Source organism: Erythrobacter sp. KY5, assembly GCF_003264115.1.
Lineage (GTDB): Bacteria > Pseudomonadota > Alphaproteobacteria > Sphingomonadales > Sphingomonadaceae > Erythrobacter.
On record NZ_CP021912.1, the window covers coordinates 2063830 to 2177704 of the forward strand.

114 protein-coding genes and 1 tRNA gene (1 of these 115 cut by a window edge) are annotated in these 113875 nt (G+C 59.4%); 58 read left to right on the forward strand and 57 right to left on the reverse strand.

Annotation, left to right across the window (positions count from 1 at the left end):
• Nucleotides 1–121: 121 nt before the first annotated feature.
• The 4 genes from CD351_RS09745 to pth form a co-directional block, all read right to left on the reverse strand.
• Nucleotides 122–346 (reverse strand): PEP-CTERM sorting domain-containing protein, encoded by a 225-nt coding sequence (locus CD351_RS09745; RefSeq protein ID WP_111992470.1) that lies wholly within the window; start codon nt 344–346, stop codon nt 122–124.
• 136 nt (nt 347–482) lie between these two features.
• Nucleotides 483–1478 (reverse strand): SDR family oxidoreductase, encoded by a 996-nt coding sequence (locus CD351_RS09750; protein WP_111992471.1) that lies wholly within the window; start codon nt 1476–1478, stop codon nt 483–485.
• Nucleotides 1479–1539: 61 nt separating this feature from the next.
• Nucleotides 1540–2118 (reverse strand): hypothetical protein, encoded by a 579-nt coding sequence (locus CD351_RS09755; RefSeq protein ID WP_111992472.1) that lies wholly within the window; start codon nt 2116–2118, stop codon nt 1540–1542.
• Nucleotides 2119–2137: 19 nt separating this feature from the next.
• Complete coding sequence (gene pth, locus CD351_RS09760) at nt 2138–2707, reverse strand: aminoacyl-tRNA hydrolase (protein WP_111992473.1); 570 nt, start codon at nt 2705–2707, stop codon at nt 2138–2140.
• A 91-nt stretch (nt 2708–2798) separates the two neighbouring features.
• Here pth and CD351_RS09765 point away from each other — a divergent pair, with 91 nt between their 5' ends.
• The gene (locus CD351_RS09765; RefSeq protein ID WP_162627686.1) at nt 2799–3215 is read left to right on the forward strand and encodes a hypothetical protein; all 417 of its coding nucleotides are present in this window, start codon (nt 2799–2801) and stop codon (nt 3213–3215) included.
• Between the two features lie 83 nt (nt 3216–3298).
• On the opposite strand, the gene CD351_RS09770 is transcribed toward CD351_RS09765, so the two are convergent.
• The 11 genes from CD351_RS09770 to CD351_RS09820 form a co-directional block, all read right to left on the reverse strand.
• On the reverse strand, nt 3299–3985 hold the full coding sequence (locus CD351_RS09770; RefSeq protein ID WP_111992475.1) for a 50S ribosomal protein L25/general stress protein Ctc: 687 nt from the start codon (nt 3983–3985) through the stop codon (nt 3299–3301).
• Nucleotides 3986–4105: 120 nt separating this feature from the next.
• A complete protein-coding gene (locus CD351_RS09775; RefSeq protein ID WP_111992476.1) occupies nt 4106–4996 on the reverse strand; it encodes a TraB/GumN family protein in 891 nt (296 codons plus the stop codon).
• Nucleotides 4996–5925: a TraB/GumN family protein gene (locus tag CD351_RS09780; protein ID WP_111992477.1), complete on the reverse strand. Its 930-nt coding sequence runs from the start codon at nt 5923–5925 to the stop codon at nt 4996–4998. Before CD351_RS09780 ends, CD351_RS09775 begins: the two co-directional genes overlap by 1 nt.
• Nucleotides 5926–6045: 120 nt before the next feature.
• Entirely contained in the window at nt 6046–6699 is a 654-nt protein-coding gene (locus CD351_RS09785; RefSeq protein ID WP_111992478.1) for a hypothetical protein, read from the reverse strand.
• Between the two features lie 57 nt (nt 6700–6756).
• Nucleotides 6757–7380, reverse strand: coding sequence for a hypothetical protein (locus CD351_RS15720; protein WP_162627687.1), 624 nt, complete (start codon nt 7378–7380; stop codon nt 6757–6759).
• The gene (locus CD351_RS09795) at nt 7367–7561 is read right to left on the reverse strand and encodes a helix-turn-helix transcriptional regulator (protein ID WP_007164159.1); all 195 of its coding nucleotides are present in this window, start codon (nt 7559–7561) and stop codon (nt 7367–7369) included. The genes CD351_RS15720 and CD351_RS09795 overlap by 14 nt, the downstream gene beginning before the upstream one ends.
• Nucleotides 7558–8019, reverse strand: a complete 462-nt coding sequence (locus CD351_RS09800) for a hypothetical protein (RefSeq protein WP_111992479.1) — start codon at nt 8017–8019, stop codon at nt 7558–7560. Before CD351_RS09800 ends, CD351_RS09795 begins: the two co-directional genes overlap by 4 nt.
• Nucleotides 8019–8393, reverse strand: coding sequence for a hypothetical protein (locus tag CD351_RS09805; RefSeq protein WP_111992480.1), 375 nt, complete (start codon nt 8391–8393; stop codon nt 8019–8021). The genes CD351_RS09800 and CD351_RS09805 overlap by 1 nt, the downstream gene beginning before the upstream one ends.
• A complete protein-coding gene (locus tag CD351_RS09810) occupies nt 8393–8770 on the reverse strand; it encodes a hypothetical protein (protein WP_111992481.1) in 378 nt (125 codons plus the stop codon). The genes CD351_RS09805 and CD351_RS09810 overlap by 1 nt, the downstream gene beginning before the upstream one ends.
• A gap of 80 nt (nt 8771–8850) precedes the next feature.
• Nucleotides 8851–9255 carry a hypothetical protein gene (locus CD351_RS09815; protein WP_111992482.1) on the reverse strand — a complete coding sequence of 135 codons (405 nt, stop codon included), beginning with the start codon at nt 9253–9255 and terminating at the stop codon, nt 8851–8853.
• Nucleotides 9256–9356: 101 nt separating this feature from the next.
• Complete coding sequence (locus CD351_RS09820) at nt 9357–9719, reverse strand: UrcA family protein (RefSeq protein ID WP_111992483.1); 363 nt, start codon at nt 9717–9719, stop codon at nt 9357–9359.
• Nucleotides 9720–10026: 307 nt separating this feature from the next.
• Here CD351_RS09820 and CD351_RS09825 point away from each other — a divergent pair, with 307 nt between their 5' ends.
• The 3 genes from CD351_RS09825 (at nt 10027) to ppdK (ending at nt 15875) form a co-directional block, all read left to right on the forward strand.
• Nucleotides 10027–10896: a glycine--tRNA ligase subunit alpha gene (locus CD351_RS09825; protein WP_111993695.1), complete on the forward strand. Its 870-nt coding sequence runs from the start codon at nt 10027–10029 to the stop codon at nt 10894–10896.
• Nucleotides 10896–13100, forward strand: a complete 2205-nt coding sequence (glyS, locus tag CD351_RS09830) for a glycine--tRNA ligase subunit beta (protein ID WP_111992484.1) — start codon at nt 10896–10898, stop codon at nt 13098–13100. The genes CD351_RS09825 and glyS overlap by 1 nt, the downstream gene beginning before the upstream one ends.
• Before the next feature lie 108 nt (nt 13101–13208).
• Nucleotides 13209–15875, forward strand: a complete 2667-nt coding sequence (ppdK, locus tag CD351_RS09835; protein ID WP_111992485.1) for a pyruvate, phosphate dikinase — start codon at nt 13209–13211, stop codon at nt 15873–15875.
• Here the strand turns inward: ppdK and CD351_RS09840 are convergent.
• The gene (locus tag CD351_RS09840; protein WP_111992486.1) at nt 15872–16627 is read right to left on the reverse strand and encodes a methyltransferase; all 756 of its coding nucleotides are present in this window, start codon (nt 16625–16627) and stop codon (nt 15872–15874) included. The two genes, ppdK and CD351_RS09840, sit on opposite strands and share 4 nt — an antisense overlap.
• A gap of 56 nt (nt 16628–16683) precedes the next feature.
• Between CD351_RS09840 and CD351_RS09845 the strand changes: the two genes are divergently transcribed.
• From CD351_RS09845 to CD351_RS09865, 5 genes are all read left to right on the forward strand, one after another.
• Complete coding sequence (locus tag CD351_RS09845) at nt 16684–17451, forward strand: ComF family protein (RefSeq protein ID WP_111992487.1); 768 nt, start codon at nt 16684–16686, stop codon at nt 17449–17451.
• Between the two features lie 407 nt (nt 17452–17858).
• Nucleotides 17859–18257: a phosphoribosyl-AMP cyclohydrolase gene (hisI, locus tag CD351_RS09850; protein ID WP_369880232.1), complete on the forward strand. Its 399-nt coding sequence runs from the start codon at nt 17859–17861 to the stop codon at nt 18255–18257.
• 62 nt (nt 18258–18319) lie between these two features.
• A complete protein-coding gene (locus CD351_RS09855; protein ID WP_111992489.1) occupies nt 18320–18805 on the forward strand; it encodes a MerR family DNA-binding transcriptional regulator in 486 nt (161 codons plus the stop codon).
• A 54-nt stretch (nt 18806–18859) separates the two neighbouring features.
• On the forward strand, nt 18860–20665 hold the full coding sequence (locus CD351_RS09860; RefSeq protein ID WP_111992490.1) for an acyl-CoA dehydrogenase C-terminal domain-containing protein: 1806 nt from the start codon (nt 18860–18862) through the stop codon (nt 20663–20665).
• 379 nt (nt 20666–21044) lie between these two features.
• Nucleotides 21045–24044 (forward strand): VCBS repeat-containing protein, encoded by a 3000-nt coding sequence (locus CD351_RS09865; RefSeq protein ID WP_111992491.1) that lies wholly within the window; start codon nt 21045–21047, stop codon nt 24042–24044.
• A 30-nt stretch (nt 24045–24074) separates the two neighbouring features.
• Here the strand turns inward: CD351_RS09865 and cysK are convergent, their stop codons facing one another.
• The 4 genes from cysK to tyrS form a co-directional block, all read right to left on the reverse strand.
• Nucleotides 24075–24995 carry a cysteine synthase A gene (gene cysK, locus CD351_RS09870; RefSeq protein WP_111992492.1) on the reverse strand — a complete coding sequence of 307 codons (921 nt, stop codon included), beginning with the start codon at nt 24993–24995 and terminating at the stop codon, nt 24075–24077.
• A complete protein-coding gene (locus CD351_RS09875) occupies nt 24992–26356 on the reverse strand; it encodes an MFS transporter (protein WP_369880234.1) in 1365 nt (454 codons plus the stop codon). The genes cysK and CD351_RS09875 overlap by 4 nt, the downstream gene beginning before the upstream one ends.
• A 38-nt stretch (nt 26357–26394) precedes the next feature.
• Nucleotides 26395–26733: a PilZ domain-containing protein gene (locus CD351_RS09880; RefSeq protein WP_111992493.1), complete on the reverse strand. Its 339-nt coding sequence runs from the start codon at nt 26731–26733 to the stop codon at nt 26395–26397.
• A gap of 136 nt (nt 26734–26869) precedes the next feature.
• Nucleotides 26870–28096, reverse strand: a complete 1227-nt coding sequence (gene tyrS, locus CD351_RS09885; protein ID WP_111992494.1) for a tyrosine--tRNA ligase — start codon at nt 28094–28096, stop codon at nt 26870–26872.
• An 87-nt stretch (nt 28097–28183) separates the two neighbouring features.
• Here tyrS and CD351_RS09890 point away from each other — a divergent pair, with 87 nt between their 5' ends.
• A complete protein-coding gene (locus tag CD351_RS09890; RefSeq protein WP_111992495.1) occupies nt 28184–28702 on the forward strand; it encodes a hypothetical protein in 519 nt (172 codons plus the stop codon).
• Here CD351_RS09890 and CD351_RS09895 read toward each other — a convergent pair.
• Nucleotides 28699–29190 carry a TspO/MBR family protein gene (locus CD351_RS09895; protein WP_111992496.1) on the reverse strand — a complete coding sequence of 164 codons (492 nt, stop codon included), beginning with the start codon at nt 29188–29190 and terminating at the stop codon, nt 28699–28701. The genes CD351_RS09890 and CD351_RS09895 overlap by 4 nt on opposite strands.
• 96 nt (nt 29191–29286) lie before the next feature.
• Here CD351_RS09895 and CD351_RS09900 point away from each other — a divergent pair, with 96 nt between their 5' ends.
• Complete coding sequence (locus tag CD351_RS09900) at nt 29287–30513, forward strand: exo-beta-N-acetylmuramidase NamZ domain-containing protein (protein ID WP_111992497.1); 1227 nt, start codon at nt 29287–29289, stop codon at nt 30511–30513.
• Here the strand turns inward: CD351_RS09900 and CD351_RS09905 are convergent.
• Together CD351_RS09905 and CD351_RS09910 are read right to left on the reverse strand one after the other, a co-directional pair.
• Nucleotides 30507–30929 (reverse strand): hypothetical protein, encoded by a 423-nt coding sequence (locus CD351_RS09905; RefSeq protein WP_111992498.1) that lies wholly within the window; start codon nt 30927–30929, stop codon nt 30507–30509. The two genes, CD351_RS09900 and CD351_RS09905, sit on opposite strands and share 7 nt — an antisense overlap.
• Before the next feature lie 60 nt (nt 30930–30989).
• Nucleotides 30990–32174 (reverse strand): VWA domain-containing protein, encoded by a 1185-nt coding sequence (locus CD351_RS09910; protein WP_111992499.1) that lies wholly within the window; start codon nt 32172–32174, stop codon nt 30990–30992.
• Nucleotides 32175–32298: 124 nt separating this feature from the next.
• Here CD351_RS09910 and CD351_RS09915 point away from each other — a divergent pair, with 124 nt between their 5' ends.
• The gene (locus CD351_RS09915; RefSeq protein WP_111992500.1) at nt 32299–33699 is read left to right on the forward strand and encodes a methyl-accepting chemotaxis protein; all 1401 of its coding nucleotides are present in this window, start codon (nt 32299–32301) and stop codon (nt 33697–33699) included.
• A gap of 16 nt (nt 33700–33715) precedes the next feature.
• On the opposite strand, the gene CD351_RS09920 is transcribed toward CD351_RS09915, so the two are convergent.
• From CD351_RS09920 to CD351_RS09945, 6 genes are all read right to left on the reverse strand, one after another.
• Nucleotides 33716–34585 carry a MoxR family ATPase gene (locus CD351_RS09920; RefSeq protein WP_111993697.1) on the reverse strand — a complete coding sequence of 290 codons (870 nt, stop codon included), beginning with the start codon at nt 34583–34585 and terminating at the stop codon, nt 33716–33718.
• Nucleotides 34586–34703: 118 nt separating this feature from the next.
• A complete protein-coding gene (locus CD351_RS09925; protein WP_111992501.1) occupies nt 34704–35279 on the reverse strand; it encodes a hypothetical protein in 576 nt (191 codons plus the stop codon).
• The gene (locus CD351_RS09930) at nt 35276–35800 is read right to left on the reverse strand and encodes an RNA polymerase sigma factor (protein WP_111992502.1); all 525 of its coding nucleotides are present in this window, start codon (nt 35798–35800) and stop codon (nt 35276–35278) included. The genes CD351_RS09925 and CD351_RS09930 overlap by 4 nt, the downstream gene beginning before the upstream one ends.
• A 64-nt stretch (nt 35801–35864) precedes the next feature.
• Nucleotides 35865–36236 carry a hypothetical protein gene (locus CD351_RS09935; RefSeq protein WP_111992503.1) on the reverse strand — a complete coding sequence of 124 codons (372 nt, stop codon included), beginning with the start codon at nt 36234–36236 and terminating at the stop codon, nt 35865–35867.
• Nucleotides 36236–38224, reverse strand: a complete 1989-nt coding sequence (gene parE / locus CD351_RS09940) for a DNA topoisomerase IV subunit B (RefSeq protein WP_111992504.1) — start codon at nt 38222–38224, stop codon at nt 36236–36238. Before parE ends, CD351_RS09935 begins: the two co-directional genes overlap by 1 nt.
• Nucleotides 38225–38288: 64 nt before the next feature.
• On the reverse strand, nt 38289–39500 hold the full coding sequence (locus CD351_RS09945) for a penicillin-binding protein activator (RefSeq protein ID WP_111992505.1): 1212 nt from the start codon (nt 39498–39500) through the stop codon (nt 38289–38291).
• 41 nt (nt 39501–39541) lie between these two features.
• Between CD351_RS09945 and rsmI the strand changes: the two genes are divergently transcribed.
• Genes rsmI through gshB form a run of 3 tightly spaced genes read left to right on the forward strand, consistent with a single transcriptional unit; the run spans nt 39542 to nt 41737 of the window.
• Nucleotides 39542–40399 (forward strand): 16S rRNA (cytidine(1402)-2'-O)-methyltransferase, encoded by an 858-nt coding sequence (rsmI, locus tag CD351_RS09950; protein WP_111992506.1) that lies wholly within the window; start codon nt 39542–39544, stop codon nt 40397–40399.
• Nucleotides 40396–40752, forward strand: a complete 357-nt coding sequence (locus tag CD351_RS09955; protein WP_111992507.1) for a YraN family protein — start codon at nt 40396–40398, stop codon at nt 40750–40752. The genes rsmI and CD351_RS09955 overlap by 4 nt, the downstream gene beginning before the upstream one ends.
• 22 nt (nt 40753–40774) lie before the next feature.
• Complete coding sequence (gshB, locus tag CD351_RS09960) at nt 40775–41737, forward strand: glutathione synthase (protein ID WP_111992508.1); 963 nt, start codon at nt 40775–40777, stop codon at nt 41735–41737.
• Here gshB and CD351_RS09965 read toward each other — a convergent pair.
• Together CD351_RS09965 and hemW are read right to left on the reverse strand one after the other, a co-directional pair.
• Nucleotides 41734–42633, reverse strand: coding sequence for a tyrosine recombinase XerC (locus tag CD351_RS09965; RefSeq protein WP_111992509.1), 900 nt, complete (start codon nt 42631–42633; stop codon nt 41734–41736). The two genes, gshB and CD351_RS09965, sit on opposite strands and share 4 nt — an antisense overlap.
• Entirely contained in the window at nt 42630–43781 is a 1152-nt protein-coding gene (gene hemW / locus CD351_RS09970) for a radical SAM family heme chaperone HemW (protein ID WP_111992510.1), read from the reverse strand. Before hemW ends, CD351_RS09965 begins: the two co-directional genes overlap by 4 nt.
• Nucleotides 43782–43828: 47 nt before the next feature.
• On the opposite strand from hemW, the gene CD351_RS09975 reads away from it, so the two are divergent.
• Nucleotides 43829–44356, forward strand: coding sequence for a CAP domain-containing protein (locus CD351_RS09975; RefSeq protein ID WP_111992511.1), 528 nt, complete (start codon nt 43829–43831; stop codon nt 44354–44356).
• On the opposite strand, the gene rdgB is transcribed toward CD351_RS09975, so the two are convergent.
• Together rdgB and rph are read right to left on the reverse strand one after the other, a co-directional pair.
• Nucleotides 44353–45000 carry an RdgB/HAM1 family non-canonical purine NTP pyrophosphatase gene (rdgB, locus tag CD351_RS09980; RefSeq protein ID WP_111992512.1) on the reverse strand — a complete coding sequence of 216 codons (648 nt, stop codon included), beginning with the start codon at nt 44998–45000 and terminating at the stop codon, nt 44353–44355. The genes CD351_RS09975 and rdgB overlap by 4 nt on opposite strands.
• Entirely contained in the window at nt 44997–45710 is a 714-nt protein-coding gene (gene rph, locus CD351_RS09985; protein ID WP_111992513.1) for a ribonuclease PH, read from the reverse strand. The genes rdgB and rph overlap by 4 nt, the downstream gene beginning before the upstream one ends.
• A gap of 81 nt (nt 45711–45791) precedes the next feature.
• Between rph and hrcA the strand changes: the two genes are divergently transcribed.
• Together hrcA and grpE are read left to right on the forward strand one after the other, a co-directional pair.
• Nucleotides 45792–46832: a heat-inducible transcriptional repressor HrcA gene (gene hrcA / locus CD351_RS09990; protein WP_111992514.1), complete on the forward strand. Its 1041-nt coding sequence runs from the start codon at nt 45792–45794 to the stop codon at nt 46830–46832.
• An 18-nt stretch (nt 46833–46850) separates the two neighbouring features.
• Nucleotides 46851–47435 carry a nucleotide exchange factor GrpE gene (gene grpE / locus CD351_RS09995; protein WP_111992515.1) on the forward strand — a complete coding sequence of 195 codons (585 nt, stop codon included), beginning with the start codon at nt 46851–46853 and terminating at the stop codon, nt 47433–47435.
• 464 nt (nt 47436–47899) lie between these two features.
• On the opposite strand, the gene CD351_RS10005 is transcribed toward grpE, so the two are convergent.
• The gene (locus CD351_RS10005; protein WP_111992517.1) at nt 47900–48568 is read right to left on the reverse strand and encodes a crotonase/enoyl-CoA hydratase family protein; all 669 of its coding nucleotides are present in this window, start codon (nt 48566–48568) and stop codon (nt 47900–47902) included.
• 15 nt (nt 48569–48583) lie between these two features.
• Nucleotides 48584–49060 (reverse strand): peptidase S1, encoded by a 477-nt coding sequence (locus tag CD351_RS10010; protein WP_111992518.1) that lies wholly within the window; start codon nt 49058–49060, stop codon nt 48584–48586.
• Nucleotides 49061–49428: 368 nt separating this feature from the next.
• Between CD351_RS10010 and CD351_RS16110 the strand changes: the two genes are divergently transcribed.
• Nucleotides 49429–49536: a CxxxxCH/CxxCH domain-containing protein gene (locus CD351_RS16110; protein ID WP_111993698.1), complete on the forward strand. Its 108-nt coding sequence runs from the start codon at nt 49429–49431 to the stop codon at nt 49534–49536.
• Nucleotides 49537–49674: 138 nt separating this feature from the next.
• Here CD351_RS16110 and CD351_RS10020 read toward each other — a convergent pair whose 3' ends face one another.
• Nucleotides 49675–50181 (reverse strand): copper chaperone PCu(A)C, encoded by a 507-nt coding sequence (locus CD351_RS10020; RefSeq protein WP_234027098.1) that lies wholly within the window; start codon nt 50179–50181, stop codon nt 49675–49677.
• A 181-nt stretch (nt 50182–50362) separates the two neighbouring features.
• Here CD351_RS10020 and dnaK point away from each other — a divergent pair, with 181 nt between their 5' ends.
• The 3 genes from dnaK to CD351_RS10035 all read left to right on the forward strand — a co-directional run bounded on the left by dnaK (nt 50363) and on the right by CD351_RS10035 (nt 54511).
• Nucleotides 50363–52297 (forward strand): molecular chaperone DnaK, encoded by a 1935-nt coding sequence (gene dnaK, locus CD351_RS10025; RefSeq protein ID WP_111992519.1) that lies wholly within the window; start codon nt 50363–50365, stop codon nt 52295–52297.
• Between the two features lie 87 nt (nt 52298–52384).
• A complete protein-coding gene (dnaJ, locus tag CD351_RS10030) occupies nt 52385–53539 on the forward strand; it encodes a molecular chaperone DnaJ (protein WP_111992520.1) in 1155 nt (384 codons plus the stop codon).
• A 78-nt stretch (nt 53540–53617) separates the two neighbouring features.
• The gene (locus tag CD351_RS10035) at nt 53618–54511 is read left to right on the forward strand and encodes an MBL fold metallo-hydrolase (protein ID WP_111992521.1); all 894 of its coding nucleotides are present in this window, start codon (nt 53618–53620) and stop codon (nt 54509–54511) included.
• Between the two features lie 8 nt (nt 54512–54519).
• Here CD351_RS10035 and CD351_RS10040 read toward each other — a convergent pair whose 3' ends face one another.
• The gene (locus tag CD351_RS10040; RefSeq protein WP_111992522.1) at nt 54520–56850 is read right to left on the reverse strand and encodes a patatin-like protein; all 2331 of its coding nucleotides are present in this window, start codon (nt 56848–56850) and stop codon (nt 54520–54522) included.
• 72 nt (nt 56851–56922) lie between these two features.
• Here CD351_RS10040 and radA point away from each other — a divergent pair, with 72 nt between their 5' ends.
• The 9 genes from radA to CD351_RS10085 all read left to right on the forward strand — a co-directional run bounded on the left by radA (nt 56923) and on the right by CD351_RS10085 (nt 67287).
• On the forward strand, nt 56923–58290 hold the full coding sequence (gene radA / locus CD351_RS10045) for a DNA repair protein RadA (RefSeq protein WP_111992523.1): 1368 nt from the start codon (nt 56923–56925) through the stop codon (nt 58288–58290).
• A gap of 12 nt (nt 58291–58302) precedes the next feature.
• Entirely contained in the window at nt 58303–58839 is a 537-nt protein-coding gene (locus CD351_RS10050; RefSeq protein ID WP_111992524.1) for a CvpA family protein, read from the forward strand.
• The gene (locus CD351_RS10055) at nt 58839–59276 is read left to right on the forward strand and encodes an iron-sulfur cluster assembly scaffold protein (RefSeq protein ID WP_111992525.1); all 438 of its coding nucleotides are present in this window, start codon (nt 58839–58841) and stop codon (nt 59274–59276) included. Before CD351_RS10050 ends, CD351_RS10055 begins: the two co-directional genes overlap by 1 nt.
• A gap of 66 nt (nt 59277–59342) precedes the next feature.
• Nucleotides 59343–61022: an MFS transporter gene (locus CD351_RS10060; protein WP_111992526.1), complete on the forward strand. Its 1680-nt coding sequence runs from the start codon at nt 59343–59345 to the stop codon at nt 61020–61022.
• The gene (alr, locus tag CD351_RS10065; protein ID WP_111992527.1) at nt 61012–62079 is read left to right on the forward strand and encodes an alanine racemase; all 1068 of its coding nucleotides are present in this window, start codon (nt 61012–61014) and stop codon (nt 62077–62079) included. The genes CD351_RS10060 and alr overlap by 11 nt, the downstream gene beginning before the upstream one ends.
• A 103-nt stretch (nt 62080–62182) precedes the next feature.
• On the forward strand, nt 62183–62770 hold the full coding sequence (gene phaR / locus CD351_RS10070) for a polyhydroxyalkanoate synthesis repressor PhaR (RefSeq protein WP_111992528.1): 588 nt from the start codon (nt 62183–62185) through the stop codon (nt 62768–62770).
• Between the two features lie 64 nt (nt 62771–62834).
• Nucleotides 62835–64379: a proline--tRNA ligase gene (gene proS, locus CD351_RS10075; RefSeq protein WP_111992529.1), complete on the forward strand. Its 1545-nt coding sequence runs from the start codon at nt 62835–62837 to the stop codon at nt 64377–64379.
• A 36-nt stretch (nt 64380–64415) separates the two neighbouring features.
• Nucleotides 64416–66719, forward strand: coding sequence for a ribonuclease R family protein (locus CD351_RS10080; protein ID WP_111992530.1), 2304 nt, complete (start codon nt 64416–64418; stop codon nt 66717–66719).
• Nucleotides 66720–66774: 55 nt separating this feature from the next.
• Entirely contained in the window at nt 66775–67287 is a 513-nt protein-coding gene (locus CD351_RS10085; protein WP_255413055.1) for a peroxiredoxin-like family protein, read from the forward strand.
• A gap of 33 nt (nt 67288–67320) precedes the next feature.
• On the opposite strand, the gene CD351_RS10090 is transcribed toward CD351_RS10085, so the two are convergent.
• A complete protein-coding gene (locus tag CD351_RS10090; protein ID WP_111992532.1) occupies nt 67321–67773 on the reverse strand; it encodes a universal stress protein in 453 nt (150 codons plus the stop codon).
• Between the two features lie 176 nt (nt 67774–67949).
• Here CD351_RS10090 and CD351_RS10095 point away from each other — a divergent pair, with 176 nt between their 5' ends.
• From CD351_RS10095 to lpdA, 4 genes are all read left to right on the forward strand, one after another.
• A complete protein-coding gene (locus CD351_RS10095; protein WP_111992533.1) occupies nt 67950–69362 on the forward strand; it encodes a 2-oxo acid dehydrogenase subunit E2 in 1413 nt (470 codons plus the stop codon).
• The gene (locus CD351_RS10100; RefSeq protein ID WP_111992534.1) at nt 69359–69790 is read left to right on the forward strand and encodes a hypothetical protein; all 432 of its coding nucleotides are present in this window, start codon (nt 69359–69361) and stop codon (nt 69788–69790) included. The genes CD351_RS10095 and CD351_RS10100 overlap by 4 nt, the downstream gene beginning before the upstream one ends.
• 10 nt (nt 69791–69800) lie before the next feature.
• The gene (locus CD351_RS10105; protein WP_234027099.1) at nt 69801–70157 is read left to right on the forward strand and encodes an acyl-CoA thioesterase; all 357 of its coding nucleotides are present in this window, start codon (nt 69801–69803) and stop codon (nt 70155–70157) included.
• Between the two features lie 177 nt (nt 70158–70334).
• On the forward strand, nt 70335–71750 hold the full coding sequence (gene lpdA / locus CD351_RS10110; RefSeq protein ID WP_111992536.1) for a dihydrolipoyl dehydrogenase: 1416 nt from the start codon (nt 70335–70337) through the stop codon (nt 71748–71750).
• A gap of 24 nt (nt 71751–71774) precedes the next feature.
• Here lpdA and CD351_RS10115 read toward each other — a convergent pair.
• Nucleotides 71775–71864, reverse strand: a tRNA-Ser gene (locus CD351_RS10115).
• A gap of 70 nt (nt 71865–71934) precedes the next feature.
• Between CD351_RS10115 and CD351_RS10120 the strand changes: the two genes are divergently transcribed.
• The 10 genes from CD351_RS10120 (at nt 71935) to mazG (ending at nt 81706) form a co-directional block, all read left to right on the forward strand.
• Nucleotides 71935–72852 carry an aminotransferase class IV gene (locus CD351_RS10120; RefSeq protein WP_111992537.1) on the forward strand — a complete coding sequence of 306 codons (918 nt, stop codon included), beginning with the start codon at nt 71935–71937 and terminating at the stop codon, nt 72850–72852.
• The gene (locus tag CD351_RS10125) at nt 72849–73589 is read left to right on the forward strand and encodes an HAD family hydrolase (RefSeq protein WP_111992538.1); all 741 of its coding nucleotides are present in this window, start codon (nt 72849–72851) and stop codon (nt 73587–73589) included. The genes CD351_RS10120 and CD351_RS10125 overlap by 4 nt, the downstream gene beginning before the upstream one ends.
• A 56-nt stretch (nt 73590–73645) precedes the next feature.
• Nucleotides 73646–74698 carry a lytic transglycosylase domain-containing protein gene (locus CD351_RS10130; RefSeq protein WP_111992539.1) on the forward strand — a complete coding sequence of 351 codons (1053 nt, stop codon included), beginning with the start codon at nt 73646–73648 and terminating at the stop codon, nt 74696–74698.
• A 76-nt stretch (nt 74699–74774) separates the two neighbouring features.
• Nucleotides 74775–75929, forward strand: a complete 1155-nt coding sequence (locus CD351_RS10135) for a D-alanyl-D-alanine carboxypeptidase family protein (protein WP_111992540.1) — start codon at nt 74775–74777, stop codon at nt 75927–75929.
• Nucleotides 75926–76576: a dTMP kinase gene (gene tmk / locus CD351_RS10140; protein WP_111992541.1), complete on the forward strand. Its 651-nt coding sequence runs from the start codon at nt 75926–75928 to the stop codon at nt 76574–76576. The genes CD351_RS10135 and tmk overlap by 4 nt, the downstream gene beginning before the upstream one ends.
• Entirely contained in the window at nt 76573–77547 is a 975-nt protein-coding gene (locus CD351_RS10145; RefSeq protein ID WP_111992542.1) for a DNA polymerase III subunit delta', read from the forward strand. Before tmk ends, CD351_RS10145 begins: the two co-directional genes overlap by 4 nt.
• Nucleotides 77534–79111 (forward strand): methionine--tRNA ligase, encoded by a 1578-nt coding sequence (gene metG, locus CD351_RS10150; protein ID WP_111992543.1) that lies wholly within the window; start codon nt 77534–77536, stop codon nt 79109–79111. Before CD351_RS10145 ends, metG begins: the two co-directional genes overlap by 14 nt.
• A complete protein-coding gene (locus CD351_RS10155) occupies nt 79111–79887 on the forward strand; it encodes a TatD family hydrolase (RefSeq protein ID WP_111992544.1) in 777 nt (258 codons plus the stop codon). The genes metG and CD351_RS10155 overlap by 1 nt, the downstream gene beginning before the upstream one ends.
• Nucleotides 79888–79897: 10 nt before the next feature.
• Entirely contained in the window at nt 79898–80680 is a 783-nt protein-coding gene (locus tag CD351_RS10160; protein ID WP_111992545.1) for an MBL fold metallo-hydrolase, read from the forward strand.
• Between the two features lie 240 nt (nt 80681–80920).
• Entirely contained in the window at nt 80921–81706 is a 786-nt protein-coding gene (gene mazG, locus CD351_RS10170; RefSeq protein WP_111992547.1) for a nucleoside triphosphate pyrophosphohydrolase, read from the forward strand.
• Here mazG and hflX read toward each other — a convergent pair.
• From hflX to dusB, 7 genes are all read right to left on the reverse strand, one after another.
• Nucleotides 81701–82999 carry a GTPase HflX gene (gene hflX, locus CD351_RS10175; protein WP_111992548.1) on the reverse strand — a complete coding sequence of 433 codons (1299 nt, stop codon included), beginning with the start codon at nt 82997–82999 and terminating at the stop codon, nt 81701–81703. The genes mazG and hflX overlap by 6 nt on opposite strands.
• Before the next feature lie 17 nt (nt 83000–83016).
• The gene (gene hfq / locus CD351_RS10180; protein WP_111992549.1) at nt 83017–83595 is read right to left on the reverse strand and encodes an RNA chaperone Hfq; all 579 of its coding nucleotides are present in this window, start codon (nt 83593–83595) and stop codon (nt 83017–83019) included.
• 168 nt (nt 83596–83763) lie between these two features.
• Complete coding sequence (locus CD351_RS10185) at nt 83764–85152, reverse strand: sigma-54 dependent transcriptional regulator (RefSeq protein ID WP_111992550.1); 1389 nt, start codon at nt 85150–85152, stop codon at nt 83764–83766.
• Between the two features lie 58 nt (nt 85153–85210).
• A complete protein-coding gene (locus tag CD351_RS10190; RefSeq protein ID WP_174214316.1) occupies nt 85211–87460 on the reverse strand; it encodes an ATP-binding protein in 2250 nt (749 codons plus the stop codon).
• A 100-nt stretch (nt 87461–87560) separates the two neighbouring features.
• Complete coding sequence (locus tag CD351_RS10195; protein WP_111992552.1) at nt 87561–88982, reverse strand: sigma-54 dependent transcriptional regulator; 1422 nt, start codon at nt 88980–88982, stop codon at nt 87561–87563.
• A 21-nt stretch (nt 88983–89003) separates the two neighbouring features.
• Entirely contained in the window at nt 89004–90110 is a 1107-nt protein-coding gene (locus CD351_RS10200) for a nitrogen regulation protein NR(II) (protein ID WP_234027100.1), read from the reverse strand.
• 1 nt (nt 90111) lies between these two features.
• Complete coding sequence (gene dusB, locus CD351_RS10205; protein ID WP_111992553.1) at nt 90112–91134, reverse strand: tRNA dihydrouridine synthase DusB; 1023 nt, start codon at nt 91132–91134, stop codon at nt 90112–90114.
• An 85-nt stretch (nt 91135–91219) separates the two neighbouring features.
• Here dusB and CD351_RS10210 point away from each other — a divergent pair, with 85 nt between their 5' ends.
• From CD351_RS10210 to CD351_RS10220, 3 genes are read left to right on the forward strand one after another with little or no spacing between them, the layout of a single operon-like run.
• The gene (locus tag CD351_RS10210) at nt 91220–92383 is read left to right on the forward strand and encodes a bifunctional 2-C-methyl-D-erythritol 4-phosphate cytidylyltransferase/2-C-methyl-D-erythritol 2,4-cyclodiphosphate synthase (RefSeq protein ID WP_111992554.1); all 1164 of its coding nucleotides are present in this window, start codon (nt 91220–91222) and stop codon (nt 92381–92383) included.
• 23 nt (nt 92384–92406) lie between these two features.
• The gene (locus CD351_RS10215) at nt 92407–92958 is read left to right on the forward strand and encodes a hypothetical protein (protein WP_111992555.1); all 552 of its coding nucleotides are present in this window, start codon (nt 92407–92409) and stop codon (nt 92956–92958) included.
• A complete protein-coding gene (locus CD351_RS10220; RefSeq protein WP_111992556.1) occupies nt 92955–93467 on the forward strand; it encodes a CinA family protein in 513 nt (170 codons plus the stop codon). Before CD351_RS10215 ends, CD351_RS10220 begins: the two co-directional genes overlap by 4 nt.
• Here the strand turns inward: CD351_RS10220 and CD351_RS10225 are convergent.
• From CD351_RS10225 to CD351_RS10235, 3 genes are read right to left on the reverse strand one after another with little or no spacing between them, the layout of a single operon-like run.
• The gene (locus CD351_RS10225; protein ID WP_111992557.1) at nt 93428–93889 is read right to left on the reverse strand and encodes a type II toxin-antitoxin system RatA family toxin; all 462 of its coding nucleotides are present in this window, start codon (nt 93887–93889) and stop codon (nt 93428–93430) included. The two genes, CD351_RS10220 and CD351_RS10225, sit on opposite strands and share 40 nt — an antisense overlap.
• Nucleotides 93889–94845: a lipoyl synthase gene (gene lipA, locus CD351_RS10230; RefSeq protein ID WP_111992558.1), complete on the reverse strand. Its 957-nt coding sequence runs from the start codon at nt 94843–94845 to the stop codon at nt 93889–93891. The genes CD351_RS10225 and lipA overlap by 1 nt, the downstream gene beginning before the upstream one ends.
• A gap of 40 nt (nt 94846–94885) precedes the next feature.
• Complete coding sequence (locus tag CD351_RS10235) at nt 94886–95410, reverse strand: hypothetical protein (protein ID WP_162627688.1); 525 nt, start codon at nt 95408–95410, stop codon at nt 94886–94888.
• 133 nt (nt 95411–95543) lie between these two features.
• Between CD351_RS10235 and CD351_RS10240 the strand changes: the two genes are divergently transcribed.
• Genes CD351_RS10240 through CD351_RS10255 form a run of 4 tightly spaced genes read left to right on the forward strand, consistent with a single transcriptional unit; the run spans nt 95544 to nt 98289 of the window.
• On the forward strand, nt 95544–96530 hold the full coding sequence (locus CD351_RS10240) for a sodium-dependent bicarbonate transport family permease (protein ID WP_111992560.1): 987 nt from the start codon (nt 95544–95546) through the stop codon (nt 96528–96530).
• The gene (locus tag CD351_RS10245) at nt 96527–96835 is read left to right on the forward strand and encodes a transcriptional regulator (protein WP_111992561.1); all 309 of its coding nucleotides are present in this window, start codon (nt 96527–96529) and stop codon (nt 96833–96835) included. Before CD351_RS10240 ends, CD351_RS10245 begins: the two co-directional genes overlap by 4 nt.
• Before the next feature lie 33 nt (nt 96836–96868).
• On the forward strand, nt 96869–97510 hold the full coding sequence (locus tag CD351_RS10250) for a carbonic anhydrase (RefSeq protein WP_111992562.1): 642 nt from the start codon (nt 96869–96871) through the stop codon (nt 97508–97510).
• Nucleotides 97511–97566: 56 nt separating this feature from the next.
• Nucleotides 97567–98289 (forward strand): NYN domain-containing protein, encoded by a 723-nt coding sequence (locus tag CD351_RS10255; RefSeq protein ID WP_111992563.1) that lies wholly within the window; start codon nt 97567–97569, stop codon nt 98287–98289.
• Nucleotides 98290–98369: 80 nt separating this feature from the next.
• Here the strand turns inward: CD351_RS10255 and CD351_RS10260 are convergent, their stop codons facing one another.
• Entirely contained in the window at nt 98370–99740 is a 1371-nt protein-coding gene (locus CD351_RS10260) for a hypothetical protein (RefSeq protein ID WP_111992564.1), read from the reverse strand.
• Nucleotides 99741–100092: 352 nt separating this feature from the next.
• Between CD351_RS10260 and gyrA the strand changes: the two genes are divergently transcribed.
• Both gyrA and CD351_RS10270 read left to right on the forward strand, forming a co-directional pair.
• Complete coding sequence (gyrA, locus tag CD351_RS10265) at nt 100093–102894, forward strand: DNA gyrase subunit A (RefSeq protein ID WP_111992565.1); 2802 nt, start codon at nt 100093–100095, stop codon at nt 102892–102894.
• Between the two features lie 72 nt (nt 102895–102966).
• Nucleotides 102967–103797: a TauD/TfdA family dioxygenase gene (locus CD351_RS10270; protein WP_111992566.1), complete on the forward strand. Its 831-nt coding sequence runs from the start codon at nt 102967–102969 to the stop codon at nt 103795–103797.
• Nucleotides 103798–103801: 4 nt separating this feature from the next.
• Here CD351_RS10270 and CD351_RS10275 read toward each other — a convergent pair whose 3' ends face one another.
• Entirely contained in the window at nt 103802–104452 is a 651-nt protein-coding gene (locus CD351_RS10275; RefSeq protein WP_111992567.1) for a lysoplasmalogenase, read from the reverse strand.
• Nucleotides 104453–104516: 64 nt separating this feature from the next.
• On the opposite strand from CD351_RS10275, the gene trmFO reads away from it, so the two are divergent.
• Nucleotides 104517–105902 (forward strand): methylenetetrahydrofolate--tRNA-(uracil(54)-C(5))-methyltransferase (FADH(2)-oxidizing) TrmFO, encoded by a 1386-nt coding sequence (trmFO, locus tag CD351_RS10280; protein WP_111992568.1) that lies wholly within the window; start codon nt 104517–104519, stop codon nt 105900–105902.
• On the opposite strand, the gene CD351_RS10285 is transcribed toward trmFO, so the two are convergent.
• Nucleotides 105899–106366: a hypothetical protein gene (locus CD351_RS10285; RefSeq protein ID WP_111992569.1), complete on the reverse strand. Its 468-nt coding sequence runs from the start codon at nt 106364–106366 to the stop codon at nt 105899–105901. The genes trmFO and CD351_RS10285 overlap by 4 nt on opposite strands.
• A gap of 43 nt (nt 106367–106409) precedes the next feature.
• Complete coding sequence (locus CD351_RS10290; protein WP_111992570.1) at nt 106410–107072, reverse strand: hypothetical protein; 663 nt, start codon at nt 107070–107072, stop codon at nt 106410–106412.
• Between the two features lie 217 nt (nt 107073–107289).
• Between CD351_RS10290 and CD351_RS10295 the strand changes: the two genes are divergently transcribed.
• The 3 genes from CD351_RS10295 to CD351_RS10305 are packed head-to-tail and all read left to right on the forward strand — an operon-like array spanning nt 107290 to nt 110572.
• Nucleotides 107290–109254, forward strand: coding sequence for a Tad domain-containing protein (locus CD351_RS10295; RefSeq protein ID WP_111992571.1), 1965 nt, complete (start codon nt 107290–107292; stop codon nt 109252–109254).
• On the forward strand, nt 109251–109850 hold the full coding sequence (locus tag CD351_RS10300) for a TadE/TadG family type IV pilus assembly protein (protein WP_111992572.1): 600 nt from the start codon (nt 109251–109253) through the stop codon (nt 109848–109850). The genes CD351_RS10295 and CD351_RS10300 overlap by 4 nt, the downstream gene beginning before the upstream one ends.
• Nucleotides 109850–110572, forward strand: a complete 723-nt coding sequence (locus tag CD351_RS10305; RefSeq protein ID WP_111992573.1) for a TadE/TadG family type IV pilus assembly protein — start codon at nt 109850–109852, stop codon at nt 110570–110572. The genes CD351_RS10300 and CD351_RS10305 overlap by 1 nt, the downstream gene beginning before the upstream one ends.
• A 38-nt stretch (nt 110573–110610) precedes the next feature.
• On the opposite strand, the gene CD351_RS10310 is transcribed toward CD351_RS10305, so the two are convergent.
• The 4 genes from CD351_RS10310 to CD351_RS10325 all read right to left on the reverse strand — a co-directional run.
• Nucleotides 110611–112002 (reverse strand): pyruvate dehydrogenase complex E1 component subunit beta, encoded by a 1392-nt coding sequence (locus CD351_RS10310; RefSeq protein WP_111992574.1) that lies wholly within the window; start codon nt 112000–112002, stop codon nt 110611–110613.
• Between the two features lie 3 nt (nt 112003–112005).
• Nucleotides 112006–113106, reverse strand: coding sequence for a pyruvate dehydrogenase (acetyl-transferring) E1 component subunit alpha (pdhA, locus tag CD351_RS10315; RefSeq protein ID WP_111992575.1), 1101 nt, complete (start codon nt 113104–113106; stop codon nt 112006–112008).
• Between the two features lie 181 nt (nt 113107–113287).
• Nucleotides 113288–113587 (reverse strand): septum formation initiator family protein, encoded by a 300-nt coding sequence (locus CD351_RS10320; protein ID WP_111992576.1) that lies wholly within the window; start codon nt 113585–113587, stop codon nt 113288–113290.
• A gap of 129 nt (nt 113588–113716) precedes the next feature.
• Nucleotides 113717–113875 carry the 3' end of an acyl-CoA dehydrogenase family protein gene (locus tag CD351_RS10325; protein ID WP_369880239.1) on the reverse strand. It continues 1014 nt past the right edge of the window, so 159 of the gene's 1173 nt are visible here — the last part of the coding sequence; its start codon lies beyond the right edge, outside the window; it ends in the stop codon at nt 113717–113719.

A 113875-nucleotide genomic window follows, 5' to 3' on the forward strand; every position in this document is an offset into this window, starting at 1 on the left:
TTGGAAGGCCCGCGCCTTAGCGCCGCCGCGCGCAGTTGACCAGAGCACAAAACGGGTAGGGGCGCATCCCCGACCAAAGGAATGCGCCTCTCGAAGACTCACAAGGAGTGTTGAGTGCGTCTTAGTCAGCCTTTTTGCGTCGCTTGGTCAGCATGAACGCAGCTGCCCCAGCGCCGAAAAGGATCATGCTCGAAGGTTCAGGAACCGGCGTACCACCGCCCGACGATCCGCCTGAGCTGCTCGCTGGGTGGTCCTTGGGAGGCCATTTGAGAGCATGTGCCGGTGCCGCAGAAAGCGCCAGCGCTACAAATACGATCAAAGCGTGAATGAAATTGAACTGCCGCATTGTCCCGAAACTCCTTTGTCGAACTGATCTGGAGCCGCGTTACCGAAATGGACGAAGGCTGTCTCGGCGTCCGGAGACGATGTATCAATATGGCGCGTTTTCGCGAGGCACCTTAATCGAGCGGCACCATGCCGTTTCAGGCGTTGTGCACGGCCTTGATCCAGGGGCCATACCCGGATTCGCCGAGCCATCCCAGCTGAGCCTGCGCCGACGCTACATTGATGGCGAGTTGCGGTTTGAGGCCCGGGTGCACCGCCCGGCGAATTGGACGAGTACCGGCGGGCATCCCGATGATTTCGGCCATGGCGTTCGGGACATCCATCGGGTCGGTGTTGCCACCGCCGCCGGGACGCTGTGCGAGCGATGCCAGAAGCGCTGCATAACCACCGGTGTGTTCCTCACCTGCACGCGCGAGCAGCTCCATCGTGTTCATGTTCGAATTTTCCCAGATCTTGGTCGGATAGCCGCCCGGCTCGATGATCGTCACCTCGATCCCATGGGGGACCAGCTCATAGGCGAGTTGCTCGCTCATGGCTTCGAGAGCGAATTTGGTTGGTGAATACTGCCCGATTGCAGGCGCGATCACACGGCCCAGTTGCGACGTGACATTGATGATGAGGCCGCTCTTGCCTTCACGCATCGCGGGCAGCACTGCGCGCGCCATTCGGTGCGGACCGTACACATTCGTGTCGAACATGTGGTGCGTTGCCTTCATGTCCTGAACTTCGACCGGGCCACCATAGGAGATCCCGGCATTGTTGATCAGGACGTCGATCGGTCCTCCTGCGATTTCCATTGCCCTGGCCACGCCTGCTGCCACTTGTTCGTCGGAAGTGACGTCAATCTCGATAACGTGAAGGTCGAGGCCCTCCGCCTCGGCAAGTGCGGTCAATTCGGTGGACTCAGCGCGCGGGAGATTGCGCATTGTGGCGAAAACCTTGGCTCCCTTGCGGGCATAATCCTCCGCGGCGAGCCTGCCAAAGCCGCTTGAACAACCGGTGATGAGGATGCTCTTGCCGCTCATGTCCGCGCTGCTTTCGACCACGTCATCAAGCGCGAACGAGGCAGTGGCGGTGAGAGCGCCTGTCGCGGCGGCACCGGCAAGAAGGGTGCGGCGATTGATCGTGGTCATGGGTTTTCTCCGAAGCGTTGCTCACGAGGGGATAGGCTGGCGCGGCGTCGAGGTGCAAGGCCTATCGCGAGATCACGATGGATGCCGCCGCAGCGATGTAAAGTCCGTTCAGCGCGATCATTGCGATCGTTGCACCGCGCGTCGTCTTTGCTCGCAGCGCGAAAAAGATCGGCAGGAAAAAAATGATCAGGAAAGCGGTGAGGACAATGGCGAAGACGACCGGCTGCGATGACACCGTATCGCTTCTCCCCGCGAGGAACAGGAAGAATGTCACCAGCACCAGAACCGACGTGACGCCGAGCGAATAGCGCCGCTTCTCCATGAACCATTCGTCGAGCGAGATGCCCGGCTCGAAACTTTCAGGAAAGACAAACGACGCTGCGACGTAGAAGGCGAAAGTGTAGACCAGTCCGACAAAGAGGACAGGCGCGTCCGCTCCGATCAAATCGCGCGCTTCGAAAAAGCTTTCGAGCAGGATCGAGGTCAAGACGAGGATGAACAGCACCAGCAGCGGCGTCAGCCAGCCAATGGTGAATTCGCCCCTGCGGCGCATGGCGACCGAAAGCCCCTGCGCCATGTCGGCAAGTGCCAGGCCGACCGGAATCGCAAGGAACAGGACGACGTAATCAAAACCTTCCATCTGAGTTCTCTTGCCCCTTTTATTCCTGCATTCTCAGCGCAATATCGCTCATGAAGCGCGGATCATCGCCCTTTGCCAACCATTCAGCCTCCGCACTGATCGCGCCGAGCATGGAGGCAAGATCGTCCTGTTCGGACTTTGCATAATTGCCAAGCACGTACCCGCTCACGCGGTCCTTGTGACCTGGGTGTCCTATCCCGATGCGCACACGCCGGAAATCGGGCCCGAGATGTTTGTCGATTGAGCGAAGGCCATTGTGCCCTGCCGTCCCGCCGCCCTGCTTCACCTTCACTTTGAAAGGGGCGAGGTCGAGTTCGTCATGAAACACGGTGAGCGCGTCCAGATCGAGCTTGTAGAAACGAATGGCCTCGCTCACGCTGCGGCCACTTTCGTTCATGTAGGTCGCAGGCTTCAGCAGCAGCACCTTGTGCGTTCCGATACGCCCTTCCTGCACCCAGCCCGAAAATCTCTTCTGAATGGGGCCGAAGTCATACATATCGGCGATGACGTCGAGCACCATGAAGCCGACATTGTGTCGGTGAAGCGCGTATTTCGGTCCGGGATTACCAAGGCCTGTCCAGATCTGCATGGTGAGCGCATCTAGCGCCCCGATGTCGGCTTGGCGAGGGGAGGGTGCCCCTCTAGGCAAACGAAATTTGTGTGCTAATCATCGCCACGACATGCCTGAACGTCTTCGACCCATGTTGGCCAGAGCGCGCACGGCCAGTGAAGCGGGAGATCACCGCGCGGCTGCACGTGGCTACTACGAAGCTGCAGACAAGGCGCGCAGTGTCGAGCTTCTGGGCGAACTGGCTTTCTGCTTGAGGCACGGCGCACAGCATTCGATCGAGAGCCGCCAGATGCGGCTTGCGCTCGACGCTGCTGAAGAAGCCATGTCGGTTTACGAACAGACCGAAACCGGCAAAAGCCTCAATTTCGCCAACACCGCCCGGCTGATCGCGCTCGCCATGGAAGGGATGGGACGTGCTGAGGAGGCTCGCACATACTGGAGCGAGGCGCGGGCGATCTACGATCTGAATGGTGTGAAGGCGGGTGTCGAAGAATGCGACACGCACCTTCTGGGTTCAGCCAACTAAAATCAGGCGCGAGAGCCCAAAGCAAAACGCCGGACTGGTTTCCCAGCCCGGCGCCTTGGTGATTGGGTACGTCAGAGAAGAGCTTATGCGCTCTTGTCTTCCTGTTCCTGTGCAGCGTCTGCATCTTCGCCCTGCTCGGTGGCGGGGACTGCATCGGCTTCGACGTCGTCGCTATCGCCACCCTGATCTTCGCTCTTCTTGAGAGCGGACGGTGCGACGAGGGTTGCGATGGTGAAGTCGCGATCGGTGATCGCGCTCACGCTGCCTTCTGGCAGGTCGACTTCGCTGATGTGGATCGAGTCGCCGACTTCCTTGCCTTCGACCGAGATTTCGATCTCGCCAGGGATCTTGTCGGCTTCGCAGACAAGGTCGAGCTCGTGACGGACAACGTTAAGAACGCCGCCCTTCTTGAGGCCAGGCGACTTTTCTTCACCGACGAAGACGACAGGGATCTGAACCTCGACCTTAGCATCGCGCGCAAGGCGGAAGAAATCCGCATGCGTCGGGCGATCGGTGACGGGATGCAGAGCGACATCCTTGGGAAGCGTGCGGATGGTTTGACCGCCGACTTCGATCTTCACGATGGAGTTCATGAAGTGCCCGGTCATCAGCTGCTTGACCAGTTCTTTTTCCTCGACGTGGATCGTCGTTGGTTCTTCCTTGCCGCCGTATATAACAGCGGGGACCCGACCTTCGCGGCGAAGTGCACGGGAGGCTCCCTTGCCTGCCCGTTCGCGCGCTTCGGCGGGCAATGTGAGAGCGTCGCTCATAGCAGTGCCTTTCGAATACGTGTTTGATTAAGTGTTTATCGGCGCGCCGCCTCCAGGGATGACCAGAACGCCGAAGGGCGCGCACTTACAGGTTGCTGGCCAAAACACAAGCCTAAATGCCTAATTGGACAGGCGCGTCACCGTGTAACCGCGCGCCTCCAGCATGGCTGCAAGACCATCAGGGCCGATGAGGTGCGCCGTGCCCACCGCGACCAACGGCCTGTCGAGTTCTTTGAGGCTTTGTTCGAGAGGTTCGATCCAATCCTCGTTCCGGCCCACCAGAATGGCTTCGCGCAACTCGGGGTCTGCCATGATCCCGGTCGTCGTTGCTTCTTCAAGGACCGCGATATCGCCTGAGATCCACGCGCGCATCAGTTTACCGGGCTCTTCGCGGCTTGCCACCCATTCGCGCACTGTACCCTCGAGGAGGTCACGCTGGTCCTTTTCCGGTAGGCGATCGAACACGCCAAGCTGGCCTTTCGTGGTTTCGAACCCTCGCACTTCACGCTGCGCAAAGTCACGGATCAGGGCGCGGTCCACCCCGTTCCTTGGGTTCCCTTGCGCATCGACCCGCGAAAGCATGATCGCCGCAGCCCAGCTTTCCGTGTCAGCAAAATCGCCAGCCGGAAAGTCGGAGCGGGCGATCATCGTGCCGAGCGGTTCGCGGACATCCTCTGCAACCCTGTCACTCAAGGGGCCTAGCCCCCTTGTGCCGGCAAGCTCTCCGAATGTGAGGGCGATTTCGGCTTGATTGTCGAGTTCTGCGACTTCCACCCACAAGTAGTCTGCATTTGCCACGAGGCGGTCGATCGTCTGCGTGCGCCATTCAACGCCATCGGGGAGGGCGTGGATGGTGCCAAGCATCCATCCCTCGACCTCCCCGTCAGCGTTTGCGATCTCGTAAACCAGCGGATCGGCGCTGGGGTATTTGGCCGCCTCCTCGCTCTCGGCGCACGCTGTCAGAGACAACGCAAAACCGAGCGCGAAGGCGGCAAACGAGCGCGATAGCATTACTGGATGCGCTCTGCCGTCAGGTCGTATTTGGTCAGGTAGTCCTGCACACTCATTTCGCCAGCAAGGTGGCCTGCGCCAACCGCGATAAAGACCGTTCCAGGCACTTCCATACGCGCGTCGATCCATTCCGCCCAATTGGCGTTGCGCTTGTACAGAAGCAACTCGGCAAGCTTGGGGCTCTCGCTCATGCTCTCATTCATGGTCTCGGCAAGGCCTTCCGCGTCGCCTTTGATCCACGATGCGACCATTGAATCGATCATGGTCTTGACCTCATCAATGCCTTCCACGGTGGACATCAGCAGTTTGAGCTGTTCGTCCTGCGGCAGCGTGTCGAAGATGCCGAGCTGGTACTCGACCGTTTCGAGCGCATCCTTCGAGGTGTCGCCCGCCTTTGCAATGATCACCTTGTCGACGCCGGAAGCGGGGTCGTAACCGTTCGCCATCAGCGGCAGGAAGGTCAGCGTCACGCTGGCCATCCAGGGCTTGAACGGGTCGAAGGCGGCCTCGGGAACACCAAGACCGGCGAGCGCGGCTTCATATTGCGCCGTCTGCTCTTCATTCAGAAGCGAGCGCAGGGTCGTTCCCGGTTCGAGCATACCCATCTGCATGGCAAGCTGCTGCGACTTCGCCTCGCTCTCGGGCGACTCTATCAGCTCGGTGACGACAAGGTCGGACGAGGAAAGCGCTGCGTCGATTTCAGCGTCGTACCACTGAAGCTCCTTGGGCAGGATGTGGACGGTTCCGAACAGGTAGATCGTCGTGTCTTCGTCGCTGACTCTCCAAAGGGCGGGGCCTTCGGGTCCAGCGGGCAGTACGGCTTCGGCCGATGCGGTGGGCGCTTCCATGTGAGCATCAGCCAGCGCCGGTGATGCGGCGAAGAGGGCGAGGCTTGCTACGGCTGTGGGGAGGAGTTGTGCAATTTTCATGTATGCGATCCTTTCAGTGGGGCGTGATGGTCTTGGTACGGTGAAGAAGTGTTGAATGTCGGGCCAATCCGATGGTGGAGGTGCAGAGGGAAACCTGCGCCGCGAATTTCAGCCTGTGTGTCATGCTGAGCGCTTCCAGAGGATTGCGATGTTTGAGACAATCATCGTGACAATGAAAAGTATCATCACGTCGGGTTGCGGGAAGACGCCGGCGCGCCAGCCCATCCACCAGATCGGCGCGGTGTAGCTGAAGACCTGAAAACCGACCATCATTCCGAAGTCACCAGCAGCACGGCCATGCTCGTCAGAGTTGCGGCGTCCGAAAAGGATCAGGAACGGCGTGGCGATCGCCCAGATTGTAATTGCGGTGATTGCGGGCCAGAAAGGGATTGGGCCGTTGCTGAAAAGGATGTCCGTCGCCCGCTGCTCGCTGTCGGACAGAATGATCGGGAAGGCGGTTGCTATTCCCACTCCGACGATAGCGACCAGCAACCAGCGGATCCGGTTGCCCCGAGCAGTGTGGGGCTCGCCCATCGTGAAATCGGGAGCCCAGCGCCAACAGAAATAGCCCGAAACCGCGACAATTGGAGTGCCAATGACGACGAACAGAATGTCGCTTGTGTCGCCCCCGTTGAGAAGGTTTTTCAACCCTACGCCGGCCAGAATTCCGCCGATCAAGACGACGGTCAAAAGGACTGACCAGCCAATCAGATGCAGCCAGTAGCGCGAGTGCGAGAACTCCGCTTCGTCCTTTAACTGATCGGATTTTGACATTTTTTGATCTCACATTTGATTTTGCGACACGAGGTCAAAAAGGCGCAAGGGAAGGGCCTATCCCGCCCGCTTTGCGGCCCAGATGACAAGGAAGGCAAACATGACGGCCAGAAACAGCGCGCCGTCGTGCACGGGAGGAAGGAGCGAGCCCGCTGCTGCTATGGCCCAGCAAATGTAAACGTAGAGGTAGACGCTGAAAGCCCAGTACGCGGCGTCGCGGGTGGACTGGCGTTCAAAATCGTCGATCTGCCGCTCTCGCAGCGCGCCGAGCGGAACCCCAATGCCCAGAACGACGATCAGCAGGATCCATGCCTCGCTCCGGGTGAGAGTGAAGTCGCCAGCCATCACGCGGTCCAGCAAGCCGTTGGTCACCAAAACGAAGCCGGTCAGCGCCCCGGCCAGGACGCAGACGAGCAGGATAAGTTGTGACCTGCCGGTCTTGGTCGAAAGCGATGGCTTGTCGAAATTTCCGATCCGGAGCGAGACGAGCATGGCAGCGACGCCAAGGACCATGATTGTCGCGACGATCCCGGCACCGCGGAGGTCGACGCCGCGTTCCATGAAATTAAGGTAACCAGCGCCCGCAGCACCCGTCGCAAGGCAAATGCCAAGATAAAACAGGACCTGACCCAAAAACGGGCGCGCCACTCCGGTGTCTTCGATCTCATCAGGCTTCGTCATCGAAAATCTCCTCGATGCCCATCTCGAACAGACGAGCGATGCGGAATGCCAGGGGCAGGGAAGGGTCGTGCTTGCCAGTCTCGATCGCGTTCACCGCCTGGCGGGACACGTCGAGACGCCCGGCAAGTTCGGCCTGTGACCAATCGCGCTCAGCGCGCAGGACTTTGAGGCGGTTCTTCATGCGCGGCGCGCCTCGATTGCGTCGGACACCCAGGCAAAGGCGTAGCCTGCGTGGAAAGCCAGCGCGGTGAAGGATGCGAGCGTGCGGGCATCGGTAAAGAACAGCGAGAAAGTATCGCGGGTAGGCTCACCCTCGGGGTTGCTCAGCGCGAAGCCAGCCGAATAGGACACATCGAGTATGTCGAGCATGAAGGCTGCAAAAAGATAGACGGCGAGGCTTGCGAGCGCCCAGCGGTAGCCAATCGTGACCATCGCCTGAAAATAGTCGTCGACCCGGTGCGCCCAAAGACCGGCGATAAGCCCGCCAACAGCGCCACCAAGTGCCCATGCGAACACGAAAGAGTCGCTACCGATAAACGCATTCGCGAAATTGACGATTGAGCAGGCGGTTCCGAACCAGATTACCTTGTACTGGTAGCTGCGCTGATGTTCGTCGATTGCTTTAGGATTGTAGGGCATTAGTCGCGCTCCTGAATCCGCAGGACCGCGAAAACTGCATGAAATGTCGCGGCGACAACGATGACACCAAGCTCGCCGTCACGGGTAAAGAACTCCCAATCGACGACGTGTACGAATAAAAGCAGTCCGACCGCCGCACAGGTCCATAGTCCGGCTACTGCAAGCAATCGCTGCGCGTATTCGTCCTGACGTTGGAAGAAGAGCAGTCCGATCATCGATCCGGCCGTTACGCCGCCAGCAATCGTCTCGACACTCTCGTAGAAACCGAAGATTTTTCCACACAGGAGTACCAGCGCGCCGAGAAAGCCGATCCAGGTAATGTTCAATGCGACACTGCGGTCGGTTTCATTCATTTTTCCGGGCATCAGTCTCATCAAATCCCTCCCCGCAGACGCATAGTTGCCAAAGGCAGGTGGAAGGCGAGCGAGATGAGAGCGAAGCCGAGCACTGGGGAGACCTCCAGATAGCTGCGGATTAGCTCTATCTCGAGGAGGGCAAGAACCCCTACCACTGCGCATGCAATGGTGGCCGAGCGTCCTATCAGCCGCTGGACGAACTCGTCGTGGAAGCTGATAAAGACAAGACCTATCAGCGTACCCGACATAATTGCGACGGCGATGCTCTGAAGTGCTTCCAGAGCGGGAACAAACACCGTTGCGATGACGAGAATAGTGTCAAGAAGACCGATCCAAAGCGTATTGAAAGCGGCACTGCGATCGTTTTCGGTGGTGTGGAGTGGGGACTTGGTCATCGCGTTGTTACTCTCTCGATAAGCACTTGGCCTGCCGCCTTTGACCGTAAGGAAGACCGCGGCGAGTGAATTCGGATGGATCAGGCTTTGCCTCGCTTACGATTGAACAGATATCCGATGTAGAAACCGCTCGCCGCGATGTAGAAGGTGAACCGCTTGTCGGATGTGGCTTCCCACATGCTGAACTCGAAGCGATCGGCCATGTCGGCGATGATCGGAATGAAGGCCGTCCAAAGGGTGACTGCGAGCATTCCGCCAACCGCCCCGGCATAAGCGAGGCCGCGCTGGAACTCGTCGTACTGCTTGTCTGACAGGATGATGCTCAAGGAGACGATGATGAAACTCGTCGTCACGATGGGCGTCTCCCCATCCTCCGAAAGCCCGATGAGAGCCCAGCCAAGCACTGTCATGATAACGCCGGTCATGGCGGCCCAATTGAGCACGTTGGCCTTGTCTTCATGCGACATTTGCTTGCGCCAGTACATTTCAGTCGGCCTCGGGATGGATTGAAAGAAGGTGGGTGGCCGCTCCCGCTCATCCGGTTTCGGGGTTTGACCCGGATTGCGCGAGAGCGACCTGGCCAGCATCATGCGCCTGGAGTTGCCGCGTCCGATGCCGGGTTGGAGGTGTTGGCAGCAAAGCGCGCGCGCTCTGCATTTGCCTGAGCGACGGCGACGCGCACTTCAGGCTGTGCTGCGGCGAGCGCGCTGGTGCGGCATTCGCGTTCGAGCCGGATCGAGGCGCTGTCGCGGCCGCCATTGCGGCACATCTGATTGATCTTGGTGCGCACGCGGTCGTCGAGGCGGGTAACACCGTCGCGGGTCGTGAGGTCGAGATCCTTGTGATCGATGACCTCTTCGAACTCGACCTGATTGATGGGAGTTGCCGATGCAGCGGCGGGGATGGCGAGAGCTGCGGCAGCGGCGGCGAAGATGATGGAATTGCGCATTTTGAAGTTCTCCTGGGGAGGAAATGTTGAACGGTTTTGTCACAACAACCTTCCGGAATGTCAGGTTGCCCTTACTTTATGTCGCGATTCGCTGACCATGTCAACATGACCTTACATTTGGTCATGCTGACCTTACGAAACCCGCAGAAATGAGCGGTTTTGCCGTGTGCAAAACTGGTTGATGCTGCGCTGCGGCATTGACCCCGCATGGGCCTTGAGCCATTGCCGCGCCATGGAATCGGAGACCAAATCGGCGCTGGACGAATCGGGTTCACCAACCCGCGATCCTCGCACGTCCTTTCAGGACATGATCCTGACGCTGCACGACTTCTGGTCGGCCAATGGCTGCGTCATTCTGCAGCCCTACGACATGCGCATGGGGGCAGGGACGTTTCACACCGCGACAACCCTGCGCGCGCTCGGCCCTGAGCCGTGGAATGCCGCCTTCGTGCAGCCTTGCCGCCGCCCGACCGATGGGCGCTACGGCGAAAACCCCAACCGGCTCCAGCACTATTACCAGTACCAGGTGATCCTGAAACCATCGCCCAGCGACATTCAGGAACTCTATCTTGACAGCCTCAAGGCGATCGGGATCGACCCGCTCAAGCACGACATCCGCTTTGTCGAGGATGACTGGGAATCGCCCACGCTTGGCGCGTGGGGGCTGGGCTGGGAGGTCTGGTGCGACGGGATGGAAGTCACCCAGTTCACCTATTTCCAGCAAATGGGCGGTTTCGACTGCAAGCCTGTCGCGGGCGAACTCACCTACGGGCTCGAACGTCTCGCCATGTACATTCAGGGCGTCGACAACGTGTATGAGCTGAACTTCAACGGTCGCGGCACATCGTATGGCGAGGTGTTCCTCGAAAACGAGAAGCAGATGTCGAAGTGGAACTTCGAAGTCGCTGACACCGATGGCCTGTTCGACCTTTTCGCCAAGGCCGAGACCGAGTGCCGCAATGCGCTTGATAATGACGTGCCCATCGCCGCTTACGAACAGGCTATCGAGGCGAGCCATGTTTTCAACCTGCTGCAGGCGCGCGGCGTGATCAGCGTACAGGAGCGTGCGAGCTATATGGGCCGCGTCCGCGACCTCGCGCGTTCTTCGTGTCAGAAATATGCCGAGCTGATGCGGCCCAGATGGGAAGCGCAATATCCGGATTGGAGCCTCGTCTGATGGCCGATTTCCTGCTCGAATTGCGCTGCGAGGAAATTCCGGCGCGTATGCAAGCTGGTGCGCGCAAGGAACTCGACAAGCTGTTCCGCCGCGAAATGGAAGCCGCCGGTGTCGCGATTGGCGAGCTCATCATCTGGTCCACCCCGCGCCGCCTTGCGCTGATTGCGCGGGACCTGCCGAAAGAGACAGACGCCGTGCGCGAAGAGGCCAAGGGCCCTCCGGTCGGCGCGCCCGATCAGGCGGTCGATGGCTTCTGCCGCAAGAACGGCGTGACCCGAGATCAGCTCGAAGAACGCGAGGTCAAGGGCCGCGCGACTTGGTTCGCCGTGATCGAAAGGCCGGGTCAGGCTGTCGCCGACCTCCTCGCCGCAGCGATCCCGACGATCATCGGCGATTTCTCATGGCCCAAGTCGATGCGCTGGGGTGATGCCTCGATCAGCAGCGAGAGCACGCGCTGGGTGCGCCCGCTTTCGGGCATTGTCGCACTGCTTGATGGCGAAGTCGTTCCGTGCGTCACAGATGGCATGGCAAGCGGGCGGGTCACGTTTGGCCACCGTTTCCACTCGGACGGCGGTATCGCAATTGACGATGCCGACGACTACGCATCGCGCCTGCGCGACGAATACGTGATCGTCGACCACGAGGAACGCGCGAGCATCATCCGCGATGGCGCGAGTAAGGCGGCTGCGGACGCTGGCCTCAAGCTGGTCGAAGACGAAGGGCTGGTGATCGAGAACGCTGGCCTTACCGAATGGCCGGTTCCGCTGCTGGGCCGTTTCGACGAGGCTTTCCTCGACGTGCCGCCCGAGGTCATCCAGCTCACCGCCCGCGTGAACCAGAAGTATTTCGTGTGCGAGGACGCTGACGGCAAACTCGCGAACGCTTTCATCTGCACTGCAAACCTGGCTTCGGTCGATCCGGCAGTGGTAGTCGACGGCAACCGCAAGGTCCTCGCCGCGCGGTTGGCGGATGCGCGGTTCTTTTGGGAATTGGACCAGAAGAAAACCCTCGCCGAACACGCCAAGGGGCTGGAGCGGATCACCTTCCATGAAAAGCTGGGCACGGTGGCCGACAAGGTGGACCGGGTCGCGAAGCTGGCGCGGTGGTTGGTCGAAGAGGATATCGTCACCCCGGACTTGATCCGGCGTCCCGCTACTTCCGACATCGCAGACGAAAAGCGGGACCCCGGCTCGGGGGCCGGGGTGACGAAAGAGGAACTGGCTGACCTGGCCGAACAGGCTGCGCGGTTGTGCAAGGCCGATCTCGTCACCGAAATGGTTGGCGAGTTTCCGGAGCTGCAGGGGTTGATGGGCGGGTATTACGCCGAGAAGGAAGGTCAACCGCAAGAAGTCTCTGACGCCATACGTGATCACTACAAGCCGGTTGGGCAGGGTGATGAAGTGCCGACTACGCCGGTGACTGTGGCGGTATCACTGGCGGACAAGATGGACACGTTGATGTGCTTCTTCGCAATTGATGAGAAGCCCACGGGATCGAAAGACCCGTTTGCCCTCCGCAGAGCCGCACTTGCGGTGATTCGCACGACCTTAGAGAACGGCCTGCGCTTCAGCGTCGATGACACATTTGAATACATGACGGCAGTGGTCGGATTCGACCGTGATAAATCACAAGAGTCGATTGAGAAGCAAGCACTCAAAGACGACATTGCTTCTGATCTTTTCTCAGAGATTGCTTCTGGAAGAGCAGGTTTGCACTGGTTCATTCTCGAGCGCTTCAACGTTCAGCAACGCGCCGAGGGAATCCGACACGATATCATAGAAGCGGCATTTAATGGCCGTGATGATGATCTTGTTAGACTTCGACAAAAGTCAAATGAACTTCAAGCCTTCGTCGAAACCGAAAACGGCACCAACCTTCTCGCCGGCTACAAACGCGCGGCCAACATCCTGAAGAAAGAGGAGTGGGAAACGAAAGAGGTTTCCTACTCGCCCGAACCTGCCGAAAAGGCTCTGATCGATGCGCTCGATGCTGCCGCGCCCAAAGCCGCCGCCGCAGTCAGTGAAGAGCGTTTCGAGGATGCCATGGCGGCGCTTGCAACCCTGCGCGCGCCTATTGACGCTTTCTTCGGCGGGGTGACGGTCAATGACGATGACGAGAACAAACGCGCCGCTCGCCTCGACCTGCTCGCCCGCTTCACGTCAGCCGTTGGCCAAGTCGCCGATTTCAGCCGGATCGAAGGCTGAGCCCATGGCGGTTTCGGACCTTTTCGCGCAGCTGCCGGTTTTTCTCTCAGGACCGTGTAACATGCGGTCCATGTTACCCTGTAACACGACCCCACAAAGGGCCTTTCTATGACCACCACCGTGTACCCTTTCGGCGGAGCCGCCGCTCACGATGACCCTCGCCAGCGGGACAAGACGATCACGGGAGGCAAGGGCGCGAACCTGGCGGAGATGGCTTCGATCGGTCTGCCGGTACCTCCGGGCTTCACCATCACCACCGAGGAAAGCGTGCGCTATCTGCAAGACGGTGAGGAATTCCGCGAAGAACTGCGCGGCGAGGTGACGGAAGCGCTCGCTCATATCGAGGCGTCGGTTGGCAAGACCTTCGGCAATGCAGCCGATCCGCTGCTCGTGTCGGTCCGATCGGGCGCACGTGTGTCGATGCCGGGGATGATGGACACCGTGCTGAACCTTGGCCTTAACGACGACACGGTCGAAGGCCTTGCCAAGACCAGCGGAGACGACCGCTTCGCATGGGATAGCTATCGCCGTTTCATCCAGATGTACTCGGACGTTGTGCTGGGCCTCGATCACGGCCTGTTCGAAGAGGCGCTGGAAATCGTCAAGGAAGACAACGGCTTCTACAACGACACCGAACTCAGCGCCGACGACTGGCGAGGGATCGTCGGCCAGTTCAAGGGCATCGTTGACGAAGAGCTTGGCAAGCCGTTCCCGCAGGATGTGAACGAACAGCTATGGGGCGCGATCCGCGCCGTGTTCGACAGCTGGGATTCGGACCGCGCCAAGGTCTATCGCCGCCTCAACGACATCCCCGCCGACTGGGGCACGGCAGTAAACGTGCAAGCGATGGTGTTCGGCAATATGGGCGAAACCAGCGCCACCGGCGTCGCCTTCACCCGCGATCCCGCCACCGGTGAGCGCGCATATTACGGCGAGTACCTCATCAACGCACAGGGCGAGGACGTGGTCGCCGGCATTCGCACGCCGCAATATCTGACCAAGGCTGCGCGCGATGCGGCGGGGGCAAAGCCGCTGTCGATGGAAGAGGCAATGCCGGATGCTTATGGCGAGCTTGCCCGCGTGTTCGACTTGCTTGAGGGTCACTACAAGGACATGCAGGACATCGAGTTCACCGTCGAGCGCGGCAAGCTCTGGATGCTTCAAACCCGCTCGGGCAAACGCACGGCGAAAGCAGCGCTCAAGATGGCGGTCGATATGGAAGGCGAAGGCCTGATCGATCGCGAGGAGGCGGTTCGCCGCGTCGATCCCATGGCGCTGGATCAACTGCTCCACCCGACGCTTGACCCCGATGCACCGCGCGATGTGCTTGTCACCGGCCTGCCTGCGTCGCCGGGCGCTGCTGCCGGCAAGATCGTGCTCGATGCTGATACGGCGGAGCAGTGGGCGAACCGCGGTGACAAGGTCATCCTTGTCCGCGTCGAAACCAGCCCGGAAGACATCCACGGCATGCACGCCGCGCAAGGCATCCTGACCGCGCGTGGCGGCATGACGTCACACGCCGCCGTTGTCGCTCGCGGCATGGGTCGTCCGTGCGTATCGGGCGCAAGCGGCGTGTCGATAGATCGCAAGAGCCGGACCCTTCGGATCGGATCAACCGAGATGAAGGAGGGTGACGAGATCACCCTTGATGGCGCAAACGGCCAGGTGATGATGGGTATCGTACCGACGGTCGAACCCGAACTTGCGGGCGACTTCGGTGTTCTGATGGAGTGGGCCGACGCGCTGCGCCGCATGGGTGTGCGCACCAACGCGGAGACTCCGGCGGACTGCGCGATGGCTCGCCAATTCGGCGCAGAGGGCATCGGCCTTTGCCGGACCGAGCACATGTTCTTCGACGCCTCACGCATCAGCGCGGTGCGCCAGATGATCCTTGCCGAAGACGAGCGCGGACGTCGAAAGGCGCTCGACATGCTGCTGCCTGAGCAGCGCGCGGACTTCACAGCGATCTTCGAAGCGATGGCGGGGCTGCCTTGTACGATCCGCCTTCTCGATCCGCCGCTGCACGAGTTCCTCCCCACGCAAGACGCCGAATTCGAGGATCTCGCCGATGCTACGGGGCTGGGCGTCGATCACCTAAAGCGCCGCGCGGGCGAGTTGCACGAATTCAACCCGATGCTGGGCCATCGCGGCTGTCGTCTGGGGATCACCTATCCCGAAATCTACGAGATGCAGGCGCGCGCCATCTTCGAGGCGGCGTGCGACGTGGAAGCCGCAAGCGGCGAAGCGCCAATCCCAGAAGTGATGATCCCGCTGGTCGCAACCAAGCGCGAGCTTCAGCTGTTGCGCGCTCTGGTGGACAAGGTTGCTGCGGAGGTCTTCGCAGAGAAGGGCGCTAGGGTCGAGTATCTGGTGGGAACCATGATCGAATTGCCGCGCGCCGCGCTGATGGCGGGCGAGATCGCGGAAGAGGGCGCGTTCTTCAGCTTCGGAACGAACGACCTGACCCAGACCACGCTGGGTGTGAGCCGCGACGATTCGGCACGCTTCCTTGCACCTTACGTCGACAAAGGTATCTTCCCGCGCGATCCGTTCGTCAGCCTCGACATTGACGGCGTTGGTCAGTTGGTGGAGCTGGCAGCGGAGCGGGGCAGGGCCACGCGTGCCGACATCAAGCTAGGCATCTGCGGAGAGCATGGCGGCGACCCGGCTTCGATCGCATTCTGCGAGAAGGTTGGCCTCGACTATGTCAGTGCATCACCATACCGCGTGCCAATCGCCAGACTAGCCGCGGCGCAGGCAGCGCTGAAAGGTTAGCGCCAGCCTGTCAGGACGAGGGTTTCGAAGGTTTCCGTGACCTTCCCGTCCTCGTCTCTCAGGTCATCGAACGCCGCTTCGGCGCGCGCCAGCCAATCGCGCGTAAGCTGCGGGGCAGGGGTGTTGAGCGAACGGGTCAGCCCGTGGTCGCGCAAGTCCTCGATCATGCGCCTGAGCGATCCGAAGCGGACATTGACGGGATAGCTGTCGACCACCTGCCTCTTGAACAGAGCACGCTCCATGAGGCCTGTCGCACCGCGCAAGTCGACAAGCGGATGCATCCTTGGTGCCGGCCTGTCAGCGTCTGCTGCAAGCGAGATCTGGCGCAGCGCCGGGAGCGATCCGGAGCCGGGAAACGCCCCGATGAACAGACCTCCTTCCCGCAACGCATTGCGAGCATGGATCAGCGCACCGGGCAGATCGTTGACGGTGCCGAGGCCCAGCAGGTGCAAGATCAGATCGTAAGCCTCAAAGGCGCTGGGCTTCTCCTCGTCAAACTCGCCCAGCTGCATTGTGGTGCAATCAGCGCCTTGCGCCTCAAGCGCTCGCGTCAAGGTGCCGGTTGCATCGCCGACAACCATCGCTCCGCTTGGCTTGAACCGCATGAAGTCGAGGCGGTCGTCGATGTCATCCGCGACCGTGTCATAGAGATAGCTCGCGCCGGACGCCCTGCTTTGACGAAAGCGAGCGCGGGCCCATTTTGCAGCAGCCAGTTTGCGATCAAATATGCGGGGAACCTGGGGCGAAGTCATCGCGCGACCCCCTGCCGTGCTTGTGTCTTCGGCGCAAGAGGTGCAGTCTGCTTTCGATGGGGTGGAGGTCGCAACTCAGCACCAGTCTGAAAGAAGGGCTGAGCCCGGTGGTAGACCTGGTCTACCCGCCGCGATGTCCGTTGTGCGGGACGGCGCTAGCGTCGCAAAGCGGACTCTGCAGCGAATGCTGGTCCGAGATCGAAGTGCCTGGCGAACCTGCCTGCGAAAGCTGCCAGCGTCCGATGGGCTCGGCGGCGGCCTCGAAGTCCACATGTTGCTTTGCCTGCGCGAAAGAGCCGCCGATTCATGACGGCATCATCGCGGCAAGCCTTTATAACGATGCATCGCGTAAGCTCATCCTCGCACTGAAGCACGGCGGAAAGATTTCGCTGGCACCGCTTCTGGCAGACCTGATCGCCTCAAGAATGCCTCCTGAAACAGACAACATTCCGTTGCTCGTCCCGGTGCCGCTGCATCGCTGGCGATTATGGTCGCGCGGGTTCAATCAGGCGGCGCTGCTTGCAAGCGAGCTTGCCAAGCGTGGAAAGGGAGAGCTGTTGGTCGACGGGTTGGTTCGATCAAAGCGCACGCCAAGTCTTGGAGGTCTCGGGATCAAAGAGCGCTCCGATGCCTTATCGGGAGCGATTGCAGCCCAGAGTGGCGCAAGACCAGTGATCAAAGGCAGGCATGTAATCCTCGTCGATGACGTGCTCACAAGTGGGGCGACAAGCAATGCATGCGCCAAGGCCTTGATGGACGCGGGGGCAGCATCCGTTCGCGTTGCCTGCTTCGCACGTGTCGCTGATGGCGGCATTTCGGCGTAGGGGGTGATCGGGTTTAAGGCTCTGAAAAAGCGAAACGCCCGAGGCCATTAAGACCCCGGGCGCCACGTGACGAAATGGTTCAGATCCGCTCTACGAGCTCAGATGGCGACCCCCTAACTTCGCCATCAGGACCTTGTCCCTCATCGTTCAATCGACCAGTCCAACACCCCGCTGTTGGTTTTGATCGACCACCCCCTGAACCTGACACTTACGCGCCGGTGTTCGGTGGAAGAGCGCCGAAACGCTCAATGACCTCGTTGTTCCACTCAAGTTCATCTTTCGGAAGTCGAAACCTGAGCTTTGTCCTATTTTGATGCGCCTATGTTGTTATCCTGCAACATTCTGTCGCATGGGACGAACCGCTTGCCGCTGCTATGGACAGATTCCTGATTTTCCGGAGACGATTCTTGCCTGACCCCGATTCACTTTCCACCCAACAGATTGAGCAGGGCTCCGTTTTCGCGCCGAAGTTTGACGCCTCAGGGTTGCTCACTTCGGTCGTTATTGATTCGCGAACCAAGGAAGTGCTCGTGGTGGCGTTCATGAATGCAGAGGCGCTTCAAAAAACGAGGGAGACTGGCAGAGTGCACTTCTGGTCACGTTCGCGCTCGTCGCTTTGGCTGAAAGGTGAAACGTCGGGTCATTTCCTCTCGGTCGACGAGATTCGGGTGGACTGCGATCAGGATGCTCTGGTGATCTATGCGACGCCAGCGGGGCCGACTTGCCATACCGGCGAGAGGAGTTGCTTCTACCGGAAACTCGACCCGACTGCGCCGGATGAAAGGGCATTGTCGCGGGCCCAGTAGGGCTGGGCTTCCCGTTCGCGTTAGACCTTGACGTTCACGTAAAGGTAAAGTAGCCATGAGAAATGGCTTCTGCACCTGAACACGATACAAAAGGCACCGGCATCGGTGCTGCCTCAAAACCGGCGAGTGAAAGACAGCGTCGCAATGGCGCTCATCTCGACCGGCCAGATAAACTCGAACGCGAACAGTTCACGATCTCCGATCTCACTTCAGAGTTCGGCTGCACCGCACGCGCGCTTCGTTTTTACGAGGATGAAGGTCTTATCAGTCCCGCTCGCGTGGGGTTGACGCGCGTCTACTCAAAGCGTGACCGGGCGCGCCTTGCTTGGATCATGCGGGCCAAGAATGTCGGGTTTAGCCTTACCGAAATCCGCGAGATGATCGACCTTTACGACCTCGATGATGGGCGTGTCGAACAGCGCCGGGTAACGGTCGAAAAGTGCAAGGCGCATATCGCCAAGCTCAAGGCCCAGCGCGCCGACATTGACAGTTCGATCAAGGAACTGACCAGTTTCGTTAGCGAGATTGAACAGCTCAGTCTGGGCTGATCATTCCGATACACCTTACCCAAGTTAAAACCGCTCAGCACAAGGGATCAATTGATGCCAACCTATACCGCCCCTACTCGTGACACCCGTTTCGTCGTCAACGAAATGCTGGACCTTGCAAGCTATGGCAACCTTCCCGGTTTCGAGAACGCGACCACCGACATGATCGACACGGTCGTGAATGAAGCGGGCAAATTCTGTTCGGAAGTTCTCGCCCCGATCAACCAGGCTGGTGATGAACATGGCTGCACCCGTCACGAAGACGGCAGTGTGACCACGCCTCCGGGCTTCAAGGAAGCCTATGACGCCTATGTGGAAGCAGGCTGGGGCACGCTCGCCAAACCGGAAGAATTTGGCGGCCAGAACTTGCCGCACGTGCTCGGTTTCGTAGTCGAGGAATTCACCGCCGCCGCCAACCAGGCCTTCGGCATGTATCCCGGCCTCACCAACGGTGCGACCGCTGCTATCGAGGCGGCGGGTTCGCAGGAGCAGAAGGATACGTACCTTCCCAAGATGATCTCTGGCGAATGGTCCGGCACCATGAATCTGACCGAACCGCATTGCGGCACCGATCTGGGCATGATCCGCACAAAGGCCGAACCGCAGGCCGATGGTAGTTACAAGATCACCGGCACCAAGATCTTCATCTCTGCAGGCGAGCACGACCTCACCAGCAACATCATCCACCTCGTTCTCGCGAAGACGCCGGGCGCTCCGGACAGCGCGAAGGGCATCTCGCTCTTCATCGTGCCCAAGTACCTTCTCGATGAAAACGGCGAACCCGGTGAGCGCAACGGCGTTGTCTGCGGCTCCATCGAGAAGAAGATGGGCATTCATGGCAACTCCACCTGTGTTCTCAATTACGACGAGGCCACCGGTTACATGGTCGGCGAAGAGAACAAGGGCCTTGCCGCCATGTTCGTGATGATGAACGCCGCGCGCCTTGGCGTCGGTATTCAAGGGCTCGCTCAGGCGGAAGTCTCCTATCAGAACGGCGTTGCTTACGCGCTCGATCGTCGTCAGGGCCGCGCTCTGACCGGACCTGCTGACAAGGATGCAAAGGCTGACCCCATTTTCGTGCACCCTGACGTGCGCCGGATGCTGATGGATGCGAAGGTTTTCAACGAAGGCATGCGTGCACTGTGCCTGTGGGGCGCGCTTCAGGTTGATCTGACGCATAAGGCCCAGACCGAAGAAGAGCGCCAACTCGCTGACGATCTTATCGGCCTGATGACCCCGGTTATTAAGGGCTACGGCACCGACAAGGGCTACGACATCGCCAACAACATGCAGCAAGTCTATGGCGGCCACGGCTACATTAGCGAGTGGGGCATGGAGCAGTTCGTGCGCGACGCGCGTATCGCGATGATCTACGAAGGCACCAACGGCGTGCAGGCGATGGACCTTTGCGGTCGCAAGCTTGCCAGCAAGGGTGGCCGCGCAATCCAGGCCTTCTTCAAGATGCTCGACGACGAGATTTCGGAAGCCAAGGGCAATGAGGCCCTCGCCCCGCTCGCCGAAAAGCTCGAAAAGGCATTGGGTGAGCAGAAGCAGGCGACCATGTGGTTCATGCAGAATGCCATGGCGAACCCGAACCACCTCGGCGCAGGCGCGCACCACTACATGCACATCATGGGCATCGTGACGCTCGGCTTCTTCTGGCTCAAGATGGCCAAGGTCGCACAGGCGACTTTGGAAGCCGGGACCGAAGATAAAGCGTTCTATGAGGCAAAAATGACGTCTGCGTCCTATTACGCAGAGCGCTTTTTGCCCGATGCAGGGGCTCTGCGGCGCAAGCTTGAAGCTGGCAGCGACAATTTGATGGCGCTCCCGGAAGAGGCATTTGCCACCGCAGCTTGACGGATTACTGAAGTCGTCACCGAGGTCCGGTTCTGGGGGGAACCGGACCTCTTCTTTTGTCCGCTGGGCAGGCGAGCTTCCACTAGATTTGGCGAGTCCGTTGCTGACCGCGAGGATAGACGGGCTCTCGTCAGCAGAACGAAATACTCGAAGCTGAGTCGAGGGTTCTAGGATCGATTCAACCTTAGCCAGTGATAGGCCGAGGGCCATGAATTCAAAGGCTATGAACAGACAAGTAAGTTAATGACAGTTAAAAATGGCTCCATTCGCAAATGAATTTGGCTAATAAGTCTGTATTATGACTGCCAAAATTGTTGTCGCCTCCGTCCAATACTGAAAAACTATTTGAAACGACGATTGCGGTCGATGGGAGGAACCTATGGCTGATATCGTCAAGCAGATTATGGACCGCTATGCTGGCTTTTCTTTGAAGTCCGGCGATGATGCTGACATCAATTCCCTTACCTATCTTGATTTCGAGGAGCCTGAAGATCAGCCGCCTAATGGTGGCCGTCTTGTTCTGGTCTTAGTGGAATCGCGTATCCTTGATGCGATCGATGGAGAGACGCCGGATCAAGATCTGCTCTCGCGGCTCGAAAGGTTTAAAGGAGACCTTCGAGCGGAGGGAATGCATACCCGCTTCATCCGTGCCGATCTCTACGATGGTGTCGATCATAAAGATGGTCTGACTCTTCTCGCCTTGCGCCGTTTCCTGATCGATATTCGGGAAGCATTCCCGAGGTTTGAGGGCGTGGTGCTTGTTGGTTCTTTCCCCGAAGCATCGCTTGTCCGCCGGTGGTCCTGGGCCTCTCCGCACGGAAATGCCAGTCCTCCCTGGACCGGAGGTACGCCCCACCTGACGATCGTGCCGGAATCAGTTTCGCGTCGCTCCGAGATCGTTCTTGCGGATCTGACAGGTCAGTGGGAGCGGCTGTATCACAAGGAAGTTGAGATCGAGGCCTGGCTGGCCAATGCCACCAGCGACATGGGAGACGGTTGGCGCAACGGAGAGACGATCCTGGACTGCACCTTTACCTCGAACGACTACAAGACCGGCAAGCTGACGTTCAAGGATTGCTTCTACGTCGACGATGCGAACTTCACGGTGCTCAGGCGTGACGATAATGCCAATCCGCAGCTTATTGTGAGAGTGCGCACTCCGCTGCCTCATCCCGAAGTTGCGCCCGAGGATCGCAGCTCGGTCAATGTCACAGCACGACCGGATATCAGTGTGTCGAGAATCGATGCGAGCAACATTGCCTATGATCCTAGTGCGCGGAAGCAAGGCACCAACGGGGAACGTTTCGTCGACCCTCAGGGCGATCCGAATGTGGTTCCAAGCACAGATCCCAATTTGGTGCCAGCAAACCAGCGCGCCATGTTCACTTCGTTCAATCCATTGCTCGAGCGCCGTCTGTACAATCAATACTTTGATCGAAATCACCGCTTCCGAATTGGCGGTTGGTCACATCATGAATTGCAGGCTGGTGTCATCTCAGGGACTTCCGACTTTTCGGCGGCGAACTATCTCGGCGTTCTCAAAGAGGCGGCAACAAACTTCGGTCGCGATGTTACGGTCGATCAGGCAAGTCCCAAGGATTATGTCGATTTCCTCAAGACACCTCCCGCGTTCAAGTACATCATCGCCCACTCGAACTGGCAAATATCAGAGTTCGATGGGGACTACGAACCTGATGAGTTGCAATCCGCATGCGGCGGCTCTCCCTTTCGGTGGAAATACGAAAGCGGCGCTTTTCGACCCAGCTTCGAAGGCCAGGGTAAGATCGTCGATTGGACGATCCACCGCACTTTGTTCCAACATGGAACAAACAAGGATGCTCCGGGCTGCCTGATGATTCACGGCGGCTGCGACGTGAATACCGTAGAAGGCACGCACAGCCACACTCACTATAGCAAGTATTACGCGCCGTGGCAGAATGCCGAAGGAATCCTGTTCGGATCGAGCGCGGTTGCGCTTTTGTCGCGCGCAAAAACCTTCAACGACGCACCGAGAGGTATGGGCGCCGGGCTTGGTACAGGAACACGGGCAAACTTCGGCAACGCCTGGCGGCATTATTACGATTTGCAAGCGGGCGATGCGGCGCTGGCACCTGTGGTCGTCCAGAATAAGCGCGCGTATTTCTGGAGCATCACGGGCGATTGGACCTTGCGGCTCAGCAACAAGAACGGTCTCGGTCTACTTTCTCTAGAAGGAAGCGAGATCAGGGACGAGGTGATCCATCCGACTCAGGCGTGGATCGGTGCCTGGAACTTCGATTCTTCACGTGATCGCCACAAAGGCACAGGGAACTACGACGGCTCGGGCCAGGATAGCATAGCCGTACAGAGTGACTGGGGCATAGCGATAGTCAAGCACGATGGCACGCGATGGACCGCTCTCACAGTTGCTGAAAGAGATACTTGGTTCGGCCAGTGGCGCTGGGATGCGACAGTAAACCGGGGGCGCGATTCGATCAGAGCTACCGGTCATCTGACCGACAGGCGGCGCGACCAACTGCTTGTGACGAGTTCGTGGGGCATGGGCGTCTTGAGCCAGTCTGGTAACAGTATGACGTCGACCCGGACCTATGAATCGGGCACTCGGATCGGAGGCTGGGTCTATGATGTCGCGAAAACTGTTTATCGAGGCATCGGAGATTTCGACGGCGATGGTCATGACGAGGTGCTCGTCTCAAGCGGTTGGGGCATCGGCTTGCTTTCGCTCGAACACAATCGCGACATTGCCATGCGCAAAACGGGTGACCGATTGGGATCATGGGTGCTCGACAGCTCGCGCAACCGGGTCGTTAGCATCGCGGATTTCGACGGGGATGGCAGCGACGAGATAATGATCCGGAGCGACTGGGGTATCGGCATTCTGAAACACGCAAATGGCGGCCTAAAATCCATCGCCATGCATGCTTGGGACAGTGATCTTGGAAATGGTTGCATCCTGAGCAACCGAAGCCAGTTCCGTCACACTGGACGTTTTCTTGGCGGAAACCAGGATGCGATGGTCCTCGCACAGAACGATGCCTGGTTCATCCTGAAACTGTCCAACGATCGGCTGACGGTGGCCGCGAAGCTTTCCGAGGGCGAGCGTTATGGCGGATGGCGATTCAATCCTGCGCAGAACTATTCTCGCGCCGCGGTACGAATGCGCGGAAACGACAAGCATCAGATCGTGGTGAACAGTCGTTGGGGTATCGGCGTGCTCGAAGTCGATGAAAGCAGACCGACTGTCTGCCACGCACTGCACCCTTATGATGACGTGCTAGGAAACTGGCATCTGACCCAGACCGACTACATCGCCGGCCCGTGCAAAACTTCCGCAGCAAGCGATGCCGAGACTCTTATGATATGGAAACGACGCCCATAGGACGGCCTTGCTGGTGCGAGGCTTCTCGACTTACTCCACCGGCAGGAATTCCGGTACGGACAGGTAACGCTCGCCCGTGTCGTAATTGAAGCCCATGATCCGGGTGCCAGCGGCGAGGTCAGGCAGTTTCTGTGCGATAGCCGCCAGCGTTGCCCCGCTGGAGATGCCGATCAGCATTCCTTCTTCGCGTGCGGCGCGGCGGGCCATTTCCTTGGCGTCTTCGGGATCGACCTTGATCGCCCCGTCAATGGTGTTGGTGTGCAGGTTGCCGGGAATGAAGCCTGCGCCGATGCCCTGGATCGGGTGAGGACCGGGCTCACCGCCGCTGATAACCGGAGAGCCGACGGGTTCGACAGCATAGGCCTTGAAGTCGGGCCAGCTTTTCTTGATTTCCTCAGCGCAGCCGGTGAGGTGACCGCCGGTTCCAACGCCGGTGATCATCACGTCGATAGGATTGTCAGCGAAGTCGGCGAGGATTTCCTTGGCCGTGGTGCGGGCGTGAACCGCGGGATTTGCGCTGTTGTCAAACTGGCTGGGCATCCATGCGCCTTCAGTCGTCTCAACGATTGCAGTTGCTCGCTCGATGGCGCCTTTCATGCCCTTTTCCTTGGGCGTGAGGTCAAATGTCGCACCATAAGCCAGCATCAACCGGCGACGCTCGATCGACATGGATTCGGGCATGACGAGAACAAGCGTGTAGCCTTTGACCGCCGCGACCATGGCAAGACCGATACCGGTGTTTCCGCTGGTAGGTTCGACGATGGTGCCACCCGGCTTCAGCGCGCCAGAGGCTTCGGCATCTTCGACCATCGCGAGCGCGATGCGATCCTTGATCGAGCCGCCGGGATTGGCGCGCTCGGACTTAAGCCAGACCTCATGATCGGGAAACATGCGCGACAGGCGAATGTGCGGGGTGTTGCCGATGGTCTCGAGAATGCTGTTGGCTTTCATGTCGTCTGGCCTCCTGCCGATTTCCGTTCTTCTTGCTCTTCTAGCAGATCGCTATTGTCTGTCAGATCACTTGGCGGATCAAAGGTTTTCGTCGTCCTGAGTGCGGGGAATATTCGGCTCCAGGCGGCAACGGTTACAATCGCGCCCACTCCGCCTGCGACCACGGCGGCAACCGGACCGATAAGAAAGGCCAAAGTGCCCGAGAAGAAATCGCCGCCTTCGTTAGACGCGCTGATGGTGAGCAGCGAAACCGAAGATACCCGCCCACGCTTGTCGTCCGGGGTGTGCAACTGGATCAGTGATTGGCGGATATAGACGCTGAACATATCGGCGGCCCCCACGATGAATAGCATCGCGAGACTGAGCGGCATCGAAGTCGACAGGCCGAATACAATTGTCGCAACCCCGAAGACAGCGACCGACCAGAGCATTTTGGGCCCGACATTGCTTTCAATGGGGCGGAAAGAGAACCACGCTGCTGTGATCGCGGCACCGACTGCCGGCGCCATGGCAAGCTGGCTGAGGCCTGTTTCGCCAACCTGGAGGATATCTCGCGCGTAAACCGGGAAGAGGGCTGTCGCTCCGGCGAGGAAGACGGCGAAGAGGTCAAGCGTGATCGCTCCCAGCACCATCTTGTTCTGCACCACGTATCGCATGCCATCGACAATCGCGCCGATTGGCCTCTGATCCTTGCGAACCGCAGGCTGTGGCACTTTGCCAATCATGGTGAGCGCGATCATCGAGACGACGAACAGACCTGTTGCTACGAAATAGGGAAGGGCAGGTTCGATGGCATAGAGGTATCCGCCAAGTGCCGGACCTCCGATCATGCCCACCTGCCAGGCAATCGATGACAGGGCGATGGCCGTGGGCAGGATCGCCTTTGGCACGAGGTTGGGTGCCAGCGCGGATAGCGCAGGCCCGGCAAAACCGCGAGCGATGCCAAGAACGATGGCGATACCGTAAAGGATGGGAAGGCCAATGGCCCCCGACCAGGTTGTCCACCCCAGTCCCGCCGCACAAAGCAATTGCAGGAAAACTGTAAGCCGACCGAGCGAGCGGCGATCGAACCGATCTGCGGCAAGACCGGAAAACGGTGTGAGAACGAACAGCGGGAGGAACTGAAGCAGTCCGATAAGCGCCAGTTGCCCCGACGCCTCAGCAATGTTCATCCCCGCATCGCGGGCAATGTTATAGGTTTGCCAACCGATGATGAGCAGCATCGCATATTGCGCGAGTGTCATCGCCAGGCGGCTCAGCCAATAGCAGCGGAAATTGTGCACCTTGAAAGGGTGCAACTGATCGGTGGGTTCGACGTCGGTCACGAAGCGCCCAATGGCAGGCGCTTTGACCGCTGCCAAGTGAGGGCTGCTAATGTCTCGTGAAGAAGCGGTTTAGATCAGCGATTGCGACGCAGGCGCGGATTAGGCTGAAGCGTGTCAATAATGGCGACGAAATCGTCGAGGCGAATGATCCGCTCGAACTGGAAACCGGCGCGCTCATCACGGGTCCAGATAACGTACGCTTCGATCCGTCCAACCACGGGGAGGCGAATGATTACCCGGTCGCCTCGGCTGAGCGAATGCGAGTCATCGACCATGAAGCCGTGCGCAGAGATATTGCAGACGTGAAGATTCAGGTCGCCATTCGAGAAATGCTCAACAATAACTGGAAAGTCGACCGGATGCCGCGCAGCCCGGCGCAGGTCAGTAACACTCAGATTAGCTCCTGCCGTCACAGTCGGCGCCCTCCATATTCTCAACTGCCCACACAACGTGAGCCATCACCCCTAATGCGGGGTAAAGGCTGACATTTGGTAAAGGCGATTGACCGCCCGTTTGTCAAAACGGCTAACGGGGCTGACCAGCGAAGGTCTACCGGTTGAGAATACCGTGTTTCTTTTTGCCGAGACTGAGTTTGACGCTCGCGCCATCTGCCACGGCCACCAAGGCGCCGGGATCGGTGACAGCTTCGCCGTCAAGTTTGACCGCGCCTTCCGCGATCTTGCGCTTGGCTTCGCCATTGGACGCGGTGAAGCCGATCTGAGTCAAAACAGCTCCAATGCGCATACCCTCTGGGCCGACCGAAAGCGTTGGCAGTTCCTCGCCTGCGCCGCCACCAGCAAAGGTGGTCGCCGCCGTACCCTCTGCAGCCTTGGCTGCATCGGCTCCGCGGACCATGGCCGTCACCGCATTTGCCAGCACGACCTTTGCATCGTTGATCTCGGCGCCTTCAAGCTTTTCGAGACGAGCAATTTCATCGAGGGGAATGTCGGTGAAGAGCCTCAGGAACTTGCCAACGTCGCGATCGTCGGTGTTCCGCCAATACTGCCAGAAATCGTAAGCGGGCAAAGCATCTTCGTTCAGCCAGATTGCGCCATCAACCGACTTGCCCATCTTGGCGCCGTCGGCGCGCGTGATGAGCGGTGCGGTTACGCCATAGACCTCGCGTTGATCGATCCGACGGTTCAGCTCGATACCATTGACGATGTTGCCCCACTGATCGCTGCCGCCCAATTGCAGCTGGCAACCATAATCACGTGCGAGCACGAGGAAATCGTATGCCTGCATGATCATGTAATTGAATTCGAGAAAACTGAGCGGTTGCTCGCGATCAAGCCTCAGCTTGACCGAGTCGAACGTCAGCATGCGATTGATCGTGAAATGCGGTCCGACATCGCGCAACAGCTCGATATAGCCGAGCTTCGACAGCCAATCGTCATTATTGATGAGCAGCGCGCCGGTCTCGCTGTCATCGAAACGCAGGATGCGTTCGAAACTGCCCCTGATCCCCGCGATATTCGCGGCCAGCCGTTCGTCCGTCATCAGCTGGCGCGTCTCGTCTCGCCCCGAAGGATCACCCACCCGCGCAGTGCCCCCGCCCATGATTACGATGGGGCAATGCCCGGCCTGTTGCAGACGCTTCAAGAGCATGATCGAAGCAAGGTTGCCGATATGCAGCGAGGGTGCGGTGGGATCGAACCCGACATAGCCGGTAATCACCTGCTTGGCCGCGAGCGCATCGAGCGCGCCTGCATCGGTGATCTGGTGAAGATGGCCGCGCTCTTCGAGAAGGCGCAGAAGGTCGGATTCGTAAGTCATGCGCCGCGCTTAACAGTGGGGAGGGTTGCTTGGAAGTGGCTTGCTCGCCCGGTTGCAGTCAGCCATGGAAAAGCCATGCGACCACTCATGTTACACCGAACCTGCGACCTTGGACCGATCCGCGCTGTGACGGCCCATGTGAAGCCCACCGAGGTCGGCTGCGAGGCCGAATTTCGGTTTGAAGGCAATATCGACGCAATCCGGCTCCCCGAACCCGGACCATCGGTTCGAACCGACGATCTGTGGAAGGCAACATGCTTTGAGATATTCTGGCAGCCGATTGGCGGAACCTACTACCGCGAATTCAATCTTTCGCCCTCGAGCCGCTGGGCGGCGTACGACTTCGACGCATTCCGCGAAGGGATGCGAGATGCGCCCGTCGATGCGATTTCCTTGAGCCACGCCAGAGCGAGCGCCAACGGGGTTGGAGAGCTTGTTCTGAAAGCCAGCATCGCAGCTCAACTTCCTGCGCCTGCGCAGGTGGCACTAAACGCTATTGTCGAGCATGAGGATGGCGCTCTGCAATTCTGGGCGCTGGCGTTTCCTCCCGGCAAGGCCGAGTTCCACTCCGAAGCCTGTCGCCAGTGGATCGTCGACCGGGGTTAGGCCTCTTCGGCGCGACTGCCAAATGGGCCGTTCAGTCGCACGACCTTGAAATTAATGGCCTGCGCGAAACACGTCCATAGGATGTAAGGCAGGACCAGCCAAGCGGCGAAGCTTGAAACCGGGTCCAGAACGAATGCCAGCGCAATGCATGAGGCGATGAGAGCCCAGTTCTCATAGAACGACCAGTCAGGGCGTTTGAACTTGAAGAACAACGGCGACCACAGGAAGTGGAAAACGGCGTTGATCGAAAAAGCGGCCGCCACGGTATAATACTGCGCAGCGCTCTCAGCCTCGGTGAGGCCGATGTAGAGCGCCCATCCAGCCAGACCGAGGATGATCGTCCAAGCAGGACCAAATGCCCAGCCGGGTGGCTGGAACCAGGGCTTTTCAAGATTGTGATACCATTCGCTAAGGTCGGTCAGCAGTCCGCCTGCTATGTTGAGGCCAAAGCCATAGAGGATCGCGAAGGTGAGGGCGGTGTAGTCCATGGTGTTACAAGCGCTTCGATAGACGATACGTTCCGCGCAGGCAAAGCGAGCTACGAGCGCTTGCCTTTGACGGAAGCCTGTTCCAACGCTCTTGCCATGGCCAATTCAGTCCAATTCGGCATCGACCGTCTGCTCGCATCACCTGACCTGATCGCTCAACTTGGCGATCGCCGCGTCGCACTTGTTGCTCATCCGGCAAGCGTGACCGCCGACCTGACGCACAGTCTCGACGCGCTTATCGCCGCAGGCGTAAATGTCAGCAGCGCCTTCGGGCCACAGCATGGGCTGAAGGGGGACAAGCAGGACAACATGGTCGAGACGGCCGATGAAATGGATGCGCAATATGGCATCCCGATCTTCAGCCTTTACGGAGAAGTGCGCAGGCCCACCGGGCAGATGATGTCGAGCGCGGATGTGTTCCTGTTCGACCTTCAGGATCTTGGCTGCCGCATCTACACTTTCGTGACCACGCTGCTCTATCTGCTTGAGGAGGCAGCAAAGCACGGCAAGGAAGTATGGGTGTTGGACCGCCCCAATCCCGCAGGTCGTCCGGTCGAAGGCACATTGTTGGTTCCGGGACACGAAAGCTTCGTCGGGGCGGCTCCCATGCCGATGCGTCATGGCCTTACGATGGGAGAGATGGGCCATTGGTTTGTCGAACATTTCGACCTCGACGTCTCTTACAAAGTGGTGGCCATGGAAGGATGGCAACCCGACGCGGGTGACAGATCGGTGGCAAGCGGTTTTGGCTGGCCTGCATCACGCATCTGGATCAATCCCTCACCCAACGCGGCGAGCGTCAACATGGCGCGCTGTTACGCCGGGACGGTCATGCTTGAAGGCACGACACTGTCGGAAGGTCGCGGAACCACGCGCCCGCTCGAGGTGCTGTTCGGAGCGCCCGACATCGACGCAAAAGCGGTGGCGACTGAGATGTTCGCTTTCGCGCCTGACTGGTGCAGCGGTGTCAGGATGCGCGATTGCTGGTTTGAGCCGACCTTCCACAAGCACGCGGGCAAGCTGTGCAACGCACTGATGCTGCATGCCGAAGGGCCTGACTACGATCACGACGCTTTCAAGCCCTGGCGCATGCAGGCACTCGCGTTCAAAGCCATCCGGCGGCTGTACCCGGATTACGACCTGTGGCGTGATTTCCCTTATGAGTACGAGCTAGACCGACTGGCGATCGACGTGATCAATGGCGGACCAGCCTTGCGCGAATGGGTCGATAACCCCGACGCCTCTCCGCATGATCTCGACAATGGAGCCTCACACGATGAAGCGGCATGGGTACAGACCGTGCGCCAACACTTGCTTTACTGATCGGCTCTTGCCGGAATTTGCTGAAGGAGGGGGCCGTCCTGAGGCTCCGGAAGAGGCCGGATATCATCGGGGTCGCCCATCATCACCATGACCGAGCAACCGTCCTGTTGCCGATGTACGGCATAAATTGCGAGCGGTTTGTCAGGGGACGCCGGTTCGCGTGAGAAGAATGGCGTCTGGCCCGAAGCCTCACGCGCCTGAATAACTCGGTCGTTGCAGCTTTCGTCGCGTTGCGTGCGTTCGAGGATCTGGGCGAGGTTGGTATCATCCTCGTGCGCATCCTCGATTGTGCGCCAGCGCTCTGGCGGGGTGGTATAGGCAGGATTGTTGAGCGCAGTCTGTCCGGGAGCCGCAAATTCAGGGTCACCAGCACCAATCAAAGCGACTGCTGCCAGCGGAACAAATACGATGCGCATCACAATTCTCCCTTTCCTGCCAGTGCTGTAACAGAAAAGAGCCGTTCTCGCGAGTGCTGCTTAGTGCCCCTGTTTGCGGCTGAGCTCCCGCATTGCGCCGTCCAGCCCCTCAAGCGTCAGCGGGAACATGCGATCGTTCACCAGTTCCTTGATGATCTTGGTCGATTGCGAATAGCCCCATTGCTTTTCCGGCACGGGATTGAGCCAAACGGTGGCCGGATAAGTGTCGGTCACACGTTTCATCCAGATGCCGCCAGCTTCTTCATTCATATGTTCCACACTGCCACCGGCATGCGTGATTTCATAAGGGCTCATCGCTGCATCGCCGACGAAGACCACCTTGTAGTCATGACCGTATTTGTGGAGCACGTCCCACGTCTTGGTGCGTTCCTGCCAGCGGCGCTTGTTATCCTTCCAGACGCCTTCATAAAGGCAATTGTGGAAGTAGAAGAATTCGAGATTCTTGAACTCAGCCGTCGCCGCGCTGAAGAGTTCTTCAACCAGCTTGATGAACGGATCCATCGAGCCGCCCACATCGAGAAACAGCAACAGCTTGACCGCATTTCGCCGTTCTGCCCGCATGTGAATGTCGAGCCAGCCCTGCTTGGCGGTGCCATCGATTGTCGCATCGAGGTCCAATTGGTCCTGAGCGCCCTCGCGAGCGAAACGGCGCAATCTGCGAAGCGCCATCTTGATGTTTCGGGTGCCAAGCTCTTTGGTGTTGTCAAGGTTCTTGAACTCGCGCTTTTCCCAGACTTTTACAGCGCGCTTGTGCCGGCTTTCGCCACCTATGCGCACTCCTTCCGGATTGTAGCCTGAATTGCCGAAGGGCGATGTGCCGCCGGTGCCGATCCACTTATTGCCGCCTTCGTGGCGTTTTTCCTGTTCCTCGAGCCGTTTTTTCAAAGTCTCCATCAACTCGTCCCAATCACCGAGCTTTTCGATCTCTGCCATTTCCTCTTCAGACAGAAATTTCTCAGCAACGGCTTTGAGCCAGTCTTCCGGCACATCCACGGGATTCTGGCCGTAATCGGTCATTATCCCTTTGAATACCTTGTGAAACACCTGATCGAACTTGTCGAGCATGCCCTCGTCTTTGACGAAGGTGGCGCGTGACAGATAGTAGAACGCCTCGGGCGTTTGCTCGATCACGTCCTTGTCGAGCGCTTCGAGCAAGGTGAGATGTTCCTTGAAGCTCGCGCCGATTCCGGCCTCGCGCAGTTCGTCCATGAAATTGAAAAACATGTCCGTGGTCTAAACACGATTTCAGCGGGTTTCCAGCCCCATGACCGCCATACTGCGGCATCCCCTTAAGCCTTCGCTAACCATCTTGAAGCTAGGGCAGGCACATACAGGGGACAGCAACGCCATGAAGCCAGTAGAGATCGATACCGCGAACGCATCAGCGCTGGACAAGATTCCAGAGAAATGTGGAGCAGTGACCGTCGGTTGTACCGATGTCGCGGGTATCGTTGAGAAAGTAATCAAATCCTCCGAAACACTCCGCGCAGAGCATGAGGCCTTGCGCGGCACCGTAACGGCACTTGAATCAGATCAAATCAAGGTTGCCGAAGCGAGCGATGAAGCGCGCCTGCTTTCGGAACGCGCGATTGAACGCCTTGGTGAGGGAACGCGTCTGATCCAGTCATCGCTGGGACAGATCGGTTCGTTGCTCGACCTCGTCGACGCCCTGGGCCAGCACGTCACGAGCTTTTCGGCTGCGATGGAGCAGGTCCGCCGAAGCGCGCAAGACATTGACAATATTGCTGAAACCACCAACATCCTCGCCCTTAACGCGACGATCGAAGCCATGCGCGCAGGTGACGCCGGGCGCACTTTCGCCGTGGTTGCGAGCGAGGTGAAAAGCCTCGCCAATGACACGCGCAAGGCGACCGAAGAAATCGCTCATACTATCGACGCACTTGGCGACGAGGCTTCCCAGGTGATCGGACGCATCGAGGAAGGCTCCAAGGCCAGCGCGGAGGCAAAGGCTTCGGTTGCCCGCATTGAGAGCACGATTTCGAGCGTCGGGGATCTCGTCGAAGAGGTGGACAAACAGAACGATGTGATCGCCCGCTCTACAGGAACGATCTCGGGCCATGTCGATGCCGTTCAGAAAGTGCTGACGAGTTTTGACTCGGCAGCACGTGCGAATGAAACCCAGCTTCAGGGCGCGCACGAGCGCATGGAAGAGCTCGAAATGACCGCGAACGACATGTTTGATTCGCTGGTCACCGCTGGGCTCAGCCCACAGGACAGTTTGAAGGTCGAACAGGCTCAGGACATCGCCCGCAAGGTCGCGACGATGTTCGAAGAGGCCATCCAATCTGGCTCTCTTTCGCTATCGGAAGCCTTCGACCAGAATTACGAGCTCATTCCCGGAAGCAATCCGCCACGCTATCGCACGAGCCTCAACCATTGGGCCGACCGAAACCTTCGTCCCATCCTCGATTCGGTGAAGAAAAGCGATACGAACATCATCGCGACCACCTGTACCGACACCAAGGGCTATCTGCCGACCCACCTAACCGAGATGTCTCGCGAACCGACAGGCGATGTGGCTCACGACACGAAATTCTGTCGCAACGGGCGCATCCTTTGGGGACCGATGGACAGAAAAGCCAAAGTAAGCACTGCGCCATTTATGATGGGTGTGTATCGCCAGGAGGGCGACGGAACGACATATCAAGTCGTCCGCAATGTCTACATCCCGATCTACATCAATGGCCGGCGCTGGGGCGATTACGAGATCGCCTACAGCTTCCAGTGATGGGACTTGCTCGGCCTTAGCTGGGGTTGCGGCGGGCCATGAAGGCTAGCCGCTCAAACAGCATCACGTCCTGCTCGTTCTTGAGCAAGGCGCCGTGAAGCGGCGGGATCGCGCTGTTCGGGTTCGCGTCCTGAAGCACCTCTAACGGCATGTCCTCGTTGAGCAGCAGCTTCAGCCAGTCGAGCAGCTCGCTGGTCGATGGCTTCTTCTTGAGGCCCGGCACTTCGCGCAGTTCATAGAAGATATCCATGGCCTTCTTGACCAGCGATTTCTGAATGCCGGGATAGTGCACGTCGATGATCGACTGCATCGTCTCGCGGTCCGGGAATTTGATGTAGTGGAAGAAACAGCGGCGCAGGAATGCGTCGGGCAGTTCCTTTTCATTGTTTGAAGTGATGACGACGATGGGGCGTTCCTTCGCCTCGATCCGCTCCTGCGTTTCGTATACGTCGAAGCTCATACGATCCAGTTCCTGAAGCAGGTCGTTTGGGAATTCGATATCGGCCTTGTCGATCTCATCGATCAGCAGAACCGGCAGCTGCTCGGAAGTGAACGCCTCCCATAGCTTGCCCTTCTTGATGTAGTTGCGAATATCGTGAACACGCTCTTCACCAAGCTGGCCATCACGAAGGCGCGCAACCGCGTCATATTCATACAGGCCCTGCTGTGCCTTGGTGGTCGATTTCACGTTCCACTCAATCAGCGGTGCACCAATGGCTTTCGAGATTTCATATGCGAGCACGGTCTTGCCGGTTCCCGGCTCACCTTTGACCAGAAGCGGACGGCGAAGCGTGACAGCTGCGTTGACGGCGACCTTCAGATCCTCGGTCGCGATGTAATCGCTCGTCCCTTCGAAACGCTGCTGGTCGGTGCTCTTCTCGGTCATCGGTTTCCCTTCAAAACGCATTTATTTGTGCGCCGCGATAAGAGACGTGGGCTCAGCGCGCAAGGGGGGAAGGGGACCGCCCGGTTGAGCGAGCAGTCCACTAATCCGGGATCGAGTGTCAGGCTAGCGCCTCTATTTCATCGACTTTCTTCTTGAGCGCGCGCGCGCCGATCCAGTTGGCGAGAGCAACAAGAGCAAAGATCCCGAAGGTGATGGCTGCAGGTCCCGCAGCCCCTTCGATAGCGCGGAGCCAGCCCATCACCTCGGCAACCTTTGCTGTTACGGCATAGTAGAACAGGATAACTCCGGGCATCAGCGGGGCAAGATACCAGCGCGGTACATCGCGCAACGCTTCGTACTGGCGCTGATACTGGCGGCGAAGATGTACGACGCAAGCATCTTCGGGACGGCGTTCAAGGTTGCTAGCGCGGCGCCTGAGCCCGACCACGACAATGATAATTCCGGCGACGGTGAGTATTGCCGACAAGGCGATGAGGAACTCATCTCGCATAATTGCGCCGACAGCCATTCCGGAGAACAGGATGATAACAAACACTGCTGCTGCGTATTCGATGATGTTGCGAATCCGCACGCGGCGCTCAAACTTGCCAGCGCGGGCGGCGCAATCGACAGGATCACTGAAGGCTGCGTCATCCTGGCGGTTGTTCCAACCTTGGATTGGGGGGAGGCTCATGGGGTTTCTCCTTGGTCGTTTGGCGTGTTGAAGTGGTCCGCGAGCAGCGCCTTGATGCGATGCACACGGGTGGCGACCGCGCCTGAAGACAGGCCGGTGATTTCGGAAATGTCTGAAGCGCTCTCGCCTTCGAGCCACAGAACGATGACTTGCGCGTCGAGAGCAGGGAGCCGCCGGATCAGCTCCGCCACTTGCTCCAGGACGAGGTTGTCAGCGGCATTGATTTCAGGGTTGGCTGCATCTGGTAGCGCATCAATCTCATCGAGCGGTACTTTCTTCGGCCCGCGCACGGCCTTCGCGACATGATCGGCCGCGACGTTATGCGCGACGCGGTAGACCCAGGTCTTGAGGGCACAGTCGCCATTGAACCGTGCGAGGCTGGCCCACAGGGCGCAGTGCATCTCTTGTTCAAGATCGCGCGCCTTGTCCGCATTGCGTTCGACGGCGCGAGCGAGGCGGGCAAGCGCCGGCGCAAATTCTTCGCCTGCCTGCCGGTAAAGAGTGTCTGCGTCTTGTCTCATGCCCCCTTAGTCCAGCCATATCCGGATTTCTTACAAGGGGGGCGCAAATATCTTAAGTGCTGTCTTAGAGGCGCGCGCTCGCTCCGAGACAGACGAAAGCGAGTTGCGCTGCTAAAACAAGCGCGGTCGCGATCTTCCAGCCTGCGCCAGTATCCTTCATCCCCCGCTCCCAGGTCCACATGCCGATTGCACCGGTTATGAGGCTTGAAAGTGCGATCGTGATCCAGCCAGATTGCGCGGAAAGTACGATGAAAACGACGGTGAGCAGCGTCAGTTGAAGAAGGAAGGCGGCGGCAAACCACGCGATCGGGATCGGCCGATACTTCGCGTCGGGTATGTGCCAGTCGGGTAAAGCGCTGTCAGGGCGGGATACTCGTCTGTCGCCCGCGTAGATGTCCTCTTCGCGAGGATTTGGGTATTTGCGCCTATCCGACATCAAGCGTCAATCATGTCGCGGTCCATCTCTCCCGCGCGGTTCTGGATGAAGTTGAAGCGGTGTTCAGGGTTACGGCCCATCAGTTGATCGACCAGTTCTTTCACGCCTGCGCGCTGTTCGAATTCGGCAGGGAGCGTGATCCGGACGAGGCTGCGCGTGTCCGGGTGCATGGTGGTTTCGCGCAGCTGCTGTGGGTTCATCTCACCCAGACCTTTGAAGCGCGCTACGTCGACCTTCTTGCCCTTGAAAACCGTCGCTTCGAGCTCTGAGCGATGCGCGTCATCGCGGGCGTAGCGGCTCTCCTTCCCGGCCGTAAGCCGGTAAAGCGGAGGCTGAGCGAGGAACAGGTGCCCCTTGCGCACGACATCGGCCATTTCCTGGAAGAAGAACGTCATCAACAGGGTTGCGATATGCGCGCCGTCGACGTCTGCGTCGGTCATAATGATGATGCGGTCGTACCGCAGGTTCTCCGCATCGCACTCCTTGCGCGTGCCGCAGCCCATTGCGAGCGAAAGGTCGGCAATCTCGGAATTTGCGCGGATCTTGTCGGCGGTAGCGGATGCGACGTTCAGGATCTTGCCCCGGATCGGGAGGATCGCCTGTGTCTTTCGGTCGCGCGCCTGTTTGGCGCTGCCACCTGCGGAATCGCCTTCAACGATGAAAAGTTCGGTCTCGCGCTCCCCTTCACCCGAACAATCAGTAAGCTTGCCGGGGAGGCGCAGCTTCTTCGCATTCGTGGCGGTCTTGCGCTTGATCTCGCGCTCTTGCTTGCGCTTGAGCCGCTCGTCCATGCGCTCCATCACTTCGCCCAGAAGCGCCTTGCCGCGATCCATGTTGTCGGCAAGGAAATGGTCGAAATGATCGCGCACAGCCGCTTCCACCAGCCGTGCGGCTTCGGGCGAGGTAAGGCGGTCCTTGGTCTGTGACTGGAACTGAGGATCACGGATAAAGACGCTCAGCATCACTTCAGCTCCGGTCATCACGTCGTCAGCCGTGATGTCCTTTGCCTTTTTCGTACCGGTCAGTTCGCCAAACGCGCGTAGCCCCTTGGTAAGCGCGCCGCGAACGCCCTGTTCGTGCGTTCCGCCATCGGGTGTTGGTACGGTGTTGCAATACCAGCTGGTCGAGCCGTCCGAGTAGAGTGGCCACGCAATGGCCCACTCGACGCTTCCTTGGCCCATGCCGTCTTTCTCGGCAAAGTCCTGTTTCCCGGTAAAGGGTTGGGATGTGACGCATTCGCGTTCCCCGACCTGTTCAGCCAGATGGTCGGCAAGCCCGCCGGGAAACTTGAAGGTGGCCTCTGCCGGGACATCGTCGCTGGTAAGGCTCTGCGCGCATTTCCAGCGGATTTCGACTCCAGCAAACAGATACGCCTTGGAACGAGCAAGCTTGAATAGGCGGTGAGGTTTGAACTGGCGATCACCGAAGATTTCGGTGTCTGGCGTGAAGCTCACCGTCGTGCCGCGCCGGTTGGGCGCAGCACCGACGACCTCGATAGGACCCTGCGCATGGCCCTTGGCGAACTCCTGGGCGTACAATTGCTTGTCGCGGGCAACTTCAACGCGCGTCTGCGATGAAAGCGCATTGACGACGCTGACACCCACACCGTGAAGCCCGCCGCTGGTGGCGTAGGCCTTGCCCGAGAATTTGCCCCCTGAATGGAGAGTCGTGAGGATCACTTCGAGGGTCGACTTGCCCGGATATTTTGGGTGTTCGTCGACCGGAATGCCGCGTCCATTGTCTGAGATACTGAGGCGATTTCCCTCATCCAACCGCACTTCGATGCGTGACGCATGGCCGGCGACGGCTTCGTCCATTGAATTGTCGAGAACTTCGGCGGCGAGGTGATGCAGCGCCCGGTCATCTGTGCCACCGATATACATGCCGGGACGACGGCGAACCGGCTCAAGCCCTTCAAGCACTTCGATGGAAGAAGAATCGTAATCGCCGGATGTGGTCGGCGTATTTTCAAACAGGTCATCGGACATGCATCCGATATAGGGACGAGTGACCACTGCTCACAAGCAGGGCCACACCCGTTTTGCGCCGCTTTTAATTCCCGAAGCTGCGCGGAGCCGCGTCAACAGCGACTACCTGGTTGCCGCGCACCTCGCGCACTTCGAGCGCACGCTGTGCGACCCCGCTGCGAGCGAAGCGAAACGGGCCATCAACTCCAAGGAACCCGCCGCGGTCATACAACCGGTTTGTCGGGAAGTTGTCGCCCACTTGCCAATCCTGTGCAATGCGGAGCGTAAGAAGCACCGCGTCGTATCCAAGCGTCGCAATGCGATAAGGCTTTGCGCCAAAGCGAGCCTCGTAACTGTCGGCAAAGCGGCGGAAACGGGTATCGGAAACGGCGGAGAACAATGCGCCGTTTACAGTGCTCGACTGAGTGATTGCAGCCTCGCCGCTCCACAATTCAGTTCCGAGAAGACGGGTTCCCTCGGCGCCCTGACTGCGGATCTGACCCGCCGCTTGTATCGCAAGACGCGCTCCATCGGCGATCAGCACAGTGTCATAGCCACCCGCCTGACGAAGGCGCTGCGCAGCTCCGACGATTGAGGTGTTGCCGCGCGCGTAACGTTCGAACGCGATCAGGTTGCCGCCGTAATCGCGAAGCGAGTTCTGCAAAGCGTTGTAGGAACGTTGGCCGTAATCACCCTCAGGCAGCAGCGCGGCGAAACTGTTGGAGCCATTGCGACGCGCATATTCGACTGTGCGGCGGATCGATTGTTCTGGAATATGCCCCATCACGAAAACATCGGGGCTGGCAACGCTCGAATCGTTTGAGAACGCGATCGACGGCACATTTGCAGGTCGCGCGGCGGCTTGAACAGCCGGCACATTGTCAGCGAGCAACGGGCCGAGGATCAATCTGTTGCCGTCCGTAATCGCCTGACGCGCAGCTGCTGCCGCGCCGCGCGAGGTGTCGTAGGTCGTTATGCGCAGGTTGCTGGCATTCGTGTCGATAAGCGCCATTGTAGTCGCATTCGCCAGCGACTGTCCTACCTCGGACGCGGTGCCGCCCATAGGCACGAGCAGCGCAACGCGATGACGCGTGGCATCGGTGGGGAGGGCGGTCTGGCTCGGCTGCGGGGTTGGAGTTGCTGCAGGCGTCGTCGAAACCGTTTCGGTCTTGGGGATGACCTGACAGCCTGCCAGCAGCATTGCCGTTCCCACCATCGCGACATTGCGACGATTGAATGCTTTGAGGACCCTGAGCGATTTGCTCGCAAGGAAATTGGTGCCAAACGTACGCTTCATTCTTGCCGACCCCTCATCGCTTCTCCAAGGATGCGGCCCTCATGAGCACGCACAATCCTGAATCAGCCGTCATCGAATTGCTTGATCCCGGTCTCTATATAGTCGCGACCCCGATTGGCAATCTTGGCGATGTAACGATGCGTGCGCTCGACGTGCTGCGCAGATCGGCGATTATCGCCTGTGAGGATACGCGAGTTACGGGAAAGCTCCTCAAGGCATATGCCATCAAGACGCGTATGCAGCGTTATGATGACCATGCTTCGGCTGAGGTTCGCGCGCGCCTGATTGAGACCGCGAGACGCGAACCGGTTGCGTTGGTGAGCGATGCGGGCACTCCGCTCGTCTCCGACCCCGGCTATCGACTGGTGCGCGAAGCTCGCGAGGAGAACATCGAGGTAACCTCTATTCCAGGGGCGTGCGCGGCCATAGCCGGATTGACGCTATCGGGCCTGCCAAACGACCGGTTCCTGTTTGCCGGATTCCTGCCGGTTAAAGAGAAAGCGCGCAGCGATGTTCTGGCCGAACTCGCTGACATCAACGCAACCTTGATCTTCTATGAAACCGGGCCTCGGCTTGAACGATCGCTCAGGGCAATTGCGGAAGTCTGGCCGACGCGCGAAGTCGCGGTCGCGCGTGAACTTACCAAGCTGCACGAGGAATGCCGCTCGGCCAGTCCGGCAGTGCTGGCTGAGCATTATTCCGCGCATCCCCCCAAGGGCGAGATCGTCCTGCTGGTCGGCCCGCCTCAGGAGGCACACAGCGATGCCGACCCCGACACGTTGCTTCGCGAAGCGCTCGAGACGATGAGCGTAAGCAAAGCCGCAGGCAAGGTTGCCAAGGTAACCGGGATCGACCGGCAGGTGCTGTATTCGCGCGCGGTGGAGCTTCGCGGAGAATGAGCGTCAAACGCGTGATTGCGGACCGCAAGGGCCGCGAGGCAGAGGCACAGGCGGCGCAATGGCTCATGCAGCAAGGTTTCGAGGTGCTTGCGGAAAGGCGCAAGACCAAGCTTGGCGAGATTGACTTGATTGCTCGAAAGAAGGGCTTGGTTGCGTTCATCGAGGTTAAATGGCGAAAGCGCAGCCGAGACCTCGACACAGCTATCGACGAACGGCGCCTTGCGCGAGTGGCCGCTGCAGTAGAGGTGGTCGCGCACGAATACACGGAACCTGATGATGACATCCGCATCGATGTGATCCTGCTTGCGCCCGGCAGCAGGCCTCGCCACATCGAAAACGCCTGGATGCCCTGAATAGCGAGAGAAACCAGCACCTATGTCCCTGAAGATCGCAGTCCAGATGGACCCAATCGAGAACATCAACATCAAGGGCGACAGCTCATTCGCGCTCATGCTCGCAGCACAAGAGCGCGGATATGAGGTGTTCGAATATCACGTGGAAAGCCTGACGCTTGATGCCGAAGATCGCCTGTTTGCTCGGTGTTTTCCGGTCACTGTGCAGCGTGTTGTCGGGGACCATTTTGAGAAAGGCGAGCCTCAACGACTGGATCTTGGACGCGACATCGACGTGGTCTTGATGCGGCAGGACCCTCCGTTTCACATGGGCTACATCACGGCGACGCATCTGCTTGAGCGGGTTCAGGGAGAGACATTGGTCGTCAACGATCCCGCCAATGTCCGTAATGCACCTGAAAAAGTGATGGTTCTCGACTATCGCCGCTTCATGCCCCCAACGCTTGTCACGCGCTCGGTCGACGAGGTGAAGCGATTTATGGCAGAGTACGGCGCTGTGGTGGTGAAACCGATCCATGGCAACGGAGGGAAGGCAATCTTCCGCGTGCCAGCATCGGGTGACAATCTCACGGCGCTGTTCGAGGTTTTCAACCAGACCTGGCCCGAACCCCACATGGTTCAGCCTTTCCTTCCGGAAGTTGCCGAGGGCGACAAACGCATCGTGCTGATCGACGGCGAAATAGCGGGCGCAATCAATCGGATACCGGGCGAAGGTGAGTTCCGCTCGAACCTCGCCATGGGCGGAAGCGCCGAGGCCACCCAGCTCACCGAACGCGAGATCGAAATCTGCGAGGCAATGGGGCCGGACCTGAAGCGGCTTGGCCTGACCTTTGTCGGCATCGACGTGATCGGGGGCAAATGGCTCACCGAAATCAACGTGACCTCACCCACTGGCATAGTGGCAATTTCGGAGTTTGACGGGACGGATCTCGCAGGGATGATCTGGGATGCGATCGAAGCGCGTCTGTCGTCCCAGAACGCCTAGCGCTTCTTCGCCCTTGGATGAGCCCCGCGATACGTCTCTAGCAAGCTTGCCGCATCGACCTTGGTATAGATCTGTGTCGAGCCCAGAGAAGCATGCCCCAATAATTCCTGCAAGCTGCGCAGATCAGCTCCCGCTCCCAGCAAATGCGTCGCGAAAGAGTGCCGCAGCGCGTGAGGCGTTGCGGTGTCGGGCAGTCCCAGCGCCCGCCGCGCACGCGCCATTGCCTTTTGCACCATGCCCGCAGACAGCGGACCTCCCTTTGCACCTCTAAACAAAGGCTCATCAGCGGTGAGGGGCCACGGGCACTGTTTGGCATACTCACTTACGGCCTCGCGTGTGATGGGAAGGATCGGAACCAGGCGCTGCTTGCCGCCCTTGCCGGTGACCATAAGTGTCTCTGCCAAAACCGCATCCCGGCCGCGCAGTGAGAGCGCCTCGGCAATGCGCAGCCCGCTTCCATACATCAGCAAAAGCACCGCCCGATCGCGCGAGCCGATCCAGTCCTCGCTTGCCGTCTCGTCGATCAGTTCCGCGATATTGAGCGCCTCATCGGGCGTAACGGGGCGGGGCAGACCTTTCTTGAGCCTCGGCCCGCGCAGGCGCGGCGCGGACGGGTCAGGATCACCGGCCTCCGAACGTGCATAAGCGATAAGCGCTTTCAAAGCCGAAAGCTCGCGCGCGGCGCTTGCGTTGGAGAGCCCTTCGGCCCTGCGGTTGGCCAGATGGCCGCGAAGATCGTGTGCCTCTACTGCGGCAACCTCGTCCCAAGAGATAAGTTGTTTGCCCCTGAGCAGACGTTGCGCAGCGCTTACATATGCACGGACAGTGTGAGGGCTTCTGCGTCTGGCATCGGTGAGGTGCGCGCGCCATTGTGCGATGAGTTCTACCTCGCTCACGCCTGCACCAATGTGTCCGCAACCAACTCGCCCAGCACCGCATCAAGGACCGGGTGGCCCGCATCGGTGAGGCCGATCCGGTTATCGATCTGCCAGACGAGCCCAATGTCCTTCAGATGCGTCAGCTTGGCAGCGTTGACCATTTGATCGCGATCCTGCTGAAATCGGACGGCCAAGGCTTCCAGATCGACACCCTCGACAAGCCTCAGCCCCATCATCAAGGCTTCTGACGCTGCTTCGTTCGGGTCCAGAAGGCGTTGTTCTGAGATCCCGTGCGATCGTTCGTTCACCGCCTTGAGAAAATTTTCCGGCTTCTTGTGCCGGACAGTCGCAAAACCGCCGCGTCTTCCATGGGCACCCGGACCGACCCCGGCATAATCCTCGTACCGCCAATACGTGAGATTGTGGCGGCTTTCATCGCCCGGCCTCGCGTGATTGCTCGTTTCATATGCCGGCAACCCTGCTGCCGACGTGAGGGATTGGGTGAGCGAGAACAGCTCTGCTGCCTCATCATCGTCCAGCGGTGCAAACCTGCCGAGGCGAACATCAGTTTCGAACCGCGTGCCGGGCTCGATCGTCAGCTGGTAAAGCGACATATGCGAGGTGCCGTAGGACAGGGCTCTTGTAAGCTGCGCCTCCCATTCCGCTGGGGACTGATCGGGCAGGGCGTAAATGAGGTCGAAACTCACCCGCTCAAAATGCGTCTGAGCCACTTCAAGCGCTTCAAGTGCCTCCTGTGCTCCATGCAACCTACCCAACCAGCGCAAAGTCCGGTCGTCGAGCGATTGCACACCGAGCGAAACGCGATTGATGCCAGCTGCGGCAAGAGCGGCGAAATTCGCTGCCTCGACCGATGAAGGGTTGGCCTCAAGCGTAATCTCGATCTCTGGCGAAAACCCCCAAAGTTGCTCGGCTTCACCCAAGAGCGCGTTGACGAGTGTCGGAGGCATCAGCGACGGGGTTCCACCGCCGAAGAAGATCGAGGTAAGGGCTTCTCCGCCAGCCTCATTCGCTTCGGCGCGCATGTCGGCGATGAGCGCGCGTTGCCAAACTTCGGTGTCGACTCTGTCGCGGACATGCGAGTTGAAGTCGCAATAAGGGCATTTCTTCGCACAGAAGGGCCAGTGAATGTAGAGGGCGCGGGCCAAGGGTCGTGTCAGTCTTTCCGTAACGCTTGCAGGGCATTCTCTAGGCCATGAGAGTACGCGCGACAATTCTCGGTCTTTTCGCAGGCCTGAGTGTTCTTGGTTCTGCTCCCGCTGGTGCTGACGAGGGCAGCTGGCTCGATGCGCACAATGCTGCTCGGGCCGAGTTTGGCGTTGCACCGCTCAGCTGGTCGCGGAAGCTTGAACGCGAAGCGCGCGCTTGGGCAGAAGTGCTGGCCGACGAAGAGCGCATTCGGCACGCACCGCCTGCCGCAAGAGGTGGCACAGGCGAGAATCTCTGGATGGGAACCGCCGGTTACTTCACCGCGCACCAGATGATTGTCCATCTCGCATCTGAGAAGCAGCATTTTCGATCCGGCACCTTCCCGCAGGTCTCGCGCACCGGTAACTGGGCCGATGTCGGCCATTACACACAAATGGTCTGGGCCTCGACCAGGGAGGTCGGCTGTGCATCAGCGCGCTCGGCACGCTTCGATGTGCTTGTCTGTCGCTACTGGCCCGCTGGCAACGTGATCGGAGAGCGAATAGCCCCGAGCGAAAGATTCGCCCGGCGCTAAACCCCGAACTGATCTGCGACGAGCTTGGCGAAAGCGTCGGCCCGGTGAGATATCTCGTGCTTTTCGGAAGGATCGATTTCAGCGAAGGTTTCATCACCATCGCGGGAGGCTGGGACGAAAACCGGGTCATAGCCAAAGCCGATGGTCCCGCGCGGCGGCCATGTAAGCGCACCGGGACACTTGCCCTCGTAAACAGCGTGTTCGCCATCAGGCCATGCAACTGCCAGCACGCAATGAAACGCGGCTGATCTATCCGCGTCAGGGCCAAGCTGCTGGAGCATGCCTTCGACCTTGCCCATCGCCATGTACCAGTCGCGCCCCGGATCCCCTTCGAACCATTGCCTCTCGGCCCAATCGGCGGTGTAAACGCCGGGGCGTCCGCCAAGCGCGTCGACGCTCAAACCGCTATCGTCCGCGAGCGCCGCAAGCCCCGATGCCTCTGCCGCCGACCGCGCCTTGATAAGCGCGTTTTCAACAAATGTGGTGCCCGTCTCAGGCGGTTCTGGAAGGCCAAGCGAGCCTGCCGAGATGCATTTCAGGCCATAAGGATTGAGCAGCGCTGAAATCTCTTTCAGCTTGCCAGCATTGTGCGTCGCGATGACGAGCGATCCCCCTCCGAGGCGTCTTCGCGTTCCGGGGCTCACTTCACCGCGTCCAACTGCGCCTTGAAGATCGCATCGCAACCGATGTTGGCGAGGCGAAGCAGGCGAAGCAAGCCTTCCTCGTCATAGGTTGCGCCTTCTGCTGTCGCCTGGACCTCGGCGATCTGACCGCCGTCGATCAGGACGAAGTTGGCATCGGCATCCGCGCTGGAATCCTCGTCATAGTCGAGGTCGAGGACGGGCGTTCCCTTGAAGATACCGCAGGAGATCGCGGCGACCTGCCCGGTAATGGGGTCGTCCTTGATCGCACCTTGCGCCATCAGCGCGTTGACCGCCAGACGCAGGGCAACCCATGCGCCCGATATCGAAGCCGTGCGTGTGCCGCCGTCAGCTTGAATGACGTCGCAATCGAGCGTGATCTGACGCTCACCTAGTTTTTGAAGGTCAACCACTGCGCGCAGGGACCGGCCGATCAGGCGCTGAATTTCCTGCGTACGGCCAGACTGCTTCCCGCGGGCCGCTTCACGCGATCCACGGGTGTGCGTGGCACGGGGAAGCATCGAATACTCGCCCGTGACCCAGCCCTCACCTTTGCCACGAAGCCACGGCGGGATGCGTTCTTCGACACTGGCGGTGCACAAGACCTTTGTGTCGCCAAAGCTGACGAGGCAGGAGCCTTCGGCATGTTTGGTATATCCGGTCTCGATCGTGATCGCGCGCATCTCGTCTGCGCTACGTCCTGAAGGGCGCATTGGTAACTCCGTATGTACTTGTTGCGGGCCAAGTGGCACCGCAGGCTTGTCGCCGCAAGCGCAAAGACTAAGATTACCACCATGGCCTCTCCACCGATTACCGAACTGACCCAGCGAGCGCGTGAGATTTTTCGGCGTGTGGTCGAGGAATATATCGACAGCGGGCAACCGGTTGGGTCGAAAACGCTGGCGAGTGACAGGGCGCTAAACCTGTCGCCAGCCTCGATCCGGTCAGTGCTTGCCCAATTGGAAGGGCTCGGCCTGCTTGCCGCGCCTCATACCAGTGCAGGCCGGATGCCGACCGATGCGGGACTTCGCATCTTTGTCGATGGGATGATGCGGGTAGCAGAACCGAGCGCGGAGGAACGCGCCCAGATCGAAGCCCGCCTCTCCGAAAGCGGACCGGTCGAACAGGCGCTGCAAAAAACGAGCGCGCTCCTATCGGAATTGTCCGGAGCCGCAGGCATGGTGCTGGTGCCCACCCGCGAACAGCGCCTTGCGCAATTCAGCCTCGTCAGCCTCGGACAGGGCAGGGCGCTCGCCGTGCTTGTTGGTGAGGATGGCGGGGTGGAGAACCGCGTGCTCGACCTCGACCCGGTTGCAGCCGGATCAATGGAAGCGGCAAGCAATTACATCACTTCGCGCCTTGCCGGGCGGACCCTCTCTGAAGCGGCGCAGGCAATGCGGGCTGAGATCAAGTCGGGCAAATCGCAACTGGACGATGCAAGCAAGGACCTGGTCGAGCGCGGCCTTGCCGTATGGAGCGAGGATGCCGATGAGCGTCCTGTTCTGATCGTTCGCGGGGCGTCGAACCTGCTTGATGAAGCAGCATTGGACGATATCGAGCGGGTCCGCTCGCTGCTTGACGATCTTGAAAACAAGCAATCGGTCGCGCAGCTGCTCGAAAGCGCGCGTGAGGCAGACGCCACGCGCATTTTTATAGGTGCAGAGAACCGGTTGTTCGGTCTATCGGGCTCTTCAGTCATCGCTTCGCCTTATCGCGATATCGAAGGTCGCGTGGTCGGAGTGCTTGGCGTGATTGGGCCCACGCGCTTGAATTACGCGCGCGTGGTCCCCATGGTGGATCTCACAGCCCGTTCACTGGGCAAACTGATCGCTTAATCAGGAAAACCAAAAGACATGATCGACAACGATAAGCCGCAGGTGGATGCGGCAGCTGAAGAAGAATTGAAGGGCGTGCCGGAGGAATTCCTCGATGACGGTGCTGACGAAGAAGAAGGCCAGGGTGCTTTGGGAGAAGCGCTCGAGGCTCTTCGCGGTGATCTCGAAGCGGCCAAGCAGGACGTCCTTTACGCCCGTGCTGAAACGCAGAACGTTCGCCGCCGCGCTGAAAAGGACATCGCGGATGCGCGCAACTATGCCGCGACCGGCTTTGCCCGCGACATTCTGAGCGTGTGGGACAATCTCAGCCGCGCGGTTGATGCGATTCCTGACAGCTTGCGCGAAGACGACAAGATGAAAGGCCTTGTGACCGGCATCGAGGCGACGAAGCGCGAGCTCGAAAAGGTGTTCAAGCAGCACGGCGTTGAGCGCGTGGCCGCTGTCGGCCTGCCGCTCGATCCCAATCAGCATCAGGCGATGATGGAAATCCCCTCGGCCGACCATGAGCCGGGGACGGTGATCCAGGAAATGCAGTCGGGCTGGATGATCAAAGACCGCCTGTTGCGCCCCGCAATGGTCGGCGTGGCGAAGAAGCCGGATTGATTACTCTTCGATCCAACGCGGAGAGCCGGAGGTCGGCAGGTCGGAGAGAATCTCGTACACGTCAGCTTGAAGTTTGAGCAGCGGCTCGGAAATATCGACTTTTTGAAGAAGCCTTTGCGAATGTACGGTTTGTGAGGGATAAACTGGATGAGAAACTCGTCGCTGTCGTCTTCGGCCATGACCTCGTAAGCGAGGCGGCACTCAGAATCGACCAGGAAGCAGTACCAGCCCCAGTCCTCTGCGACGTAATCGACTGGCGTACCCCGCTTCTCCAGTTCATCCCCGATGAACTTGGTCAGAGCATAGCCATGCATTGTTTCGGAATTGACGAGATCTTGATCCTTCGAGACACGAGGATAGCCCGAACTCGTGAATTCGATCAGTCTCGACATCTCAAGAACGCCTATGACCGTGACCGATCATATCTTCGCAAGGATTACGATTAGATTTCCCCGCGACTTAGCTCACCCGAAATCCGGCAAAGGGCTCGCTTCGATCTGGTCGATCAGCGTTCGGTTCATCGCCACTTTGTTCGCGTTGAAGGCGCCCGGGTTGAGGCCTTTCATGTGCGCGAGTTCGACAGAGAGCGTTGCTTCCACCGCTTCGGGCGCAACTACTTTGTCGAAATAGCCGACTTCGCGCGCGGCGTGTGGAGCGAACATTTCTGACGTGGCGACTGCCTTGCGACCGTGCGGGCTAAGCCGCGCTGCGCCAAGGATCATCGGATAGATCGGCAGCGCCATGCCGATCGCGCTTTCATTCATTCCGCACACGAATTCGCCTTCAGTGCCGATGGCCTTGTCCGCCGCGAGCATCAGGAACGCCCCCATCGGATAGGCATGACCTTCGCACAGCGTAATCACCGGAGCGGGGTGACGCAGGATCGCAAGGATCGCGTCCTTGCCCGCCTGGAGCTGCGCAGTTGCGGTCTCCGGTCCGGCTGCGAAACCTTTGAGGTCGAAGCCGGCAGAGAAGATACCCTTGCGCCCGCGAATGGCGACCGGTGCCTGATCCTGTGCACACTCGGCCAGCGCATCAACCAGGGCATCGAGCTTTTCCTTGTTGAGCGCATTCACCTTGCCATCGTCCATGGTCAGGACGTGTGCGCCATCAAGAGTGGAATGAGTGATCATGTGAGCGGGTCTCTCTTACTGGCCGCCGAGCTCGGAGATATCGAGCTGCGCGTCATAATACTGGCCCTGTTCGTAAGAGCCGATCCAGATTTCATAATCGCCGCTCTGTGCCGGGCCGAAGACAATTGAGGGGTTCTGCCCTTCCTGCCCGTCGTCGTTGCAGTACCAGTTGCCATCGGGCGCGTTGATGACAAGTACAGTGTCCTCATCCGAGCGTGCCGAGATATAGAGCGGAAACGCGCTTGGGCCTTCGTCGGCTGTGAACTTGAGGCGCACATCGGGATCTTCCGAGATGTAGCCGACGCATCCCTCGATAGCTTCGCTCACATCAAGGTCACCTCCGGAAGTGACACTAACGGTGCGCGGATCGTCCTCAAAATTTGCGGACAAGGTCACGGTTCCCGAATTCGGTTCGCCGAAAAGGTTCTGTGCGATAGCGGTGCCGGATACGCCCAGAGCAACAGTGGCAAGCGCGATGGAAATGCGTTTCATGAGATGTTCCCCTCTCGTGCCGCACAATCCCGCGCGGCGTGTATAAATCGGGCTTAGCCTAAGGAATGGCCGCTTGGCCACTTGCTATCTTGGCAGTGTTGCACCTTCGAACCTGACAAGGACATCGTAGGCTTCCTTGTCGGCAACGCCAGCGACCTTGACGCCGTGCCGCAGCCAGAAGGCGTGTTTGACGATCTCCGCCTGCTGCTCGATCCCGTATTTTCTGAAGGGCTGACCCGGTTTCAGGCTGTAATCGTATTTGCAAAACGGGTGGCGATTGAGGATCAGGTACCAGTCACCGCGCGTCTGCGTCTGCCACACATGGGTAAGCTCGTGAATGAGCAGGCCTTGGCGCAGAATGTTCACGTCTGAAAAGTCGTCACAATAGGCGCTGCCATCGGGATGGAAATGCACGTGCCCGCGCGGCGCCATCGTCACCCTTCTGGGTTGAAGGGGAAACCATTTGCGCCGTCTGATCTGCACCGAACCATAGTCGATCGCATCACCGAATACGGACCGCGCAATGGCGACTTCACCCGGCGTCAGATGACGTTCGCCGCCCACCGGACAGGCGGGCAGCGAAGCGCCTTTGTTTTCTAGCGAGGATCGGTCGTTCAGCGCTCTTCCCCGGCGGCGCGAACTTCTGCGTCGAACTTGTGAGTCTTGCCGCCCGAAACCGTGAGAGTGACTTCAGTGGTGTCACCCGGCTGAAGGTCAGGCGAAACGCCCATGGCCATCACGTGATAGTCGCCCGGCTTGAATTCGACCTTGGTCCCGTTCTTCACCGGGATCGGCAGCGCTTCCATCATCTGAACTTCGAAATCATACTCACCGAACTGGTGCATGACAGCGCTTTCGGCCCCTTCAACCGACACACGGCCAAGTGAGAATGCGCGATCCCCGTCATAAGAAAAGTCGAAATAGATCGCCGCCGGATTGCCTGCGACCGGAGCCAGAACCATGCGCGGATTTTCGATCGTCACGCCTTCGATGACGCCTTCGGGAGCGACTTCCTCGGCCACCTCGGCTTCTCCGCCGCAAGCGGCAAGGGCCATGCTCCCGGCCAATGCCAGTCCAAATGCCGCCTGTTTCATCGCTGCTCCCGTCATATTATTGCTCATTTTTGAAATACCCCGTGAATGTTCCACCAGTGTGGATGATGCAAAAACTAGAACGGCGCGGTTCTTGTGCCAAGAAAAACCGCACCTATATCGCCAGCATAAATCGAGCCGCCGAGCCGTCTCGCCGCATTCGGGAGGCGCAAGGCGCGGTGTCCAACAAGACCTAGAAGATGGGAACAACATGGGTAAAGTAATCGGTATCGACCTCGGCACCACCAACAGCTGCGTTGCTGTGATGGATGGGGGCAAGCCCAAGGTAATCGAAAACTCGGAAGGTGCGCGCACGACGCCTTCGATCGTCGCCTTCACCAAGGACGGCGAACGCCTGATCGGCCAGCCTGCAAAGCGCCAGGCCGTCACCAACCCCGACAACACGCTTTTCGCGATCAAGCGCCTCATCGGCCGCCGCTTTGACGATCCTACCACCAAGAAGGATATGGACATCGTCCCCTACAACATCGTCAAGGGCAAGAACGGCGATGCATGGGTTTCAGCAGGCGGCGAAGAATATTCGCCTTCGCAGATTTCGGCCTTCATCCTTCAGAAGATGAAGGAAACCGCCGAGAGCTATCTGGGCGAAACGGTTGAGCAGGCCGTCATCACGGTCCCTGCATACTTCAACGACGCCCAGCGTCAGGCAACCAAGGATGCAGGCCAGATCGCTGGCCTGGAAGTCCTTCGCATCATCAACGAGCCGACTGCGGCAGCGCTCGCCTATGGCATGGACAAGGAAGACGGCAAGACCATCGCCGTTTATGACCTTGGCGGCGGTACGTTCGACGTCTCGATCCTCGAGATCGGCGATGGCGTGTTCGAAGTGAAGTCGACCAACGGCGACACCTTCCTTGGCGGTGAAGATTTTGACAATGCGATTGTCGAGCACCTTGCCGCGTCCTTCAAGAAGAAGGAAAACATGGATCTGAAGACCGACAAGCTCGCTCTTCAGCGCCTCAAGGAAGCGGCAGAAAAGGCCAAGATCGAACTTTCGAGCTCGGCCACGACTGAAGTGAACCTGCCGTTCATCACCGCTCGCATGGAAGGCGGCTCATCCACCCCGTTGCACCTTGTTGAAACGATCAGCCGCGCTGACCTCGAAAAGATGGTTGGCGACCTGATCAACCGCACGCTCGATCCGTGCAAGAAGGCGCTTGCGGATGCTGGCGTTTCGAAGGACGAGATCGACGAAGTGATCCTGGTCGGCGGCATGACCCGCATGCCCAAGGTTCGCGAAGTGGTTGAGAAGTTCTTCGAAGCCAAGCCGCACACCGGCGTGAACCCGGACGAAGTGGTCGCCATGGGTGCTGCCATCCAAGCTGGCGTCCTTCAGGGCGACGTCAAGGACGTGCTGCTGCTCGACGTGACCCCGCTTTCGCTGGGTATCGAGACGCTGGGCGGTGTCTTCACCCGCATGATCGATCGCAACACGACGATCCCGACCAAGAAAACCCAGACCTACTCGACCGCCGAAGACAATCAGAACGCGGTGACGATCAAGGTCTTCCAGGGTGAGCGCGAAATGGCGGCCGATAACAAGCTGCTTGGCAATTTCGACCTCGTAGGCATTCCGCCGGCACCGCGCGGTGTCCCGCAGATCGAAGTGACTTTCGACATTGACGCGAACGGTATCGTTTCCGTCGCTGCAAAGGACAAAGGCACCGGCAAGGAGCAGACGATCAAGATCCAGGCTTCGGGCGGTCTCAGCGATGCTGATATCGACCAGATGGTTCAGGATGCTGAGAAGTTTGCAGAAGAGGACAAGAAGCGCCGCGCTGGTGCCGAAGCCCGCAACCAGGCCGACAGCCTTGTCCACGCGACCGAAAAGCAGCTTCAGGAAAACGGCGACAAGATCGACGCCGAAACCAAGACTGCCGTCGAGGAAGCGATTGCCGCAACCAAGACCGCGCTCGAAGGCGACGATGCGGACGAGATCAACGCCAAGGCTCAGGAACTCACGCAGGTCGCGATGAAGATGGGCGAGCAAATCTACAAGCAGGAGCAGGAAGACGCTGCGCCTGAAGGTGGCGATGCTGGCGAAGAAACCGCTTCTGAAGATGAGAGCGACGAAGAAGTTGTCGACGCCGAGTTCTCGGAAGTCGACGAAGACAAGAAGGGCTGAATTAGTTCCTTGGGCGATTAACCCGCTAGACCCCCTCGCTCAGCACGCCAAGCGCGGGCCGGGCGAGGGCGGTTGGAAGGTACACTAATGGCTACCCAGACAGATTATTACTCCCTGCTCGAAGTGTCGCGCGATGCCGACGGCTCGACGATAAAGTCGGCCTATCGCAAGGTTGCGATGAAATGGCACCCGGACCGCAATCCGGGTAACGCAGAGGCGGAAGCGAAGTTCAAGGCCTGCAACGAGGCCTATGAATGCCTCAAGGATCCGCAAAAGCGCGCGGCCTATGACCGCTTTGGCCACGATGCTTTCACTCAAGGCATGAATGGTGCCGGTGGTTTTGGGGGCGGTCCGGGCGGCGGCCACGGCCCTGATGGCTTTGCCGATATCGGCGACATTTTCGAAACGATTTTCGGCAGCGCCTTTGGCGGCGGCGGGATGGGCGCACAGCGTCAACGCCAGCGCCGCGGCGCAGACCTGCGCTACGACATGCAGGTCACGCTCGACGAAGCCTTCCACGGCAAGTCTACCGAGATCGAGATCGAAGTCTCGCAAAGCTGCGACACCTGCGACGGTTCGGGCGCGGCGCCCGGAACGAGCGAGCGCACCTGTAACCTTTGCCATGGGCAGGGTTCCGTTCGCGCAAAGCAGGGCTTGTTCGTGGTCGAACGCCCCTGTCCCACTTGCGGCGGGCGCGGTCAGGTCATCGAAGACCCATGCGGCGACTGTCGCGGCGAAGGGCGGGTGGACAAGGCTCAGGCGCTTCAGGTCGATATCCCACCGGGCGTCGACACCGGCACGCGCATCCGTTTGTCGGGCAAGGGCGAGGCAGGTCAGCGCGGTGCCCCTCCGGGCGATCTCTATATATTCGTGCACGTGAAAGAGCACCCGCTCTTCGAACGCGAGGGCACGACGTTGGCGACGCGCGTTCCGATCAGCTTTACCGCAGCGGCGCTCGGCGGCAGTGTCGACATCCCCGACCTCGACGGTTCGACCAACACGGTCGAAATCCCCGTCGGCATCCAGTCTGGCAAGCAGCTGCGCGTGCGCGGTGCCGGTATGCCCGTACTGCAAGGGCGCGGACGTGGCGATCTCGTGGTCGAAGTCATGGTCGAGACGCCGACCAAGCTCACCCGCAAGCAGCGTGAAATCCTCGAACAGTTCCGTGAAACGGAAACGGGTGAGGAATGTCCGGAAAGCCGCAGCTTCTTCTCGAAGATCAAGGAAGCCTTCGGCGGCTGACGCTGCGTGGCTGTCAGGCCGGCTCGACAAGCAAGACTGTCAGGCGTAGGCCTCTCTCCGATCTAGAGGGAGAGGCCCATGACCCGTACTGCCATCACCATCGCCATTTCCACTGCCAGTCTGCTCGCTGCGGCACCCCTTGCGGCGCAGGATCAGGGCAACCAGCCAGAAATCCGCACGGAAGTTCTCGCGCCGGGCATCGCGGTGCTGTTCACTGGCCGCGCGGGCAATATGGGCGTGTCCTACGGAGAAGACGCGACAATCCTGATCGACGACCAGTTTGCGCCGATGGCTCCCGCAATCGAGGCTGCGATCGCCGCGCTGGGTGCAACGCCGGTGGAATATCTCGTCAACACGCACTGGCACGGCGACCATACCGGCGGGAACGAGCATTTTGGCGAGAGCGGCGCGACAATATTCGCGCACGACAACGTCCGCATCCGACTTTCCGAACCGCAGCAACGCGGTGAGCGGACCATCGGCCCGTCACCCAAGGAAGCTCTGCCGGTTGTCACCTACCCGCAGGGCATGCGGTTCCATCTCAACGGTGACACGATCAACCTGATGTATTTCGGCGGCGGACACACCGATGGCGACAGCGTGGTGTTCTGGGAGGAGGACAACATCGTCCATATGGGTGATCTCTATTTCAAGATCCCCGGCTTCCCCTTCATCGACGTCGCCTCGGGCGGAAACGTCTACAACGCGATGCGAACGCTCGATCTTATCATCATGATGATCGACGATGAGACCAAGGTCATTCCCGGCCACGGCCCGATGTCGAATAAAGCTGAACTTGAGGCCTACCGCGCCATGGTTGGCGAGGCGGTGAGCCGCGTTGAGGCCTCTCGCGAAGAAGGCAATTCGCTGGATCAGACCATCGACGCACGCCTGCTCGATGATTTCGAGCGCGGGGAAGGCTTTATCGACGCCGACGGGTTCGTAACCGCTATCTGGAACAGCGCCGAGTAGGCAGGATATCAGACGGGGGTGCCCATTCGCTCCTCGATCTCCGCGCGAATTTTCGCGATCATGTGACCCCTGCATCGACCGGCCTCGACCTCTTCGTCGAGGATTGCGAGGAAAGCGTCGCGCTTGGCGGACTGGATCGTGCTGTGCTGCATGCCACCATCGACGGTCGAGGCCACAAGGTCGATCATGCGCTCTGCTCCGTGCAGGCGTCCCCATAGGTAATCGTTCTCGCGATAGGCGCGGCTGAAGAACGCTCCGAAGTTGTAGAACTCAATCCCGCGCAGCGTTGCACGCGTGCCACCGTCCCGGATCGAACGTGCATCGTCGGGAGAGATACGATCGACCTTGACCGGATTGTATTCGTCCAGCCCCTCGCTCTGGAGCAGGGGTAGCGTTGCGACATCGTAGAATGGAAAGCCCAGATAGGTGAGCAACATGCGCCGTTTCAGGTTCTTCGGCATCTCTGCGAGAGCGTCTGCGAACTTGTGTTCAGCCATCAGGTCGGTCTCGGGCAGAAGGCGCTGCGTTTCGAGAAAGTCGAGCACGGCGCCCGGCTTCTCCAGCACCTCCATCGCGAGTTGCTCAAAGCGTTCGCCGAGCATCGAATTGTCGTCGGCTGCACGATAGAGCGCGAGGATATCGTAGATTTTCTCACGAGCCAGATCGAGCGCATCATCAGGTATTTCGGGGTCGACCTCCCAATCGCGGGAGAGCCGCCGGGCGAGCAATTGCAGGCGCCGGGTGCGAAAGGCGATATCGTGAGCGCGGAAGAAACGGATTGCCTGTTCACGCGCGCCGCCATTATCCTGTGTCAGCTCCTCCAATCCGCGCCGCGACAGTTCTTGGCGCAGCGCAGTTGCTATGGGGCTGCAATCCGGGAGAGCAAGATCGGGAGCGGCGGCATGAGTCAGATGGGCGAGGCGATCGACGATGGCGCTGAACTTGGTCTGCGCATAGGCGCCAAACGCATATCCAGCATTCTCCGCTGCGGCCTGTTGAGCCTTTGCACGCCAGTTACCGAGCCGCTTGGGTGTGGGGGAATCGAGGAAGAAGGTTCGCCCGAACAATCGCTCCACCGCCCTGTCAATCTCAGGACGCAAACCCATGACTATCCGGCGCAACCGGGCCGCGTCCTTGGATTGGAGCTCAATCCGCTCAAGGTCGTCACGGATTGGTTGTTCACGCGGGATCGTTGAAAGCGACCCGAAGATTGCGCTGAACCATCCGATTGGCTGCGGTTCGTCGGAAGCGCTGAGCTTGCGCCGATCAGGGCGCGGTTCGATGTAGACAAAACGTCGATCGACCTCGCGCTGGGATGTGCGCGTTGAGAGCGCTTCGAAAGCCGCGCCAAAAGGTGCGTTGACCAGAACCGCTCCATCGATGAGCGCGACGTTATCGACGGTATTCTGCCGGACATGGGTCGGCATGATCCGCGACAGGAAGCTCCCTCGGTTTTCCCACATGCGTCCTTCATGAAGAGCAAGCCGGTCGATCTCGTCGACGATCAGCGGAGGGAATGCGCCGGGAAAGCTCGCGGTGGCGCGCGCGGCGAAGACCAGTTCGAGCGGATCGGCCAATTCCTCGCCGCTATGCTCGGTTGCAAGCGATCGGAAGTCGATGGGCATTCGGTGCTCCGTCTCCTCGACCAGCGGTGGCGAGTTGAGACGCAGCAGTTCTGGATGACCGCGGAAATCGGTTGCCGTGACAAGCAGGTCGAGCGGGTGGCCCGGTGGTAGCAAGGGGGGTCCGGGCACTTCGTTCGCCATGCTCTCGAACGCTTCGAAAAGCATCGCCGAAAACCGGTCGCCTGAAAATGGGGGGTTGAACCAGCGACCTCGTACAAGTTTCGAAACCTTGTCGCGCACCTCGTCACGGGTTTCTGGCGACACGCTTTCGCTTACCGCGTTGCCCGGACGAGAAAGAAACCAGTTTGCAATAGGTTGCGCCCAGAACTTGGCATAGCGCCACATGGGCTGCGCATCGGGGTCGGTCAGCTCGCTGACATCCGCGTTTTCAAGCCAAAGGTCGGTCAAGGGCTCGAGCGAATGGCCCGAATGCATTGCTTGCGCCAGAAAGATGGCGTTGATCCCGCCCGCGCTCGCGCCGGTGAGGATATCGGGCAGAACCCGCAGGCGCAGCTGGTGCTCACCTTCGATCTGCTGAAGGAATTTGCGATAGACCTCTGCGACACCGCCGGGCAGTTCCATGTTGTCCCTGGAGTGATGCGCCCGGCTAGCTCTCGCGAGGTGCCATATCTCCTTGGTCACGCCGTGCATGTAGACGGCAAGGCTAACGCCCCCATAGCAGACCAGAGCGAAGCGAAGTTCCTTTTGCCGCATGGCGCGATTGATGCCGTGGATAGCGGACAAAGGCAATTGCGTTCCACAAATGTTCTGGTTACAGATCGCCGCATGGCCAAGACGAAACGCCGATATGTCTGTGCAAATTGCGGCGCGGTAAGCCCGCGCTGGCAGGGGCAATGCGCCGATTGCGGAGAGTGGAACACCCTCACCGAGGATGCGCCCGCGACGGTGTTTTCGCAAAAACATGACCTGTCGAGCGGGGGCAGGGGGATCGAATTCATCCCGCTCAATCGTCCTGCAGAACTGCCTGTTCGCAAATCGACGGGACTGGCAGAGTTCGACCGCGCTTTGGGCGGGGGTATTGTACCGGGTTCAGCGGTCTTGATGGGCGGTGATCCGGGGATCGGAAAATCGACCCTTTTGCTCCAGACCGCAGCGACGATTGCGCGCGGAGGAAACGACGTCGTTTACGTCAGCGGGGAAGAGGCTGCGGGGCAGGTTAGGCTGCGCGCTCAAAGGTTGGGCGTGGCCGATGCGCCGATCCGGCTCGCTTCCGAAACTTCGGTGCGCGATATCCTCACGACGCTGGGTCAGGGAGATCCACCTGCGCTTCTGATCATCGATTCCATACAGACCATGCATTCCGACACGATTGAAGGCGCGCCGGGCACGGTCAGCCAGGTGCGGGGCTGCGCGCTCGAACTGATCCGCTTTGCCAAGTCCACCGGCACAGCGCTGATGCTGGTCGGGCACGTCACGAAAGATGGCAGTATCGCTGGGCCGCGTGTGTTGGAACACATGGTCGACGTGGTGATGAGCTTTGAGGGTGAACGCAGTCACCAATACCGAATCCTGCGCGCTCTCAAGAACCGCTTTGGCGCCGTAGATGAGATCGGCGTTTTCGCGATGGCAAGCGGCGGACTGGATGAGGTTTCCAATCCCTCGATGCTGTTCCTTTCAGGGCGCGATGCTCCCTTGGCCGGAAGTTCGGTGTTTCCCGCGCTCGAAGGGACAAGGCCGGTGCTGGTCGAGATACAGGCGCTGATCGTGCGCCTGCAATCAGGCGCGACGCCGAGGCGCGCCGTCGTCGGGTGGGACAACGGGCGCATGGCGATGTTGCTAGCAGTGCTGGAATCGCGCTGCGGCCTCAATTTCTCCAGTGCGGAAGTCTATCTCAACATTGCGGGCGGCTATCGTTTGTCCGATCCTGCGGCAGATCTGGCGGTGGCCGCTGCGCTTGTCTCAGCGCTGGCTGACAAACCATTGCCCGACAAAAGCGCATGGTTCGGCGAAGTTTCGCTTTCGGGCGAGATTCGTCCTGTTGCCCACTCCGAGCTGAGACTGCGCGAAGCTGGCAAGCTCGGATTCGCGCGTGGATTCGGCCCGTCGGATGCCAAGACCGGTTCGTCGAAGGTGCAATACACCGGGTTGGGACAACTCGCGAACCTCGTTGACCATGTGATGGGCAACTCATAATTCATCGGCCCCATGACGTTGTTCGACATTATCGTGCTTATTATCGTCGCTGTTGCGGCAATCGGCGGGTTCATGCGCGGGCTTGTGCAGGAAGTGCTGAGCCTCGCTGCGTGGATTCTTGCGGCTTTTTCTGTCTACTATCTACACACTCCGGTCACAGAACAAATGCGTCAATATCTCGACGCAGAACCTGCAACGCCGCTGCTGGCTTTCGTCCTTTTGCTGCTCATTCCCTATGCCGCGATGAAAGTGATCGCCAGCAATGTCGGAGAGGCCTCGCGTGGCTCGATCCTCGGCCCGATCGACCGGGTGCTGGGCTTTGGCTTCGGTGCGCTCAAGGGCGCAATCATCGTTATTTTTGCGTTCTCGGTGCTGGTGCTCGGCTTCGATTCGGTGTGGGGTTATAAAGGCCGTCCGGACTGGATCACGCAGGCCCGCACCTACGCGGCCGCAGATGCGTTCTCGCGCGAACTTGTCCAGATGATCGCCTCACGCCGTGCAGAGCTGCGGGGCGAGGATCCGGCAGAGGACAACGCGGCCGCCGAATAATGGCGAGCGCTTCGACCAAACTTTACACCCCGCGCCTTCTTGCGCTGTCGGCTGAGCTTTCCCGCTTCCCGCTGTCCGAGACATTCGATTATCGCGCCGAGGCGCGCTCGCGCACCTGTGGGAGCTTAATCGTCATCGGGGCCAATCTCGACGAACGCGGGCAGGTCGCCGACACGGGAATGCAGGTAACGGCATGCGCGGTCGGGCAAAGTTCGGCGGCCATACTCGCGCTATCGGCTGAGAAGGTCTCGGCCGGTGCATTCGCCTCCACGCTTGCCGAAATCGAAATCTGGCTCGCAGGCAACGGACCGCTGCCTGACTGGCCCGGATTTGACGCGTTGGAGCCTGCGCTTCCTCACAAGGGACGCCACGCTGCGCTGCTGCTGCCGTGGAAGGCGATGGTCGATGCGCTTTCCTCAGCACAAACCCCAAGCTAAGGCAGGTGTCCTTTCCGGTTTGAGGCGACCGGAGAACTTGCGACAGACATAACGATACGGGGAACCATGTCAGCAAATACGGGCACCAGCGAAGCCGGCGCGCTTGCGGATAGAGAACCAAGCGCGAAGGAAATCCGGCTTGTCGTCGGCGCATCGAGCGCTGGTACGATTTTCGAATGGTACGATTTCTTTATCTACGGAACGCTTGCCTACATTTTGAAAGACGCGTTCTACGACGTGGACGATCCGACACTCGGTCTGCTTCTGGTATGGTCGACCTTTGCCGTGGGCTTTGCCTTCCGGCCGATCGGCGCGATCCTGTTCGGGTTTCTCGGCGACCGGTTGGGGCGCAAATACACGTTCCTCGTGACAGTGACCTTGATGGGCATCGCCACGGCGGGCGTAGGCTTGATCCCTACCGTGACTTATCTCGAAGAGAATTATGGCGCGTCCTACGTCGTGATAGCGCCGCTTATCGTGATCTTCCTGCGCATCCTGCAAGGATTGGCGCTGGGCGGTGAATATGGCGGAGCGGCGATCTATGTTGCCGAACACGCGCCGCCGGACAAACGCGGTTTCTACACCAGCTTCATCCAGGCAAGCGTCGTTGGCGGGTTTGTGCTCTCGATCATCGTTGTGCTTTCGACCAGCGCGCTGATGGATACCGAAAGCTTTGAGGCGTGGGGCTGGCGCATACCCTTCCTCCTCTCGATTGCGCTTCTCGCCATCTCCCTTTGGATGCGACTGATGCTGTCGGAAAGCCCGGTGTTCCAGGCGATGAAAGAGGCGGGCGAAACCTCGGCCAATCCCTTCATCGAGAGCTTCACCTTCCCGGGCAACAAGAGCCGTATCTTCATCGCGCTGTTCGGTGTGACCGGTATCCTGACGACGATCTGGTACACCGCGTTCTTTTCATCGCTCAGCTTCCTTCGCGGACCGATGAACATGGACCCGCTGACGGTGAACTGGGTGCTGCTGATCGCGGGAACGATCTCGATGTCGTTCTACATTTTCGTGGGCAAGTGGTCGGACACGATCGGGCGCAAATTGCCGATTACGGTGGGCGCGGCGATCACTTTGCTTGCGCTTTTCCCGGCTTTCTGGGGGCTGGGCGCGCTTGCCAATCCGGGGCTTTCCGACGCTGCCGAGCGTTCGCCTGTTGTGGTAAGCGGACCGGGCTGCGTGACCGATCCCTTTGCCGAACTGTTTGACCGCGAACAGACCGATTGCGGAAAGGTGCTTGAGACGCTGACGGCTTCGGGCGTGCGATATACGCTCAACGAAGGCGGCGAGCTCAGCCTCTCGGCCGCCGGCAACGATATCGCGATTGCGGATGAATGGATGGAAAGCGGCACCGCGCGCAGCGCAGGCATTCGCGAGGCGCTTTCCCAATATGGTTTCGACTTCCAACCGCAGCAGCCACCTGTCGCCAATCTGCTCGGCATTATCGCAATATTGCTTGGCCTTGGCGCCTTGTCCGCGCTGACTTACGGGTCGGTGGCCGCGCTCTTGTCCGAGATGTTTCCGCCCAAGATCCGGTATTCGTCGATGTCGATCCCGTATCATATCGGTGCCGGCTATCTTGGCGGGTTCCTCCCGCTTATTTCCGGCATCATCGTGGCGAGTACCGGCAATGTGTATTCCGGGCTCTGGTACACATGGGTGGTGGTCGCCTTCGGCCTGGTGGTCGCGTGGTTCGGCCTCAAGGGTGGTCCGCCCACGGACTTCCAAGACGATGCAGTCTGACAAGGCGGGATCGGCCATCCTGCCGCCCAGCGGCAACGAATTGCGGGTCGATACGTCTGCCTTGCAGGACAACTGGCGCTTGCTCGACAGGCTGTCAGGCAGCGCCAGTGCCGGGGCCGCAGTCAAAGCCGATTGCTATGGCCTGGGCGTAAGCATCTGTGTGCCTGCACTGGTCGAAGCGGGCTGCCAATCCTTCTTCGTTGCCAATTGGGACGAGGCGGACGAACTCTCTCATTACATAGCGCCCGGACAGATCGCGGTGTTGCAAGGTCCGGTGACGAGGCAGGAAGCGCACTATGCCCGCGACATGGGAATAGTGCCGGTCATCAATTCGCTGCATCAGGCGAGGCTCTGGGCCGAGTGCGGTGGGGGCACCTGTCACCTGATGATCGACACCGGGATCAATCGGCTTGGAATTCACCCCTCCGAAGTGACCGACCCCGCCATTGCCGCGCTCGATATCGATATCGCGATGAGCCATCTGGCGAGCGGTGACGAGGATGGCCCGATGAATGCGCGCCAGCTTGCCGCTTATCGCGATAGCCTTGGATCGGTGCGTCACCGAAGGCAGAGCCTTGCGAACAGTGCGGGAATTGCTCTTGGTGCCGACTACAGCTTCGACCTCACCCGTCCGGGGCTGGCCTTGTACGGGGGTATTCCGCGCCGGGAGCTCGAAGGGCAAATCAAACAGGTCGCTTATCTGCGCGCAAGCGTGCTGCAAACGCGCAACCTCAAGCCGGGGGATGCCGTCGGATATAACGGCGAATTTGTCGCCTCCGAACCGATGCGCGTCGGGACGGTTTCGATCGGTTACGCGGATGGGTTCCTGCGGGCTCGCGGACCGGGCGAAGCATTCCTCTTCGAAAGCAAGCGCCTGCCCCTCATCGGCAAGGTGTCGATGGACATGGTCGTTGTCGACCTCGCCGATGCGCCTGATGTGAAGGAAGGCGATTGGCTCGACGTGCCATTCGACCTCGCCAATGCTGCGCGGCAAAGCTCTGTTTCTCAGTATGAATTGCTGACCGTTCTGGGACGCCGTTTGCGCCATTGGTCCTGACCATTTTCGCAACTGCGAACATTCCGGTGCGAGTTATTGCGCTGCACATTGTGCAAATGCTAAGACACCCCAATCACGAGACGTCGCATTGGGATTGAGAAATATGGCTCGCAAGGCAACCGAAGACGCCGCCGGTGGCGCGGATGGCGCAATCGTAATCAAGAAATACGCCAACCGGCGCCTCTATAACACCGCCAGTTCGAGCTACATCACGCTCGACGATCTCGCCAAGATGGTGCGCGAGAATGTCGACTTCGCGGTGTTCGACGCGAAGAGCGGTGAGGACATCACCCGTTCGATCCTCACCCAGATCATCATGGAAGAGGAATCGAATGGTGGGAAGATGCTGCCTGTCAGCTTCCTGCGCCAGCTGATCGGCATGTACGGCAATTCCATGCAGACGATGATGCCGTCATATCTTGAAGCGAGCATGCAGAATTTTCGCGATAACCAGACGAAGATCCGCGAAGCGTTCGAGAAGGGCATGGCGAACAATCCTCTCACCGCGATCCACGAAACCAACATGGCGATGATGCGCGCGGCGGCTGAAACCCTGATCCCAGGAGCCAAGGGATTGGGCAAGACGGCCAAGCCCGAACAGTCCGCCAACGAGAGTTCGAGCGAAGAAATCGCGGTGTTGCGCGAGCAGATGGCAGCGATGCAAAAGAAGCTGGACGATCTCGCCAAATAAGGCCACCAACCCTGCCGCAATCCCGGCATGGGCCAGAACAGAACAAATCTAAGCAGGACAATCAGTGGCTAACATCAGGCACGCGCTCAATGTGAAGCGCGAAGACGACTTCGCCAAATGGTATCAGGAAGTGATCTCGGCAGCCGATCTCGCCGAGGAATCGGGCGTGCGCGGGTGCATGGTGATCAAGCCGTGGGGCTATGGTATCTGGGAGCGGGTTCAGCGCCTGATGGATGATCGGATCAAGGCAGCCGGCATCGCCAACGCATATTTCCCGCTGTTCATTCCGCTCGCCAATTTTGAGCGGGAGGCCGACCATGTTGACGGCTTTGCCAAGGAAATGGCGGTAGTCACGCATCATCGTCTGATTGCGGACGGCGAGGGCGGCTTGATCCCCGATCCTGAAGCAAAGCTGGAAGAGCCGCTTGTGGTTCGTCCAACTTCGGAAACGATCATCGGCGATGCGATGGCGCGCTGGATCCAGTCCTGGCGCGATCTGCCGCTCATGCTCAACCAGTGGGCCAACGTCGTGCGCTGGGAAATGCGCACACGTATGTTCCTGCGCACCTCCGAATTTCTCTGGCAGGAAGGTCACACCGCGCACGCCACACGCGAAGAGGCGCTTGAAGAAACGCACCGCGCGCTAGAGATGTACCGCGCCTGTGTCGAAGAAGACCTCGCCATGCCCGTGATCGCCGGTGAAAAGCCCGAGAACGAGCGCTTCCCCGGCGCGGATGAAACCTGGTCGATCGAAGCCATGATGCAGGACGGCAAGGCGCTTCAGGCGGGCACGTCGCATTATCTCGGCACCAGTTTCGCGAGTGCGGCTGGGATCCAGTATCAGGACAAGGAAGGCACGCAGCAATTGTGCCACACGACAAGCTGGGGCACGTCCACCCGTCTTATAGGCGGTGTTGTCATGACGCATGGCGATGACGATGGCTTGCGCGTCCCGCCGCGGATCGCTCCGCATCAGATCGTCATCCTGCCAATGTTGCGCGACAAGCCTGAAGATGACGCGGTTCTGGCCTATTGCGAGGAAGTGCGCGCGGCGCTCGCCTCGCAATGGAGCATGGGTGAGCCTGTGCGCGTACTGCTGGACAAGTCACCGGGCAAAGCCGCTGCCAAGCGCTGGGCCTGGGTGCGCAAGGGGGCTCCTGTCATTGTCGAAGTCGGTCCGCGCGACATGGACGAAGGCAAGGTCGCAGTCCTGCGCCGCGATGCCCTGTGGAATCTGGAAAACGGCAAACCCGCCATGGCCTTCACTCCAAAGGGCGAGTTCATCGAAGGCGCTTCGGCGCTGCTTGAAGATATTCAATCCAGCCTGTTCGATGAAGCGCGCGATCGCCGCGATGCCAACATCACGCGCGGCATTACCGAGTGGCGCGAGGTTCAGGACTTCTTCAAGTCGAACGGCAAGTATCCAGGCTGGGTCGAGGTCCAATGGGCCAAGCCAAGCGGCGCAGTGCTGGAAAAGGTGGTCGAACAGCTGAAGGCTGAAAAACTGACCCTACGCAACGTCCCTCGCAATGCCAAGGCGGCGGACGGCACCTGCATCTTCACCGGCGATCCGGCTGTTGAGCGAGTGCTGGTCGCGCGGGCTTACTGATAGCCAAGCCCCTCTGACACGGTTAGAGGGCGTGCAATGGCAAATCGCAAAACCCCGCGCCCTCAGGGCCTGCCCACCAAGAAGCAGGTTCTTGAGTTCATCCAGACTTCCGACACACCCGCAGGCAAGCGTGAAATCGCGCGCGCTTTCGGTCTGAAAGGGCAGGAGAAGATTGCCCTCAAGAAGCTGCTCAAGGACATGGCCGAAGAAGGCCTGATCGACGGCAGGAAGACCGCCTATCATCTCATGGGCGGGGTGCCGAAAGTCACGGTGCTGCGCGTGGTCGAGATCGAGGATGGCGAAGCGATTGCGGTCCCCGACAACTGGTCACCTGATGCGCCGGACAAGCCGCCCCGGCTGACGGTTCGCGAATTGAAAGGACGCGGGGGCAAGCGTGCAGCAGCGCTGAAGCGCGGCGACCGCGTGCTTTCACGCACTGAGGAGACCGAGCGCGGCTGGGTCGCTTATCCAATCAAGAAGCTGCCTGCCCGCACCGAAGGGCTGATGGGCGTGGTGGAGTTGGACGGGTCAGGCAAGCCGTGGCTCGCGCCGGTCGACAAGCGCATCCGTCGCTCAACCCCGATCAGCGATCTGGGCGGCGCGGAGGAAGGCCAGCTGGTGCTCGCTGAACAGGCCGGGCGATCCGAACGGGCGGGCGTGCGCGTGGTCGAGGTGATCGGCGATCCGCTTGCTCCAAAGAGCTTTAGCCTGATCGCCATTGCCAAGCATGGCATTCCCCACGTCTTCCCAGAAGGCGTTCACGAGGAATCCCAGCGCGCAGCCGACCTCAAACTATCGGACAAGCACCGCGAGGACCTGCGCGATCTGCCCATCGTTGCGATCGACCCTGCCGACGCGCGCGATCACGACGATGCAATCTGGGCCGAGCCTGATGGAAAGGGCGGCTTCGACGCTAAGGTCGCGATTGCCGATGTGAGCTTCTACGTCCGTCCGGGCTCAGCGCTTGACAAGGAAGCGAGGAAGCGCGGCAATTCTGTCTACTTCCCCGACCGCGTTGTCCCGATGCTGCCGGAGATTCTCTCCGCCGATGTCTGCTCTCTGCGCGAAGGCGAAGACCGCGCAGCGATGGTTTGCCACTTCCACATCGATGCAGAGGGCAAGGTCGGCAATGTCCGCTTCTCCCGCGCGCTGGTTCGGATTGCTCATGTCATTCCTTACGAGGAAGCGCAGGCAGCGGTCGATGAAGGCGACCCGCCGCAGTTCCTCACGAACCTGTGGGGTGCGTGGCAATTGCTGGCCAAGGCCCGCGCGGCGCGCGATCCGCTTGAACTCGAACTGCCAGAGCGCCGTGTGGTCTTGAACGAAGAAGGCCAGATCGCCGAGATCGCCGTTCGCGAAAGGCTCGATGCGCACCGCGTGGTCGAGGATTTCATGATCGCGGCCAATGTCGCAGCTGCCAAGGCGCTGGAGGCGAAGACTTCACCAGTGGTCTACCGCGTCCACGAACCGCCGAGCCGCGACAAGCTGATCGCGCTGCGCGATTACATGGCGACCATGGGCAAGAAGCTCGCGCTGGGTCAGGTGGTGACGCCGGGATTGTTCAACCGCATGCTGAAGGACGTGACCGACGAGAGCGAGAAGGCGCAGGTCATGGAAGCGGTATTGCGCAGCCAGATGCAGGCCTATTACGGGCCGTCCAATGCCGGACATTTCGGCCTGTCGCTCGGCTCCTACGCGCACTTTACTTCACCTATTCGCCGGTATGCCGACCTTCTGGTCCACCGCGCACTGGTCGATGCCTACAAGCTGGAGCAGCCCAAACCGCCCGGCTCGCTGCCGGACTCGACGGGTCTGTCGGACAAGGATCGCAAGTCCTTGCAGGAAGTCGCAGACGCGATCAGCCAGACCGAGCGCCGCGCCATGGAAGCAGAGCGCGATACGATTGACCGGTATGTCGCCGCTTGGCTTTCGGGCCGCGTGGGCGAGAATTTCGACACACGCATCACCGGGGTGCAGGGCTTCGGCTTTTTCGCAACCATCGTCGGCCTTGGCGGCGATGGGCTGGTGCCGGTGTCTACTCTTGGCGCAGAGCACTTCCGCCATGATGAGGCAGCACAGACGCTGGTAGGGGAGCAGACCGGGACGACCTATGCCGCGGGTGATCGACTGACCTTGCAACTGGCCGAGGCGAACCCGCTCACCGGCGCGCTCAAATTCGTGCCGGTGGACGAAGACGGAAACGCCATCGAAGCACGCGGCAACCGTCCTGCGGCTCGCTATGGTCGTCCGGGCAAACCGCCCAGGAAAGCGGGCAAATTCCAGGTCGGCAAACGCGGGCGACCGGGTAACATTCGCCATCAGGGAAGAAAACGGAAATAGCTGGCGAAACCTTTGGCTCTCTCAGACGTAAGCGAGGCAAAGGAGAACAATAATCATCAAGCCCGGAACCCAAGTCCCCGCACTCGACCTGCCGCTCACCATCGGTGCGCGCTATGACCTGTCGAAACAAGACCCCGAGACCTTTACGCTCGTCGTGATGTATCGCGGCAAACACTGCCCGGTCTGCAAGGGCCAGCTGACCGAGCTCGGTTCGAAGCTCGATGAATTCACAAAGCGCGGCATCAACGTAGTCGCCGCTTCGATGGATTCCGAAGAACGCGCAATGGTTGTCGATCAGGAATGGGAGACGGGCGATGTCCCGCTCGCCTATGACATGAGCGACGAGACCGCCCGCGAATGGGGGCTGTATATTTCAGAGAAGCGAGAGGGGAGCGAGGAACCCGACAAATTCTCCGAACCGGGCATGTTCCTCGTGCGGCCCGACGGGACGCTGTATTTCGCAAGCATCCAGAACGCGCCGTTCACGCGCCCCCCGCTCGATGACCTGCTAGAGGGCATCGATTACATCACCAAGAACGATTACCCGACGCGCGGTACGCTCACTTAAGCTGTCCCCGAAGCGCAGAAGACAAAAGGCCGGTCACGCTTCGTGATCGGCCTTTGTTTCGTCGTACCCCTCAGGAATCACATAAAGCGGGCAGGGGAGCGATCCTGCATTTGCGGCGAAGTGGGTCACCAGAGGGCCGGGCGCACCGCTTGCCGCAGCACCAAGAATCAGTGCAGCGACTTCGCTATGGCGTTCCAGAAACTCGCTGACGATCTGTGTGCCTTTGCCGATCTTGACCGAAATGGTCGGCATGATGCCGCTTTCCGCCAGCAGATTCCCGGCAACCCCGTGCGCGAGAATCTCCGCGCGGTCGCGCGCTTCCTGCTCGATCGTGGCCTGCACCCCGCCAAAAGCGCTGAAATTCTGCTGTGCCACCAGTGCAAGGATATGCACCGCGCCGCCAACCTGAACCGCACGGCGCGCCGCAAATCGCATCGCCGCGCGCGCTTCGTCGCTTTCGTCCATCACGATCAGGAATGTACGCATTCGTTGCTTTCAGCCCACCCTCAACAAGTGTGTGGTATCCGGCTATTCGCTTCACTTTGCAAGTCGGGCCAACTTCTCAAGGCAGGACTTGCGACATGCGCACGAGACACTAAACGGGTCGAACGCCCCTACGGCACGGCTGGCCGTACCGGGCGCATGGGAGTCAAAACGCACACATGGCAATCGAACTAAAAATGCCCGCCCTTTCGCCCACGATGGAGGAGGGGACGCTTGCCCGCTGGCTGGTCAAGGTCGGCGACGAAATCGCATCGGGCGACATCATGGCCGAGATCGAGACCGACAAGGCGACGATGGAATTTGAAGCTGTGGACGAAGGAACGCTTGCCGCGATCCTCGTCGAGGAAGGCACCGAGAATGTTTCCGTCGGCACCGTTATCGCGATGCTGGCCGAAGAGGGCGAGGATGTCAGCGATGTGAGCGCACCTTCGGCCGATGCCACCCCTGCGCCAACTCCCGCGCCCACTCCCGAACCCGCTGCGACCCCCGCTCCCGCGCCTGCCAACTCCAACCACGCCAATGACGACGTGAAGGCCAGCCCGCTAGCGCGCCGGATCGCGGTCAATGAAGGCGTTGACCTGTCGAGCCTCGAAGGCAGCGGTCCCAAGGGCCGGATCGTGAAATCGGACGTCGAAGCGGCCATCGGAGGCGGAAGCCCCCAGACCGTCGCGCGTTCAAGGAACCGCGTGATCGCATCGCCACTTGCGCGCAAGCTGGCGGCGGATGCGGGATACACGCTGGGCGAAATCTCCGGTTCAGGTCCGGGTGGCCGGATCATCAAGGCCGATGTGGACGCCTTCACCCCCGCACCCGCCGCGCCCAAGAAGGACGAGGCCGCGCCTGCACCAGCAGCCGCAAAGCAGCCCGCCAACGATCTCGATGCGCCTTACGAGGAGCTCAAGCTCAACAATGTGCGCAAAGTCATCGCGCGCCGCCTGACCGAAGCGAAGCAGACCGTGCCGCATATCTACCTCACGGTCGATATCCGGCTCGATGCGCTGCTCAAGCTGCGCAGCGAATTGAACGCCGCGCTCGAAGCGGACGGGGTGAAGCTTTCGGTCAACGACCTGATTATCAAGGCACTGGCCAAGGCGCTCACCCGCGAGCCGCAGTGCAATGTGAGCTTTCAAGGCGATGTGATGCACCAATATTCGCGCGCCGATATCTCGGTCGCGGTGGCGGCGCCCAGCGGCCTCATCACCCCGATCATCCGCGATGCGGGCCGCAAGAGCCTTGCCGACATCTCCGCCGAGATGAAGGAGCTTGCGGGTAAGGCGCGCGACGGCAAGCTGCAACCGCACGAATATCAGGGCGGCACGGCCAGCCTGTCCAACCTCGGCATGTTCGGAACCAAACAATTCGACGCGGTCATCAACCCGCCGCAGGGCATGATCCTCGCCGTGGGCGCAGGCGAAAAGCGGCCCTATGTGGTCGATGACGAACTGACTGTAGCCACGGTGATGAGCGCCACCGGCAGCTTCGATCACCGCGCGATTGATGGCGTGGACGGGGCGAAACTGATGGATCAACTGCGGACGCTGATCGAGAACCCGATGGGGCTGGTGGTGTGAACCTTGCCCTGATCGGCAAGGCGGTGATCATCGCGCTTTGCGCGGCGGTGGCGGCTTGGGGGTATGTCGCGTTACTGGGCCTTGTGCAGACCCTTTTGACCGGCGCGCCGCAATTTGGCCAAGAGGCCGCGCTGACGTCGTTTGGCTTCGCGCTTCTCGGTAGCTTTGCAATCGGGCTGCCGACGGCGTTGCTCACCTACTTTCTATCGTCGCGCCACCTGATCCATTCTCCGACGACCGTGATGATCACGGGATTGCTGTCCGGGGTGATGCTGATCCTCGCCAGCTTCGTCCTTGGCGGAGAGCGGGGAATTGTCCTTTTGGGAGTGCCCGCCTTTATCGCCGCGATCACCTTTGCGGTTCTGGGCTGGTACTGGATCCTCAAACCCAAGCGCGACATGATCATGGGCGGGGCTGTCCTTGGCTGATCGGCATCTCATGATCCGCGCCACGGCAATGCCGACCGACCTCAATCCCTATGGCGGGGTCTTCGGCGGCTGGCTGATGGCGCAAATGGCTTTGGGTGCTGGCGCGCTGGCGAGCCGGGTTGGCAAGGGCAAGGCTGTAGTGGTGCACGCGACTGACTTCACTTTTCCCGGCGCGATGCAGGTTGGCGATGAGCTCAGCGTTTATTGCAAGATCATCGTGCGCGGCAACACTTCGCTGACCATTCAGGCAGAGGGGGTAGGGCGCGAACGCGATGGCGAGGCGACAACCAAGGTGAGCGCCGGGACATTCAAATTCGTCATGCTCGATGAGAATGATCGACCTCGCCAGGTGGACCGAAACGCATGACAAAAGCCTGTCCTACACAGACCGGTTCGTGGCATGCAAAAGTCCATGACGATCAAGAACCCAAGCCCGCGCTTCCTCCGCTTTTCTGCGGGTTTGCGAGCGTGTAGGGACGCTACAACTATTTGCCCTTGGACCGTGTAACATGCGGTCCATGTTACACAGTTACATGAGGGATCGATGGCTGATACTGACTATGACGTGATCGTGCTTGGCTCGGGACCGGGCGGCTATGTGGCGGCAATCCGCGCATCGCAACTGGGCCTGAAAACCGCAATCGTGGAGCGCGAATTGCTGGGCGGCATCTGCCTCAACTGGGGCTGCATCCCGACCAAGGCGATGCTGCGTTCGGCAGAGGTCTATCACCAGATGCACCGCGCCAGCGAATACGGCCTGAAAGTGGTTGGCGAGATCGAGGCTGACCTTGCTGCCATCGTCAAGCGCAGTCGCGGGGTCGCAAAACAGCTGAACCAGGGCGTGACGCACCTGATGAAGAAGAACAAGATCACCGTCCACATGGGAGACGGCGTTCTGACCGGCCCAACCTCGCTCACGGTGAAAGGCGAAAAGGGTGAGGAGAAGCTCACCGCCAAGCACGTCATCGTCGCCACCGGCGCACGTGCCCGCGACCTGCATTTCGCGCCCGCTGACGGTAAGCGCGTTTGGACATACCGCCACGCCATGACCCCGCCCGAAAAACCGACCAAACTGCTGGTGATCGGATCGGGAGCCATCGGGATCGAGTTTGCAAGCTTCTACAACGATATCGGCGTCGACGTTACGGTGGTCGAGATGCTCGACCGCATCGTCCCGGTTGAGGACGAGGAGGTCTCCGCCTTCCTCGAAAAGAGCCTGACCAAGCAGGGCATCACGGTGATGACCGGGGCAGGGGTCGAGGATCTCAAGGTCACCGACAAAGGCGTCACCGCCACGATCAAGGACAAGGCGGGCAAGACCGACACGACCGAGTTCAGCCACTGCATCACGGCAATCGGCATCGTGCCGAACACCGAAGACATTGGTCTTGATGGCCTCGCTGAAATGGACCGCGGCTTCATCCAGATCGACGGCTACGGTCGGACCAAATCGGCTGGGCTGTGGGCCATCGGCGACTGCACGCCGGGACCGTGGCTCGCACACAAGGCCAGCCACGAAGGGGTGACCGCTGCCGAAGCCATCGCCAAGGAGTTGGGCAACAAGGACGTGCACCCGCACCCGCTTAACCGCGATGCGATCCCGGGATGCACCTATTGCCACCCGCAAATCGCCAGCGTCGGCCTGACAGAGGCAAAGGCGAAGGAAGCGGGCCATGATATCAAGGTCGGCAACTTCCCCTTCATCGGCAATGGCAAGGCTATCGCGCTCGGCGAAGCGGAAGGCTTCATCAAGACCGTGTTCGACGCCAAGACAGGGGAACTGCTGGGCGCTCACATGATCGGCGCTGAAGTGACCGAGCTGATCCAAGGCTACACGGTGGGCATGACGCTGGAGACAACCGAGGAAGAGCTGATGCAGACCGTCTTCCCGCACCCGACGCTGTCAGAGATGATGCATGAAAGCGTGCTCGCCGCCTATGGAAAGGCGCTGCACATCTGACCGGATCTGAAACGAGGGGAAGAGTGGCGGACAGGGTGGGATTCGAACCCACGAAGGGCTTGCACCCTTGCCGGTTTTCAAGACCGGTGCATTCAACCGCTCTGCCACCTGTCCGCGCGGAAATGCTCGCTAGCGACGTGCGCGGCTATTGTCACGCCCTTGCTTGCCATTAGGAACGATATTCATGGCTCAAGGCACTCACGACTTCGCACCGGACCCGCGCAACGAACGCATCCTGATCAACGTAAACGGCGAGATGGTGCCGCGTGCCGAGGCGACTGTCTCTGTGTTCGACAGCGGCTTCATGCTTGGAGACGGAGTCTGGGAAGGCTTGCGGGTACACCGTGGGAAGATCGCATTCCTCGCCGCTCATCTCGACCGGCTTTACGAAGGCGCAACGGCCATCGCGATGGATATCGGGCTGACCCGAGAGCAGCTGGCTGAGCGACTCGATGAAACCATCGACGCAAATGCAATGCGCAATGCCGAGGGGGTGCATATCCGGTTGATGGTGACGCGCGGCATACGCTCGACACCGTATCAGGACCCAAGGGTGGTTGTCTCGCCTGCGACGATCGTCATCATCCCGGAATACAAGGCCCCTCTACCTTCGACAATCGAGACAGGGATCAGACTGTTCACCGTCCACGTGAGGCGCGGCGATCCTGCGGTTCAGGACCAGAAGCTCAATTCGCACAGCAAGCTCAACTGCATCACGGCGTGCATTCAGGCGACACAGGCTGGCGCTGACGAAGCGCTAATGCTCGACCCGCATGGCTTTGTCGCGACTTGCAATTCGACCCACTTCTTCATCGTCCGAAAGGGCGAGGTCTGGACGTCCAGCGGCGATTACTGCCTTGGTGGGATCACGCGATCAAATGTCATCCAGGTCTGCCGCGAGGCCGGAATTCCGGTGTTCGAGAAGAACTTCTCGCTCACCGACGTGTACGGCGCGCAAGAAGCGTTTGTGACCGGCACATTCGCGGGCGTCGTTCCGGTGACTGAGGTTGATGGGCGGTCACTGACGTCTTCCAGAGGGCCGATGGTTGAACGCTTGCAGGGCCTCTACCGCGATCTCATCGACCGGGACGTTGTGAATTGACCATCCGCATCGCCATGTGGAGCGGGCCGCGCAACATATCGACCGCGATGATGCGCAGCTTTGGTGCGCGATCCGATTGCGCTGTCAGCGACGAACCATTCTACGGAGCGTTTCTCAAAGCCAGCGGCGAGCCACATCCAATGGCAGCCGAAACCATAGCCGACATGGATTGCGACTGGGACAGTGTGCTTGCTGCGCAATCTGGTTCAGCGCCGAACGGTAAGGCGGTTTGGTATCAGAAGCATATGCCGCATCACATGATCGGGAACGTGGATATCGGCGACATGCCTGACCACACTCACGCCTTCCTGATCCGTGCACCTGAACGCGTGGTGGCGAGCTATCGTAGCAAGAACGAGCTTAGGAGGCCCGAGATGCTCGGCTTTGCCCAGCTTCGTTCCTACTTCGAACGCGAGGCGCAGCGCACTGGAAAAGCGCCGCCGGTGGTCGATTCCGATGCCATCCTGGCCGACCCTTCCGGCACGCTTGAGGCGCTGTGCATTGCTATCGGGATAGGTTGGGACCCAGCGATGCTCAGCTGGCGGAAGGGGCCTCATCCCGAAGACGGCGTCTGGGGGGAACACTGGTACGACAAGGTCAATGCCTCGACCGGATTTGGCGCACCCCGCGGCGCTTTGCCCGATCTCGACGGAGAGTATAAGAAAACCGCCGATGCGTGCCGCGAAGACTATGAGTTCATGCGCAAATATGCGATTGATGGAACTCAATCACGATAAGTGGATACGAGGCGTGATCACCCCCGATTAATCTCGAATGAGAGATAGCTTACGCAATGACATTAAAGCACCTTACTTCGCTTGCGATTCTGATCGCTGCATCATTCGGCCTATCTAGCACGAGCGTACCCACACCCGCTCAGGCACACGTTGCAGCCCGCGACGGGATCTCCTTCGATGCCTATCTTGAAAGGATCAAGGCGCGCGCGCGTGGTGAAGGGGTGAGCCAGGCCACCATCGACCGCATGACAGTGGGGCTTACTCCGAATGAACGGGTGATCCGGCTTGATCGGGGTCAGCCCGGCACTCCGACCCGGCGCGGCTATCCGGCCATGGCGCCTTACATCCGCACTCACGTAAACCCGACGCGCATTGCCGGCGGACAGCGCGTCTATCGCGCTCACAGCGGACAGCTGCGAGCGGTTGAGCGCGAATATGGAGTCCCCGGCGAGATTATCGTCGCGATCTTCGGCCATGAAACCTCGTACGGCGCAATAACGGGCAATTTCGACCTCTCACGCAGCCTCGCCACGCTCGCTTGGGAAGGGCGGAGGCGAGAGCTCTTTGAAGGCGAGTGGGTCGCTCTGATGAAAGTCGCAGACAAGGGCTATTCGCGAAACACACTGGTGGGGAGCTATGCTGGCGCTTTCGGTAACCCGCAGTTCCTGCCCTCGGTGTACCTTCGCCTTGCAACCGACGGTGACGGTGATGGGCGGGCCGACATCTTCGACAATCGCGCCGACACCTTTGCATCAATCGCGAACTATTTCCGAGATGCTGGGTGGCGAACGGGTCAGCCGTGGGGTGTAAGGGCCGCGGTACCACGCGGTTTTGATGTCGATGCCTACAAGACTGAGCTTGTGGCGCCGGTCTGCCCGCGCGTTCATGAGCGTCACAGCCAATGGAAAACGGTTGGCGAATGGCGCGCTTTGGGCGTGCAGCCGCAAAGCTTTCTTCCCGACGACACCCTGACATCCCTGTTCCAGCCCGATGGTCCCGGTGCACCTGCATACTTGCTGACAAGCAATTATCGCGTGATCCTGGAGTACAATTGTTCGAACTATTACGCGATGAGCGTCGGACTTCTCGCTGACGAAATCGTGAACTAGCGCGCTGCGCTCCCTCGCAATGGTGAGCGGGTGCGATTAAGACGGCACGGTGTTTGCTGGATTTGACATACAGAGGATGAAACGTTCGCTTGCCGTGCTCGTTGCCGTTGGCTTGGTCGTGGCCGCGCAGACGGGCCGTGCTCAAACTCCTGCACCGGTTCCTGCGCAGACCGAATTGCCGATCGCCCTACTGGTCGATGTGACCAGCGGACAGGTTCTCTATTCACGCAATGCCGAGCGCCGGTTCGTGCCCGCCTCGATCACCAAGGTCATGACCCTGTTTCATGCTTTCGAGTTGATCGAAGAAGGCACGCTCGATCCACGCCAGACTCTCGTGATGAGCGATGAAGTCTGGGAAGCGTGGAACGGGGAAGGTTCGACCATGTCGATCAACGCGGGCGACAGCGTTGCGGTCGATGATCTGCTCACCGGGATTGCCAATATCTCGGCCAACGATGGTTCGGTGATGCTTGCCGAAGGGCAGGCCGGATCAGTTGGCGCATGGCTTGATGGCATGAACCAGAGGGCACGCAGCCTCGGCATGGTGAACAGCCATTTCGGCACTCCCAATGGCTGGCCCGATGAAGGTCGCACATTCACGACGGCAAGCGATCTGGTGAAGCTCGCGCAGGCATTGGTCCGCCGTCATCCTCAGAAGTACGCTCGCTATGTCGGCAGGCCGGGCTTTCGCTACAACGATATTGAGCAATTCAATCGAGACCCGATGATTGGCCGGGTTCCCGGTGCCGATGGCATCAAAACCGGGTACACGAACGAATCCGGCCTCGGCTATGTTGGCTCTGCCAAGCGCGATGGCCAGCGGCTTGTGGTTGTCGTTGCAGGCATATCGCGCGGCTCGATCAGGGCCAGAGCTGCTCGCGATCTCATCGAATGGGGTTTCGGTGCTTTTGAGCGAGAGCGCCTTTTCGCACAAGGCGAGATTGTCGGAAACGCCAGAGTGCAGGGCGGCAGTTCGCGCACGGTAGCTCTCATGACGGAGCGCAATGTTTTTGTGAACGTGCCAAGCGGGCGATTGAGCGATGTTTCACTGCGTATCGAGTATGACGGTCCGCTGCGTGCGCCGTTCACCTCGGGAGACCGGGTTGCGACATTGGCTATCGAAGTTCCGGGCATGGAGCCCGCACGCCTTCCCTTGCTTGCCGCCGAGAGTGTGGAAACTGCGGGCTTCTTCACCCGGATTTACAATGGCATCGCGGGGTGGTTTTCATGAGCAACGGCGCAAGGGGCCTGTTCATCGCCTTTGAAGGCGGAGAAGGTACAGGCAAATCCACGCAAACGCTGAAACTCGCCGACGCTTTGCGGTCGCGCGGGAAAGTCGTTGAGGTCACCAGAGAGCCGGGCGGCACTCCGGGCGCAGAGGCAATCCGGCAATTGCTCTTGCATCCTCCGGGTGAAGGGTGGGGCGCACAAGCGGAAGCTTTGCTCTTCGCTGCTGCTCGAAGTGACCATGTAACCCAGCATATCCGACCCTCTCTTGAAAAAGGTGTTTGGGTTGTGACCGACAGGTTCGTCGATTCAAGCCGCGCCTATCAGGGCGGGGCAGGGGGATTGGGTGACGAGGCAATCACCGCGCTCCACGATTTTGGCAGTGATGGTCTCAGGCCTGACCTCACGATACTTCTCGAAGTCGACGAGGAGCGGCTTTCTAAGCGACTTGCTGCAAGAGATGGCGAAAACAGCGACGCGATCGGCGGACGCAGCGCTGAGTATCATCAAGCCGTCGCCGCCCGCTTTCGCAAACTTGCAGAAGCAGACCCGACTGGATTTCGGGTAGTCGACGGCACCGGCACTCCGGACGAGGTTCACGGGCGCGTTCTTGAGGCGATGGCCGATCTGCTCGGTCAGGAAAGCGAATGACGACTTGGCCAAATCATACCGGCCCGTGGAATGAATGGCGTTCCGCCATGGCCGGCACTCGCATGCATCATGGCTGGCTGCTTGCCGGGAAAAGCGGGCTTGGCAAACACGACTTCGCCATTGCCGCAGCACGTGAGCTCGTGGCCGAAGACGGCATTCCGCAACCCGCAGGCGATCACCCTGATATCATCGTCCTCACCTACGGGCCGAAGAACGACAAGGAAGCGCGCGCCGCCGCTGACGGCAAGGATTTCGAAAGGGCCCGCTCAATCCGCGTCGATCAGATTCGCGTTATGCAGCGGCGCTTGAACACGCGCCCAACATTGGGATCGCGCCGCGTAGTGATCATCGACCCCGCTGATGACATGGAAGTTGCGGCCGCAAACGCTTTGCTCAAGAGCCTTGAAGAGCCGCCCCAAGGAACATTCTTCATGCTCGTGACGCATCGTCCGGCGCGGCTGCTCCCGACAATCCGGTCGCGTTGCCGCATCTTGCGCTTTCCGCTCCTGAAAGATGCCCAGATTGAAGAATTGCTTGACGCCGCGGGCATTGGGGGAGGCGGCGATGCACGTTTTGCCGCCATCCGTGCCGCAGAAGGATCGTACGGCGTAGCTCTTCGTTTTGCCGAGCAGGATCTTGGCCCAGTGGCGAATGCGATCAAGTCGTTACTCACAAACGGCGATCCCCAGATGACCGGCCGCGCCGACCTTTCCCGCCTGATCGGAGGCCGGGCAGACCGCGCCCGTCTTGATGCGGTGTTTGAGCTTGCTCAGGCAATGGTTGCGGACCTCGCACGCACCACCGAGTACGCAGGGCAACGCGCAACGCTTGTTGACACGCACAGCGATCTGGTGACGCTCGCCGCACAGGCTCCGACCTACAATTTCGACACCGCATTGCTGGCAGTCGAAATCGGCAGCTTGCTCACACGCGCTGCCCCGGCTAGCGAGCACGCCCATGTCAGACATTGAATACGCACCCTACTACATCACCACCGCGATCAATTACCCCAATGGCCGACCGCATATCGGTCACGCATATGAGGGGATCGCGGCCGACGTCATTGCCCGGTTTCAACGCCTCAAGGGGCGCGAAGTTCGCTTCCAGACCGGCACTGACGAGCACGGCCTCAAGATGGCTCGAAAGGCCGAGGAGCAGGGGCGCACTCCGCGCGAGCTCGCAGACGAGATGTCAGGCTATTTCCGGCAGATGGACGAAGCGCTGAATATCGACTTCGACCGCTTCATCCGAACCGTTGAACCCGATCACCATCGCGCCAGTCAGGCGATCTGGCAGCGGATGGAGAAAGCAGGCGACCTCTATCTGGATCGCTATGAAGGTTGGTATTCGGTCCGCGACGAAGCCTATTACGATGAAAGCGAACTGGTCGAAGGTGAAGGCGACCAGAAGCTGTCCCCGCAAGGCACTCCGGTCGAGTGGACCGTCGAAGAGAGCTGGTTCTTCCGTCTTTCGAAGTACGAAAAGCCTCTTCTTGATTTGCTCAGGTCACCCGGTTTCCTTGAGCCTGCTAGCCGTCGCAACGAAATGATCGCTTTCGTCGAACAGGGCCTTCGCGATCTTTCGGTCAGCCGGACCAGCTTCGATTGGGGCGTCAAGGTGCCCGGTTCGGACGATCACGTGATGTATGTCTGGGTCGATGCGCTGACCAACTACCTGACTGGCCTTGGTTTCCCGGATGAAACACCGGAGATGGCGAAATTCTGGCCGGCCAGCTTGCATCTGATCGGGAAAGACATTGTCCGGTTCCACACGGTCTACTGGCCCGCTTTCCTGATGAGCGCCAATCTGCCTGTGCCTCAAAAAGTGTTCGGTCACGGCTTCCTTCTCAATCGCGGACAGAAGGAATCGAAGTCGCTTGGCAACGTCACCGATCCGCTTGAACTTGCTGAACAATTTGGCGTGGACAACCTCCGCTACTTCCTCATGCGCGAGGTCGCGTTTGGGCAGGACGGGTCTTACTCGCCCGAAGCCATCGTAACGCGAGCCAATGCGGAGCTTGCGAACAGTTTCGGCAACCTTGCGCAGCGCACTTTGTCCATGATCGCCAAGAATATGGACGGGGCTCTCGAACCGTTTGATCTTGCGGAAGACGACATTGCTTTGCTCGACACCGTCAAACAGGCGTGCGCTACGGATCTCCCTCGAGAATTCGAACAATTGGCGTTCTCAGTCGGTATCGAGGCATGGATCAAGGCTGTCTATGCCTGCAACCAATATGTCGATGAGCAAGCCCCCTGGACGCTGAAAAAGACCGATCCGGAGCGCATGAAAGCTGTGCTCCAGACGCTTTTCCGCGCCATTCGTGATCTGGCCATCGCTATTCAATCGGTAGTTCCCGAGAAAGCTGCTGCAGTCCTCGACCAACTCGGCGTTCCAGACAACGAACGGCTATTCGAAAATCTTGATGACGATAGCTGGTTCGACCGGTTGGCTGGCAGCGGGCACGTGGTGGCCAAACCCACTCCGATCTTCCCGCGCCTCGAATTGCCCGAAACGGCAGAGGAAAGCGCGTGATGCTGGTCGATAGCCACTGCCATCTCGAATATAAGGGACTGGTGGAGGACCAATCAGGCGTCCTTTCGCGCGCCCGTGACGCAGGAGTTGGGGCCTTCCTCAACATCTCCACCAAGCAGAGCGAATGGGAGCAGGTGGTCGGCACCGCCAATCGCGAAGCGGATGTCTATGCCAGCGTCGGCATCCATCCGCACGAAGCCGGCGGCCATGAAGACCTGGGGCGCGAGGTGCTGCTCAGGGCAACCGAGAACGCCAAGGTTATCGGTATTGGAGAGACCGGCCTCGATTACTTCTACGAGCATTCGGATCGGCTGACGCAGGCGAAGCTCTTTCGAATGCATATCGACGTAGCGCGCGAAACGGGGCTGCCGGTGATAATTCACACGCGCGATGCAGAAGAAGATACGCTCGAAATTCTGGAAGACGAGTTGGGGAAGGGGGCCTTTCCGGCGCTCATCCACTGCTTCACGGCCTCATCCGAATTTGGGCGCAAAGTCCTCGAATTGGGGCTGACAATCTCACTTTCTGGAATTGTAACTTTCAAGAATGCCAAGGATTTGCAGGCCACAGCTCGCGAAGTTCCTGCAGATCGGCTGCTTGTAGAAACCGACAGCCCATTCCTCGCGCCAGTGCCAAATCGTGGCAAGACCTGTGAGCCTGCATTTGTGGCCGACACCGCGCGCTTTGTGGCTGATCTGCGCGGTGTTGAGGCTGCGGAATTGGCCGATCAGACAACTGCGAACTTTGTGAAGCTGTTCAGTAAGGCCGCTCTGTGAGGCAGCTGAAGTGAAGTTTGTAATGCTCGGCTCAGGCACGTCCACCGGCGTTCCGCGTATCGGCGGAGAGGATGGCGAGGGCGACTGGGGTGACTGCGATCCTTCCGAGCCGCGCAATCGACGCACACGTGTATCAATATTGGTCGAGAGTGATGAAGGTCGGCGCTTGTTGATCGACACGTCGTCCGACTGTCGCGCGCAGCTTCTTGCGAACCGTATTAACAAGATCGATGCGGTCTTCTGGACTCACGACCATGCAGATCACTGCCATGGTATCGACGATCTTCGCGTTCTCAGATATGGCCGCGGCGGCCCGATACCGGCCTATGCGAGTACCGAAACCGTCAGACGCCTGCGCCAGCGCTTTGGGTATGTTTTCGCCGGCCAGGATGGTTACCCGACGATATGTTCGCTCGAGACACTCGAGCGCCTGCGGATTGTTGCTGGCTTCGGAGTCGAGTGGTGCCAGATGGAACACGGACCGGGAGAAACTACCGGATACAGGTTCGAAGCTGACGGTAAATCAGTCGCTTATGCGACGGACTTCAGTTCAATTTCAGAAGAGATGGTGGATCTCTTCAGCGGCGTCGACATACTCGTTAGCGATTGCCTTCGCCGTGAACCTCATCCTACGCATGCGCACCTTGCCATGGCGATCGAGCTGGCTGAGCGTACAGGCGCAGGAAAGCTTGTGCTAAGCCATCTCGACAAGAGCATGGACTATCAGACATTGGTGGACGAGGTGCCCGATGGCGTGGTCGTCGGCTTTGACGGATTGGAGATGACGGCATGAGCGAAGGTTCAATAATCTCAATTGTTGCTCTGCTCGGATGGCTCATCCTAGCAGGAAGCGCGATTGCAAGCTTCAGGCTCGGCTGGGGGAAGATAGCTCAATTGGCTCTGGTCTGGCTTGCGATTTTTGCCGGGCTGTTCGTAGCGGCCGATCTGTTGGGCGCGCGATTGCCCACATGACGATCCAATCTATATTTAACATAATATATATTATCAATCTGACAGCGAGGCCAATCGTCCTATGACAACGGCCCCCCATTCATCGCAACTTGAGCGCCTTCTTGCGATCATGGCTCGCCTGCGTGATCCAGATGGCGGTTGCGAATGGGATCTTGCACAAAACTTCGAGAGCATCGCACCGTACACGATTGAAGAAGCCTATGAGGTAGCCGACGCGATTGAACGCGCAGACATGGAGGACCTCAAGGGAGAACTCGGCGACTTGTTGCTTCAGGTCGTGTTTCACGCTCGAATGGCCGAGGAAGCCGGACACTTTGCTTTCGAAGACGTCGCTCGCGCCATCAGCGACAAGATGGAAGCCCGCCATCCGCACATCTTCGGAGAGGAAGGCGGAACAATGACATCCGCGCGTTGGGAGGACCTGAAAGCGGCCGAACGCGAAGATGTCGGTATGCAAAGCGCCATGGACGGAGTGGCAAAGGCGCTTCCAGCGCTGCTTCGAAGCGAGAAACTGCAAAAACGCGCAGCCCGCGTGGGGTTTGAATGGCACGACCTGAAAGGACCGCGTGACAAGCTCGATGAAGAGCTTCAGGAACTGGACGAAGCCAGTGAAGAGGAGCGCCTGGTCGAAGCCGGCGATGTTCTGTTCGTCGCGGTAAACATAATCCGTCGATACGGCGTCGATGCAGAGGCTGCGCTTAAGGCATCCAATGCAAAGTTTGAACGCCGTTTCCGGGCGATGGAGAAACTTGCTTCCGCAGATGGTTTGGCATTCGATCGACTCCCGCTCGACGAGCAGGAAGCCTATTGGCAGAAGATAAAATCCGCTGAAAACTCAGAGCTATAAAGAGGCGTACTGACCCAATTCCTTAGGATTGAGCCTAACGATCAACCGGCGTTCCGCACCGTGCTCCCCTTCCCCGGCATCCGCATCTTCAAGGACCTCGCCGTGTGCATGCAACCATGCGAGGCGCTTGCCATCGGATGCTGGCAACGTGACCGTCACTTCCTTCGCGGAAGAAGTGAGCATGTCAGCGATCTTGTTTTCGAAAGCCTCGACACCTTCACCGCTATATGCGGAAAGCAGTACGGCGTCCTGACCTGATGCTGCCTCGCGGAGTTCGTTGAGCGCATCCTCGGAGAGCAAGTCTGCCTTGTTCCATACTTCGAGGATGGGGATCTCGCTCGTTCCAGTCTCTGCGTCTACGACACCGAGGTCTGCAAGGACCTCCATCACCTGCTTCTTCTGAGCGGAATGTGCCGGGTTCGCCATGTCGCGGACGTGGCAGATGATGTCTGCACCGGTGACTTCTTCCAGCGTCGCACGAAAGGCAGCAACCAGCTGCGTTGGAAGGTCGGAGATAAATCCGACCGTATCGGACAAGATCGCCTTTTCCACTCCGGGCAGACTGATCGCCCGCATCGTGGGATCTAGCGTCGCGAAAAGCAGGTCTTCAGCCATTACATCTGCGCCGGTGAGGCGATTGAAAAGGGTCGACTTTCCAGCGTTAGTATATCCGACAAGCGCGATCACTGGCCAGGGTGCCCTTCCCCGCCTTTCTCGGTGTAGGGTGCGGGTTTTGCGCACCTGTTCAAGCTCTCGCCGCAAACGTCCCATCCGTTGTCGGATCATCCGGCGGTCAGCCTCGATCTGCGTTTCACCGGGACCGCCCAGAAACCCGAAGCCACCGCGCTGCCGCTCAAGGTGAGTCCAGCTGCGAACGAGGCGGCTTTGCTGGTAATCGAGGTGGGCAAGCTCAACCTGGAGCCGCCCCTCGGCCGTTGCGGCGCGTTCCCCGAAGATTTCAAGGATCAGGCCGGTTCGATCGATAACCTTGCGCTTGAGCTTGTCCTCGAGGTTGCGCTGCTGGATTGGCGTCAGCGCGCCATCTACGATGACAAGTTCACATTCGTGCTGTTCACACAGGATCTTGATGTTTTCGACCTGACCGGAACCGAACAATGTGTTCGGCTGCATCTGGCGCACGGGCAGGATTTCAGAATGCTCGATCACAACGCCGATTGCGAGCGCCAGACCTTCCGCTTCCGCCAGACGCTCGGCGGCATCGAGATCATAGCTCAAGCGCCTTATATCCGGGCAAAGCACAAGGGCCCGCGCACCGCGGGTGACCTCATCCATCAGATCATCGTCGAAGCTCAGTAATCGTCCCCGTATTCGTCATCCTCATCCGCATCATCGGAAAGGTCGACAGGGCTGGCAGGCTGAATGGTCGAAACCGCGTGTTTATAGGCGAGTTGAACCGCCCCTTCCCTCTCCAGAAGCATGCAGAAGAGGTCATATGCCGCGATCCGACCCTGAAGCATCACCCCATTGACGAGAAACATCGTCACCTGGACGCCAGCATCGCTGACCCGGCTGAGGAACACATCCTGCAACATGCGCTGCTTGCCGCTGGCGCCGCGATTGCTGAACTGTTCGGCATCGACGTCGCCCGATGGCATGATCGTGGAGATGGCATGCTTGTACACGAGTTGAGATTGACCATCGCGGCGCAGAAGGATCGAAAAATTATCGAACCAAGTGACAATCCCTTGAAGTTTAACGCCTTTTACAAGGAACATCGTTACTGGCGTCTTGTTCTTGCGAAGCAAGTTGAGGAAGCCGTCCTGTAAATTGCCCTGACGTGACGAGCCACCAGTCGGACGGGACTGATTCTCGCTGGTTTCGGAAGGTCTCGCAAAAGGGCGCGGAGAGAGGGTTCGCCCGGTGGACATGTTATGCTCCTGTTGTTGGCGGCCGTTTATTCGGTCCGCATAACGCCGCTAGTCCCCCCGGACTGTTGTACAGCTCACCTGTTATAATGGCGATTGCAATGCATTGCCGCAATGAGATATTTCATCTCATCGAAAATCTAGCATTTCGCCAGAGCGTTGCGCCTTGCTCTACCCCTTGCGCTCAGCATCGCGCCGGTCTGCCATACCGAGCAGTTTGAGCTTGCGGTGAAGTGCCGATCTTTCCATCCCGATGAAGGTCGCCGTCTTCGAGATATTTCCCGAAAAGCGGCGTATCTGGATGGCGAGATATTCTCGTTCGAAGGTTTCGCGTGCCTCGCGCAGCGGTACACCCATCATGGTGGACAGCCCCGGACCTGATCCTGCAAGCCTTCCGCCTGTGATTTCACCGGGAAGCATATCGGTTTCGACTACGGTGAGACGCTCTCGCGGCGTCATGATGATCGTGCGCTCAACCACATTACGCAGCTGGCGCACGTTTCCCGGCCAGTCATAGGCCTGAAGCGCGGCCATGGCCTCTTCGCTGATCTCCGGCGGAGGAAGGCCTTGATCGGTCGAATAGCGGGTGAAGAAATGCTCAGCGAGCGCAGGGATATCATCACGCCGGTCGGCAAGCGAAGGGATCGAAACAGGGACAACGTTAAGGCGATAGAACAAATCTTCGCGGAAACGTTTCTCCTCCATCTCGACGGCAAGATCGCGCGTGGTCGACGAAACGACCCGGACATCGACACCGATCTGACGCGTACCGCCAACCCGCACGAAACTTTGCTCGGTGAGAACGCGCAAAATTCTGGCCTGCGTTGAAAGCGGCATGTCCGCGACCTCGTCGAGGTACAACGTGCCGCCATCGGCCATTTCGAGCAGGCCAGGCCGAACCTGTTTCCCGTCCGATTCCTCTCCGAACAGCTCCTGTTCGAACCTCTCTGGCGTTATCCGCGCTGAATTCACCAGCACGAATGCGTCGTCCGAACGGCTGCTCCAGGCATGAAGCATGCGCGCAGCCACTTCCTTACCTGCCCCCGCAGGGCCGGTGATCAGCACGCGGCTGCCCGTGTTGGCCACGCGTTTGAGTGTTGCCCGAACGGCGTTGATGGCGCTCGAATTGCCGGTGAAGTCCGTACCGCCCCAGCTTGCATCGCGCAGATTGGTGTTTTCACGGCGCAAACGCTCGGTCTCGGTGGCCCGCTCGACCAAGAGAAGCAGGCGTTCGGCTTCGAACGGCTTTTCGATGAAATCCATCGCCCCACGCCCGACAGCCGAAACCGCCGTGTCGATGTTACCGTGCCCAGAGAATATGATTACTGGCAGGTCAGGTTCACGCTGCTTGATCGCATCGAGCGTTTCAAGGCCGTCCATCTCGCTTCCATGCAACCAGACATCGAGCAGAACGAGACTGGGTCGCCGCTCGTCAATCGCAGCAAGCGCGCTGGTCGAATCCGCAGCGGTTCGACATTCGTACCCTTCATCGCCGAGCACTCCGGCAACCAGGTCGCGAATATCGCGTTCATCATCGACAATCAGGATATCGAGCGACATGCGCTTCTCCTTACGGGGGTAGTCATCGGGGATTGGGGAACGGGAATAGCTGCAGGCATCATGCGGCCTCGTTCACATCGGGGTCGGGATGGCGTGCAAAGCGCAAGGTGACGCGCGTGCCGCCATTCTCTCCACTCGCGAAACTCATGTCACCGCCATGTTCGTCGACGATCTTGTTGACGATGGCGAGGCCAAGGCCGGTGCCTTTTTCACGTGTGGTCACATAGGGTTCGACAATGCGATCACGGTCGGTAGGAAGGCCGATCCCGTTGTCTTCGACCGTAATCGACAACCAATCGCCTTCATCAGCCATGGTAACGCCGATCCGGCCTGAGAAATCCTCGTCAGCATTCGACGCGCACGCTTCGACGGCCTCAACGGCGTTCTTGAGCACATTGGTCATGGCCTGGCCGAGCTGGTGCCGGTCGCACTGGATTTCACGCTCGCTGAGGTCGTCGGCGGAAACACCAAAGGCAATATCGGAATGTGCGACTTCCTGAAGGAAGACCGCTTGCCGTACGAGGTCCAATGCGTCTTCGGACCGGAACACGGGTTTGGGCAGGCGCGCAAAGGAAGAAAACTCGTCGACCATCTTCCTGAGATCACCAACCTGTCGCACGATCGTACTGGTCAACTCGTCGAACAGCTCTGCGTCGTCGCCCTCGACCTGTTTGCGATACCGGCGCTTGAGCCGCTCAGTGGCAAGCTGGATCGGGGTAAGCGGATTCTTGATCTCATGCGCAATCCGCCGCGCGACATCCGACCACGCCGCCTGTCTCTGGTCGATTAACTGGCGTGTAATATCTTCGAAGGTAATGACGTGGCCGCTAGAACCCGGCGCAACTTTCACAGCGAGCGTCAGAAGGTCGGTGCCGCGCGGTTGCGTTACAATCGCCCTGCCCTTGCCCTCCCGAACCATCTGATCGATTTCAGGTGAAAGCTCATTTAGCGATTTCCCGACAAGCGCCGCCGGACCTTCTTCAGTATCATCCGCATCGTGATCCGAAAGCAGACCATAAGCGGATTCGTTCATAAGCAGAACGCGGCCGTTGTCGTCGACCGAGATAACGCCAGCGGTCACCGATTCCAGCACAGCTTCCATAAATGCCCGCCGGTCGTCGATCTGCCGGTTTGCGCTTACCAATGCGTCGGTTTGCTTTTCGAGCTGCGCAGTCATCCGGTTGAAGGCACGGTTCAGGAGGCCGATCTCGTCCGCCCCGGTCCGTCCTTCGACGCGGAGCGCGAAGTTGCCCTGCCCCACCTTTCGCGCGGCTCCCACAAGGTCGGTCAACGGTTCCACCTGTCGGTCTGCAAAGCGGAGGGCGAACCATACTGCGATCCCAACCAGTAGAAGGCTCATCGCGACGAGCGCGATGTTAAAACGCAACTGGAGCGTGCGCGCATCGCTGGTGAGCGTATCATACGCGGTCGAAATCGCTTGCGCGCGGGACCATGCGTTGAACATCGTCTCTTCGGTTGTTCGGGCGTTGTAGAGGTAGATCCCGGCCTCACGATCGATCGGAGCGACCGCGGCTATTCGTTCAGCGCTCCCCTCGACGACTACCAACTCGCCTGTATCCAGCGTTGGCAGAGCCGCTTCGCTGAACACGCTGGGGTCATTGCCTTCGACGACATTCAGAGCAGCAGCAGTGCGCAGCGAATCGTCGTCCATTCTTTGCAGGATCACGCTTTCGGAGATTTCGCGCGCCTGCATCTGGTAGAAATACAGTTCAGGAAAGTCGGGGTCCGGTATCGGCACGCGCAAAAGGATCTCACGCATGTCGGTTGCCATCGTGATCGTCTGCTGTTCGACGTCTCGCTGATTGGAATCGTAATAGCTTTGCGCGAGCTCGTTCGCATTTTCGAGCAAACCTCGCGACTCATCGGAGAACCAGAATGTCACGCCGGTCTGGAACAGGAATGCGGCAAACCCTGCCACCAGCAGCGTGGGAACGGCCGCCACCATCGAAAAGAAGAACACAAGCCGCACGTGTAGCCGCGCTGTGCTTCCTGCCGCGCGGCTCAATGCCATGCGGCGTCCGATCATGACCAACAGCGCCATCGCTGGCACCAGAACGGCGACAAGCAGCAAGGACACCTGGAGCGAAGGCAATCCGCCTGAGTCGGCAGGTTGGTTGGTGTATGCGAGATAGTTGGCGATGACCGCGATGATCAACGCGATGACGGCGAGCGCTTCCAACCAGCGAAATACGTTTGCTCGCCGGGAGCTCACCAGGAATTGACGCCACCACCGCGGGAACTGACGCGGTTGCGAACGGGAGGTAGCCCCTTCCGGCGCGTCGATCATATCGACAGAGTTGGCGACTGAGCCTTCCATAGTTGCCCAGTTACAACGCTAGTGTTGTATCTACGCAAGCCCAAAGTGACATTTAGGTCGCATAACTGCGTTAAAGCGGTCTTGCGAAGCGATCAGGCTCTATTTCGAGCTCGCTGATGCGTTTGCGCAGTGTGTTTCGATTGATCCCGAGAAGTTTCGCCGCGCGCAGCTGATTGCCGCCGGTTTCGCCCAAGGCATGCTCAATGAGCGGTTTCTCGAAAGCTGCGATTGCGCTGGAGTAAACGGTGCCCGGAGCGGGCTCTTCCTTTGCCAGCCAAATGTCGAGAGCTGCGGCGATACCGCCCCTGCCCTCCGTTCCTTCGGAATGAAAGGGTGCCTCATCGCCCAGGATGTCATTCAAACTCGATGCGTCGATCGCATCCTCACGGCTCATCAGGGCGAGTCGGTAAATGACATTGCGCAGTTCACGGACATTTCCGCGCCAGTTTCGCTCCTCGAGCCGCTCAATCGCGGATGGCGTCAGCTGACGGCGTGGTAAGCCATCTTCAACCGCTTGAGACAGGAAGTGCTGCGAGAGCACTTCAATATCTTCGCGTCGTTCCCGCAAAGATGGCAATTCGATCGGAACCACATTGAGCCTGTAAAACAGGTCTTCCCGAAACTTGCCCGCTGTAATCATCGGGGCCAGATCGCGGTTGGTGGCCGCTATGATCCGCACATCGACGGCGATCTCCTGGCGCCCGCCAACCCGGCGAATTCGGCCGGACTGGAGCGCGCGGAGCAAGCGGGTCTGGGCCTCGGCAGGCATGTCGCCGATCTCATCCAGAAACAGGGTCCCGCCGTTCGCTTGCTCAAACTTGCCTATGGCCTGCGCGACGGCGCCTGTGAAAGCACCTTTTTCATGCCCGAACAGTTCGCTTTCGACGAGGTCTTGCGGAATTGCTGCCGTGTTGACTGCCACGAACGGGCCCGTGCGGCGGCTTCCAAGCTGGTGGATCGCTTCTGCTACCAGCTCCTTACCCGTCCCGCTTTCACCGGTCACGAGAACCGTCAGATCGTTGCGCAAGACACGCGTGATCATCCGGTATACTCCCTGCATCGCGGGACTGCGCCCAACGAGCGGCATTCCGTCGCCTTCGCTTTCCGGCAGTGCAGCAACCGTACTGGTCCGCGCGCCCACCGCCTGAAGCACCGCGCGCACGAGCTCATCGAGGTCGAACGGCTTGGGAAAATATTCGAAGACATCGCTGTCACTGGCACGAATGGCGGTATCGAGCGTATTTTGCGCGGAAAGCACAATCACCGGCATGTCCGGCGCAGCCTCGCGCACCGCCGCTAGGCTCTCAAGGCCATCTCCATCGGTGAGCATGACATCGGTCAGCATCAGGTCGAAAGAGCGGCCGCCAAGCAGCTGATCTCTTTCGCGGATTGCAGAGCATCTGTGAATTTCAAACCCCTCATCCTCAAGGGCAGTCGTGATCACCGTGGCGATTGCGCTGTCATCTTCGACGAGAAGGAGCGTTCCGGACATTGCTGGGGGTGGTTCCTATTCCTAGACTGGCTTGGCGAGAGGCAGATGGAGCCTGAAATGTGTGAGGCCGCGTTTCGCATCGCGTTCGTGCGAGATTGATCCGTTCATGTCGCGCACCAGTTTTCGCACGAGCGCAAGGCCGAGACCTTGTCCTGATTGCTTGGACGACACGAACGGTTCGAACACGTGGTCGCGCATTGCGGGATCGATGCCCGGACCGTTGTCAGAGACTGTAATCTCTACCGGTAGGCGTACGGCACGCCCCAAGCGGATCGCGCTGAATGCAAGGCCGGACACGAACCGCGTCTTCACCGTTATCTCTCCGCGCGCACCCGAACCGGCGGCATCGCGCGCATTCGATATCAGGTTGATGAGAACCTGCTCCAAAGCGTCGCGATTGACGTAGGCGGGAGGGATAGAGGGATCGAATTCCTCCTTGATTTCAATTTGCTTTGCGCCGCCAGCTGCACGGACGGTTGCTATGGCCGAGCGGATCGCCTCGTGAGCGTTGCACGCCTCCGCCTCCTCGGCCGTGCGAGAACCGAGCTGCTGCATCCGGTCGATGAGTCTTGCGATCCGATCGACCTCGTCGGTGATCATCCGCGCCAGCTTTTTGTCTTTGAGAGGGAGTTTGCGCGCCGCCAACTGCCCCGCCCCCCTGATTGCTGCGAGAGGGTTTTTGATCTCGTGAGCGAGGATTGATGGCGCGCCTAGCGACGAACCGAGATCTTCGTCGCCTCCAGTTTCCTCGTGACCAATTTCCGAGAAGGTCACCACCCTCCAGCCCGGAAACCCACCCAGCGGACTTGCGGTCAGGTTGACGCGCTTTTCAGCTTCGCTCGCATTGATCAGAATGTCTCGAGCAACGAGCGCCTCCTCGGAGTTTGTGAGGCGATTTTCCACCCTCGGATCGAGCGGTCCGATGGCCTCAAGCAGCGGCTTGCCGATGAGGCGCTTGGCGCTGCGGCCTAACAAATTCTCCGCCGCGTGGTTCACCTCGGCAATCGAAGAAATTGGATCGATCAGAATCAGCGCAAACAACAGACCAGAAAGCTGCGCGCGCGCGTCTGGTCTGGACGGGTCGAAACTCGATATATCGGACCTGCCCGCCTCAGGTTTGACCGACATGTCAGGCGGCTTTGGCAGTACGGCCGAGGAATGGCTCGTAGAACCGCTCTATCTCGCCAAGAACTTCATCGGGGTCATCGATGAAGTTCGCGCGGTTCCGGAATTCGGCCGAGCCGTGCATGCCTTTTGTGTACCAGCCAAGGTGCTTGCGAGCGATCTTCGTGCCAACGTTGCGGCCATAATGATCGAGCATACGGTGATAGTGTTCGACCAGCACGGAGTACTGCTCATCGAAGCTGGGTGTCGGGATGCTTTCGCCAGTGCGCCACCAATGCATCACCTGGCCTAGCAACCAGGGTTTTCCGTAAGCGCCGCGCCCAATCATCAAACCATCTGCGCCCGACTGCTCAAGCGCGGTCGCCGCATCCTGGATCGTGCAGATATCGCCATTGACGATGACCGGAATGTTCACGGCCTCTTTGACCTTGCGGACAAAGGACCAGTCGGCGCTGCCCTTGTACATCTGGTTGCGAGTACGGCCATGAACGGTGATCATCTTCACACCAAGGTCTTCAGCGATGCGCGCCATTTCAGGTGCGTTCAGGCTCTGATGGTCCCAGCCCATGCGCATTTTAACGGTCACAGGAACATCGACTGCCTTGACCGTTGCTTCCATCAGCTTGGTCGCGAGGGGAACCTCGCGCATGAGTGCACTACCAGCAAACTGGCCGACCACCTTGCGCACCGGACAACCAAAGTTGATGTCGATGATCGCAGCGCCGTTGCCTTCCTGAAGCTTCGCGGCTTCACCCATGCTGCCGGGATCGCAGCCGACGAGCTGCATCGAAACCGGTTCTTCGGTCTTGTCCCATTCCGCCTTCTGGACTGACTGGCGGGTTTCCCGGATCGCGGCTTCGCTGGCGATCATCTCGGTCACATTCAGACCCGAGCCATAACGACGCACCAATGTCCGGAACGGCATATCGGTCACGCCCGTCATCGGCGCGAGAAGAACGGGCTCCGCGATTGTTACGGGACCAATATTGATCGGCTTCAGGGCCGGGGGAGAGGGTAAGTCTGTCATGGGCTGGAGAGAGTATGCCTAAATATTGGGCAGCCGCATAGTGGATTGCGAAACTTGCGTCCAGACCCTAAGCGCTGGCGCCACCATGGATGAAGCCAGCGCCCTCCCCTCATTCGCCGCAATTGTCGTTGCAGCCGGGAAAGGATTAAGGGTCGGCGGCGATACCCCCAAGCAATACCGTAACTGGCGCGGGAAGCCGCTTATTCGTCATTCTATCGAGACACTTCTCTCTGCTGGCGCCAAGCCTCTGCTGGTGGTGATCGCGGCTGGTGCCGAAGGTGACGCCAAGGACGCGCTGAAAGGTCTTTCCGAAATCAGCTTCGTTGAAGGGGGCGCGTCGCGTCAGGATTCGGTGCGAGCGGGGCTTGAAGCGCTTTCAGAGTTTTCGCCTCAACGAGTTCTTGTCCACGATGCGGCCCGCCCCGATCTGCCTCGCGATGTGATCGAGCGGCTCCTAACGGCTCTCGATCAGTATGAAGGCGCGATTCCGACCCTTCCCGTCGTCGACAGCCTCGCGGTTGCTAGTGACACAGGCACCATGGCTGGCAAGGCTGACCGAGAAGTCCTGCGCCGGGTACAGACGCCGCAAGCATTTCGTTTCGAAGACATCCTGAGTGCTCACCGCGCATGGGACACCGAAACCGATGCCGGCGACGATGCACAGGTGCTCGCAGCCATGCAGCGTTCAGTCGCGCTGGTTCAAGGTGACGAACGCCTGAAGAAGATCACATTTGCGGAAGACCTGATGGATATGCCCAGCGTTGCCTCGATCCGCGTAGGACAAGGATATGACGTCCATCGCCTTGAAGAAGGCGAGGAGCTTTGGTTGTGCGGCATCCGACTTGAACACACCCATGGCCTGTCGGGCCATTCGGATGCCGACGTCGCCCTCCATGCCATAACTGATGCGGTGCTGGGCGCGGTCGGCAAAGGCGATATCGGAACGCATTTCCCGCCAAGCGACGCGCGCTGGGCGGGCGCGCGTTCCGGCCAGTTCCTGGAACACGCCGTCAGTCTGGCAAGGGAAGCTGGATACTCAGTCGGAAACATCGACCTCACCATTATCTGCGAAGCCCCGAAGATCGGACCGCACCGCCCCGAAATGCGGGCAGAGATCGCAAAGCTTACCGGCATCGGAGAAGATGCTGTAAGCATAAAGGCAACAACGACAGAAAAACTCGGTTTCACAGGCCGTGGCGAAGGGATCGCTGCGCAAGCAATCGTCGCTCTCCACGCGGCCAACGGGTAAGAGAAAAGGACGGACCCTTCGATATGAAGAACATCAAGACATCGGCAAAACTTGCCGTCGCAACCGGCATGGCATTTGCGACTATAAGCGCCGCACCCGCAGCTGCGCAGCCAAGTGACCTCGACCCCGCAGCGGTCGCAGCGGCCTCGCGCTATGCGCTCCCCATCGCCTTCGACAGCTTTGTGACCAAGTGCTCCACCTCTCTTGACCGGCGCGGTTATGCGCTCAGCAATTCCGAACGGCTCATGGCGAAGTTTTCGGATGGGATTGACGAGGCCTGGCCCGCTGCGAAAGATGCCATGATCCTGATGGCGAGCGGTAACGCTGACACTCGCGAGATGACGGCTGTTTTTGCGATGCTGGGAGATGATGAGTTGCGTCCCTTCGTCGATGGACTTGTGGGCGGATTGATCGGGCAGGAAATCAAGACAGATGACTGCGAAGTCATCGAGCGCGGGCTAGAAATCCTTGACCCTCTGCCAGCGGAAAATATCGCGCAAATGGTCGGCCTGATTGTCGAGCTTGGAGCACGCGACGAAGAGGAAGAAGTCGCCAGCGAGGGCACCGCAGAGTGAGCAACACCATTCTCCCCGAAGACATTACCGATCTAGCCGCGCGGGTAGTCGCCGAGAATCAGGCTGCGGGTCGCAAAGTCGTAACGGCAGAAAGTTGCACCGGCGGACTCGTTTCGGGTGCGATCACCGAAATTGCAGGCTCATCCGCCGTACTTGATCGCGCTTTCATCACTTATTCGAACGAGGCCAAGATGGAATCGCTTGGCGTTGCTCAGGATATCATCGAGACCTTTGGCGCCGTTTCGATCGCCTGCGTCTGGGCGATGGCAGCCGGAGCATTGGAACGGTCAAATGCTGATGTTGCGGTTGCAATCAGCGGTGTCGCAGGACCCGGCGGAGGCACTCAGCTCAAGCCAGTTGGAACGGTGGTTTTTGCCCGGGCTTATCGAAATCAGGATGGCGAACCCGAGGGGGAGCTGAAGCATTTCGAAGGTGGCGACGGACCCGGTGGCCGCGCCGCAATCCGGCGTCAGGCGACGATCTGTGCGCTTGAGTTGTTGTTGCCGTAAAGCTCGTGAGCGCGCGCTTCGAATGCCGCGACCATTTTGCGAAATGCGCGGTCGAAATACTGTCCTGCCAACGCCTGAAACACGCGGTTTTTGAACTCGAAGTCGACACAGAAATCAATTTCGCACGTGCTTTCGTCGATGGCTCGAAAGGTCCAGACATTGTCGAGATCGGACAGCGGACCATCGACATAGTGGACTGCGATTTCGCGCGGGCGATTCTTGGAAACGCGTGATGTGAAGGTCTCACGGATCGCCTTAAAGCCCACGACCATATCCGCCACCATCTCGGTCTCGTTATTCGAGCGAACCCGCGTTGCGATAACCCAGGGCAAGAACTCTCGATAGCGAGCGACATCGGCAACCAGATCGAACATTTGCTCGGCGCTGTAGGGTAACCTTCGCGTTTCTCGGATACCGACCATCAGACGCTGAGCCGATCTTTCTTACGCAGCCTTTCTTCGCGGGCCTTTCGCATTTGAGCGAAGTCGTCGCCGGCGTGATAGCTTGACCGGGTCAGTGGGCTTGAAGCGACCTGCAAGAAGCCTTTCGCGCGAGCGATCGAGCCATATGCGCCAAAGGCCTTGGGCGTGACAAATTCCTCGACCTTTGCGTGTTTGGGCGTTGGCTGAAGATATTGGCCCATGGTGATGAAATCGACGTCGGCGCTGCGCATGTCATCCATCACCTGATGCACTTCGAGGCGCTGTTCGCCCAGGCCCAACATGATCCCCGACTTGGTGAAGATCAGCGGGTTGTGCGCCTTCACCTCTTCGAGAAGACGAAGCGAGGCGTAATAGCGCGCACCGGGTCGAATGGTCGGATAGAGCCGCGGGACTGTTTCAAGGTTGTGGTTGTAAACGTCCGGCCCCGCTTCACAAATTGCCTCCACCGCCGGGCGCATTTTGCCGCGAAAGTCGGGTGTCAGAATTTCGATAGTCGTGTCCGGCGTGTTTCGACGCAGCGCCTCGATCACCTTGACGAATTGCCCTGCCCCGCCATCGGGAAGATCGTCGCGATCGACGCTGGTGATGACGATGTGCTCAAGGCCCATCTTCGCCGCAGCGACAGCGGTGTTCTCCGGCTCCATCGGGTCGACAGGGCGAGGCATCCCGGTCTTGACGTTGCAGAACGCACAGGCGCGCGTGCAAACATCGCCAAGAATCATCACCGTGGCGTGCTTCTTGGACCAGCATTCGCCGATATTGGGACAAGCTGCCTCTTCGCAAACCGTGTTGAGATTAAGCTCGCGCATAAGCTTGCGCGTCTCGTTGTATCCCTGGCTCACCGGCGCGCGGACGCGGATCCAGTCAGGCTTGCGCTGACGTTGCGGGCGGCCATCGCCCTTACCAGGCTCGGGAGCGTTGGAGAGGTCGTTCATGGGGGACCATTTAGGCCTTAGCCCCTGCCCCCGCAACCCGTCACTGGCGGCTGGTCGTATCTACTGAAATATCGATCGGGATTCGCTCCCCGGTGAGCGGTTGTGCTGGAGCGAGTAGATCCTCCTCGCCCGGCAGAAGTGGCCGCATGGCAATCTCGAAATCGCGCTCGTCGAGCGACATGACGCCGCCCTTGCCGTCGGCGGCCTGCCCGATGGCAGTGAGCAAAATGCTTATCGGGTCGGGATCGATCGCCTCGATGGCAACCGAATGGCTTCGCTGAGCGATCAGCGCCTCGTCGACGCTGCTGGTCACGCGAAAGCGCTCGGTATGGTGCCCCTCGAGAGCGACGGTGACCTCGCCGCCCTTTTCGCGCAGGAGCGGCAGATAGCACGGCGTAACACATTCCTGCCCGTAACTGGAGCTTGCCTGCGCCCCTGCCGGGCTGGTCACAATGTAGACCGTTTCCGAGGGTGCGAGACCATGCCCCTTGACGAACTGGCGCTGCGCGCAGCCTGAGACGAGAGCGGCACAGATGGCAATGGTCGCAATCCTTTGCTTATTCACGGACTTTTTCCCTGTTGCTGCGGTACTCAGAAGAGCCCAGCCAGCGTGAATTGCGGATGAACCAGCACGCTCTTGAAGCAAATACCACCTCGGCAATTGCCACGCGGTCGCGGCAGGCTTACGGCTCATTTTCATGTTCGAGACCGCAATCCAGACCTTCACCTCGCCGGTCGTGCTGTTTTTCGTGCTTGGACTGTTCGCCGCCTTCGTACGGTCCGATCTCACAATCCCTGAACCGATTGCAAAGGCGATGTCGCTTTATCTCATGGCCGCGATTGGCCTTAAAGGTGGGGTGGCCGTATCCAAGTCGGGGATTGACGCGACGGTGGTCTCTACCCTTGGTGCCGGGATAGCGGCCGGGTTTATCCTGCCTTTCTTCGCGTATGGTATTCTCAAGACATTCGGAAAACTCGACCGCATCAATTCAGGCGCAGTCGCAGCTCATTATGGTTCGATCAGCGTAGTCACTTTTGTGACCGCCGTTGAGATATTGACCGGCCAGTCACGCGAACCCGGCGGCTACATGGTCGCGGTTATGGCAGCGATGGAAGCACCCGCTATCCTCAGCGGTCTAATGCTTGCCCGGGGGATGGGAAGCAAAGCAGGCACGCAGTCTACGGGCGAGATGCTGCACGAGGTATTCACGAACTCGTCGATCATGCTGTTGCTTGGAGCCTTCGTCGTTGGGATGATCGGAGGCGAGGTCGGCTTTGCGCCGGTGAGCCCGTTCTTCGAGGCAGGTTTCAAGGGCGTGCTTTGTATCTTCCTTCTCGACATGGGCCTTGTCGCGATGCGGCGTATTATGGAGTCGCGCTCAATCACGTGGAGGCTTGGCGCAATCGCCATCTTCCTGCCGATCGTTAACGGCGCGGCTGGGACGAGTTTGGGTGTAGTTATCGGCCTTGATGCGGGTTCGGCTGCGGCGCTCGGTGTGCTGTGTGCCAGCGCAAGCTATATTGCTGTCCCTGCCGCCATGCGGCTTGCCCTGCCCGAGGCCGATCCGGGTATCTACCTCACCATGTCGCTCAGCATCACCTTCCCGTTCAATGTGCTGGTCAATATCGGCTTGATCAGCGCGCTCGCGGCATCTTTGACCGGCGCCAATGGAGCGACGCCATGATTGAGACCGTCACACGAAAGCGCATCGAAATCCTCGCCGACAAGGCACTACAACGCCGGGTTACCGATGCGATCGACCGGATCGGGATAACCGGATGGACAATCGTCCCCGTCACGAGCGGCAAGGGACGAGAGGGCGTTTGGCGCGAAGAGAGCGTGATCGGCACGGATAAGGTGCTGGTGCTCACAATTGCTGCGGAAGACAAGGCGATGGCGCTTGCAGAAGAGCTGGCACCCATGCTTACACGTCTGGGCTTCGTCCTGAGTATGTGGGACGTGCAAGTTATCCGCGGCGAGCGCTTCTGAAGGAGAAAGGCGCCGACGCTTAGGGAGGGATCGGTGCCTGAATTTGCAGAGCTCCTGAAGGGCTATCGCCGTTTTCGCGAAGATACGTATCCGCGCCAGAAAGCGCGTTTCGATGAAACAGTCGCCGAGGGGCAGCACCCCAAGCTCATGATCATCGGCTGTTCGGACAGCCGCGTCGATCCGGCGCAGATCTTTGATGTAGATCCCGGCGAGATCTTCGTCGTGCGCAATGTCGCTGCGCTGGTGCCTCCGTTTGAACAGAAACCTGGCCTCCACGGCGTTTCCGCTGCTGTCGAGTTCGCGGTGCAGATGCTGGAAGTGAAGCAGATCCTTGTCATGGGACATGGCCGCTGCGGCGGGTGCAAGGCGGCCCTCACCGGCAGCTATCTTGCCAAGGAACCTGGCGAAGGCGGTTTCATAGCCAACTGGATCGACTTGCTGAGCGCGGCCCGCGAACCTGTCGCGCGCAAGCACGGGACCGCGGGTCGCAAGGCCGAGCTCGCAATGGAGTTTGCCGCCATACGCCAAAGCCTTGCGAACCTGCGCACCTTTCCATGGGTTGCCGACAAGGAAGCGGCGGGCGAGGTGAAGCTTCGCGGGGCGCACTTCTCGATCCAGGAAGGGGTGCTGTATTCGCTCGACGAGGAAACCGGCGAGTTCCTGCCTGAGGATTGATCCTGTAAGGGAATAATCTCTTGCCCTGTTTTGGCAGCAACGCCATTGAGCGCTGCATGCCAGATCCAGAACTCAAGAATATTGCCCTCCTGATCGACGCGGACAACACCACGCCGGAGGGAATCGACCCGGTCCTGACAGTTATGGCGGAGCTTGGTCAGGTGAATATTCGGCGAGCATACGGCAACTTCGCGAAAGACAATCTGTCGCGCTGGGACAAGATCACGAACAAGTTCGGCATTCGGCCGCAGCAACAATTCGACGTGTCGAAGGGCAAGAACGCAACGGACATGGCGATGACGATCGACGCGATTGACCTTCTTTATCAAGGCAAGGTCGACGGGTTCGGCATCATGACTTCGGACAGCGATTTCACGCCTCTCGTCACGCGGCTGAGACAGGATGGTATCATTGTCTACGGGTTTGGCGAGGCCAAGACCCCGCAGGCCTTCAAGTCGGTCTGCACCCGCTTCATCGACATCAAGCAATTGATCATGACTAACGCAGCGGACGCGCCGAATTCTGGGAAAGGCGGCAGGAAGGATAGTTCCACGGTTGACGACGAGCTCGACGACCTGATCCTGGCTGCTTACTCCGAAGCCAAAAAGGACGGCGGGTTCGCGCGGCTGTCACAGGTGGGCCAGATCGCCGGTAACCGTTCAAGCTTCGATGTGCGAAATCACGGCTTCAAGAGCCTCAAGGAGATGTTCGAGAGCTTCGACAATTTCGTGCTCGAACATCGCGATGACAATCAAGTCTACGTCAAGCGCCTGCGCTGAGACTTCGGTCCTTCACAAGAGAAAAAGGGGCGCCGAGATTTCTCCCGGCGCCCCTTTTCTTTGTCCCTTTCAGGGATTGATCACATGCTCTCGACAGATGCAGCCGACTGTGCAGCTGCGCCAGCGGTGCCCTTCTCAAGTTCGTTCGCGTAGGCGATCCACAGCTTGGCGATCGATTCACGGTTGCCGGTCACACGCCCGAAAGTGGTGCGCGCTTCGTCATATTTGCCGAGGCCAAGCTTCGCGATGCCAAGGCGGGTCAATGCTTCGTTCGTGTTGACGCCAGCCATCCCCAGAGCCTTCTGGTAGAACGTTTCAGCTTTACCGAACTCGTCGTAGCTTAGGAATGCGCTTCCGGCTGCGACCACGGTGCGCAAGCCAGCATCGGCAGCCATCGCATCACGCTCAAGCGCAGGAAGGTCGGCACGATCGCTCTGGATACGGCCCGTCGCTGTTTCGAGTGCTTCAGTGATGAACAGGTTGCCCGAGCTTACGATTCCCGCTGCCATGCCTTCGTCGATCACGTCCTTTACTTCACGCGGCAGACGACGGGCGTCCGCAGCTTCAACATAGTAATCGTAGTCAGAAGCTTCGGTCAGAGCGCCAACCCGGCGGCTCAGACGGAAAAGATCGAGAATCTCGGGACCCTCATAGTTGTTCAGATTGCGGGCCACATTGATCGCGTCACGCCAATTGGTCGACGAAGGATAATCGCTGATCCACATGGTCACGAAATCGTAGACAGTCGGCACGACTTGATTTTCGTAAGCAACCGTGACGCCGCGACGATACCACTGTTCGTCGACAGGCTGACCCGATGCCTTCCGATCGGCAATCGCGTCTTGCAGATAGTTGAAACCCGAGGTCAGGTCATTGTCTGCAAAAAAGCTTTCCGCCATCGCGATGCGCAGCGAAGACGCATTGATCGTGTCAGTGGTGAAGTTGTTGTCGATCGCACCCTGAAGGTAACGACGTGCCTTGGCGTAGTCGCGCGCTTCGTTCGAAAGCTGGTACGCGATGAAGTTGTAGCGGCCAGCCTGTTCAGCCGGAACCTTGCCACTCGCCAGCATGTTTTCCATGCCGAGCAGTTGCAGCGGGCGGTCCTGGAGACGGATACCTGCATTGAAGATGAGACCGCCGCCGGCGATCTTTTCGTCACTCGTGTTCAGAACGCCTGCGAGCTGCTCGAATTGAGCACGCATGCTGGTGATGTCACCGCCTTCAGCCTTCATCGCCTCATCCAGGGGGACATAAGCCGCGCGAAATGCGTCGCTGTAGCCGCCACCATCGGCCTCCTGCTCTTGATCACGATCGCGGTCCCGGTCACGGTCGCGGCGCTGAGCGCTTGCTTCTGTCGGGAACACTGCGGTTGCGATGACAGCCGTGCCAGTGGCGAGCGAGATCGCGAGGGCGAACGACGAAGCACGCTTGCGCGAAATAAGTGTAAGCATTGGGGGGTTCCTCCAGCGAGTGATACAAACGCCGCCCGGCTTCCAGTCGTCGCGGCCTTAATGAATGTCTGCGCCGCTCATTTAGCGACGGCCTCGACATTTGCAATTCTAACTAGACGAACCGGGCTGAATGGCGATTGAATGGATCGCACGAATAGAAAAGGGCCGCGCAACAATCGTTCAGCAGGCAGCAAGGTGACCACTACCTGCGCTGTGTTGGTCACCAAGTGTGGAAAAAGGTGCCTCTGTACGCGTTGTGTTCCGCGACACCCATGGCGAAGACGCGCCCCAGCACCTACATCCAACCACAGAACCTTTTTCCGAAAACAACAACTAGAAACGGGCTTTCGCTTTGAGCGACGAAACCGACATTATCGACCCTGCTTCCCCTGCCCCTGCAGACGGATATGACCGCATCGACATCGTCGATGAAATGAAGACCAGCTATCTCGATTATGCGATGAGCGTGATCGTCAGCCGCGCACTTCCTGATGTGCGCGATGGCCTTAAACCGGTCCATCGCCGCATCCTGTATGCGTCCAAGCTCGGCAACTTCGTGGCTGGCCGACCTTATGTGAAAAGCGCCAAGATCGTTGGCGACGTGATGGGCGATTTTCACCCTCACGGCGACAGCGCGATTTATGATGCCCTAGCCCGGCTGACACAGCCATGGTCGATGCGCGTGCCGCTGATTGATGGTCAGGGCAATTTCGGATCGATGGACCCTGATCCGCCCGCATCGATGCGCTATACCGAAGCGCGCCTTGCTCGCGTGGCCGATACCTTGCTCGATGATCTCGACAAGGACACTATCGATTTCGTCGCAAACTACGACGGCCGTAAGCAGGAGCCATCAGTGCTCCCTGCCCGCTTCCCCAACCTGCTGGTAAACGGCGCAGGTGGCATTGCGGTCGGTATGGCCACGAATGTGCCCCCGCATAATCTGGGCGAGGTGATCGACGGCTGCTTTGCCTTCATGGAAAACCCGGCGATCTCTTCGGAAGAACTGATCGAATACATTCCCGGACCCGATTTCCCGACCGCCCCGCTGATCCTCGGAACTAGCGGAGCGAAGGCCGCCTACACCACCGGGCGCGGCTCTATCCTGATGCGGTGCCGTCACGAGATCGAGCAATTGCGAGGCGACCGCGAAAGCATCGTCTTCACCTCAATCCCGTATCAGGTCGGCAAGGCAGGCCTGGTCGAGAAAATCGCCGATGCGGCGAAGGAAAAGCGGATCGAAGGTATCTCCGACATCCGCGACGAAAGCTCGCGCACTGGCGTTCGCGTGGTCATCGACCTCAAGCGCGATGCCACCGCCGAAGTCGTGCTCAACCAGATCTGGCGCCATACGCCGGCGCAATCGAGCTTCCCGGCGAACATGCTCGCGATCCGTGGCGGTCGGCCTGAGACGTTGATGCTGCGCGACTTCATTCAGGCGTTCATCAGCTTTCGCGAAGAGGTCATCACCCGTCGCACCAAGTTTGAGCTCAACAAGGCACGCGAACGCGCGCATATCTTGCTCGGCCTCGTGGTGGCGGTTTCGAACCTTGACGAAATCGTCGCGATCATTCGCGGCGCTCCCAACCCTGCGACCGCGCGCGAGCGGCTTCTCGCAAAGGAATGGCCGATCGGCGATATCGCGCAGTATATTCGTCTTGTAGAAGCGATCGAGCCGAGTGCAGATCAGGAGGGCGGAACGTATCGTCTTTCGACCCGCCAAGTGAAAGCAATCCTCGATCTGCGGCTCCACCGTCTCACCGCGCTCGGCCGCGATGAAATCGGCGACGAGCTCAAGGAACTCGCAGACAAGATCGAGGAGTTCCTCGCCATTCTCGCCGACCGCGTGAAGCTTTATGAGGTGATGCGCGAGGAGCTTGAGGAAATCCGCGCCACCTATGCGACGCCGCGCGTGTCCGAGATCGCGCCGGCCTGGGATGGTCTCGAAGACGAAGACCTGATCGAACGCGACGACATGGTCGTGACGGTCACGCTCGATGGCTACATCAAGCGCACTCCCCTCTCCACCTTCCGCGCGCAAAATCGCGGCGGAAAAGGCCGCGCCGGGATGAGCACGAAGGACGAGGACGCCATCGCAGAGATGTTCGTCACCTCTACGCACAATCCGGTGCTGTTCTTCTCGACCGCTGGCAAGGTGTACCGCCTCAAGGTCTGGAAGCTGCCCGAAGGTGGCCCGACCACGCGCGGGCGTCCGATCATCAACCTGCTGCCCGCTCTCGACACGGATGAAACGATCCGCACCGTTCTGCCTCTACCTGAGGACGAGGATGAATGGGGCGCGCTTTCGGTCGTGTTTGCCACGGCCAAGGGCAATGTGCGTCGTAATTCAATGGACGCCTTCACCAACATTCCGTCAAACGGCAAGTTCGCGATGAAATTCGACGATGAGAGCGAAGACCGCCTCATCGGTGTCCGCCTTGTTGCGCCAAGTGACGACGTGATGCTCGCATCAAAGTCTGGTAAGGCAATCCGATTTGCCGCAGAAGATGTGCGCGAATTCACGTCACGCACCTCGACCGGCGTTCGCGGTATGAAGCTCGCGAATGGCGATGAAGTCGTCTCGCTCTCCACTCTGAGCGCGACAGGCACCACCCCCGAAGAGCGCGAACAGTACATCAAGTTCGCACCGTGGAAGGGTGAGAAGGAAGGCGAACCTGAACTCGGCAGCGAACGCTACGAAGCGCTTAAGGAAAAAGAGCAGTTCATCCTTACCGTCTGCGCCAATGGATACGGCAAGGTCTCAAGCTCCTACGAATACCGCAAGACCGGACGTGGCGGTCAGGGTGTCGTGAACATCGACAACATCGACCGCAATGGCTCGGTCGTCGCAAGTTTTGTCGTGCAGCCGGGCGAACAGCTGATGCTGGTTACCGATCAGGCCAAGCTTATCCGCATCGGACTTGAATCCCTTCGCGTAATGGGTCGCAACACCGCCGGTGTCCGCCTGTTTACGGTGGGCCAGAACGAGCACATCGTTAGCGCGGTCAAGATTGACGAGACCGAGGAACCCGAAAACGAGGCAGAAGAAGCCATTGTGGAAGAGATGGTTGAGCGTCGCGGTGGCGGCGATGAAACCACGCCTGAAACAACCCTGCACTCCGACAAGAATCTCGGCGAAGATCCGCCGGAATAGGTATCCACCTTCAACTTGCCATGGCCGACCTCTCCCGTATGTTCACGAAACAGACTTTGGGAGAGGTCGGACATGAAGATTGAAGCATCAGGCTCCGTCTGCGGTGCACGGGTGAGCGGCGTCGACTTATCGGGAGCGCTCAGCACACAAGACATCGCAGACATTCGCGCGGCATGGCTTGAACACAAGGTGCTCGCATTCGTCGACCAGCGAATGGACGACGCTGCTCTGGAACGGTTTACCGTGGCGATGGGCGGGTTCGGCGAAGACCCGTTCTTTGATCCGATCGACGGTCACGAGCATATCGCAGCGATCAAGCGCGAGGCATATGAAACCTCCACGCTCTTCGCTGAAAACTGGCATAGCGATTGGAGTTTTCTCCCCAAGCCGCCATCGGGAACCTGCCTGCTTGCAATCGAGATCCCTCCGATGGGCGGAGACACGCTTTTCTCTGACCAGGTAGCCGCCTTCGCTGCGCTGCCGGACCAGCGGAAAGATGAACTGCGCGCGTTGAATGCGATCCATTCGGCTAGCCGCGGATATGCGCCCGACGGGGTCTATGGCGACAACGACAAGGGTCGATCAATGTCGATTCGCCCAGGCACAGCAGCGCTGGCGCGTCAGTCCCATCCGCTCATCCAGCGCCATCCCGAAACCGGCGAAGAAGCCCTTTTCTGCTCGATCAGCTACACGATAGGGATCGAAGGGATGGACGATTTGCAAGCCGCGCAGCTGATTATGGAGTTGCACCAGTGGTGCGAACAAGACCGCTTCATCTATCGGCACAAGTGGGAGCCCGGCATGCTGGTGCTTTGGGATAATCGGTGCGTCAACCACAAGGCGACCGGCGGTTACGAAGGCCACAGACGCGAGTTGCACCGTTCGACGATAGCCGCCGTTTGAGCGCCTATCTTGCGGGATGCTCTCCGCGCAGCGTCTGCACGACGCCGGTAGCGATCATCAGCTGACCTGCGAAATAGAGCGGCCAGATGAGGACGTCAGGAAAGGGTGCAAGATCGAAGGCCCCCTCACGGCTGAAAATGAGCCAGTCGCTCAAAACAAAGAGAACAGCTCCCAGTCCTACACGATAACGCGGAAAGCGGCTCATCCATGCGCAAGCTGCCATCAGGCCAAGTATCGCCGCGTATGCCGCGATATCCGCCCTCGAACTGAGAAGGTAAGCAACAGCCGGAACACCGATCAACAAAGCGATTGCCAGTAAGCGCTGGCTCCCGGTCGGTTTTTCACGAAGATTGCGTAGATAAAGAACGACCGCCACCAGATGAGACGCGGCAAAGAGCGCACCGCCGATCTCGAACCATAATTCCAGCGCCATGTCGGCGATCGCAGAGAGCAAGAGTGCAATCGTCAGGATCGTCCCATCCGTGCCGGGCGCGCGACGCCATGCGTAAATTGCGAGGAATCCGACTGCCGACCCTTTCAAAAGGATCAGCCAGACACCCCCGATGGGATTGTTCCACAAGAAGTAAAAAGCGAGCGCCGAGATCACGCCTGCAAGGAGCCAGGGTCGATGATTCACCAATGCACGCTTGGACATCGAGTGATCCCTTTCCCTTCTGCGGCCTTGAAGGTCAGCTAGCACAGGGCTACCTCGCGTGACCATGACCAAGACCACTTCGAATTACGATGTCCACATTATCGGCGGCGGGCTCGCCGGGAGCGAGGCTGCATGGCAGCTTGCCCGGCGCGGGGTGAAGGTGCGCCTCTCGGAAATGCGCGGAAGCGGGGAGATGACCCCGGCCCACCAGACCGATGGCCTTGCCGAGCTGGTATGCTCCAATTCCTTTCGTTCGGACGATGACACAAAGAACGCCGTTGGCCTCCTCCACCACGAGATGCGCGAACTTGACTCCATAATCATGCGCGCCGGCGAGGTCGCTCGCGTGCCTGCCGGAAGCGCTATGGCGGTAGACCGGGATGTCTTCAGCGCCGAGGTCGAGAAGATACTGAGCGATCATCCCAATGTAGAAGTTGTACGCGAACGTATCGACACCCTGCCCGATGCGGGTCTGACAATTGTCGCGACCGGCCCGCTTACGGCGCAGACGCTCGCACAGAGCATTGTCGGTGCAACAGGCGAAGAGCGCCTCGCCTTTTTCGATGCCATTGCACCGATCATTCACCGCGACAGCATCGACATGTCGAAATGCTGGATCCAGTCGCGATGGAACAAGCGCACGGAAGCTTCGAACGAGGACGGCGATTACATCAACTGCCCGATGACCAAGGAGCAGTACCTCGCCTTTCATTCAGGCCTGATGGAAGGCGAGAAAACCGAGTTCAAGGAATGGGAGAAGGACACGCCGTACTTCGACGGTTGCATGCCGATCGAAGTCATGGCCGCACGTGGAGTTGAGACCCTGCGCTATGGTCCGATGAAGGGGGTTGGTCTCGACAATCCCTACGACACGACCGAGGAGCATCCGCAGGGGCGCTGGCCTTACGCCGTGGTTCAGCTGCGCCAGGACAACAAGCTTGGTACGCTGTGGAACATGGTCGGATTTCAGACCAAGCTCAAATACGGCGCGCAGATCGAACTGTTCCGTACCATTCCTGGGCTGGAAAACGCTGAGTTTGCGCGTCTCGGCGGACTGCACCGCAACACCTTCCTGAATTCGCCCCGCGTTCTGGACCGCCAGCTGCGCCTTCGCGCTGCGCCGCATATTCGCTTTGCCGGCCAGGTCACGGGCTGCGAAGGCTATGTCGAAAGCGCCGCCATCGGGCTGGTCTCAGGAATGATGACGGCGGCGGAACTAGCCGGTCGCGATTGGCGTCCTCTGCCACCTTCGACCGCGCTAGGTGCGCTGCTCAGCCATATCACCGGTGATGCCGAGGTCGAGACGTTCCAGCCTATGAACGTCAATTTCGGCCTTTTCCCGCCTCTTCACGAGGTCAAGAAAAAGCAGCGCAAGGAAGCGTACACCTCGCGCGCCAAATCGGATCTTCGCGATTGGCTAGAAGCGAGCGAAGAGGCCGTCCCGGCCTAGCAGTTGCACGATGCTCTTTGCGGCCTGCGTCGCGGAGCAGAGGTTGCGAACTCGGCTTGCGAGAGTTCGAGGTCCTTGTTCGCGTCCATTTTCTCGAACCGCTCCGAAGTCGTGACGGCCCACTCTTCAAAGGTGAGGAGGTTGTTGCCATCGACATCGAGTGCGCGGAAGGCGTCGGTGCGACTTGAGAGCATTTCCTGCCGGGTTATGATCCGGTCACGGTTGCGGTCGTAACGGAAAAACCGCCGTTCTTCCCGAGTGAGGTCGCTTGCCTCGGGCGGTGCAGGACCGACCATGTCGCCGGGGTTGCTTTCGGGAAGTTCGTTTGGATCCGCCTCTGCCAGTTCCTCGGGCTCCGGCGGGGGCGGCGCATAAAGCTCAACCTGAGCACGACCCTGCCACCAGAACACTCCGACCCCGGCAAGGATCAGCCCGACGAAAACTCCAAGAACTGTTTGACGCATTGCGAACCCCACGACCGATAAGTGTCGAAGGGATAACACATAATCATCGACCGAGCATAGCGGCTCTGAGCACAGTGAGTGCCGCGCCGCGACCTTCCATCAGCGGGCGCCCGCCTCTCCGGATCGATCGTTCGGCGAGAGCGGAAAGGATTCGCAGCCCTTTGAGAGAGCCGGGAAAGTTCACGCGGGAATGCGCTTCAGCCGACGCCTGCTGAAGAAGGACCGCCCGTTCTTCGGGATTGCTGATGTTCACAGCTGCGTCCGCGAGGGCCCAGCGGATCATGCCGCCCGCCACATTTCGGGCGTCATCGGTGTCGAGCCCGGCCATCTGCGCAAGCGCTTGGGCGGGTCGAGCCCGGTTGGTCGCAAATTCGAGAGCTGCGGCAGAATCGAGAGTTTCTCCGAGCATGATCTCCCACGCATCGACGAGAGCAGAAAGCGCGGCTTCGTGACCGGTCCAATGATCGCCAATTCCATCAAGAACAACGTCACCTTGCGGACGCTCCTCACGCGGTTTGGCCAGCATCTCGCGCCACCATGCGAGCCGCATCTGTCCGAGCATCGGCTCATTTGTTGCCGCAACAATGCGAGCAAGACGCGCATCTAATTCAAGGAACACGGTTAACGGCGCACGCATCGCTGGCGCCGTATGGGCCATCGCAAGTTGCGCTTCGGCAGGTAAGTTTTCAGTCGTCTCAGCGTTCATTTGAGGCGCTGCTAGGCGCAGTTTCGTGGCGATTGTCAAGCGCCGACAAAGCCCCGACCGGGGTCACCGATTTGGGTTAAACCTCCCGGGTGGAATTAGGTTTCGATTAACCACGCCGCTTGGGAAAGCGATTACCACCCTTAGGCTATATCCGAAGGCAGATATCAGAAATCCCGCACTATTCCCGTGCTCGATTGACCTGAAGGATGTGCAACCCATGGGCCAGCAAGTCGAACTCCCTCCCCATTTCTTTCGTCGTCTGTCGAAGGACGTCACGGCAAACACGCTCGTCATATCGGCGGCCTCGCTCGTGCCGCTTATGGCAATGGTTGGCGGCGGCGTCGATGCAAGCCGATACTACATGGCTGAAACGCGGTTGCAGGCGGCTTGCGATGCAGGCGCACTGGCCGCACGTCGGTCGATGGCCGACGACAACTTCAGCCGCGATGACAGGGTCAACGGAGAGAACTTCTTCGACGAGAACTATCCGGATGGCACGTTCGGTCTGGAAGAGCTTGAGCGCAACTTCACAGCGACCGAGTCGGGTCAGGTCAATGGCGCAGCTACAGGTAAGTTGCCCACAGCAATCATGGGACCGTTCGGTTTCGATGACTTCTCGATCTCGGTGACCTGCGAAGCGGACGTCAATATTTCGAACACCGACGTCCTGTTCGTGGTGGACGTCACCGGCTCCATGAACTGCGCGCCTGACAATCCGGGCGGCGGTAACTGCGGCAACAGCGAAGATCCGGGGGCCAAGATCCAGGGCCTGCGCAGCGCCGTCATGACCTTCTATGACACAGTGGAAACTTCGACCTCGCCAAGTGCTCAGGTGCGGTACGGCATGGTGCCATATGCCTCGAACGTGAATGTCGGGGCCTCCCTGATGGCGGCGAACCCCGCCTGGATGGCACAAGTCCACACGTACCAGTCGCGCCAGGCAAACTTTGAAACAACCAGCGAGTGGGGCAACGAACGTATCGAGATCGTTCGGTACGAAAACTATGATTATGACGACGAAGAGTATCTGGGCGTCATCCTGGAAGGCGAGGAATACGGCCTGAGCTCCTCGCAATGTGCCGCCTTGCAGCCAGCTGACATCGAGTTCGACGTACGCTCAGATCTTGGCACGCACGAAGGTTCGAGCGGTGAATCAATCAGCGGCGACGAACGTCGCACATTCTATCGCGACGGCAACGAGACCCTGTGGCGACTTCAGGGTGGTCGCGGATACCGTTCGTCGGACGGGCGGTGTCGCTATGGCTGGCTTGTCTATGAATCGAGAGGGGACGTCTTCTTCAACGTTGTCGAAGACAGGATCGGCGAGACCGAAACGTTCCAGAACTGGACCTATCAGCCGGTAACCTACAACCTCGCTTCGCTCTATGATGACAACAGCATCGCACTGCCGATCGGAACCGACGGTTCGAACCTTAACGTGAGGTGGGACGGTTGTGTCGAGGAAGCCAACACGGTGGCAACCGACGATTTCGATCCGGTTCCAGAGGATGCGAATGATCTCAAGATCAATCTCACGCCCACCAACGTCAATGAGTTCTGGAAACCGGTATTGCGTGACGCAGTGTGGAAGCGCGAAAACGATAGCGGCAATGTGCTCGGCAACCTTACACAGACCGAGGACGAAAACCGTCCCGGCTATACCTGCCCTGATGCTGCATTCCGGCTGACCAACATTTCTCGCGCCGATCTGCAGAGTTATGTCGATGACCTGACGCCGCGAAGCAGCACCTACCATGACATCGGCATGATCTGGGGTGCCCGGTTTATCTCGCCAAACGGCATATTCGCCGGCTCCAACGCATCAGCGCCGAACGGCGATGCGATCTCGCGTCACATCGTCTTCATGACGGACGGTCTGCTCTCACCGAACAACGAAATCTACAATATGTACGGGGTCGAATGGTGGGATCGCCGCGTCACGGATAACGGCTCAAACGGTCAGGCGAGCGACAGGCATGCAACCCGCTTTCAGGTCGCCTGCCGTGCAGCGCGACAGGAAAACATCTCGGTCTGGGTGGTCGCTTTCGGCACAACCCTGACCCAGAACCTGATCGACTGCGCAACGCCGGGCCGCGCGTTCCAGGCTAACGATACCGCCACGCTCGAAGCCCGCTTCGAACAGATCGCCCAGGAAATCGCAGCTTTGAGGCTCACTCAATGATCCGCAATCATTTCATCCGCCATCTGCGTGACGATCAGTCGGGTGCGACGTTGACCGAGTTTGGTCTCGTCGCGCCCATCCTGATCATGATGATCATGGGTATTTTCGACCTTGCTCACACGCAATACACCACTGCGCTCGTCAATGGCGCTCTGCAGAAAGCGGGCCGTGACCTCACGCTGGAAACCGCCGGCAGTCGTGAGAGCACGATCGACGGATATGTGATCTCGCAAATAAACAATGTCGTGCCGTCCACCGCGACAATTCGTCTCGAGAAACTCTCTCACTTCGACTTCGAAGACATCGGTGAGGAAGAGGACTACGACGACGAAAATCTCAACGGCGTTTGCGACAACAACGAGGTGTTCGTCGACACCAACCGCAACGGTCAGTGGGATGCTGACCGCGGTGAAGAAGGTATCGGCGGTGCCCGAGATGCAGTGGTTTACACCGCCATCGTGACCTATCCGCGCGTTTTCCCGATGTATGGCCTTGCCGGGCTGCCTCAGGAAGTTGAACTGCGTGCCACCACCGTTCTGCGCAACCAGCCTTACGACCAGCAAGATCTGACCGTCGAATCCGGGAATTGTTTCTGATGAACCAGCCAACAAAGAAGCCCGCCCTAACCTTTGCCCAGAAACTGCGTTCCGTGTGGAAGGACAACTCGGCTGTTGCGATGGTCGAATTCGCATTCTCGGCGCCGATTGTCCTGGGCCTGGGATTGATGGGCACGGAAACCGCCAATTTCACCATCACGCATATGCAGATCAGCCAGATCGCGATGCAGGTGGCAGATAATGCTTCGCGCGTGGGCGAAAACGACGTGCTTGTCGCTCGAAAGGTGTTTGAGGATGACATCAACGGCACCCTGGTCGGTGCCGAAAAACTGGGCGCGCGCTACTCGATCTACGAGCAGGGCCGCATCATCGTCTCGAGCCTTCAGGATAACGAATTGAACGACGGCAACAGTCCGAACGGTCAAACCATTCGCTGGCAACGGTGTCGCGGGGCGAAAGTCATCGATTCCAAATATGGTGAAGAAGGTGTCGGCGCAGACGACAACAGCTTCCCCGGTATGGGCGGAGGTACGCGCCGTCGTGACAAGATCAAGGCTGAGCGAGGCACAGCCGTGATCTTCGTCGAGGTCTACTACACCTATGAGGCCCTCACCCCGTTTAAACTCTTTGACGGGACCGAGCTGGAATACACAGCGGCGTTCAACGTGCGCGACAAGCGAGACATCACGCAGCTTTACAATCGCGACGATCCCGCGCCAGTGGCGTCCTGCGACAGATACTCGGCCGACCGCCCCGTCTAAGTGAGAGAGGGCGCTCGGAGCGCCCTCCCCATTTGTTCTCAGACGTAGTAAACTTTCTTGACCGCCTCGACGATGCGCGGGGCGTCGATCAGGGCAAGCTTTTCAAGGTTTGCTGCGTAAGGCAGCGGCACGTCTTCGTTGCAGACCCGCAGGACTGGCGCGTCCAGATCGTCGAACCCTTCCTCCATGCAGATCGCGATGATTTCGCTGGCGATTGAACAGGTCGGCCAGCCCTCTTCGGCGACGACCAGTCGGTTCGTTTTGGCGAGCGATTTGAGCACTGTTTCCTTGTCGAGCGGACGCAAAGTACGAAGGTCGATGACCTCGGCGTCAATGCCCTGCCCGGCCAGTTCTTCCGCCGCTTCAAGCGCCAGCCCTACTCCGATCGAGTAAGTGACGATGGTCGCATCCTTCCCTTCGCGCACAATCCGCGCCTTGCCAATCGGCAGGACATGATCGTCGAGATCCGGGACCTCGAAAGAGCGCCCGTAAACAAGCTCGTTCTCAAGGAAGACTACCGGGTCCTCCGAACGGATCGCAGCCTTCATCAGGCCCTTTGCGTCTGAGCTGTCATAAGGAGCGATGACAATCAGGCCGGGAACGCTCGCGTACCATGGACCGTAATTCTGCGAGTGCTGCGCGCCCACGCGGCTTGCGGCACCATTAGGGCCGCGAAACACGACCGGGCAACGCATCTGGCCGCCTGACATGTAGTTGGTCTTGGCCGCCGAGTTCACGATGTGGTCGATGGCCTGCATCGCGAAGTTGAAAGTCATGAACTCGACGATGGGTTTGAGGCCACCCATCGCGGCGCCCGAACCGATACCGGCAAAACCATATTCGGTAATCGGAGTGTCGATAACGCGCTTGGGCCCGAACTCGTCGAGGAGGCCCTGCGTGACCTTGTAGGCACCCTGATACTCGGCGACTTCCTCACCCATCACGAACACGCGTTTATCAGCGCGCATTTCCTCTGCCATCGCATCGCGCAACGCCTCGCGCACTGTGATCGATGTGAAGCTTGTGCCTTCAGGTATCTCGGGATCGTTGGCGCGCGGTGTAGCCTTGGGCGCCTCGATCCCGCCGGGCTCATTGCGACCCTCGTCCTTGCCTTCGCCCGGAACATCGTCAACGGGCGCGCTTTCAGCTGCTGGTTCGGCCGGCGCTTCAGCATCGCCAGCATCCTCGCCCTCACCTGTCATCATCGCGATGACAGTGCCGACAGCGACATTCTCGGTGCCTTCATCGACAAGGATCTTGGCAAGCACGCCTTCGTCGATGGCTTCGAATTCCATCGTCGCCTTGTCTGTCTCGATTTCGGCAATGATATCGCCGGGCTCAATCGTATCGCCTTCGGACTTCAGCCACCTGGCAAGCGTCCCTTCTTCCATCGTGGGAGAAAGCGCGGGCATTTTAAGTTCGATAGCCATGGATCAATACTCCTCCACCAAGACATCGGTGTAGAGTTCTTCCGGTGCAGGCTCTGGCGAACTTTCTGCAAAATCAGCCGCTTGCGTCACAACCTTGCGAATGTCCTTGTCAATTGCCTTGAGGTCTTCTTCGGCATGGCCGCCCTCGATAAGGGATTTTTTCAACCGTTCGATCGGGTCATGATGGTCGCGCTGCTCCTGCACCTCTTCTCGGGTGCGATACTTAGCCGGATCAGACATCGAGTGTCCGCGATAGCGGTAGGTGTTGCACTCCATCAGGACCGGGCCCTTGCCTTCGCGCACGTGCTTGAAAGCCACTTCGGCAGCGGCCCGCACTTCAAGAACGTCCATTCCGTTCACTTCCATTCCGGGAATGCGGAAGGCGGTGCCGCGGCGATAGAAGCGCGTTTCGGCGGAGGAACGCTTGGTCGCGGTGCCCATGGCATATTGGTTGTCTTCGACCACGAAAACGATCGGCAGGTTCCACAGGGCGGCCATGTTGAAGGTTTCATAGACCTGACCCTGGTTCGCGGCGCCATCGCCAAAATAGGCGAGGCACAGACCGCCATCTTCATTGTACTGGTGCGCAAGTGCCAGTCCGCCGCCAAGCGCGACCTGAGCGCCAACGATACCGTGACCGCCGTAGAACTTATGCTCGGTCGAGAACATGTGCATCGACCCGCCCTTGCCTTTCGAAATGCCCGCTTCGCGCCCGGTCAGTTCGGCCATGATAACCTTGGGATCGATACCGTAAGCAAGCATGTGACCATGATCGCGATAGCCGGTGATCACGCTGTCGCGGTCGTTATCAAGCGCCGATTGCAGGCCAATCGCGACGGCTTCCTGACCGATGTAGAGATGGCAGAAGCCGCCAATGAGGCCGAGACCATAGAGCTGGCCTGCCTTCTCCTCGAACCGGCGGATCAGCAGCATCTGGCGATAGAATTCGAGCAACTGCTCGTCGGTCGCCGCGTAGCTCTTCGCCGCTTCGAATTCTTCCTGGAGAGAGTGGAGAATGAAGTCCGGATCTTCGGACGGAGCGAGCGTTTCAGGCGCTGCGGCTTTTTTCGCAACAGGCTTCTTAGCGGCGGGTTTCTTGGCCAAGTGTGATCCCTTCCCTCACTTGCTGCACGCTCAAAGTAGACCATGATGCGCGCTTCTGGTGTTGAAGCGTTCCTATAGGCACCGCTTCTGGCCTTACGCAACGTAAGTCAGCCTAAACCGACGAGAAAACACCGATGTGGTTAGATTTGCAATTTTCAGAAACCGGGGAGGTCCGAGAGAGCTACTCGTCTTCGAGAGTGATGACGATCTCGTCCGGGTGGATCACCCCCAGATCCTCACGCACCAGCTCGCTAACGAGGTCGGGATCAGCCCCTTCGGGATCAAGCAGTTCAACGCGGTTCTTGAGTGCGTCTCGCTTTTCCTTGAGCATGGCGATGCGGACTTCGCGCTGTTCGAGCACTTCGCCATTTTCTGCCCACGCAAGCAGCCCCGTCGGTCCCGCGATCGCAGATACGGTCAGGACGACAAGAAGCACGAGCGCGAGGCCCTGCTTGATATGTTCCTGTGGCGGTCTGCGCATTATCCCAAGTCCCTCGATCCGCTGTCCACAGAATCATAGTTAATCGCAGACCGCAAGAGAAATGCGCTCTAGGCCACTCAAATCAGGTGAGAACGAGTCAGAATTGACACGTAGGTACGCTTACGCTGACTAATACGAGCGCGGCAGTCCCAATACGTGTTCGGCGAGATAGGACAAGATCAGATTCGTCGAGATCGGGGCCACGGTGTAAAGGCGTGCCTCGCGGAATTTGCGCTCAACATCATATTCCTCAGCGAAGCCGAAGCCACCAAAGGTTTGCACGCACAT

Coding starts and splice junctions, on each gene's coding strand:
- CD351_RS09745 (WP_111992470.1), bottom strand. CDS start 346: ATGCGGCAGTTCAATTTCATTCACGCTTTGATCGTATTTGTAGCGCTG.
- CD351_RS09750 (WP_111992471.1), bottom strand. CDS start 1,478: ATGACCACGATCAATCGCCGCACCCTTCTTGCCGGTGCCGCCGCGACA.
- CD351_RS09755 (WP_111992472.1), bottom strand. CDS start 2,118: ATGGAAGGTTTTGATTACGTCGTCCTGTTCCTTGCGATTCCGGTCGGC.
- pth (WP_111992473.1), bottom strand. CDS start 2,707: ATGCAGATCTGGACAGGCCTTGGTAATCCCGGACCGAAATACGCGCTT.
- CD351_RS09765 (WP_162627686.1), top strand. CDS start 2,799: ATGCCTGAACGTCTTCGACCCATGTTGGCCAGAGCGCGCACGGCCAGT.
- CD351_RS09770 (WP_111992475.1), bottom strand. CDS start 3,985: ATGAGCGACGCTCTCACATTGCCCGCCGAAGCGCGCGAACGGGCAGGC.
- CD351_RS09775 (WP_111992476.1), bottom strand. CDS start 4,996: ATGCTATCGCGCTCGTTTGCCGCCTTCGCGCTCGGTTTTGCGTTGTCT.
- CD351_RS09780 (WP_111992477.1), bottom strand. CDS start 5,925: ATGAAAATTGCACAACTCCTCCCCACAGCCGTAGCAAGCCTCGCCCTC.
- CD351_RS09785 (WP_111992478.1), bottom strand. CDS start 6,699: ATGTCAAAATCCGATCAGTTAAAGGACGAAGCGGAGTTCTCGCACTCG.
- CD351_RS15720 (WP_162627687.1), bottom strand. CDS start 7,380: ATGACGAAGCCTGATGAGATCGAAGACACCGGAGTGGCGCGCCCGTTT.
- CD351_RS09795 (WP_007164159.1), bottom strand. CDS start 7,561: ATGAAGAACCGCCTCAAAGTCCTGCGCGCTGAGCGCGATTGGTCACAG.
- CD351_RS09800 (WP_111992479.1), bottom strand. CDS start 8,019: ATGCCCTACAATCCTAAAGCAATCGACGAACATCAGCGCAGCTACCAG.
- CD351_RS09805 (WP_111992480.1), bottom strand. CDS start 8,393: ATGAGACTGATGCCCGGAAAAATGAATGAAACCGACCGCAGTGTCGCA.
- CD351_RS09810 (WP_111992481.1), bottom strand. CDS start 8,770: ATGACCAAGTCCCCACTCCACACCACCGAAAACGATCGCAGTGCCGCT.
- CD351_RS09815 (WP_111992482.1), bottom strand. CDS start 9,255: ATGTACTGGCGCAAGCAAATGTCGCATGAAGACAAGGCCAACGTGCTC.
- CD351_RS09820 (WP_111992483.1), bottom strand. CDS start 9,719: ATGCGCAATTCCATCATCTTCGCCGCCGCTGCCGCAGCTCTCGCCATC.
- CD351_RS09825 (WP_111993695.1), top strand. CDS start 10,027: ATGATCCTGACGCTGCACGACTTCTGGTCGGCCAATGGCTGCGTCATT.
- glyS (WP_111992484.1), top strand. CDS start 10,896: ATGGCCGATTTCCTGCTCGAATTGCGCTGCGAGGAAATTCCGGCGCGT.
- ppdK (WP_111992485.1), top strand. CDS start 13,209: ATGACCACCACCGTGTACCCTTTCGGCGGAGCCGCCGCTCACGATGAC.
- CD351_RS09840 (WP_111992486.1), bottom strand. CDS start 16,627: ATGACTTCGCCCCAGGTTCCCCGCATATTTGATCGCAAACTGGCTGCT.
- CD351_RS09845 (WP_111992487.1), top strand. CDS start 16,684: ATGGGGTGGAGGTCGCAACTCAGCACCAGTCTGAAAGAAGGGCTGAGC.
- CD351_RS09855 (WP_111992489.1), top strand. CDS start 18,320: ATGGCTTCTGCACCTGAACACGATACAAAAGGCACCGGCATCGGTGCT.
- CD351_RS09860 (WP_111992490.1), top strand. CDS start 18,860: ATGCCAACCTATACCGCCCCTACTCGTGACACCCGTTTCGTCGTCAAC.
- CD351_RS09865 (WP_111992491.1), top strand. CDS start 21,045: ATGGCTGATATCGTCAAGCAGATTATGGACCGCTATGCTGGCTTTTCT.
- cysK (WP_111992492.1), bottom strand. CDS start 24,995: ATGAAAGCCAACAGCATTCTCGAGACCATCGGCAACACCCCGCACATT.
- tyrS (WP_111992494.1), bottom strand. CDS start 28,096: ATGACTTACGAATCCGACCTTCTGCGCCTTCTCGAAGAGCGCGGCCAT.
- CD351_RS09890 (WP_111992495.1), top strand. CDS start 28,184: ATGTTACACCGAACCTGCGACCTTGGACCGATCCGCGCTGTGACGGCC.
- CD351_RS09895 (WP_111992496.1), bottom strand. CDS start 29,190: ATGGACTACACCGCCCTCACCTTCGCGATCCTCTATGGCTTTGGCCTC.
- CD351_RS09900 (WP_111992497.1), top strand. CDS start 29,287: ATGGCCAATTCAGTCCAATTCGGCATCGACCGTCTGCTCGCATCACCT.
- CD351_RS09905 (WP_111992498.1), bottom strand. CDS start 30,929: ATGCGCATCGTATTTGTTCCGCTGGCAGCAGTCGCTTTGATTGGTGCT.
- CD351_RS09910 (WP_111992499.1), bottom strand. CDS start 32,174: ATGTTTTTCAATTTCATGGACGAACTGCGCGAGGCCGGAATCGGCGCG.
- CD351_RS09915 (WP_111992500.1), top strand. CDS start 32,299: ATGAAGCCAGTAGAGATCGATACCGCGAACGCATCAGCGCTGGACAAG.
- CD351_RS09920 (WP_111993697.1), bottom strand. CDS start 34,585: ATGACCGAGAAGAGCACCGACCAGCAGCGTTTCGAAGGGACGAGCGAT.
- CD351_RS09925 (WP_111992501.1), bottom strand. CDS start 35,279: ATGAGCCTCCCCCCAATCCAAGGTTGGAACAACCGCCAGGATGACGCA.
- CD351_RS09930 (WP_111992502.1), bottom strand. CDS start 35,800: ATGAGACAAGACGCAGACACTCTTTACCGGCAGGCAGGCGAAGAATTT.
- CD351_RS09935 (WP_111992503.1), bottom strand. CDS start 36,236: ATGTCGGATAGGCGCAAATACCCAAATCCTCGCGAAGAGGACATCTAC.
- parE (WP_111992504.1), bottom strand. CDS start 38,224: ATGTCCGATGACCTGTTTGAAAATACGCCGACCACATCCGGCGATTAC.
- CD351_RS09945 (WP_111992505.1), bottom strand. CDS start 39,500: ATGAAGCGTACGTTTGGCACCAATTTCCTTGCGAGCAAATCGCTCAGG.
- rsmI (WP_111992506.1), top strand. CDS start 39,542: ATGAGCACGCACAATCCTGAATCAGCCGTCATCGAATTGCTTGATCCC.
- CD351_RS09955 (WP_111992507.1), top strand. CDS start 40,396: ATGAGCGTCAAACGCGTGATTGCGGACCGCAAGGGCCGCGAGGCAGAG.
- gshB (WP_111992508.1), top strand. CDS start 40,775: ATGTCCCTGAAGATCGCAGTCCAGATGGACCCAATCGAGAACATCAAC.
- CD351_RS09975 (WP_111992511.1), top strand. CDS start 43,829: ATGAGAGTACGCGCGACAATTCTCGGTCTTTTCGCAGGCCTGAGTGTT.
- rph (WP_111992513.1), bottom strand. CDS start 45,710: ATGCGCCCTTCAGGACGTAGCGCAGACGAGATGCGCGCGATCACGATC.
- hrcA (WP_111992514.1), top strand. CDS start 45,792: ATGGCCTCTCCACCGATTACCGAACTGACCCAGCGAGCGCGTGAGATT.
- grpE (WP_111992515.1), top strand. CDS start 46,851: ATGATCGACAACGATAAGCCGCAGGTGGATGCGGCAGCTGAAGAAGAA.
- CD351_RS10005 (WP_111992517.1), bottom strand. CDS start 48,568: ATGATCACTCATTCCACTCTTGATGGCGCACACGTCCTGACCATGGAC.
- CD351_RS10010 (WP_111992518.1), bottom strand. CDS start 49,060: ATGAAACGCATTTCCATCGCGCTTGCCACTGTTGCTCTGGGCGTATCC.
- CD351_RS10020 (WP_234027098.1), bottom strand. CDS start 50,181: ATGAGCAATAATATGACGGGAGCAGCGATGAAACAGGCGGCATTTGGA.
- dnaK (WP_111992519.1), top strand. CDS start 50,363: ATGGGTAAAGTAATCGGTATCGACCTCGGCACCACCAACAGCTGCGTT.
- dnaJ (WP_111992520.1), top strand. CDS start 52,385: ATGGCTACCCAGACAGATTATTACTCCCTGCTCGAAGTGTCGCGCGAT.
- CD351_RS10035 (WP_111992521.1), top strand. CDS start 53,618: ATGACCCGTACTGCCATCACCATCGCCATTTCCACTGCCAGTCTGCTC.
- CD351_RS10040 (WP_111992522.1), bottom strand. CDS start 56,850: ATGCGGCAAAAGGAACTTCGCTTCGCTCTGGTCTGCTATGGGGGCGTT.
- radA (WP_111992523.1), top strand. CDS start 56,923: ATGGCCAAGACGAAACGCCGATATGTCTGTGCAAATTGCGGCGCGGTA.
- CD351_RS10050 (WP_111992524.1), top strand. CDS start 58,303: ATGACGTTGTTCGACATTATCGTGCTTATTATCGTCGCTGTTGCGGCA.
- CD351_RS10055 (WP_111992525.1), top strand. CDS start 58,839: ATGGCGAGCGCTTCGACCAAACTTTACACCCCGCGCCTTCTTGCGCTG.
- CD351_RS10060 (WP_111992526.1), top strand. CDS start 59,343: ATGTCAGCAAATACGGGCACCAGCGAAGCCGGCGCGCTTGCGGATAGA.
- alr (WP_111992527.1), top strand. CDS start 61,012: ATGCAGTCTGACAAGGCGGGATCGGCCATCCTGCCGCCCAGCGGCAAC.
- phaR (WP_111992528.1), top strand. CDS start 62,183: ATGGCTCGCAAGGCAACCGAAGACGCCGCCGGTGGCGCGGATGGCGCA.
- CD351_RS10080 (WP_111992530.1), top strand. CDS start 64,416: ATGGCAAATCGCAAAACCCCGCGCCCTCAGGGCCTGCCCACCAAGAAG.
- CD351_RS10090 (WP_111992532.1), bottom strand. CDS start 67,773: ATGCGTACATTCCTGATCGTGATGGACGAAAGCGACGAAGCGCGCGCG.
- CD351_RS10095 (WP_111992533.1), top strand. CDS start 67,950: ATGGCAATCGAACTAAAAATGCCCGCCCTTTCGCCCACGATGGAGGAG.
- CD351_RS10105 (WP_234027099.1), top strand. CDS start 69,801: ATGATCCGCGCCACGGCAATGCCGACCGACCTCAATCCCTATGGCGGG.
- lpdA (WP_111992536.1), top strand. CDS start 70,335: ATGGCTGATACTGACTATGACGTGATCGTGCTTGGCTCGGGACCGGGC.
- CD351_RS10120 (WP_111992537.1), top strand. CDS start 71,935: ATGGCTCAAGGCACTCACGACTTCGCACCGGACCCGCGCAACGAACGC.
- CD351_RS10130 (WP_111992539.1), top strand. CDS start 73,646: ATGACATTAAAGCACCTTACTTCGCTTGCGATTCTGATCGCTGCATCA.
- CD351_RS10135 (WP_111992540.1), top strand. CDS start 74,775: ATGAAACGTTCGCTTGCCGTGCTCGTTGCCGTTGGCTTGGTCGTGGCC.
- tmk (WP_111992541.1), top strand. CDS start 75,926: ATGAGCAACGGCGCAAGGGGCCTGTTCATCGCCTTTGAAGGCGGAGAA.
- CD351_RS10145 (WP_111992542.1), top strand. CDS start 76,573: ATGACGACTTGGCCAAATCATACCGGCCCGTGGAATGAATGGCGTTCC.
- metG (WP_111992543.1), top strand. CDS start 77,534: ATGTCAGACATTGAATACGCACCCTACTACATCACCACCGCGATCAAT.
- CD351_RS10155 (WP_111992544.1), top strand. CDS start 79,111: ATGCTGGTCGATAGCCACTGCCATCTCGAATATAAGGGACTGGTGGAG.
- mazG (WP_111992547.1), top strand. CDS start 80,921: ATGACAACGGCCCCCCATTCATCGCAACTTGAGCGCCTTCTTGCGATC.
- hflX (WP_111992548.1), bottom strand. CDS start 82,999: ATGGATGAGGTCACCCGCGGTGCGCGGGCCCTTGTGCTTTGCCCGGAT.
- hfq (WP_111992549.1), bottom strand. CDS start 83,595: ATGTCCACCGGGCGAACCCTCTCTCCGCGCCCTTTTGCGAGACCTTCC.
- CD351_RS10185 (WP_111992550.1), bottom strand. CDS start 85,152: ATGTCGCTCGATATCCTGATTGTCGATGATGAACGCGATATTCGCGAC.
- CD351_RS10190 (WP_174214316.1), bottom strand. CDS start 87,460: ATGATCGACGCGCCGGAAGGGGCTACCTCCCGTTCGCAACCGCGTCAG.
- CD351_RS10195 (WP_111992552.1), bottom strand. CDS start 88,982: ATGTCCGGAACGCTCCTTCTCGTCGAAGATGACAGCGCAATCGCCACG.
- CD351_RS10200 (WP_234027100.1), bottom strand. CDS start 90,110: ATGTCGGTCAAACCTGAGGCGGGCAGGTCCGATATATCGAGTTTCGAC.
- dusB (WP_111992553.1), bottom strand. CDS start 91,134: ATGACAGACTTACCCTCTCCCCCGGCCCTGAAGCCGATCAATATTGGT.
- CD351_RS10210 (WP_111992554.1), top strand. CDS start 91,220: ATGGATGAAGCCAGCGCCCTCCCCTCATTCGCCGCAATTGTCGTTGCA.
- CD351_RS10215 (WP_111992555.1), top strand. CDS start 92,407: ATGAAGAACATCAAGACATCGGCAAAACTTGCCGTCGCAACCGGCATG.
- CD351_RS10225 (WP_111992557.1), bottom strand. CDS start 93,889: ATGGTCGGTATCCGAGAAACGCGAAGGTTACCCTACAGCGCCGAGCAA.
- lipA (WP_111992558.1), bottom strand. CDS start 94,845: ATGAACGACCTCTCCAACGCTCCCGAGCCTGGTAAGGGCGATGGCCGC.
- CD351_RS10240 (WP_111992560.1), top strand. CDS start 95,544: ATGTTCGAGACCGCAATCCAGACCTTCACCTCGCCGGTCGTGCTGTTT.
- CD351_RS10245 (WP_111992561.1), top strand. CDS start 96,527: ATGATTGAGACCGTCACACGAAAGCGCATCGAAATCCTCGCCGACAAG.
- CD351_RS10255 (WP_111992563.1), top strand. CDS start 97,567: ATGCCAGATCCAGAACTCAAGAATATTGCCCTCCTGATCGACGCGGAC.
- CD351_RS10260 (WP_111992564.1), bottom strand. CDS start 99,740: ATGCTTACACTTATTTCGCGCAAGCGTGCTTCGTCGTTCGCCCTCGCG.
- CD351_RS10270 (WP_111992566.1), top strand. CDS start 102,967: ATGAAGATTGAAGCATCAGGCTCCGTCTGCGGTGCACGGGTGAGCGGC.
- CD351_RS10275 (WP_111992567.1), bottom strand. CDS start 104,452: ATGTCCAAGCGTGCATTGGTGAATCATCGACCCTGGCTCCTTGCAGGC.
- trmFO (WP_111992568.1), top strand. CDS start 104,517: ATGACCAAGACCACTTCGAATTACGATGTCCACATTATCGGCGGCGGG.
- CD351_RS10285 (WP_111992569.1), bottom strand. CDS start 106,366: ATGCGTCAAACAGTTCTTGGAGTTTTCGTCGGGCTGATCCTTGCCGGG.
- CD351_RS10290 (WP_111992570.1), bottom strand. CDS start 107,072: ATGAACGCTGAGACGACTGAAAACTTACCTGCCGAAGCGCAACTTGCG.
- CD351_RS10295 (WP_111992571.1), top strand. CDS start 107,290: ATGGGCCAGCAAGTCGAACTCCCTCCCCATTTCTTTCGTCGTCTGTCG.
- CD351_RS10300 (WP_111992572.1), top strand. CDS start 109,251: ATGATCCGCAATCATTTCATCCGCCATCTGCGTGACGATCAGTCGGGT.
- CD351_RS10305 (WP_111992573.1), top strand. CDS start 109,850: ATGAACCAGCCAACAAAGAAGCCCGCCCTAACCTTTGCCCAGAAACTG.
- CD351_RS10310 (WP_111992574.1), bottom strand. CDS start 112,002: ATGGCTATCGAACTTAAAATGCCCGCGCTTTCTCCCACGATGGAAGAA.
- CD351_RS10320 (WP_111992576.1), bottom strand. CDS start 113,587: ATGCGCAGACCGCCACAGGAACATATCAAGCAGGGCCTCGCGCTCGTG.